The 93,371-nt window shown below is 64.1% G+C and carries 84 protein-coding genes, 5 tRNA genes and 1 other RNA gene; 35 read left to right on the forward strand and 55 right to left on the reverse strand.

The window, feature by feature from the left end:
* Positions 1 to 262 precede the first annotated feature (262 nt).
* The 7 genes from AB5Y89_RS03090 to AB5Y89_RS03120 all read right to left on the reverse strand — a co-directional run bounded on the left by AB5Y89_RS03090 (position 263) and on the right by AB5Y89_RS03120 (position 10,570).
* Positions 263 to 3,157: a DUF748 domain-containing protein gene (locus AB5Y89_RS03090; protein ID WP_368222853.1), complete on the reverse strand. Its 2,895-nt coding sequence runs from the start codon at positions 3,155 to 3,157 to the stop codon at positions 263 to 265.
* A gap of 283 nt (positions 3,158 to 3,440) precedes the next feature.
* Positions 3,441 to 3,854 carry a MerR family DNA-binding transcriptional regulator gene (locus tag AB5Y89_RS03095; protein WP_010674587.1) on the reverse strand — a complete coding sequence of 138 codons (414 nt, stop codon included), beginning with the start codon at positions 3,852 to 3,854 and terminating at the stop codon, positions 3,441 to 3,443.
* A gap of 54 nt (positions 3,855 to 3,908) precedes the next feature.
* On the reverse strand, positions 3,909 to 4,880 hold the full coding sequence (locus AB5Y89_RS03100; protein ID WP_368222854.1) for a hydroxymethylglutaryl-CoA lyase: 972 nt from the start codon (positions 4,878 to 4,880) through the stop codon (positions 3,909 to 3,911).
* Complete coding sequence (locus AB5Y89_RS03105; protein WP_368222855.1) at positions 4,877 to 6,841, reverse strand: biotin carboxylase N-terminal domain-containing protein; 1,965 nt, start codon at positions 6,839 to 6,841, stop codon at positions 4,877 to 4,879. Before AB5Y89_RS03105 ends, AB5Y89_RS03100 begins: the two co-directional genes overlap by 4 nt.
* 109 nt (positions 6,842 to 6,950) lie before the next feature.
* Positions 6,951 to 7,799 (reverse strand): enoyl-CoA hydratase-related protein, encoded by an 849-nt coding sequence (locus AB5Y89_RS03110; protein WP_042878770.1) that lies wholly within the window; start codon positions 7,797 to 7,799, stop codon positions 6,951 to 6,953.
* A gap of 9 nt (positions 7,800 to 7,808) precedes the next feature.
* On the reverse strand, positions 7,809 to 9,425 hold the full coding sequence (locus tag AB5Y89_RS03115) for a carboxyl transferase domain-containing protein (protein ID WP_368222857.1): 1,617 nt from the start codon (positions 9,423 to 9,425) through the stop codon (positions 7,809 to 7,811).
* Positions 9,422 to 10,570, reverse strand: a complete 1,149-nt coding sequence (locus AB5Y89_RS03120) for an isovaleryl-CoA dehydrogenase (RefSeq protein ID WP_368222858.1) — start codon at positions 10,568 to 10,570, stop codon at positions 9,422 to 9,424. Before AB5Y89_RS03120 ends, AB5Y89_RS03115 begins: the two co-directional genes overlap by 4 nt.
* Before the next feature lie 257 nt (positions 10,571 to 10,827).
* Here AB5Y89_RS03120 and AB5Y89_RS03125 point away from each other — a divergent pair, with 257 nt between their 5' ends.
* The 10 genes from AB5Y89_RS03125 to AB5Y89_RS03170 all read left to right on the forward strand — a co-directional run bounded on the left by AB5Y89_RS03125 (position 10,828) and on the right by AB5Y89_RS03170 (position 21,996).
* The gene (locus AB5Y89_RS03125; RefSeq protein WP_368222859.1) at positions 10,828 to 12,339 is read left to right on the forward strand and encodes a CoA-acylating methylmalonate-semialdehyde dehydrogenase; all 1,512 of its coding nucleotides are present in this window, start codon (positions 10,828 to 10,830) and stop codon (positions 12,337 to 12,339) included.
* Positions 12,340 to 12,420: 81 nt separating this feature from the next.
* Positions 12,421 to 13,578 (forward strand): acyl-CoA dehydrogenase family protein, encoded by a 1,158-nt coding sequence (locus AB5Y89_RS03130; protein ID WP_324040450.1) that lies wholly within the window; start codon positions 12,421 to 12,423, stop codon positions 13,576 to 13,578.
* A gap of 118 nt (positions 13,579 to 13,696) precedes the next feature.
* The gene (locus AB5Y89_RS03135; RefSeq protein ID WP_069784716.1) at positions 13,697 to 14,488 is read left to right on the forward strand and encodes an enoyl-CoA hydratase; all 792 of its coding nucleotides are present in this window, start codon (positions 13,697 to 13,699) and stop codon (positions 14,486 to 14,488) included.
* Positions 14,489 to 14,566: 78 nt separating this feature from the next.
* Positions 14,567 to 15,667: an enoyl-CoA hydratase/isomerase family protein gene (locus AB5Y89_RS03140; RefSeq protein WP_368222860.1), complete on the forward strand. Its 1,101-nt coding sequence runs from the start codon at positions 14,567 to 14,569 to the stop codon at positions 15,665 to 15,667.
* A gap of 27 nt (positions 15,668 to 15,694) precedes the next feature.
* Positions 15,695 to 16,615, forward strand: a complete 921-nt coding sequence (gene mmsB, locus AB5Y89_RS03145; RefSeq protein WP_368222861.1) for a 3-hydroxyisobutyrate dehydrogenase — start codon at positions 15,695 to 15,697, stop codon at positions 16,613 to 16,615.
* Positions 16,616 to 16,686: 71 nt separating this feature from the next.
* Positions 16,687 to 17,448 carry an SDR family oxidoreductase gene (locus tag AB5Y89_RS03150; protein WP_219604765.1) on the forward strand — a complete coding sequence of 254 codons (762 nt, stop codon included), beginning with the start codon at positions 16,687 to 16,689 and terminating at the stop codon, positions 17,446 to 17,448.
* Positions 17,449 to 17,813: 365 nt separating this feature from the next.
* Positions 17,814 to 19,250, forward strand: a complete 1,437-nt coding sequence (gene arcD, locus AB5Y89_RS03155; RefSeq protein WP_010674600.1) for an arginine-ornithine antiporter — start codon at positions 17,814 to 17,816, stop codon at positions 19,248 to 19,250.
* Positions 19,251 to 19,341: 91 nt separating this feature from the next.
* Complete coding sequence (locus tag AB5Y89_RS03160) at positions 19,342 to 20,130, forward strand: sulfite exporter TauE/SafE family protein (RefSeq protein ID WP_045524789.1); 789 nt, start codon at positions 19,342 to 19,344, stop codon at positions 20,128 to 20,130.
* Between the two features lie 102 nt (positions 20,131 to 20,232).
* Positions 20,233 to 20,329: signal recognition particle sRNA small type (ffs, locus tag AB5Y89_RS03165), an RNA gene on the forward strand.
* A 638-nt stretch (positions 20,330 to 20,967) separates the two neighbouring features.
* Positions 20,968 to 21,996 (forward strand): MBL fold metallo-hydrolase, encoded by a 1,029-nt coding sequence (locus tag AB5Y89_RS03170; RefSeq protein WP_124245251.1) that lies wholly within the window; start codon positions 20,968 to 20,970, stop codon positions 21,994 to 21,996.
* Positions 21,997 to 22,179: 183 nt separating this feature from the next.
* Here the strand turns inward: AB5Y89_RS03170 and yjfF are convergent, their stop codons facing one another.
* From yjfF to AB5Y89_RS03195, 5 genes are all read right to left on the reverse strand, one after another.
* A complete protein-coding gene (gene yjfF, locus AB5Y89_RS03175) occupies positions 22,180 to 23,187 on the reverse strand; it encodes a galactofuranose ABC transporter, permease protein YjfF (RefSeq protein ID WP_368222863.1) in 1,008 nt (335 codons plus the stop codon).
* The gene (gene ytfT, locus AB5Y89_RS03180) at positions 23,180 to 24,199 is read right to left on the reverse strand and encodes a galactofuranose ABC transporter, ATP-binding protein YtfT (protein WP_045524792.1); all 1,020 of its coding nucleotides are present in this window, start codon (positions 24,197 to 24,199) and stop codon (positions 23,180 to 23,182) included. Before ytfT ends, yjfF begins: the two co-directional genes overlap by 8 nt.
* A gap of 1 nt (position 24,200) precedes the next feature.
* Complete coding sequence (ytfR, locus tag AB5Y89_RS03185; protein ID WP_039039167.1) at positions 24,201 to 25,709, reverse strand: galactofuranose ABC transporter, ATP-binding protein YtfR; 1,509 nt, start codon at positions 25,707 to 25,709, stop codon at positions 24,201 to 24,203.
* Positions 25,710 to 25,794: 85 nt separating this feature from the next.
* The gene (gene ytfQ, locus AB5Y89_RS03190; protein ID WP_010674607.1) at positions 25,795 to 26,754 is read right to left on the reverse strand and encodes a galactofuranose ABC transporter, galactofuranose-binding protein YtfQ; all 960 of its coding nucleotides are present in this window, start codon (positions 26,752 to 26,754) and stop codon (positions 25,795 to 25,797) included.
* Positions 26,755 to 27,037: 283 nt separating this feature from the next.
* Positions 27,038 to 28,003: a LysR family transcriptional regulator gene (locus tag AB5Y89_RS03195; RefSeq protein ID WP_368222864.1), complete on the reverse strand. Its 966-nt coding sequence runs from the start codon at positions 28,001 to 28,003 to the stop codon at positions 27,038 to 27,040.
* A 117-nt stretch (positions 28,004 to 28,120) separates the two neighbouring features.
* Here AB5Y89_RS03195 and AB5Y89_RS03200 point away from each other — a divergent pair, with 117 nt between their 5' ends.
* Complete coding sequence (locus tag AB5Y89_RS03200; RefSeq protein ID WP_368222865.1) at positions 28,121 to 28,972, forward strand: type 1 glutamine amidotransferase domain-containing protein; 852 nt, start codon at positions 28,121 to 28,123, stop codon at positions 28,970 to 28,972.
* 62 nt (positions 28,973 to 29,034) lie between these two features.
* Here the strand turns inward: AB5Y89_RS03200 and AB5Y89_RS03205 are convergent, their stop codons facing one another.
* A complete protein-coding gene (locus tag AB5Y89_RS03205; protein WP_048208684.1) occupies positions 29,035 to 29,913 on the reverse strand; it encodes a LysR family transcriptional regulator in 879 nt (292 codons plus the stop codon).
* A 161-nt stretch (positions 29,914 to 30,074) separates the two neighbouring features.
* Here AB5Y89_RS03205 and fdhD point away from each other — a divergent pair, with 161 nt between their 5' ends.
* Both fdhD and AB5Y89_RS03215 read left to right on the forward strand, forming a co-directional pair.
* On the forward strand, positions 30,075 to 30,860 hold the full coding sequence (gene fdhD, locus AB5Y89_RS03210) for a formate dehydrogenase accessory sulfurtransferase FdhD (protein WP_368222867.1): 786 nt from the start codon (positions 30,075 to 30,077) through the stop codon (positions 30,858 to 30,860).
* Entirely contained in the window at positions 30,844 to 33,141 is a 2,298-nt protein-coding gene (locus AB5Y89_RS03215) for an FdhF/YdeP family oxidoreductase (protein ID WP_010674611.1), read from the forward strand. Before fdhD ends, AB5Y89_RS03215 begins: the two co-directional genes overlap by 17 nt.
* A gap of 82 nt (positions 33,142 to 33,223) precedes the next feature.
* On the opposite strand, the gene AB5Y89_RS03220 is transcribed toward AB5Y89_RS03215, so the two are convergent.
* Complete coding sequence (locus AB5Y89_RS03220) at positions 33,224 to 34,798, reverse strand: sensor domain-containing diguanylate cyclase (RefSeq protein ID WP_261999359.1); 1,575 nt, start codon at positions 34,796 to 34,798, stop codon at positions 33,224 to 33,226.
* A gap of 101 nt (positions 34,799 to 34,899) precedes the next feature.
* Positions 34,900 to 35,817, reverse strand: coding sequence for a LysR family transcriptional regulator (locus AB5Y89_RS03225; RefSeq protein ID WP_045524797.1), 918 nt, complete (start codon positions 35,815 to 35,817; stop codon positions 34,900 to 34,902).
* A 163-nt stretch (positions 35,818 to 35,980) separates the two neighbouring features.
* Here AB5Y89_RS03225 and AB5Y89_RS03230 point away from each other — a divergent pair, with 163 nt between their 5' ends.
* On the forward strand, positions 35,981 to 37,414 hold the full coding sequence (locus tag AB5Y89_RS03230) for a glycoside hydrolase family 1 protein (protein WP_368222869.1): 1,434 nt from the start codon (positions 35,981 to 35,983) through the stop codon (positions 37,412 to 37,414).
* Positions 37,415 to 37,509: 95 nt separating this feature from the next.
* Here AB5Y89_RS03230 and AB5Y89_RS03235 read toward each other — a convergent pair whose 3' ends face one another.
* Entirely contained in the window at positions 37,510 to 38,268 is a 759-nt protein-coding gene (locus AB5Y89_RS03235; protein WP_134996761.1) for an SDR family NAD(P)-dependent oxidoreductase, read from the reverse strand.
* Positions 38,269 to 38,398: 130 nt separating this feature from the next.
* Here AB5Y89_RS03235 and AB5Y89_RS03240 point away from each other — a divergent pair, with 130 nt between their 5' ends.
* Positions 38,399 to 39,334: a LysR family transcriptional regulator gene (locus AB5Y89_RS03240; protein ID WP_048207600.1), complete on the forward strand. Its 936-nt coding sequence runs from the start codon at positions 38,399 to 38,401 to the stop codon at positions 39,332 to 39,334.
* Here the strand turns inward: AB5Y89_RS03240 and AB5Y89_RS03245 are convergent.
* Complete coding sequence (locus tag AB5Y89_RS03245; protein WP_286700160.1) at positions 39,314 to 40,324, reverse strand: AraC family transcriptional regulator; 1,011 nt, start codon at positions 40,322 to 40,324, stop codon at positions 39,314 to 39,316. The genes AB5Y89_RS03240 and AB5Y89_RS03245 overlap by 21 nt on opposite strands.
* A 231-nt stretch (positions 40,325 to 40,555) precedes the next feature.
* Between AB5Y89_RS03245 and AB5Y89_RS03250 the strand changes: the two genes are divergently transcribed.
* From AB5Y89_RS03250 to AB5Y89_RS03260, 3 genes are all read left to right on the forward strand, one after another.
* Positions 40,556 to 42,592 (forward strand): glycoside hydrolase family 3 protein, encoded by a 2,037-nt coding sequence (locus AB5Y89_RS03250; protein ID WP_368222870.1) that lies wholly within the window; start codon positions 40,556 to 40,558, stop codon positions 42,590 to 42,592.
* A 169-nt stretch (positions 42,593 to 42,761) separates the two neighbouring features.
* Complete coding sequence (nfo, locus tag AB5Y89_RS03255) at positions 42,762 to 43,619, forward strand: deoxyribonuclease IV (RefSeq protein WP_042880583.1); 858 nt, start codon at positions 42,762 to 42,764, stop codon at positions 43,617 to 43,619.
* A gap of 35 nt (positions 43,620 to 43,654) precedes the next feature.
* Positions 43,655 to 44,632: a Gfo/Idh/MocA family protein gene (locus AB5Y89_RS03260; RefSeq protein WP_368222871.1), complete on the forward strand. Its 978-nt coding sequence runs from the start codon at positions 43,655 to 43,657 to the stop codon at positions 44,630 to 44,632.
* 85 nt (positions 44,633 to 44,717) lie between these two features.
* Here the strand turns inward: AB5Y89_RS03260 and AB5Y89_RS03265 are convergent, their stop codons facing one another.
* Positions 44,718 to 45,602 carry a LysR substrate-binding domain-containing protein gene (locus AB5Y89_RS03265; protein ID WP_010674621.1) on the reverse strand — a complete coding sequence of 295 codons (885 nt, stop codon included), beginning with the start codon at positions 45,600 to 45,602 and terminating at the stop codon, positions 44,718 to 44,720.
* Positions 45,603 to 45,705: 103 nt separating this feature from the next.
* Here AB5Y89_RS03265 and AB5Y89_RS03270 point away from each other — a divergent pair, with 103 nt between their 5' ends.
* The 4 genes from AB5Y89_RS03270 to AB5Y89_RS03285 all read left to right on the forward strand — a co-directional run bounded on the left by AB5Y89_RS03270 (position 45,706) and on the right by AB5Y89_RS03285 (position 50,001).
* A complete protein-coding gene (locus AB5Y89_RS03270; RefSeq protein ID WP_151028235.1) occupies positions 45,706 to 46,686 on the forward strand; it encodes a TDT family transporter in 981 nt (326 codons plus the stop codon).
* A gap of 220 nt (positions 46,687 to 46,906) precedes the next feature.
* Positions 46,907 to 47,896, forward strand: coding sequence for a lipid A biosynthesis (KDO)2-(lauroyl)-lipid IVA acyltransferase (locus AB5Y89_RS03275; protein WP_368222873.1), 990 nt, complete (start codon positions 46,907 to 46,909; stop codon positions 47,894 to 47,896).
* Between the two features lie 154 nt (positions 47,897 to 48,050).
* On the forward strand, positions 48,051 to 49,046 hold the full coding sequence (locus AB5Y89_RS03280; protein WP_323931525.1) for a lauroyl-Kdo(2)-lipid IV(A) myristoyltransferase: 996 nt from the start codon (positions 48,051 to 48,053) through the stop codon (positions 49,044 to 49,046).
* Positions 49,047 to 49,140: 94 nt separating this feature from the next.
* On the forward strand, positions 49,141 to 50,001 hold the full coding sequence (locus AB5Y89_RS03285; RefSeq protein WP_029314478.1) for a PA4780 family RIO1-like protein kinase: 861 nt from the start codon (positions 49,141 to 49,143) through the stop codon (positions 49,999 to 50,001).
* 60 nt (positions 50,002 to 50,061) lie between these two features.
* Here the strand turns inward: AB5Y89_RS03285 and AB5Y89_RS03290 are convergent, their stop codons facing one another.
* Positions 50,062 to 50,940 carry a pirin family protein gene (locus AB5Y89_RS03290; RefSeq protein WP_266139658.1) on the reverse strand — a complete coding sequence of 293 codons (879 nt, stop codon included), beginning with the start codon at positions 50,938 to 50,940 and terminating at the stop codon, positions 50,062 to 50,064.
* A 239-nt stretch (positions 50,941 to 51,179) separates the two neighbouring features.
* Here AB5Y89_RS03290 and AB5Y89_RS03295 point away from each other — a divergent pair, with 239 nt between their 5' ends.
* Positions 51,180 to 53,582 carry a DNA polymerase II gene (locus AB5Y89_RS03295; protein ID WP_124244738.1) on the forward strand — a complete coding sequence of 801 codons (2,403 nt, stop codon included), beginning with the start codon at positions 51,180 to 51,182 and terminating at the stop codon, positions 53,580 to 53,582.
* Positions 53,583 to 53,722: 140 nt separating this feature from the next.
* Here the strand turns inward: AB5Y89_RS03295 and AB5Y89_RS03300 are convergent.
* From AB5Y89_RS03300 to AB5Y89_RS03330, 7 genes are all read right to left on the reverse strand, one after another.
* Positions 53,723 to 53,799, reverse strand: a tRNA-Val gene (locus AB5Y89_RS03300).
* Positions 53,800 to 53,838: 39 nt separating this feature from the next.
* Positions 53,839 to 53,915: transfer RNA gene (locus AB5Y89_RS03305), tRNA-Val, on the reverse strand.
* A 121-nt stretch (positions 53,916 to 54,036) separates the two neighbouring features.
* A tRNA-Val gene (locus AB5Y89_RS03310) sits at positions 54,037 to 54,113 on the reverse strand.
* 17 nt (positions 54,114 to 54,130) lie between these two features.
* Positions 54,131 to 54,207, reverse strand: a tRNA-Val gene (locus AB5Y89_RS03315).
* A gap of 11 nt (positions 54,208 to 54,218) precedes the next feature.
* Positions 54,219 to 54,295, reverse strand: a tRNA-Val gene (locus AB5Y89_RS03320).
* A 194-nt stretch (positions 54,296 to 54,489) separates the two neighbouring features.
* Positions 54,490 to 55,869, reverse strand: a complete 1,380-nt coding sequence (locus tag AB5Y89_RS03325; protein WP_029314480.1) for an MATE family efflux transporter — start codon at positions 55,867 to 55,869, stop codon at positions 54,490 to 54,492.
* Between the two features lie 151 nt (positions 55,870 to 56,020).
* The gene (locus tag AB5Y89_RS03330) at positions 56,021 to 56,227 is read right to left on the reverse strand and encodes a YaeP family protein (RefSeq protein ID WP_010674629.1); all 207 of its coding nucleotides are present in this window, start codon (positions 56,225 to 56,227) and stop codon (positions 56,021 to 56,023) included.
* A 133-nt stretch (positions 56,228 to 56,360) separates the two neighbouring features.
* Between AB5Y89_RS03330 and AB5Y89_RS03335 the strand changes: the two genes are divergently transcribed.
* The 3 genes from AB5Y89_RS03335 (at position 56,361) to AB5Y89_RS03345 (ending at position 57,364) form a co-directional block, all read left to right on the forward strand.
* Entirely contained in the window at positions 56,361 to 56,972 is a 612-nt protein-coding gene (locus AB5Y89_RS03335) for a riboflavin synthase (protein WP_039039091.1), read from the forward strand.
* Positions 56,973 to 57,073: 101 nt separating this feature from the next.
* Complete coding sequence (locus AB5Y89_RS03340) at positions 57,074 to 57,205, forward strand: YciI family protein (RefSeq protein ID WP_241656714.1); 132 nt, start codon at positions 57,074 to 57,076, stop codon at positions 57,203 to 57,205.
* Positions 57,206 to 57,232: 27 nt separating this feature from the next.
* A complete protein-coding gene (locus AB5Y89_RS03345) occupies positions 57,233 to 57,364 on the forward strand; it encodes a hypothetical protein (protein WP_277750265.1) in 132 nt (43 codons plus the stop codon).
* A gap of 78 nt (positions 57,365 to 57,442) precedes the next feature.
* On the opposite strand, the gene AB5Y89_RS03350 is transcribed toward AB5Y89_RS03345, so the two are convergent.
* The 4 genes from AB5Y89_RS03350 to AB5Y89_RS03365 form a co-directional block, all read right to left on the reverse strand.
* Entirely contained in the window at positions 57,443 to 57,646 is a 204-nt protein-coding gene (locus AB5Y89_RS03350; RefSeq protein ID WP_005336871.1) for a CPXCG motif-containing cysteine-rich protein, read from the reverse strand.
* 130 nt (positions 57,647 to 57,776) lie between these two features.
* Complete coding sequence (gene hxpB, locus AB5Y89_RS03355; RefSeq protein WP_043155976.1) at positions 57,777 to 58,436, reverse strand: hexitol phosphatase HxpB; 660 nt, start codon at positions 58,434 to 58,436, stop codon at positions 57,777 to 57,779.
* Positions 58,437 to 58,564: 128 nt separating this feature from the next.
* Positions 58,565 to 59,743: a formate-dependent phosphoribosylglycinamide formyltransferase gene (purT, locus tag AB5Y89_RS03360; RefSeq protein ID WP_041215222.1), complete on the reverse strand. Its 1,179-nt coding sequence runs from the start codon at positions 59,741 to 59,743 to the stop codon at positions 58,565 to 58,567.
* Positions 59,744 to 59,816: 73 nt separating this feature from the next.
* The gene (locus AB5Y89_RS03365) at positions 59,817 to 60,707 is read right to left on the reverse strand and encodes a DMT family transporter (protein ID WP_041211382.1); all 891 of its coding nucleotides are present in this window, start codon (positions 60,705 to 60,707) and stop codon (positions 59,817 to 59,819) included.
* 226 nt (positions 60,708 to 60,933) lie between these two features.
* Here AB5Y89_RS03365 and AB5Y89_RS03370 point away from each other — a divergent pair, with 226 nt between their 5' ends.
* Positions 60,934 to 61,521, forward strand: a complete 588-nt coding sequence (locus AB5Y89_RS03370) for an FMN-dependent NADH-azoreductase (protein ID WP_039039094.1) — start codon at positions 60,934 to 60,936, stop codon at positions 61,519 to 61,521.
* Between the two features lie 95 nt (positions 61,522 to 61,616).
* Here AB5Y89_RS03370 and AB5Y89_RS03375 read toward each other — a convergent pair whose 3' ends face one another.
* The 4 genes from AB5Y89_RS03375 to AB5Y89_RS03390 form a co-directional block, all read right to left on the reverse strand.
* The gene (locus AB5Y89_RS03375) at positions 61,617 to 61,796 is read right to left on the reverse strand and encodes a hypothetical protein (protein ID WP_010674636.1); all 180 of its coding nucleotides are present in this window, start codon (positions 61,794 to 61,796) and stop codon (positions 61,617 to 61,619) included.
* A 161-nt stretch (positions 61,797 to 61,957) separates the two neighbouring features.
* Positions 61,958 to 62,146 (reverse strand): DUF4250 domain-containing protein, encoded by a 189-nt coding sequence (locus AB5Y89_RS03380; RefSeq protein ID WP_043155974.1) that lies wholly within the window; start codon positions 62,144 to 62,146, stop codon positions 61,958 to 61,960.
* Entirely contained in the window at positions 62,143 to 62,613 is a 471-nt protein-coding gene (locus AB5Y89_RS03385; protein WP_010674639.1) for a MarR family winged helix-turn-helix transcriptional regulator, read from the reverse strand. The genes AB5Y89_RS03380 and AB5Y89_RS03385 overlap by 4 nt, the downstream gene beginning before the upstream one ends.
* Positions 62,614 to 62,763: 150 nt before the next feature.
* Positions 62,764 to 63,996, reverse strand: coding sequence for a UPF0149 family protein (locus AB5Y89_RS03390; RefSeq protein ID WP_325769217.1), 1,233 nt, complete (start codon positions 63,994 to 63,996; stop codon positions 62,764 to 62,766).
* Between the two features lie 271 nt (positions 63,997 to 64,267).
* Here AB5Y89_RS03390 and AB5Y89_RS03395 point away from each other — a divergent pair, with 271 nt between their 5' ends.
* Both AB5Y89_RS03395 and AB5Y89_RS03400 read left to right on the forward strand, forming a co-directional pair.
* Complete coding sequence (locus tag AB5Y89_RS03395) at positions 64,268 to 65,137, forward strand: S1 RNA-binding domain-containing protein (RefSeq protein ID WP_042014378.1); 870 nt, start codon at positions 64,268 to 64,270, stop codon at positions 65,135 to 65,137.
* A 1-nt stretch (position 65,138) separates the two neighbouring features.
* Positions 65,139 to 65,450, forward strand: a complete 312-nt coding sequence (locus AB5Y89_RS03400; RefSeq protein WP_045524812.1) for a DUF1289 domain-containing protein — start codon at positions 65,139 to 65,141, stop codon at positions 65,448 to 65,450.
* Between the two features lie 45 nt (positions 65,451 to 65,495).
* Here AB5Y89_RS03400 and AB5Y89_RS03405 read toward each other — a convergent pair whose 3' ends face one another.
* The 6 genes from AB5Y89_RS03405 to minC all read right to left on the reverse strand — a co-directional run bounded on the left by AB5Y89_RS03405 (position 65,496) and on the right by minC (position 69,200).
* Positions 65,496 to 65,819: an HI1450 family dsDNA-mimic protein gene (locus AB5Y89_RS03405; protein ID WP_010674643.1), complete on the reverse strand. Its 324-nt coding sequence runs from the start codon at positions 65,817 to 65,819 to the stop codon at positions 65,496 to 65,498.
* Positions 65,820 to 66,103: 284 nt separating this feature from the next.
* Complete coding sequence (gene mtgA, locus AB5Y89_RS03410; protein WP_368222874.1) at positions 66,104 to 66,811, reverse strand: monofunctional biosynthetic peptidoglycan transglycosylase; 708 nt, start codon at positions 66,809 to 66,811, stop codon at positions 66,104 to 66,106.
* Between the two features lie 53 nt (positions 66,812 to 66,864).
* A complete protein-coding gene (locus AB5Y89_RS03415) occupies positions 66,865 to 67,191 on the reverse strand; it encodes an HI1450 family dsDNA-mimic protein (protein ID WP_029314491.1) in 327 nt (108 codons plus the stop codon).
* A gap of 180 nt (positions 67,192 to 67,371) precedes the next feature.
* Positions 67,372 to 67,641, reverse strand: coding sequence for a cell division topological specificity factor MinE (minE, locus tag AB5Y89_RS03420; protein WP_010674646.1), 270 nt, complete (start codon positions 67,639 to 67,641; stop codon positions 67,372 to 67,374).
* A gap of 2 nt (positions 67,642 to 67,643) precedes the next feature.
* Complete coding sequence (gene minD, locus AB5Y89_RS03425) at positions 67,644 to 68,456, reverse strand: septum site-determining protein MinD (protein ID WP_010674647.1); 813 nt, start codon at positions 68,454 to 68,456, stop codon at positions 67,644 to 67,646.
* 18 nt (positions 68,457 to 68,474) lie between these two features.
* A complete protein-coding gene (minC, locus tag AB5Y89_RS03430; protein ID WP_268452838.1) occupies positions 68,475 to 69,200 on the reverse strand; it encodes a septum site-determining protein MinC in 726 nt (241 codons plus the stop codon).
* A gap of 106 nt (positions 69,201 to 69,306) precedes the next feature.
* Here minC and AB5Y89_RS03435 point away from each other — a divergent pair, with 106 nt between their 5' ends.
* Positions 69,307 to 69,585 carry a YcgL domain-containing protein gene (locus AB5Y89_RS03435; RefSeq protein ID WP_029314494.1) on the forward strand — a complete coding sequence of 93 codons (279 nt, stop codon included), beginning with the start codon at positions 69,307 to 69,309 and terminating at the stop codon, positions 69,583 to 69,585.
* Entirely contained in the window at positions 69,582 to 70,544 is a 963-nt protein-coding gene (locus tag AB5Y89_RS03440; protein ID WP_368222876.1) for a lytic transglycosylase domain-containing protein, read from the forward strand. Before AB5Y89_RS03435 ends, AB5Y89_RS03440 begins: the two co-directional genes overlap by 4 nt.
* 163 nt (positions 70,545 to 70,707) lie before the next feature.
* Here AB5Y89_RS03440 and AB5Y89_RS03445 read toward each other — a convergent pair whose 3' ends face one another.
* The 3 genes from AB5Y89_RS03445 to AB5Y89_RS03455 all read right to left on the reverse strand — a co-directional run bounded on the left by AB5Y89_RS03445 (position 70,708) and on the right by AB5Y89_RS03455 (position 74,186).
* Complete coding sequence (locus AB5Y89_RS03445) at positions 70,708 to 72,078, reverse strand: L-serine ammonia-lyase (protein ID WP_039039104.1); 1,371 nt, start codon at positions 72,076 to 72,078, stop codon at positions 70,708 to 70,710.
* Positions 72,079 to 72,362: 284 nt separating this feature from the next.
* Entirely contained in the window at positions 72,363 to 73,745 is a 1,383-nt protein-coding gene (locus AB5Y89_RS03450; RefSeq protein WP_268452839.1) for an L-serine ammonia-lyase, read from the reverse strand.
* A gap of 156 nt (positions 73,746 to 73,901) precedes the next feature.
* Positions 73,902 to 74,186, reverse strand: a complete 285-nt coding sequence (locus AB5Y89_RS03455; protein ID WP_162624626.1) for a pyrimidine/purine nucleoside phosphorylase — start codon at positions 74,184 to 74,186, stop codon at positions 73,902 to 73,904.
* A gap of 268 nt (positions 74,187 to 74,454) precedes the next feature.
* Between AB5Y89_RS03455 and AB5Y89_RS03460 the strand changes: the two genes are divergently transcribed.
* Complete coding sequence (locus tag AB5Y89_RS03460; protein ID WP_041215213.1) at positions 74,455 to 75,699, forward strand: dicarboxylate/amino acid:cation symporter; 1,245 nt, start codon at positions 74,455 to 74,457, stop codon at positions 75,697 to 75,699.
* 107 nt (positions 75,700 to 75,806) lie between these two features.
* Here AB5Y89_RS03460 and AB5Y89_RS03465 read toward each other — a convergent pair whose 3' ends face one another.
* A complete protein-coding gene (locus tag AB5Y89_RS03465) occupies positions 75,807 to 76,205 on the reverse strand; it encodes a MerR family DNA-binding transcriptional regulator (protein WP_010674655.1) in 399 nt (132 codons plus the stop codon).
* 132 nt (positions 76,206 to 76,337) lie between these two features.
* Between AB5Y89_RS03465 and AB5Y89_RS03470 the strand changes: the two genes are divergently transcribed.
* The gene (locus AB5Y89_RS03470) at positions 76,338 to 77,504 is read left to right on the forward strand and encodes an acetyl-CoA C-acyltransferase (protein WP_368222877.1); all 1,167 of its coding nucleotides are present in this window, start codon (positions 76,338 to 76,340) and stop codon (positions 77,502 to 77,504) included.
* A 61-nt stretch (positions 77,505 to 77,565) separates the two neighbouring features.
* Here the strand turns inward: AB5Y89_RS03470 and AB5Y89_RS03475 are convergent, their stop codons facing one another.
* The 11 genes from AB5Y89_RS03475 to AB5Y89_RS03525 all read right to left on the reverse strand — a co-directional run bounded on the left by AB5Y89_RS03475 (position 77,566) and on the right by AB5Y89_RS03525 (position 89,862).
* Positions 77,566 to 78,807: an EAL domain-containing protein gene (locus AB5Y89_RS03475; protein WP_316286339.1), complete on the reverse strand. Its 1,242-nt coding sequence runs from the start codon at positions 78,805 to 78,807 to the stop codon at positions 77,566 to 77,568.
* Between the two features lie 116 nt (positions 78,808 to 78,923).
* The gene (locus AB5Y89_RS03480; RefSeq protein WP_368222878.1) at positions 78,924 to 80,180 is read right to left on the reverse strand and encodes an outer membrane protein transport protein; all 1,257 of its coding nucleotides are present in this window, start codon (positions 80,178 to 80,180) and stop codon (positions 78,924 to 78,926) included.
* Between the two features lie 251 nt (positions 80,181 to 80,431).
* Positions 80,432 to 81,703, reverse strand: coding sequence for an outer membrane protein transport protein (locus AB5Y89_RS03485; protein ID WP_139737813.1), 1,272 nt, complete (start codon positions 81,701 to 81,703; stop codon positions 80,432 to 80,434).
* A 408-nt stretch (positions 81,704 to 82,111) separates the two neighbouring features.
* A complete protein-coding gene (locus tag AB5Y89_RS03490; RefSeq protein WP_041215209.1) occupies positions 82,112 to 82,855 on the reverse strand; it encodes a DUF3379 domain-containing protein in 744 nt (247 codons plus the stop codon).
* A complete protein-coding gene (locus AB5Y89_RS03495) occupies positions 82,848 to 83,438 on the reverse strand; it encodes a sigma-70 family RNA polymerase sigma factor (RefSeq protein ID WP_286701106.1) in 591 nt (196 codons plus the stop codon). The genes AB5Y89_RS03490 and AB5Y89_RS03495 overlap by 8 nt, the downstream gene beginning before the upstream one ends.
* Positions 83,439 to 83,468: 30 nt before the next feature.
* On the reverse strand, positions 83,469 to 84,947 hold the full coding sequence (locus AB5Y89_RS03500) for a hypothetical protein (RefSeq protein WP_323927252.1): 1,479 nt from the start codon (positions 84,945 to 84,947) through the stop codon (positions 83,469 to 83,471).
* A 62-nt stretch (positions 84,948 to 85,009) separates the two neighbouring features.
* Positions 85,010 to 86,470, reverse strand: coding sequence for a VWA domain-containing protein (locus AB5Y89_RS03505; protein WP_368222879.1), 1,461 nt, complete (start codon positions 86,468 to 86,470; stop codon positions 85,010 to 85,012).
* Positions 86,471 to 86,491: 21 nt separating this feature from the next.
* Positions 86,492 to 87,454 carry a VWA domain-containing protein gene (locus tag AB5Y89_RS03510; protein ID WP_128345747.1) on the reverse strand — a complete coding sequence of 321 codons (963 nt, stop codon included), beginning with the start codon at positions 87,452 to 87,454 and terminating at the stop codon, positions 86,492 to 86,494.
* Positions 87,451 to 88,008: a DUF4381 family protein gene (locus tag AB5Y89_RS03515; RefSeq protein ID WP_368222881.1), complete on the reverse strand. Its 558-nt coding sequence runs from the start codon at positions 88,006 to 88,008 to the stop codon at positions 87,451 to 87,453. Before AB5Y89_RS03515 ends, AB5Y89_RS03510 begins: the two co-directional genes overlap by 4 nt.
* Positions 87,993 to 88,883, reverse strand: a complete 891-nt coding sequence (locus AB5Y89_RS03520; RefSeq protein WP_319894551.1) for a DUF58 domain-containing protein — start codon at positions 88,881 to 88,883, stop codon at positions 87,993 to 87,995. The genes AB5Y89_RS03515 and AB5Y89_RS03520 overlap by 16 nt, the downstream gene beginning before the upstream one ends.
* A 28-nt stretch (positions 88,884 to 88,911) precedes the next feature.
* A complete protein-coding gene (locus tag AB5Y89_RS03525) occupies positions 88,912 to 89,862 on the reverse strand; it encodes a MoxR family ATPase (RefSeq protein WP_221437004.1) in 951 nt (316 codons plus the stop codon).
* 183 nt (positions 89,863 to 90,045) lie between these two features.
* Here AB5Y89_RS03525 and fadI point away from each other — a divergent pair, with 183 nt between their 5' ends.
* Complete coding sequence (fadI, locus tag AB5Y89_RS03530) at positions 90,046 to 91,356, forward strand: acetyl-CoA C-acyltransferase FadI (RefSeq protein WP_010674668.1); 1,311 nt, start codon at positions 90,046 to 90,048, stop codon at positions 91,354 to 91,356.
* The coding region (fadJ, locus tag AB5Y89_RS03535; RefSeq protein ID WP_368222882.1) for a fatty acid oxidation complex subunit alpha FadJ at positions 91,356 to 93,371 on the forward strand (2,016 nt) is incomplete at its 3' end. The genes fadI and fadJ, both read left to right, overlap by 1 nt.

Consider the following 93,371-nt stretch of genomic DNA (forward strand, 5'->3'; position numbering starts at 1 on the left):
GGGGGGCGGGGGTTGGCCCTGTGGCGTGCGGGAGAGGGTGTTCAGGATTGGCCCGATTAGACACTGTATATCTGATCGGGCCATCTATTTTGACATGCCGACATGCCGACATGCCGACATGCCGACATGCTGGATAAAGGGATAACCGGATTGTTCGGGACGGCTAGCGAGAGACATATCCTGATGGAAGGGGTCAGGGGAGGGAGCCCCTCGGGCCATATGCCGTCGGGGCAAACAAGAGGGGTATACGGCGGTCGCCGGATCAGTTGTCCAGGGTCAGCACCACCTTGGCTTCCTTGTCCGTCTCCTTCACCTGGCTGTCGAGCACGAAGAGGCGCTCCGGCGCGATGCCCTGGGTATCCACCAGATACTCCTTGGTGTTCTGGGCGCGGCGCATGGCGAGGTTTCGCAGGGACTTGGCGGTGATGAGCTGCTGATCCCGCAGCAGGAGCACCGCCTGGGCGCGCAGGGCCTCGCTCCCTTCATCGAGTCGCAACCGGTCGGCCAGATCCCCGAGATCTTCGTTGAACTTGGCTTCATAAGCCTCTGCCAGTGCGGACTGCATGGCGGGATCCTGCTCCAGCAGTGTCAAATCCACCGGGCTGCCGGTGGTCTTGGCCAGCAGCCGCTCAAGCTTCTGGCGCTGGAGGATGGGGCGCTCTTCGTTGAAGTTGACCTTGCCGCGGATGTTCATGCTGAGCTTGGGCCTCTCCTTGAGGGCCTGGGCGAGGGTGGTCAGCTTGGTCTGCTGGGTCGGGGTCAGGGCGGGATCGCCGGGCAGGAAGGGGAGCTCGTCGAGATCCTTGGTGCCCCCCGTCAGGGACGCAAGCAGGGAGAAGGGGGAGGTGATGGCCTTGCCGAGGGTATTGCCGAGCACGTCCCAGAAGATGTTGCCCAGGCTGAAATCAGGCTGATCCAGATTGCCCTTCACCTTGAGGTTCATCTTGATGACGCCGTTCGAATCGCTCAGCAGGGCGATGGCGAGGCCGAGGGGCAGATCCTTGGCCTGCTCGCTCTTGACCTTCTCCCCGAGTTGCAGCTTCTTGATGGTGATGTCGTTGTCCCCTTCCAGCCGGTTGCCCTGCAGCTTGTAGTTGAGCTTCATGGAGAGCTGCCCCTTGTCGATGGCATAGCCTGCATAGGTGCTGGAGTAGGGGGTGAAGGTGGTGAGCTCCAGGTTGTTGAAGGCCACGGCCACGTCCAGCACGGGATCCTCGATGAGCAGGTTGGCGCCCCCCCGGATGGTGACGGGGGCATAGCGGTCCACCTTGCCGTTGAAGGCGAGCTCGGAGCGCTGCCCCGGGGTGTTGCTGATATGGCGGCTCTGGCCGTCGAGGGAGGCGATGTCCACCACGAACTCCGGGCTCAGGCTGCGATCGGCGAAGCGCAGGTTGCCCTGGGCGGTACGGATCTGATCGATGACGATGTGCGGGGCGGGGGCGCTCTCCCTGGCGTTCGCGGCGGGTTGCGGCAGCAGCAGTTGCTGCACGTTGGTGATCCCCTCTTCGTTGATCTCGATGCGGGCATAGGGTTTGCTCAGCAGGATGTCGGCGATGCGCAGTTGCTGGCTCAGGCCATCATAGTGCAGGCCGCTCAATTGCAGATTCTCTATCTGGAGCAGGCGCTGGTTGTCGGCCCGATCCAGCACGTTGAGCCCCGCGACCTCGAGTCCACCGCTTATCTCCAGCTTGCTGATGGCCCCCTGGCGGTCGGTGGCCAGGTCCAGCCTGGTGCGGCTGGCAAGCTCGCCGTCCCGCACGCTGATGCGCAGCAGATCCTGCAGGTAGGGTTGAGCCAGGGTCAGCGGCAGCCCCTGCTGGCGGATGGCGCCGTTCAGGGTGAAGGGGGTCAGCCCCAGGGTGCCGTCAAACGCCACCGTCGTCCTGGTGTCGAGGGCTGCGTTGAGTGTGAGGGGGCTGGGTTGGGCGGTCTGGCTGCCAAGGGGCCCGAGGGTGAGGGCGAGGGCGGAGATGGCCCGTTTCAGGGGCTTGCCGCTGGTGGCTTCGGTCAGGGTGAGGCTGCCCTGGTCGATGCGGGTCTGCTTGAGGGCCCATTGCCAGGGCTTGGCGGGGGGGGCCGGTTGTTTGCCCCCCTTGGGGGTCTTCTGGGGGATCAACAGGTCCGCGAGATCCAGTTGTTGCTGGTGGTCGAGGACGGCGGTGATGGCCGGGCTCTTGAGGGTGGCGGCATCGAGCTCAAGGCGCTGCTTGTTGCCATCGATGCGGATCCCGGTCAGCGCCAACTGCTTGAAGCGGGCAAATTCCTCCCCCTTGTTGCGTGTGAGCTGCCAGTTGGCCAGGGTCAGCTTGCCCTTTGACAACTGCCAGTCCAGTCCCTGCTTGCCCTGGGTGAGGCGATAGGCGAGCTCGGCGCTGGCCTCCCCCTTGGCGAGGGTCGCCTTGAGATAGGGGGCCCAGAGGGGGGCGAAGGGGGCGATGGCCACCTTGCCAAGGCTGAGGTTGCCCTTGCCGGCACCGCTCATCATGTCGAATTCCCCTTCGGCCTTGAGGGGGCTCTTCTCGTTGACGGTAGCGCTCAGGCGATAGGGGTTGAGCACCCCCTCTGCGCTGGAAAATCCGGGCAGGTGCAGGGCGAGCTTGTCCAGGGTGAGGGGCGGGACCCACCCCGGGCTGCTCTGCTTGCGGCTGTCCCGGTAGCTGAGCCGGCCCTGCTCGACGGACAGCTTGCCGATGGTCACCAGCACGGGATCGGCGCTAGCTGGCGGTGTTTGCTCCGGCGCAGGGGCGAGCAGGGAGGCCAGTGCATCGGTCAGGTTGAAGCGTGCCGCCCCCTTGAGATCCTCGAGGCGCACCAGATCTGCCCTGGGGGCGGTCAGGGTGGCCTCTTCCAGTACCAGGGCGCGCTGCTGCCAGCTCGCTTTCAAGGCGGGAATGAGCTTCAGCTCTTCAAATGACACCAGTGCTTGCTGCTGGTCATCGAGCAGGGCGCTGGGCCCCAGCACGAGGGAGGGGGAGCGGATCCCCACCTCTATCTTGCCAAGGGAGAGGTGCAGACCGTAATGGGTGGCAAGCCAGCCGGGGAGATGGCGCTGGATGAGGGTCGGCGCCTGCCAGAGCAGGATGGTGATGCCGATGAGCAGGAGCGCGAGAAGATAGAGGGCATAGCGCAGCAGACGAGCGGGCAGAGGCTTGAGCATGATGGTCTCCATTTGATGCGCATATGGTAGCAATTAATCGTGCCCGGTTCATGGGAAGGACTCATGAGGTGCGCCGCACTCTGACCGGGCTGGGGAATTATTGTGCGACCAAGGCCGGATTTCCCCCGTTTGCCCCACCTCGCCGCTTGCCCAAACCGCCCAGTCTGTCCGGCATGCCGTGACGGGCGATGTGGGGAACAAGGGGGTTGCCGGGTCAGGGCCTGCCACTGCGAATATCCACTGGAAAACCGGGATACCGGGGGCGAGATACCCCCAGAGTCTGTCAATCCCCGTCGGTTTTCAAGCCGCCGAGGGAGTGGATGCAGCGCTGCTCGGCGGCATCGAGCTCGGCCATCACCATCTGGATGTCCTCCAGCTGCTGGCGCAGGGAGTGGCGTCTGGCCTCTATGAGCTGGATCATGGAGTGAAGCTGCATCCGGCTGGAGCGGTCGGTGTCGTACATGTCGAACAGCTCGCGGATCTCCGCCAGGCTGAACCCGAGGCGTTTGCCGCGCAGGGTCAGTTTCAGGCGGATCCTGTCCTTGTGGCTGTAAATGCGGGTCTGCCCCTCCCGGGTCGGGGTGATGAGCCCCTCGTCCTCGTAATAGCGGATGGTGCGGGGGGTGATGTCGAACTCCTGGGCCAGCTCCGAGATGCTGTAGGTCCTCTCCTTGCCACTGGCGTGTCTAGCTCTCATGGTGCGCCCTCCTGATGAGCTGGCGGGGTCCTGGCACAGCGGCAAGGGCCGGGTTCATGATGCATGATGGCCTCCCGGGGTGCGCTGCTCGCGCTCTTGTGCTAGGTGCCGTCCCCTCCCGTGGAGGGCCTGGCCGACCCGGGAGCCGTTGGGGCGCCCCAGCAGCTCGCTCACCCACTGGCCGGTGGCGGCCAGCTGGTCGAGATCGACGCCGGTGCTCATGCCAAGGCCGTGCAGCAGATAGACCACCTCTTCCGACGCCACATTGCCGGAGGCGCCGGGGGCATAGGGGCAGCCGCCGAGCCCGGCCACCGAGCAGTCGATGGTGCGGATGCCGCGCTCGAGGGCCGGCAGCAGGTTGGCCAGCCCCTGGCCGTAGGTGTCGTGAAAATGAACCGCAAGCCGGCCCGCCGGGATCTCGTGCAGTACCGCATCCAGCATGGGAGCCACGGTGCCCGGGGTGCCGACGCCGATGGTGTCGCCGAGGGATATTTCGTGGCAGCCCAGATCCAGCAGCCGCTCGGCAAGGGCTGCGACCCGTTTCGGGCGGGTCGGGCCGTCGAACGGGCAGGCGATGACGGTGGAGAGGTAGCCGCGCACCTTGATGCCGAGGCTGCGCGCCTCCTGCACCAGGGGGGCAAAGCGCACCAGGGACTCCTCCACGCTGATGCCGATGTTGGCCCGGGTGAAGCCGTCCGAGCAGGCGGTGAAGAGGCCTATCTCGTCGGCGCGTGCGGCGATGGCGGCCTGCAGACCCTGCAGATTGGGCACCAGGGCGCCATAGCGGGTCGGCCCCCTGCGCTGCAGGACATTGAACAGTGCGGCGGAATCTGCCATCTGCGGCACCTTCCTGGGCGACACGAAGGCGCCCACCTCGATGCGCTGCAACCCGCTCTCGGCCAGGCGGGCGATGAGCGCCAGCCGCTGCGCCAGGGAGAGGGTGGCGGTCTCATTTTGCAGGCCGTCCCGCGGCCCCATCTCCACCAGGCTGACCTTGTCGTCCCGGTTCTCGTGCGTGTGGCTCATGAGCGCTCCTCCTGCGCGGTATGGTCCTCGGCAAAGCGCACCAGCACGGCGCCCTGGCTCACCTGTTCCCCCTGGCGGCACTGCAGGGCCTCAATCACCCCGTCCCGGTCGGCCTTGAGGACGTGCTCCATCTTCATCGCCTCCAGTACCAGCAGGGGTTGCCCCTTGCTGACCGGCTGGCCGGCCTCGACCTGCAGCGCCACCACGATGCCGTGCATGGGGGCCAGGATGCCCGGGACATGGCTCGTGTCGTGATCATGGTGGAGCTGATGATGCTGATCATCGAGCGAGAAGCGGATGCGTCTGCCCGCCAGGTGCAGCAAATAGGCGCCCTCGCCGAGGGGCTGCACCGGATAGCGCTGCCAATGTCCACTCTGGCACAGGCGGATCTGATCTGACCCGAGTTCAAACGGGATCTGCTCGCCCTGCCAGAGCAGGGCGCCCCCTCGCTCGGCGAGGGTGAGAGTGCGGGTCTCCTCGCCGATGCGCACCGTGGCGCAAAAGCGGCGGGTGGGGCCCAGCCGAAAGCCTGCGGCCTGCTGCCAGGGGGAGGCATCGCGCTCGCAAGTGGCGAGCCAGAGGGTGGCGAGGGGCCAGGCGAGCGCCGGAACGGGCAGGGTGTCGGTGGGAATGGGCCACTGGGTGTGGTGGCGCATCGCCAGCACCTCTGGCGCTTCGCACAGGCGTTGCAGGAGCGGGCCGTTGTGCACCAGAGGGCCGAGATCCAGGGCTGCCAGGGCATCGGCCAGAGTGGCAAAGGCTTCGCTGCGGCTCGGTGCGTGGGCGACGAGCTTGGCGATCATGGGGTCGTAATAGGGGCGCACCCCATCGCCAGCGGTGACGCCGGTGTCGATGCGCACCCCCTTGGGCCAGGTGAGCCAGTGGATGGGGCCGCTCGCTGGCAGAAAACCGGCGGCCACGTCCTCGGCGTAGAGGCGCGCCTCCACCGCGTGGCCACGCAGCACCACCTGCTCCTGGGTGAGGGGCAGCGGTTTGCCCTCGGCCACCGCCAGCTGCCAGGCCACCAGATCCTGGCCTGTGATGGCTTCGGTAACCGGGTGCTCCACCTGCAACCGGGTGTTCATCTCCATGAAGAAGAACTCCTCCCCGCATAGCAGAAACTCGATGGTGCCGGCCCCCCGATAGGCGATGGCCTTGGCCGCCGCCACGGCCGCCTCGCCCATGGCGCGGCGCAGGGCAGGGGAGATGTCGGGGGCGGGGGCCTCCTCGATCACCTTCTGGTGGCGGCGCTGCAAGGAGCAGTCCCGATCCCCCAGATAGATGGCGTTGCCGAGGGCATCGGCAAAGACCTGCACCTCCACGTGACGGGCGCGGGGGAGATAGCGCTCCAGCAGCACATGGTCGTCGCCAAAGGCGGCACTCGCCTCCCGCTTGACCGCCGCCAGGGCGTCGTCAAAGTCGGCCAGCTGATCGACCCGGCGCATCCCCTTGCCACCGCCGCCGCTGGCCGCCTTGATAAGGAGCGGGAAGCCCACCTGGCTCGCCTGATCGTGCAAAAAGTCGGGATGCTGATCCGCGCCGTGATAACCGGGCAGCACGGGGACGCCGGCTGCCTGCATCAGCCCCTTGGCCCCCGACTTGTCCCCCATGGCGAGGATGGCGGCGCCGCTTGGGCCGACAAAGCGCAGGCCCCGCTGCTCGCAGGCGGTGGCAAAGTCGCTGTTCTCGGACAGGAAACCGTAGCCCGGGTGGATGGCGTCGGCATTCGCTTCTTTGGCAATCTTGAGCACCTTGCCGGTGTCGAGGTAGCTCTCCCGGGCAGGGGCCGGCCCCAGATGCCAGGCCTCGTCGGCTTCGCGCACATGCATGGCACGGGCGTCGGCGTCCGAGTAGAGGGCGATGGTGTGAATGCCGAGGCGCCGTGCGGTCTTGATGATGCGCACGGCGATTTCACCGCGATTGGCGATCAGCAGGCGCTTGATGGGAGTGTGATGGGTCATGCTGCCTCCCTGCTGTTTAAGGTGCACAAGTGCGAAGCGTGTTGATCCACACTGCAGTTATATTGACCACCGCTGGCGATCAGCAGGTGCTTGATGGGGTGGTATTGAGTCATGCTTCGTCCTTGAAACGGGGGCGCCAGGTTGGGGGGCGTTTGTCGAAGAAGGCCTGGATCCCCTCCTGGGCCTCGAGGCCGACCCGTACCCGGGCGATGGTCTCGACGGTCTGCTCTTCGTGCTGGTGGCCTGGGCGCCCTTCGAGGGCGGCCAGCAGCCGCTTGGTCTCCTTCATCGCCTGGGGGCCGTTGCGACACAACCGCAGGGCCATGGCGCGTCCCTCCGCCAACAACTGATCAGGCTGGCTGAGCCTGTGCACCACGTTGAGTCGGCAGGCGGTGATGGCATCGAAAGGCTCTGCGCTCAGCATGTAGCGGCGGGCCTGGCGCATCCCCATGGCGCGCACCACGTAGGGGCTGATCACCGCAGGCACCAGTCCCAGGGTCACCTCGGAGAGGCAGAAGCGGGCATTTTCGCTGGCCAGCACGATGTCGCAGGCGCAGACAAGGCCTAAGGCTCCGCCGTAGGCGGCCCCCTGCACCAGGGCCACCGTGGGGAAGGGCAGCTCGTCCAGTGCCTGCATCAGGTGGGCCAGCACCCGGGCGTCCTCGCGATTCTTGTCAAAGGCGCGGGGGTCGAATGCCTCCCCGGCCATCTTGCGCATCCACTCGAGATCGGCGCCCGCGCAAAAATGCGGCCCCTCGGCGCGCAGCAGCAGCACGTGGGGGCGGTCGGCGAGGGGCTGGCCGTGGGCCAGCTCGTCGAGGCAGTCGAGCAGCCCCTGCATCAGGTCGGCATCGAGGGCGTTGTGACGGGCCGGGCGGGCGAGCACCAGCTCGATCACCGGGCCGTGGCGCTCAAGGCGAAAATGGGCAAGGGGATCGTTGAAGAGCGGGTCTGACATATGAACTCCTTACATCCGGAAGATGCCGTACTGCAGAGGGCCCGGCTCGGCCCCCTGGCAGGCCGCCAGCGCCAGGGCCAGCACGGTGCGGCTCTGGGCCGGGTCGATGACGCCGTCATCCCACAGGCGAGCACTGGCGTAATAGGGGTGACCCTGGCGCTCGTATTGCGCGATCACCGGGGCGCGAATGGCGGCCGCCTCCGACTCGCCCAGAGTCTTGCCCTCGGCGGCGAGCTTGTCCCGGCGCACCTGCACCAGCACCCCGGCCGCCTGCTCGCCCCCCATGACGGAGATGCGGCTGTTGGGCCAGCTGAAGAGAAAATCCGGTTCATAGGCGCGCCCGCACATGCCGTAGTTGCCGGCGCCGAAGCTGCCGCCGACGATCAGTGTGATCTTGGGCACCCGGCTGCAGGCCACGGCGGTCACCAGCTTGGCGCCGTGCTTGGCGATCCCCTCTTTCTCCGCCGTACTCCCCACCATAAAGCCGGTGATGTTTTGCAGAAACAGCAGCGGGATCCCCCGCTGGTTGCAGAGCTGGATGAAGTGGGCTCCCTTCTGGGCGCTGTCGCTGTGCAGCACGCCGTTGTTGGCGAGGATCCCCACCTGCATGCCCTCAATGCGGGAAAAACCCGTCACCAAGGTAGTGCCGAACAACGCCTTGAATTCGTCAAACACAGAGCCATCCACCAGCCGGGCGATCAATTCTCGTGCGTCAAAGGGGCGCTTGAGACTGGTGCCCACCAGGCCGTAGAGCTCCTCGATGGGGTAGTGCGGCTCATCATAGGAGGGAGCGGATGGGGCGGGTGACGCCGCCGTCTGGTTGTCCCCCAGGTTGCTTACCAGGGTGCGGGCGATGGCCAGGGCATGGGCATCGTCCCTGGCCATGTGATCCGCCACCCCGGAGTGGACGCAGTGCACCTCGGCGCCGCCCAAGGCTTCTGCGCTGATCTCCTCGCCGGTGGCGGCCTTGACCAGGGGCGGGCCCGCCAGAAAGAGGGTGGCCTGTTCCCTGACCATAATCGACTCGTCCGCCATGGCGGGCACGTAGGCGCCCCCGGCGGTACAGAGCCCCATCACCACCGCCAGCTGGGGGATGCTCTGGGCCGACATGCGAGCCTGGTTGTAGAAGATGCGGCCAAAATGCTCCCGGTCGGGGAATACCTCGTCCTGCATGGGCAGGAAGGCGCCGCCGGAATCCACCAGATAGAGGCAGGGGAGGCGCAGCCGCTCGGCGATGGCCTGAGCGCGCAGGTGTTTCTTCACCGTGAGCGGGTAGTAGGTGCCGCCCTTCACTGTGGCGTCATTCACCACCAGCATGCACAGGCGCCCCGAGATCCGGCCGATGCCGGTGATGAGGCCAGCGGCGGGCACCGGTTCGTCATAGACCTGCCAGCCAGCCAACGCCGACAGTTCGAGAAAGGGGGAGCCCGGGTCCAGCAGCTGGTCGATGCGCTCGCGGGGCAGCAGCTTGCCGCGGGCCTGATGGCGGGCGTTGTTGGCCGCGCCCCCGCCCTGGGCTATCTCCTCCAGGCGGGTATTCAGATCGTCGACCAGTGCCTGCATGGCGGCCCGATTGGCCTCATAGTCGGGGCTCGCGGTGTCGAGGCGGGAGTGGATCCTGCTCATGCGCTCTCTCCCATCAGCTCGCGGCCGATGAGCCAGCGGCGGATCTCCGAGGTGCCGGCGCCTATTTCGTAGAGCTTGGCGTCCCGCAGCAGGCGGCCGGTGGGGTATTCGTTGATGTAGCCGTTGCCGCCGAGCAGCTGGATGGCATCGAGGGCCATCTGGGTGGCGTTCTCGGCGGCAAACAGGATGGCGGCGGCGCAATCCTTGCGGCTGGTGCGGCCCTGATCGCAGGCGCTCGCCACCGAATAGACCAGCGCCCGGCTGCTAGCGAGACGGGTATACATGTCGGCGAGCTTGCCCTGCACCAGCTGAAACTCGCCGATGGCCTGACCGAACTGCTTGCGCTCGCGCACATAGGGGAGCACCACGTCCATGCAGGCCTGCATGATGCCAAGGGGGCCGGCCGCCAGCACTACCCGCTCGTAGTCGAGCCCGCTCATCAGTACCTTTACCCCGCCGTGCAGGGGGCCCAGCAGGTTCGCTTGCGGCACCCGGCAGTTGTCGAACACCAGCTCGCAGGTACTGGATCCGCGCATGCCGAGCTTGTCGAGCTTCTGGGCGGTGGAAAAACCGGGAGTTCCCGCCTCGACGATAAAGGCGGAAATCCCTTTGGGCCCGGCGGCGGCATCGGTCTTGGCATAGATGACGAAGGTGTCGGCATCGGGCCCGTTGGTGATCCACATCTTGTTGCCGTTCAGCACGAAGTGATCCCCCTCGCGCACCGCGGTGAGGCGCATGCTCACCACGTCGGAGCCAGCACCCGGCTCGCTCATGGCCAGCGCCCCCACATGTTTGCCGCTGACCAGATCAGGCAGATATCTCGCCTTCTGATCAGGGGTGCCGTGGCGGTGGATCTGGTTGATGCAGAGGTTGGAGTGAGCGCCGTAGGAGAGGCCGACCGAGGCGCTGGCGCGGCTCACCTGCTCCATTACCAGCACATGGGCCAGATAGCCGAGGTTCACCCCGTCATACTCCTCCGCCACCGTGATGCCGTGCAGCCCCAGCTCACCCATCCGGGGCCAGAGATCCCGGGGGAAAGCGTTGCTCTGATCGATCTCGCTGGCGCGCGGTGCGATCACTTTTTGGCAGAAAGCCTCGACCTGTTCGGTCAGGGCCTTGAGGGTTTCATCCATCAGGGCATGCATCCGTGCTCTCCTTGGTGCAGTGGACTGCCGATTTCCCCTGCCATCAGGGTGATGACTGGTCAGTCCATTTGTGATTCAAGTTTACGTTAGCGTAAACGTAAATGAGTTGTTAGTCTAAGGTAAATTCGATGGCAGCCCGCCGCAAGGGGCTACCCGGGCAGAGGAGCGCAAGGAGTGAACAGGATGTGCAACAGCAACATGGATGTGGCCGGCCCAGGGTGGCCTGCCATCGCCTGCCAACGGGCCAGGAGGGGGGCATGAGCCAGCATCACACCCAGTACGGGGATCTGCCGCTCTACATCGGTGGCGAGGCGTGTCCGTCCGCAAGCGACGAGTGGATAGAGGTGACCGACCCGGCGGACCAGCATCTGCTGGCGCGGGTGCCGAAAGCTACCTCTGCGGAAATTGAGCTGGCGGTGCGCACCGCCCACGACGCCTACCTGCAGTGGCGGGAGGTGCCTCCCTCCGAGCGAGCCCGGGTGATGTTCAACTACCAGCATCTGTTGAAAGTGCATCACGACGAGCTGGCGACCCTGCTGGCCCAGGAAACCGGCAAGAACCTGGCGGATGCCAAGGGGGATGTGTGGCGCGGCATCGAGGTGGTGGAGCAGGCCTGTGCCATTGCCAGCCAGACCCTGGGGGAGACCATGGGCAACGTGGCGCGCAGGGTCGACGGCCACTCCTGGGTGCAGCCCCTCGGGGTCTGCGTCGGCATCACGCCGTTCAACTTTCCGGCCATGATCCCGCTCTGGATGTTCCCGCTGGCGGTGGCCTGCGGCAACGGCTTCGTGCTCAAGCCCTCCGAGCAGGATCCGCTCACTCCCATGCACCTGGCCGAGCTGTTTACCGAGGCGGGGGCCCCCAAGGGCATTCTGTCGGTGGTGCACGGCGGCGCCGAGCAGGTGGATGTGCTGCTGGCCCATCCCGATGTCAAGGCAGTCAGTTTCGTGGGCTCGGCCCGGGTCGGCGGCCACGTCTATCGCAGCGCCACGTCACAGCTCAAGCGCGCCCAGTGTTTTGTCGGCGCCAAGAACCACATGGTGATCATGCCGGATGCCAACAAGGCGCAGGTACTCGGCAACCTCGTGGGAGCGGGAGTCGGCGCCGCCGGTCAGCGCTGCATGGCCATCAGCGTGGCGGTGTTCGTGGGGAGCGCCCGGGAGTGGATCCCCGAGCTCGCCGCCGAGTTCGCCAAGGTGAAACCCGGCGTCTGGCACGACCCCGAGGCGGCTTATGGCCCCCTCATCAGCCCGGAGGCGAAAGTCAGGGTGGAGGGGCTCATCGAGGCAGGGATTGCCGAGGGAGCCGAGTGCCTGCTGGACGGCCGTTTTTGCGACGTACCCGGCTACCCGGTGGGCAACTGGGTGGGGCCGACCCTGTTTCGCGGCGTGACCCCTGAGATGCGCATCTACCGGGAGGAGATCTTCGGGCCCGTGCTGGCCTGCCTCGAGGTGGCGAGCCTCGACGAGGCGCTTGCCCTCATCAACGCCAACCCCTACGGCAACGGCACCTCCCTCTTCACCGGCTGTGGCGCTGCCGCCCGCAAGTTTCGCCATGAGGTGGCGGTGGGCCAGGTGGGGATCAATGTACCCATCCCGGTGCCGCTGCCGTTCTTCTCCTTTACCGGCTGGCGCGGCTCCTTCTACGGGGATCTGCACGCCTACGGCAAGCAGGCGGTGCGTTTTTACACCGAGACCAAGACGGTGACGGAGCGCTGGTTCGACGAAGACATTCCCAGCGGCCCCAATATGACCATTCAGCTGCGCTGACGGCAGGGGTTGCCCACTTTTCCCGGGCGCCCCCATTGACAGCAACGGATCGACGGAACAAGTACAAAGGAAGCGAACAAGATGGATTTTACCCTGACCGAATCCCAACGGGCCTGTGTCGAGTCGGCCGGCGCCTTCGCCGATCTGGCGCTCAAACCCCATGCCGCGCGCTGGGACAGGGAGCACGAGTTCCCCATCCCCACCATCAAGCAGGCGGCGGCGCTGGGCCTGTGCGGCCTTTATACCCCGGAGCAGTATGACGGCCTGGGCCTGAGCCGGCTCGATGCCAGCCTCATCTTCGAGCGCCTCGCCATGGGCTGCACCTCCACCACCGCCTATCTCACCATCCACAACATGGTGAGCTGGATGCTGGGCAGCTGGCTGCCTGCCGAGGTGGCCGAGGAGTGGGTACCCAGGCTGGCCAGCGGCGAGCTGCTGGGATCCTACTGCCTCACCGAGCCGGGGGCGGGCTCCGACGCCGCGGCCCTCAAGACCCGCGCCGTGCGCGATGGCGAGGATTACCTCCTCGACGGCAGCAAGGTGTTCATCTCGGGCGCCGGCAGCACAGACGTGCTGGTGGTGATGGCCCGCACCGGTGGCGAGGGGGCCAAGGGGATCTCTGCCTTCATGGTACCGGCCCAGACCCCCGGCGTGAGCTACGGCAAGGCGGAGGAGAAGATGGGCTGGAACAGCCAGCCGACCCGGGAGGTGAACTTCAATGCAGTGCGCATTCCCGCTCGCTTCCGGCTGGGGCAGGAGGGGGAAGGGTTCAAGTTCGCCATGCAGGCGCTCGATGGGGGGCGCATCAACATCGCCAGCTGTTCGCTGGGCACCGCCCAGCAGGCTCTCAACGATGCCCTGACCCATGTGCAGCAGCGCCAGCAATTTGGACACCCGATCAGCGAATTCCAGAGCGTGCAGTTTCGCCTGGCCGACATGGCCACCGAGCTGGCCGCCGCCCGCCTGCTGGTGCGCCAGGCGGCCGCCAAACTCGATGAGGGCAGCCCGGACAAGAGTGCCTGGTGCGCCATGGCAAAGCGTTTTGCCACCGATGTGGGTCACCGCATCTGCGACGACGCCCTGCAACTCTTTGGCGGCTATGGTTATATCCGCGAGTATCCGCTCGAGCGCTATCTGCGCGACACTCGGGTGCACCGTATTCTGGAAGGGACGAATGAAGTGATGCGGCTCATCATCGCCCGCCGCCTGCTGGCCGACCCCGGCCTGTCGCTGGAGTAGCGGGAGGGGCCTGCTCTGAGGACGCAGTCGGCGCGTCCTCAGGCTTTGTGAGCCAGGTGCAGGTTGGCTCCATTCAACCCTGTCATCATGGGGCAGTTTTTTTGACAAGGACAACGCAATGACAAGGATCAGGCTCGAATATCACGGCCACGTGGCCTACATCACCCTCGATCACCCACCCGCCAACACCTGGACGCTCGCCAGCCTGAAAGCCTTCTTGCAGATGATGGTGGAGCTGGATGGTCGCCCCGACGTGGTGGCCCTGGTGATCCGCGGTGCCGGAGAGAAATTCTTCTGCGCCGGCGCCGATCTCAAGATGTTCGCCGACGGCAGCCTGGCGCATGCCCGCGAGGTGGCCGAGGCCTTTGGCCACGCCTTCGAGGCGCTGGCCCGCTTTCACGGGGTCAGCATCGCCGCCATCAACGGTTATGCCATGGGAGGGGGGCTCGAAGTCGCGCTGGCCTGCGACATCCGCATCGCCGAGCAGCAGGCCAAGCTGGGGTTGCCGGAGGCCTCGGTGGGCTTACTGCCCTGCGCCGGCGGCACCCAGCGCCTCACCGAGCTGGTGGGGCCGGGCTGGGCCAAGCGGATGATCCTCTGCGGCGAGAAGGTGAGCGCCACCCTGGCCTACGAGATGGGGCTGGTGGAAGAGGTGGTGACCGAGGGGCACGCCTGGGAGGCGGCGCAGCAGATGGCCCAGCTGGTGGAGCGCCAGAGCCCGAGCGCCCTGCGCGCCTGCAAACAGCTCATCAATCAGGGGCGAAGCACCCACAGGGATGCGGCGCTGCCACTCGAGCGCAGCCTCTTTCTCGCCCTGTTTGACGATGCCAACCAGCGCGAAGGGGTGGCGGCCTTCCTGGAGAAGCGGGCCCCGCGCTGGCGTTACGACCAATTCAAACCGAAAGAGTGAGGGAGCGAAGGATGAATGAGGTATTGATGGCGACCCGCCATGTCGCAGGGGCAGATACCCGGTCTGCGGGGGCTGCCCATGAGTGAGCCCGTGCGCATCGAGACCCGCCCCACGGCGGATGGCCGCCACATCGGCATGCTGACTCTGGACAGCCCCGCCTCCCTCAATGCCCTGAGCCTTGAGATGATCCAGTTGTTGCAGGGGGCGTTGACCCGCTGGGAGCAGGATCCGGCCATCGTCTGCGTGTTGTTGCAAGGGGCCGGCGAGAAGGCGTTTTGCGCCGGTGGCGACATCCGCTCCTTTTATTACCGCAAGCAGGAGGCGAGCCACTCTGAATTGTTCGGCTATGCCCGCGACTTCTTCCTGCAGGAGTACCGGCTCGATCACCACATCCACTGCTACGGCAAGCCCCTTGTCTGCGTGGCGGACGGCATCTGCATGGGGGGCGGCATCGGTCTCTTTGCCGGGGCCGGGTTCCGGGTGGTGACCGAGAAGAGCCTGTTCGCCATGCCGGAGGTGACCATCGGCCTCTATCCGGATGTGGGGGCCAGCTGGTTTTTGAGCAGGATGCCGGGGCGGCTCGGACTCTGGCTCGGCCTCACCGGTGCCCGCTTCAACGGGGCGGACGCCATCGGCCTGGGGCTCGCGGATCATGCCATGGGGAGCCGCGAGCTGGCGGAGCTGCCGGCGCGCCTCGCCGCCCTCGACTGGTCTGCAGGCGACCCCTGCGAGCAGATCGAGGCGCTGCTCACCGATTTGCAGGAGGCCCCTGGTCAGGCATTGCCGCCTCCCGTACTGCTGCCCCACCAGGAACGCATCGATGCGCTGTTGGCCGGCCGCTCCCTGCAAGGGGTGCTGGCACGCCTCGAGGGCGCCGAGCTGGACGAACCGGCGCTGGTTCAGGGGCGGGAGACCTGCCTTCGCGGCAGCCCCATCAGCCGCGCCATTCTCTGGCGCCAGTTCTGGCAGGCACGGCGCCAGTCCCTGGCCGAGGTGTTTGCCGACGAGCTGACCCTCTCGGTCAACTGCGTGCTCAGAGGGGACTTCGTGGAAGGGGTGCGGGCCCTGCTCATCGACAAGGACAAGTCCCCTCGCTGGCAGGCCCCGCAGGCGGGGGAGGTCTGGCTGGATGCCTTCTATCGCTGGCCCGAGGGTGACAACCCCTTGCGCCCCCGCTGACGTGCGATCACACACAAGGAGCACACTATGACAAGGATTGGGTTTATCGGGCTTGGCAACATGGGGGGGCCTATGGCCGCCAACCTGGCCAGGGCGGGGCACAGGGTGCAGGTGTTTGATCTGGTGCCCGAGAGCCTGAGCCGGGCCATCGAGGCTGGCTGCATTGCCGCCGGGAATGCCCGGGAAGCGGTGAGCGGCTGCGAGCTGGTCATCAGCATGCTGCCGGCGGGCGAGCACGTGCGCAGCCTCTGGCTGGGGGAGAGTGTAGGTGAGCGGGGCGGCCAGGATCTGCTGGCGGCCCTGTCGCCCGGCGCCCTGGTCATCGACTGCTCCACCATAGACGTGGCCTCGGCCCGTCAGGTGGGGGCGGCGGCGAAGGCGCGCGGCATCCGTTTTCTCGATGCCCCCGTCTCGGGGGGCGTGGCCGGCGCGGCGGCGGGCACGCTCACTTTCATCGTCGGCGGCGAACAAGCGGATTTTGAAGCGGCCAGACCCGTGCTCGCCTGCATGGGGCAGAACCTGTTTCACGCCGGGGCCCTCGGCGCTGGCCAGATCGCCAAGATGTGCAACAACATGCTGCTCGCCATCCACATGGCGGGCACCGCCGAGGCGCTGGCGCTCGGGGTCAAGGAAGGGCTGGATCCCGCCGTGCTCTCCACCATCATGGGCAAGAGCTCGGGCAACAACTGGAGCCTCGAGCGCTACAACCCCTGGCCCGGGGTGATGGAGAACGTGCCGGCGTCGCGTGGCTATCAGGGGGGCTTCATGACCCGGCTGATGGTCAAAGATTTGGGGCTCGCCATGGCGTTGGCGGAACATGCCCACAGCGCCGTGCCCATGGGGGCCCTGGCCCGCAACCTCTTCAACCTGCACGGGAGCCTGGGCCAGGAGAACAAGGATTTCTCCAGCATCCTCGAGCTCTATCGGGACAAAACAGCGCCGGGTTAAGGGCCGCTATCTACCTATTTACCCGATAGTCTTTGACTCGACAGTCACCGGCCATCTCACCAGGAGCATTTATGGATATCACACGGAAAGTCATCGCCATCACGGGGGCGGGCAGGGGGCTAGGCCGCGCCATCGCCCTGAGTCTGGCGGAACAGGGGGCGCAACTTGCGCTCATCGACGTCAACCGCACCGATCTGGAGGTGACCGAGGCGGAAGTGCGCAGCCGTGACGGTCGCTGCGCCCTGTTCGTCTGCAACGTGGCAAGCGAGCCGGAGGTCGAGGCGACCTTCGCCGCCATCAAGGATCAGTTCGGTGCCCTGCACGGTCTCGTCAACTGTGCCGGCATCCTGCGCGACGGCATGCTGATCAAGGTGAAGGAGGGGGCACTGACGGAGAAGATGAGCCTGGCCCAGTGGCAGAGCGTCATCGACGTCAATCTCACCGGCACCTTCCTGTGCGGGCGCGAGGGGGCGGCGCTGATGGCCACCGGCGGGGAGGGGGGCGTCATCATCAACATCTCCTCCATCGCCCGGGCCGGCAACATGGGCCAGAGCAACTATGCCGCCAGCAAGGCGGGGGTGGCCTCTCTGGTGGTCACCTGGGGGAAGGAGCTGGCCCGTCACGGCATCCGGGTGATGGGCATCGCCCCCGGCGTCTTTGCCACCGACATGACGGCGGCGATGAAGCCCGAAGCCATGGCCCGCATGCAACAGGCCATCCCGGTGGGCACCCTGGGGCAGGCGGCGCAGCTGGCCCAGACGGTGCAGTTCATCCTTGCCAACGACTATCTGTCGGGGCGGATGATCGAGCTGGACGGCGGCTTGAGGCTCTAGTCCCCCCTGCATATACCCTCTCTGACGCCCCTCCAGCAGGGGCGTTTTTGCAGGGGAAAGGCCCCAGTGCAAGGGTGCATAGCCATGCAGGTCCGCTTTTTGAAAAGCGGGGCGGCATCATGAAAAGTCGTGAAATATCAACGGGTCTTTCTTAATTTGAACCAGCTCACAGGCACCCCGGGTCAGTGCTGTAAAATTGCGCGCGGTCAAGGCGGCTCATGATTGACGGCAAGAGGGATTGCGGCCGGAATAGTCATGCAATATAGTTGCCGCCTTTTTCACGGGGTACGGATTTCTAGCCCCTCCCATGTCGCGCGCTGTATGAATACGGATGCTCAGCCGCCGCCTAATAAAACAGGTTTGAGATGGACAAGAAACTGGGGCTGGGTGCCCTCATTTCGCTGGTGATCGGCTCCATGGTCGGTGCCGGGGTTTTCAGTCTGCCGCAAAACATCGCAGCGCACGCCAGTGCCGGGGCCGTCGCCCTGGGATGGGCCATCACGGGGATCGGCATGATCTGCCTCGCCCTGGTCTACCAGAATCTCTCCATGCGTCGACCGGATCTCGATGGCGGCATCTTCAGCTACGCCAAGGCGGGGTTCGGGGATTTCGTCGGCTTCAACGCCGCCTGGGGTTACTGGCTGTGCCAGCTGCTGGCCAACGTCTCCTACGCCATCGTGGTGTTCAGTGCGCTGAGCTACTTCTTCGACACGCCGGACAATGTCATCTTCGGTGACGGCAATACTCCGGTCGCCATCACGCTCGCTTCCCTGCTCATCTGGTCGGTGCATGCCCTGGTGCTGCGCGGCATCCAGGTGGCGGCGCTGGTGAACATCGTCACCACCATCGCCAAGATGGTGCCCCTCATCGTCTTCTGCGTGGCCATCCTGCTCGCTTTCAACATGGAGACCTTCACCCTGGATCTCTGGGGGCAGGGGAGTCCCGAGCTCGGCTCCGTGATGGATCAGGTGAAGTCCACCATGAAGGTGACTCTCTGGGTCTTCATCGGCATCGAGGGGGCCGTGGTGGTCTCCGCCCGTGCCCGCCATCGCAAGGATGTGGGCCGCGCCACCGTGCTGGCGCTGCTCGGCGCCCTGGCGCTCTACGTCATGGTCACCCTGTTCTCCCTGGGGGTCATGAACCAGCCGCAACTGGCGGCCCTCAAGAACCCCTCCACCGCCATGATCCTGGAAGCCGTGGTCGGCCCCTGGGGCGCCTGGCTCATCAACATCGGCCTGGTGATCTCGGTGATGGGGGCCCTGCTGAGCTGGACCGTGCTGGCGGCGGAAGTGCCCTACATCGCGGGCAAGACCGGTGTCTTCCCGGCCTGGTTCGCCAAGGAGAACAAGAACGGTTCCCCCAAGGTGTCGCTCTGGTGCTCCACCTGCCTGGTGCAGATCTTCCTCATTATCATCTACTTCCAGAACAGCACCTATCTGGCGTTGGTGAACATCGCCACCTCGGCTGCCCTGGTGCCCTATGTCTTCTCCGGTGCTTACGGCCTCAAGCTGGCGTTGAAAGGGGAGACCTACGCGGGCCAGCCCCATCAGCGCAAGCGCGACCTGCTGCTGGCCCTGGTGGCCACCGTCTATGGCTGCTGGCTGGTCTATGCCGCCGGAGTGGAGTACCTCTTGCTGGTGGCGCTGCTCTACAGCCCGGGGATCTTCATCTACTGGAAGGCGCGCCAGCACCACGGCCTGCGCAGCCTCAACCGGCTGGAGCAGGGGATGACGGCAGCCCTGCTCGGTTGCGCCGTGCTGGCGTTCTACAAGGTGATGGACGGTACCATTCCCCTGCATTAATCGGCACAATAAAGAGATGGCAAGATGCCATCTCTTTTTTATGGATAATGGCGGTCAAGTTGACCGCTGTTTCGTTATTGAAGGAATGTTTATGCTGTTTGTGGGCTATCTGGTGTTGGGCGCCTTCGCGGGCATGCTGGCCGGGCTGTTCGGTATCGGCGGCGGCCTCATCATCGTCCCCGTGCTGGTCCTGAGTTTTCACGCACAGGGCGTGGCGCCGGAGATCATCACCCATCTGGCCCTCGGCACCTCGCTGCCCACCATGATCTTCACCGGTTTCAGCTCCCTGCGTGCGCACCAGGAGGCAGGAGCGGTAGACTGGGGGATGATTCGGCGCCTGGGCGCCGGCATGCTGGTCGGTGCCTGGCTCGGCGGCATGACCGCCAACCTGCTGAGCGCCAGCACCCTCAACATCATCATCGGCTGCTTCGCCTGGACCATGGCCCTGCAGATGGGGCTCAATCTGAGGCCAAAAGCGGAGCGACACATGCCGGGCCCCCTTGGTACCGGGATCGCCGGCACCGTCATCGGCTGGATGTCGGCCTTGTTCGGCATCGGTGGCGGCTCGCTGACCGTGCCTTACCTCACCTGGAATTCGGTGCCCATGCGCAACGCCGTGGCCGCCTCCGCCGCCTGCAGCATGCCCATCGCCCTGGCAGGCAGCCTCAGCTACCTCTATGCCGGTTGGGGAGACGTCGATCTGCCCGAGTGGAGCGTCGGATTCATCTATCTGCCGGCCCTGCTTGGCATCGTGCTCACCAGCACCCAGTTTGCCCGTCTGGGCGCCAGACTGGCACACAGAATGTCACCCCGGCGGCTCAAGCAGGCCTTTGCCCTGCTCATGTTGCTGGTGGGTGCCAAATTCATGCTCTTTAGCTGAACCCTTGGCCAGATTGTTGAAAAATAAGGCGAACGGCTCGCGATGCGGTAGAAAGCCATTGCATTGAGGGGCCAGTTTGCCTATTCTCCTCGCCGGTGGTCCTATTGGTCCTCTCGCATTGATAACCCGTCGACCTGGTCAGGACCGGAAGGTAGCAGCCAAGGCGGGGGACTCGAGTGCCGGGATGTGGCTGGTAGGGCCACCACCTGTTTCTGCCATTCAACAAGTTACAGCTAATACCCCCTTCAGACCTCTTGGTAATCCACTTCATGTGGATGAATCAGGAGTCCTCAAAGTGCATTTTCAGCTCTCTTCACATGCTATTTGCTCTACCGCAAGGTGAGCCTGTGCCCTATGGGCGTTCATCAGGCTTCAGACCGCGCCTGGCTCAAACTTCCTCTTGATCTTCAGCACTGTCCCCTTGAGATCATGCTTTCCCTCAGTCACCTCCCGTGGCCTCTATGGCCCAGCCATCTTCTGACTTTCAGCACTGCAAGCTCTTGCAGTACGCCATCTGACGCCTCCTTTTGTTGGCGTTGGCAGAGCAGGTGAGGCCATGTGCGTGACGCGACACCATGCCGGGGCCACGCGGCAACGCGAACCCCTCTGGTGGCGGGAGCCCGGGCAGGCTATCTTGCCGTTACTGGAGATGTCGGGAACCGGTTTCATACCGTGCGACTCTCCCGTTCTGTTTAATGGAAGGTGCGGCCCCGTGCAGGGGCTGCTCTCTACTCACCAGAGACCAGGCTGACAGACGTGGCATGAATGCAGACCCCGTCAGCCTCTTTTCGCGCCCTTGAGGGGCGCCGTTTTCTGTGGTTGCTCAAAGGAGCCCTGATGATTGGCATGATCGCATCTCTACTCAAACCGGGCCTGCCCGAACACCCTGACTCCTCGCAATATCAGGGAGGCCGGTTCAACAATGCCGTGACACCCCAGGCGCGAAGCCTCTGGGAAGGGGCCAGGCTCTGGTGGGACTTTCTGTTCGCCAAGCCTGAGGGCACGGTGCCGGATCGCGCCATTCCGGTACAGGTCATGACCCGGGAGGGGCTCATCGCGGCGCCGGACAACAGCGTGTGGCGCCTCGGCCACTCCACTCTGCTGCTCAAGTTGCAGGGCACGTTCTGGCTGACGGATCCCGTGTTCAGCGAGCGGGCCTCACCGGTGCAGTGGTTCGGCCCCAAGCGCTGGCATCAGCCGCCCATCACCCTGGAGGCGCTGCCTCCCATCGAGGGGGTGATCCTCTCCCATGATCACTACGACCATCTCGATCACGGGGCCATACTGGCGCTGCAGGAGAAGGTCGGCCACTTCATCACGCCCCTCGGGGTGGGGGCGCGCCTCATGGCCTGGGGAATTGCGAAGGAGAAGATCCGCGAACTGGACTGGTGGCAGCAGACCCGAGTGGGCGGTGTCACTCTGGTAGCGACCCCTGCCCAGCATTTCTCCGGCCGTGGCCTCGGGGACGGCAACCAGACCCTCTGGGCCTCCTGGGTCATTCGCGGTGAGGGGGTCAACCTCTTCTTCAGCGGTGACAGCGGCTACTTCGACGGTTTCAAGGAGATTGGCAGGCGCTACGGTCCGTTCGACGTGACCTTTCTCGAGACCGGGGCCTACGACAAGCGCTGGGAGCTGGTGCACATGCTCCCGGCGCAGACGGCGCAGGCGTTTCACGATCTCGGGGGGAAATGGCTCTATCCGGTGCACAACGGCACCTTCGATCTGGCCATGCACCGCTGGAACGACCCGCTTGAGCAGATTGCCCGACTGGCTGCCGAGCAACAGATACCTCTGACCACGCCTCTCATGGGGGAGCCTCTGGAGGTGCTGAGCCCCCATGAGGGCAGCCCCTGGTGGTGCGATTGACCTGAGTGCCCTCCAAAGACGGTGTCACCCCTCAAAGGGGCGTGCGGGAGGTTGGGGCCGGGCCCTCTGAGCGCCCCCGCTGCCTCCCCATCCTCTGCGCCGGACCCGCGACGGCCAGGCGGGGAGGGCGCACGGGAGCGCCTTGCCCGCGTTATCTTCTGCCACCAGAGTCTTGCTGATACCTCACTCGGGCTGGGCGGCAACCTGGCGCTTGAAGGGACCTGGCTTGTTGGCTTTGCGGTGTTCCGAGACCAGGATCAGCAGGCGCTGCAGGGCGATGAAGCTGAACAGCAGCAGGCCGATGATGATCTTGGTCCACCAGGAGCTGAGGGTGCCGTCGAAGTTGATGTAGGTCTGGATCAACCCTTGGATCAGCACCCCGAACAGGGAGCCGAAGACGGTGCCCACCCCGCCGCTCAGCAGAGTGCCGCCGATGACCACGGCGGCGATGGCATCGAGCTCCACCCCGACGGCGGCGAGCGGATAGCCCGCCGAGGTATAGAGCGCGAACACGATGCCCGCCAGGGTCGCCAGGGTGGTGGAGAGCAGGTAGATGCGAATGGTGGTGTGGCGCACCGAGATCCCCATCAGGGCTGCCGAGGTAGCGTTGCCGCCGATGGCGTAAACGTTGTTGCCAAAGCGGGTGCGGTTGGCGAGCAGGATGCCGAAGACCACCACCGCCAGCATGATGAGGGCCAGCAGGCTCAGGCGACCGCCCCCCGGTATCTTCCACGACAGGCTCGACAGGTAGGTGAAGGTGGGGTGATCGATGGGCAGGGACTGCTCGGAGATGAGAAAACTGGTCCCCCGCAGGAAGAACATGCCCGCCAGGGTGATGATGAAGGCGGGGATCTTCAGGGTGTCGATGAGCCAGCCCATGAGGGCGCCAAAGCCTGCCCCGAGCACCAGCACCAGAGGGATGGCCAGCACGGGGCTGACGCCCAGCTTCCCGATGAGGGTTGCCAGCAGCACGCCGGTGAAGGCGATGACGGCCCCCACCGACAGATCGATGCCCCCCGAGAGGATGACGAAGGTCATGCCCACCGCCACTATTCCCAGAAACGCGTTGTCCGTCAGGATGTTGCAGATGATGCGGGTGGACATGAAGGCTGGGAAGGAGGCCAGGCAGAGCAGATAGCCCAGCACGAAGACCATGATGGTCACCATCAGGGGGAGGTTGCGTTTAAACATGGCGAGTCCCTCGCTGGAAGAGGTGGTTGAGGGCCGGTGACTGCATGACCAGCACCGCCAGCACCACCAGGGCCTTGACGATCTGGTTCCACTGGGGTTGGTAGCCGGAGAGCAGGATCCCGGTGTTCACCCCCTGGATGATCAGTATGCCGATCAGGGAGAGGGCGAGGTTGAAGCGCCCCCCCATCAGGGAGGTGCCTCCTATCACCACCGCCAGAATGGCGTCCATCTCGAGCCAGAGCCCGGCGTTGTTGGCATCGGCACCCCGGATGTCGGCGGCGACTATCATGCCGGCGACGGCGGCCATCATGCCGCTCAACAGGTAGGTGGCGATCACCACCATGGGGGTGTTGAGCCCGGCGTTCTTGGCGGCCTTGATGTTGATCCCCACCGCTTCGATGAAGAGGCCGAGGGCGGTGCGCTTGGTCAGTAGCCAGAGCAGCAGCGCCATGCCCAGGGTGATGATGACCGGGGTGGGCAGATAGAAGAGGGAGCCGCTGCCGATCCAGGCGAGTGCGTCGTTGTTGAAGGTGATGATCTGCCCCTCGGTGATGAGCTGGGCGATGCCCCGGCCCGCCACCATGAGGATCAGGGTGGCGACGATGGGCTGGATCTTGAACACCGCCACCAGCAGGCCGTTCCACAGGCCGCACAGAAGGCCCACCCCGATGACGGCGGCGAAGATGACCGGCAGGCTGTGACCGCCGGTGGCCAGGCTGGCCATGGTGGCCCCGCTGATGGCCATGACGGCTCCCACCGACAGGTCGATGCCGCCGGTGGCGATCACCAGCGTCATGCCGAGGGAGAGCAGGGCCACCGGGGCACAGCGGTTGAGGATGTCGATGAGGCTGCCAAACAGCCGCCCATCCTGGATGTGGATGGCGAAGAAGTTGTCGGCGACCAGGGCATTGATGAGCAGCACGCACACCAGGGCGGCGCACTGGGCCGAGCCCGTGGGCCACTCTCTGCGGGCGCGCGACCCCTTGGTGAGGGGGAGGATGGATGACGTCATATCAGGCCTCACATGCAATGGCGTTCATGATGGCAGGGACGCTCAGGGCGTCCGTCGCAAGCTCTGCCACCTGTTTTCTGTCACGAAGGACGATCACCCGATCGGCATAGCCCACCAGCTCCTCGAGCTCGGAGGAGATGACCAGCAGGGCCAGCCCGTTGGCGCAGAGGGATTCGATGAGGCGGATGATCTCGGCGTGGGCCCCCACGTCGATGCCCCGGGTGGGCTCGTCCAGGATCAGGAACTGGGGTTTGGTGAGCAGCCAGCGGGCGAGCAGCACCTTTTGCTGGTTGCCCCCGGAGAGAAACTGGATGGGCTGCTCTGGTCCCGGGGTCTTGATGGCCAACTGCTCGATGAGGCGGGCGGTGATCTCGTCCTGTTCCTTGCGAGACAGGGGATGCAACCAGCCCCGCTGGGCTTGCAGGGCCAGCACCATGTTCTCCCGCACCGAGGCCGAGGCGATGATGCCGGCGCTCTTGCGATCCTCCGGGCAGAAACCAAAGCCGTTGGCGGCCGCCTGGCGTGCAGAGCGGATGGTCACCGGTTTGTCCCGCACCCGGCACTCGCCGCTGTCGCTCGGCACTATGCCGAACATCAGCTCGGCGGTCTCGGTACGACCGGACCCGAGCAGGCCGGCGAGACCCACTATCTCCCCGGGCATGACGTCGAGACTGAAGGGGGCGATGACTCCCCGCTTGCCATAGTCCCTGAACGACACCATGGGCTGGTTGCTGCGCAGTGTCTTGCCCGCCCGCTTGAGGGCATTGTCGTCCAGCTCGCGTCCCAGCATCATCTTGACCAGCTCCAGTTGTGGCAGTGCCTGGGTGTCGCGGGTGCCGACCAGCTCGCCGTTGCGCAGCACTGTGATGCGATCGCTGATGGCGTAGACCTGATCGAGAAAATGGGTGATGAAGATGAGGCTCACCCCCTGATCCCGCAGGCGCGTCATGAGGGAGAAGAGCATCTGGACTTCGCTGGCATCCAGGCTCGCGGTGGGCTCGTCCAGGATCAGGATCCTGGCGGAGAGTGACACCGCCCGGGCGATGGCCACGATCTGCTGCATGGCGACCGAATAGTGGTCGAGGGGCAGGGTGACATCCATCTCGAAGCCGTGGCTGGCCATGATGGCGCTGGCCTGCCGGGTCATGGCGCCCCGGTCGATGAAGCCGAAACGGCGGGGCTCATGGCCGATGAAGAGGTTGTCCGCCACCGACATGTTCGGCAGCAGGTTGACCTCCTGATAGACGGTGCCTATCCCCAGACGCTGGGCATGGGCGGTGTCTGTCGGGGAAATGGGGACGCCATCGAGTTCGATACGGCCGGCGTCTCGCTGATAGACACCGGTGAGGGTCTTGATCAACGTGGACTTGCCGGCCCCGTTCTCGCCGAGCAGCGCCATGATCTCTCCCCGGCGCAGGGAGAAGTCCACCTGATGCAGGGCCCGTACTCCGGGAAACGCCTTGCATATTCCGCGGGCATTCAATACGACATCGTGAGTGTTCTCTGACATGAACATTGGCTCTCCGATATAGCGCGCCATACAAGTTCAATCACTTATATGGCGCGCTATGTGACAGTCTGGCGGGGGAGCGGGATTAATAACCCATGTCTTTTTTCAGCTCGAGCTGCGCCTCGGCACTCCCGGGCTCAAACAGTTTGGACTCCGTCTTGATATGTTTGGGGGGCAGGGTGCCATCTTTCTTATAGGCCAGCAGGGCATCGAAGGCCGGTCCAGCCATATTCGGCGTGAGCTCCACCGAGGCATTGGCTTCGCCTGCGATCATCGCCTTGAAAATATCCGGCACGCCATCGATGGAGATGATCTTGATATCCTTGCCCGGTTTCAGCCCGGCCTCTTTAATGGCCTGGATGGCGCCGATGGCCATGTCATCGTTATGGGCGTAGACGGCGCAAATATTCTTGCCGCTATTTTCCGCCTTGATGAAGCTCTCCATCACCTCCTTGCCCTTGCTGCGGGTGAAGTCGCCGGACTGGGTGCGGATGATCTTGATGGTGGGCACGGCCGAGACGGTGTCGAGGAAGCCCTTCTTGCGATCCAGCGCCACGCTGGCACCCACCGTGCCCTGCAATTCCACCACGTTGCACGGTTTGCCATCCTGCTGTTTGATAAGCCACTGGGCTGCCACTTCCCCTTCGTGGACGCTGTCGGCGGCGACCCCGGTCATGAAGAGACCGTCATCTTTTACCGTGATATTGCGATCCAGCAGGAAGACCGGGATCTCGGCCTCTTTCGCCTCCTGCAATACCGGCTCCCAGCCAGTCTGTACCACGGGGGCAATAAAGATGGCATCCACCCCCTGGGCAATAAAGGAGCGAATGGCCTTGATCTGGTTCTCCTGTTTCTGCTGGGCATCGGCAATTTTCAGGATGATGCCGCGTTTTTGGGCTTCGCTCTTGGCGACCGATGTTTCTGCAGCTCGCCACCCGGATTCAGAACCAATTTGCGAGAAGCCCACGGTCATCTCTGCAGAATATGCAGTGGCCGAGAGAATAAGGGTGCTGATAATGCTCGCCAGTTTCACTTTTTTATACATATGACACTCCTTTGTGATGCATGGTGAAATAAACCGGAACACGTCAGGTTTTTATTGTACGGGTCAAGGTTATAGGCTCTTGAATTAAACGGCGGGAGGTGGCTCACAGAAAATTTTCAGCAGCACGATGCTTCATACAAACAGCAGAAGAGTTCATATATCGAGCCCTGCCTGTATTGATTTTTATGCATATTTATTTAATTAGGCAACCATTGTGTCCAGAGTGCCACCTGCTTTTTGCCCCCGGTATCGGGGGCGCAGGCACGCAGATGAGGGGCCCTCGTCAACGAAGAGGGGGATATGCCCCTGGCACAGGCGACCCCTCTGGGCGCACCGCTGCCAGCAGATAATCCACGAAGGCCCGGACCCGGGCCGAGAGGTGACGGTGCTGTGGATAGAGGGCGTAGAAGGGGCGGGATCGCCCCGCAAAGGGGGTCATCACCTCGATCAGCTTGCCTTGCAACAGCGCCTCGGCCGCCACGAAATGGTAGATCTGGAACAGACCGCCCCCAGCCACCGCCCAGCCCAGGCCCGCCAGCACATCGTCAAGCACCCGCTGTCTGCTCTGAACATGAAGGTCGACAGGGTCCCCCTGCTCGTTCACGAACTGCCAGGGGAAGGGGCGACCCGTGCTCGGGGTGATGAACTGGATCAGATCATGTTGCGACAGCATCTCCAGGGAGGTTGGCGCGGGGCGGCGGGCGGCATAATCGGGGGCGCAGAAGACCCCGAGGCTGGCATCCTCCAGCTTGCGGGCGATGATCCGCCCATCGCGCGGCTCTCCCAGCCGGATGGCCAGATCGTAACCATCCTCCACGAAGTCGATGTTCCTGTTGGAGACATTGAGCTCCAGCTCGACCTCGGGATAGGCCGCCATGAAGCCCGGCAGCAGGGGCACCAGACGGTGGTGGGCATAGACGGTGCCCACGCTGATGCGCAGCACTCCTTTGGGGCGGCGCTGGCGGCCGGTGATGGCCCGCTCGGCCTCGGCGATCTGCTCGAGCGCCTGCTGGCACTGCTCCCGATAGAGCTCCCCGTCATGGGTGAGGCGCACGCTGCGGGTGGTGCGATGGAAGAGTTTGACGCCGAGCCTGGCCTCGAGACGCTGGATGGAGCGGCTCACCGAGGCGGGCGTTACCCCCAGTACCTGAGCCGTAGCGGTAAAGCTGCCAAGTTCGGCTGCCTTGCAAAAGAGCTCTATGGTGCCGAGCTGGACGGGGTCGAAGGCACGGGACATATGTTCATCCATGTAAATAATCAAGTTCAATGGTGTGAGTTTATTCGTCCATGGGTAATCAGTAAATTGCTCATCGAGGGCGGCCCGGTGGCCGCCCGATCGATCACTGCCATCAAAAGGAAGATCACGATGAAGAACACCCTCAAGGCCGTGCTGGCCTCACTGCTGCTGGCGACCTCCGCCGCGGCCAGCGCCGCCCCGAAAGGCGAGATCCTGGTGCTGCTCTCGAGCGAGACCGAACTGCCGCTGCAAGGGGGCAAGAGCCTGACCACCGGCTTCTACCAAAATGAACTGGGGGTGCCTGCCGCCGCCCTGCTGGAGGCCGGCTATACCCTGACCCCGGTGACCCCGAGAGGGAACCGGCCCGTTGTCGACACGCACTCCGTCGATCCCCAGTACTTTGGTGGCAACCCGCAGGAGATGGTACGCATCGGCGCCGTCGTGGAGGGGTTGCTTGGCGTCGGCAAGGTGCTCTCCCTGAGGGAGGTGCTGGCATCCGGTCCCGAGCGCTATGCCGGCCTCTTCATTCCCGGTGGCCATGCGCCCCTCATCGATCTTGCCAAGGATCCCGAGGTGGGGACCCTGCTTCGCCACTTCCATGACAACCACAAACCCACGGCCGCCATCTGCCACGGCCCCATCGCGCTGCTGGCGGCGCAGGCGGATCCGGCCGGGTTCGAGCAGTCGGTCATTGCAGGCAAGGCAGACGGCGCCAGAGAGTGGATCTACGACGGTTACAGGATGACCATCTTCTCCGACAAGGAAGAGGCGGTGTTTGAAGGCTCCCTTGGGGGTGACAAGCTGCGCTACTACCCGGCGAAGGCCATGGCCCAGGCCGGCGGCAGCATGCAGTTCGTGGCACCCTGGCAGCCTGGCGTTGTGATCGATCGCGAGCTCATCACAGGCCAGAATCCCTTCTCCGACCACGCTCTGGCGAGCGCCTTCATCGCGGCGCTGGACAAACAGCAAGGGGCAGGCTGACGCGAGGAGAGGCGCAAGCTCCCCCCTTGATCAGTGCAGGCAGCCCCTATGGGCTGCCTTTTTCATGCCCCAGCCTTGGCGAGAAACGCCTTCATGGCGGGGGTGACACTGTGTTTTCGGGTGATGAAGGCGATGGTGCCTGCGCTCGCATCGCTCAAGGGATGGCAGGGCAGTTTGAAGAGCTGCTGGGCGGTGGCGGCGATGCCGGCGCTGACTACGGCGCAGCCCAGGCCGTGGCTCACCCCGTTGACCAGGTGGAACAGGGAGTCTGTCTCCAGCACCACCCGCAGGCTGATCTGCTGGCGGGCGGCGGCCTCGTCCAAGTAGCGGCGAAACTGCATGGTGGTGCTTGGCAGGATCAGGGGGAGATCTTGCAAGTCCGCCAGGGTCAGCGGCCCGGTCGGGGCGCAGTGGGCAGGCAGGGGGCCCAGCAGGGCCATGGGGTTGGGGTGGCGAAGCTGGACGTCGAGGGCCCGGCGCTGATGCTCGGTGAGCAACTCGTCAAAGCCGAGCCCGATGTCGATGCGATGCAGATCCAGCTGCTCCATCAGGGTGGCATGGGTCATCACGCAGAGGTGCAGGCCCACCTTGGGGTAGGCGTCATTGAACCCCTTGAGCAGCGGCATGATGTCGATGCTCGACTGGGGCACGACGCCGATGCGCAGCGCACCCGACAGCCCGCCCCGAAAGAGGCTGAGCTCCTGGCGCATGGCATCCTGTTCCTGAAGCATCCGCTCGGCGTGGTGCAGCACCACTTCCCCCGCCTGGGTCAGGGCCACGAACTGGCTGTTGCGCACCACCAGTTCGGTGCCAAGTGACTTCTCCAGGGCGGTGATGCTGGCCGACAGGGTCGGCTGGGTGATGAAGCAAGCCTTGGCCGCCTTGGCGAAGTGACGGTGCTGGGCCAGCTCGTAGAAATAGTGCAACTGCTTGATATTCATCGTGGTAATGGCAGCAGGCAAAGGCAATGAGCGACAAATTTAATCAATCGACATCCCGATGGCAATAGAAGTTATCTATTGGTGAATAGATTTGTTTCATTGGTTTTGGCGCGGCGGCTTATCTAAACTTGAGGCCCGAATACAGCTTATAAGCGTCTCGCATGATCCCTTTCAATTCACGGTTGCCCAGTCTGGATGAGCTGGTGGAGGAGGTGGCCGTGTCCGTCAACATCAACGGCATCAACCATGCCGTCATGATGGCCACCCCGGACGATCTCGACGATTTCGCCATCGGTTTTCTGTTTGGCGAGGGGATCATCGGGGGCAACCACGATGTACACGATATCCAGAGCACCCCGTCCGAGCAGGGCATCGTGCTCGATGTCACCATCGCCAACCGCTGTCTGGCTATGCTTGGCCAGCGCAAGCGCCGCCTGGCCGGTGCCAGCGGCTGTGGCATCTGCGGCGTGGAGGCCATCGAACATGCGTTGCCCGTGCTCACCCCGCTGACCCCGGGCGCCCCCTTCGACACCGCCTCTTTGCAGGATCTGCGGGAGCGCATCGTCCCCTGGCAGAGCAAGGCCCGCCAGAGCGGCGCCCTTCATGCCGCCCTGGCGCTGGATGATCGCGGCGAGATCCTGGCCTGCCGGGAGGACATAGGGCGGCACAACGCCCTGGACAAGCTCATCGGCATGCAGCTGCGCCAGCCGGTGCAGGCCGCCACCCTGGTCATCACCAGCCGCTGCGGCAGCGAACTCATTCACAAGGCGGTGCAATTTGGCGCCGCCCACCTCATCAGCCTTGCTTCCCCCAGCCAGCTCGCGGTGCGACTGGCCCTGAAGTACAACCTGACCCTGATCCATGTGCCCCGATCCGATGCCCCGGTCTGCTATGCCAGCCCCCGCGCCCTGGATCACGTTGGAGACTCCCATGTCCAGTCATATTGAGAAACCGGCCAAGGCCGGCGGCTTTTCCTCCCTGCAGTCCACCTTCAAGCAGGTGCTGCGCAGCCAGAAGACCCGCCAGAACATCAAGAACCTGCTGCGGGTCAACCAGACCGACGGCTTTGACTGTCCCGGCTGCGCCTGGGGTGACAACAAGCAGGGGGCCTTCCAGTTTTGCGAGAACGGCGCCAAGGCGGTGGCCTGGGAATCCACCGGCAAGACGGTGGGGGCCGATTTCTTCGCCGAGCATTCGGTGCGTCGCCTCGCCACCCAGAGCGACTACTGGCTCGAATACCAGGGGCGACTGACCGAGCCCCTGCGCTACAACCCGGCCACCGATCACTACGAGCCGGTTAGCTGGGATCAGGCGTTTGCCCTCATCGCCGACAAACTCAAGAGCCTGGCCAGCCCCGACGAGGTGGAGTTCTACACCTCGGGACGCGCCAGCAACGAAGCCTCCTACCTCTATCAGCTGTTTGGCCGCCTCTATGGCACCAACAACTTCCCCGACTGCTCCAACATGTGCCACGAGGCGAGCGGGGTGGGGCTCATCCAGTCCGTCGGGGTGGGCAAGGGCACCGTGGTGCTCGATGATTTCGACGCCGCCAAAGCCATCTTCGTCTTTGGCCAGAACCCGGGCACCAACCACCCGCGCATGATGAACGCCCTGCGCAAGGCGGCGCGCCAGGGGTGCCAGATCGTCACCTTCAACAACCTCAAAGAGGTGGCCCTCGAGCGCTTCGCAAGCCCCCAGAGCCCGGCGGAGCTACTGACCCCGGCGGCCACCACCATCAGCCACCAGTACCTCACGCCAAAGCTGGGCGGTGACATGGCGGCCATTCGCGGCATGGCGAAATACATCCTGGAAGAGGAGGGGGGGCGCATCGATCTCGCCTTTATCGAGCAGCACACTGCGCACTTTGACGACTACCTGGCCCAGGTGAAGGCTACGGAGTGGACGCAAATCGAGGCGCAATCCGGCCTCGGTCGGGAGGCGATCACCCGGGCGGCGCAGATCTTCGCAAGCAGCGAGAGCGTGATCAGCTGCTGGGCCATGGGGATCACCCAGCACAAGCATTCGGTCGACACCATTCGCGAAATCGTCAACCTGCACCTGATGTGCGGCCAGATTGGCAAGCCGGGGGCCGGACTTTGTCCGGTGCGCGGTCACAGCAACGTGCAGGGCAACCGCACCATGGGGATCAACGAGAAACCCAATGCCGCCTTCCTCGATCGCCTGGAGCGCCGCTTCCCGGTGGGCTTCAAGCGCACGCCGGGGCACAACGTCTACGAGGCCCTTAAAGCCCTTCATGGCGGCAAGAGCAAGGTGCTCATCTGCCTTGGGGGCAACCTGGCAGCCGCCGCGCCGGATACCGAGTTCACCTATGAAGCGATGCGAAGGAGCGAGCTCAACGTGCAGATCAGCACCAAGCTCAACCGCAGCCACCTCATGGTGTCAAAAGATGCCCTGATCCTCCCCTGCCTGGGCCGTACCGAGCTCGATCAGCAGCGCTCCGGGGTGCAGAAGATCACCGTGGAGGACACCTTCAGCATGGTGCACGCCTCCACCGGGATGAACGAGCCGGTCTCGCCGCTCTGTCTCTCCGAGATAGACATCGTGGCTCGCATGGCCGAGGCAACGCTTGGCAGCGATCGGGTGGACTGGCTGGCGCTGCGGGATGACTACGGGCTGCTGCGGGATCTCATCGAGGAGACCATCGCGGGCTTTGGCGACTTCAACCGCCGCATCGAGGAGCCCTGCGGTTTCCATCTGGAGAACAGCGCCGCCCTGCTGCGCTGGAACACCGCGAGCGGGCGCGCCGAATTCAGGGCGAGCCGTTTGCCGGACTCCATCCTGCCCGAGTGCACCAGCCACGCAGAGCAGATGGTGGACCAGCCCGTGCTGCTGCTTCAGAGCCTGCGCTCCCACGATCAGTACAACACCACCATCTATGGCATGGATGACCGCTATCGCGGCATCAAGGGGCGACGCAACGTGGTCTTCATGAACGAGGAGGATGCCAGGAGGCTGGGGCTCGCCGAGGAGCAGCGGGTGGACATGAGTGCGGTGTGCAACGACGGGCGCGAGCGGGTGGTGCGGGGCTTTAGCGTCATCTTCTACGAGATCCCGAAAGGCAACATCGCCGCCTACTACCCGGAGACCAACCCCCTGGTGGCCATCGAGAGCATAGGGGAGGGCTCTTTCACCCCCACCTCCAAATCGGTGCCCGTGCTGGTGACCCCGAGCGCCGCCTCGGTCGAGAGCCTGGCCGTCACGCTCTGATTCCTCATATGGATACCGTCCGACCCCTGCCATGGCAGGGGTTTTTTTATGGACAGGCGGTGCCCGGCAAAGCCTGGGCCGATCAGCCCAGGGCCACCACCACGCAGTTTCGGCCCTGGCTCTTGGCATCATAGAGCGCCTTGTCCGCCTCCTTGAGCACGGCGGCGATGCTGGTGGCATCCGCTCCCCAGTGGGCGACGCCGAGGGAGATGGTGATGTGGCCAGCTACCTCCATGTCGTGGCTCGCCACCCGGGTACGCAGGCGCTCGGCGATCTTCTGCGCCTGTGCAAGGGAGACCCCGGGCAGCAGCAGCAGGAACTCTTCGCCGCCGCTTCGACACAAGGCGGCATCAGAACGCAGATCCTGCTGCATCAGGGTGGCGAGGGAGACGATGACGGCATCCCCCACGTCGTGACCGAAGCGGTCGTTGATGGCCTTGAAGTGATCGATGTCCAGGGCAATCACCGTCAGGGGCTGACGTTCGGCCTCGTACTCGTCCAGCATCTGCTGCATGGCCCGGCGGTTGAACAGGCCCGTCATGGGGTCGGTGTGGCTGTCGGTGTGCAGCTTGTCGATCTTGGTGTTGAGCAGCCCCAGCCCCTTGAGGATGGCCTGCTTCAACTGGGCCGCTTCGAAATACCAGGCGCGGATCCCCGAGATGCTGGTGGCGGCCCCCTGCTGATCCATGAGTCCGGCCCGGTTGGCCAGTTGTCGCAGGGGTCTGGCGATGATGGTGGCCGAGAGCCAGATGACGAAGAGAATGAAGAGGGTGACCGGGATCATCCCCTTGAGGATCTCCAGCATCTGTTCATCCAGGCCGGCCAGGGTGGCGCTGCGGGGGCGCTGGGCCACTATCCCCCAGCCTGCGTCCGCCACCGGGGCAAAGCCTGCCAGCATCTCGCTGCCCCGGGAGTTGAGCACGCTTTGCGCGCCATCCTGCCCCTTGAGTACCGCATCCACCACCCGGTTCTTGCCAATCTTCTGGCCGAGGCGCTCCGGGTTCGGGTGGTAGATGAGGGTGCGCTGGCGGTCCACCACATAAAGATAGGAACCATCCTGGTAGTAGTGCTGCCCCAGCAGGCTGGAGAGCACGCTGGCGGACTCCAGATAGATGGTGCCGGCGACATAGCCGAGGTAGCGCTTGTCTGCCGAGAAGATGGGGTGGGAGAGGCTGATGAGGTAGTTGCCAGTGAGGGAGACCAGGGGATCCGCGATGAGGGGCTGCTGGCTTGCCAGGGTCCGGCTCGCATTGGCCGAGGTGAGCTTGACCCCTTTCACATGCAACGCCTCGGGAGAGACGGCGACGATGACGGAATCGGTGTTCACGATGGCCACCGAGTTGAAGGTGTTGGTCTGCTGGCGCAACTGGCCTGCCACCTCCTCGAGTCCATGGAGGTCGTTGCCCTGCAGCAAGGGGGCGAGCCGGGCCGCGCCATAGGCCAGCTGTCCCTGGGCCGAGCGCAGCATGGTCTCGGTGGAGGCGGCGAGCTTGGTGGCATAGACCCGGTTTGCCTCCAGGGTGCTGTCGATGAGCAGTTGTCTTTGTGCCTGATAGATGGCGTAAAAGCTGTTGCCAAAGGTAGCCAGCACGCCGATGACGGCCAGCGCAAGGATGAGGCGATGCAGATCAAACCTCAGCAGCCAGTGAGAGTGCATGAACGAAACGGATCCTTGTCGTGGCGTCGGGGCAGTGCGGCAATTTTAAGGGGGGTGACCGCCCAATGCCATCGTTAATGTGATTCTCGAATGGTTCCCTTTCATGGCGTGTCCCGGGCGGCAGCCCCGTCCCCTGTCGTCATGAGGCCGGTGAGGGCGGGATCCGCCAGCTCCGCCACCGTCTGCCAGAAGGGGGCGACGAGGGGATTGTCGTTGCCCGGCGGGCGAATGAGCCCGATGATCCAGCTCGCGTCGGCCTCCCCGAGGGGCAGGGTCAGCACATCGGGATGCTCAATGGTGGTGGAGGAGGGGACCAGGGTCCAGGCGATGCCGGCCGCCGCGGTGGCGATGCCGGCGGCGAAGTCGTTCACATACTGGATGTCCTGAAAGCGCAGGCCGCTCTGGGCGAGGTAATGGATGAACTGATCGTAAAAAGAGGGGGCCTTGTCCCGGCGCAGGATGGCGAGCGGTTTCTCCTGCAGATCGGCGAGCCCCGCCACCCCCTGATAGCCTGCGGGCAGCACGGCGACGAAATGGGCGCGCACCACGGGCAGCACCGGCCAGCCCTTGGGGGCGGGCAGGCGGCAGAAGCCGAGATCCAGCCGGCCCTCCGCCAGCGCCAGCAACTGGTGATGGGTGGAGAGATCGTTGAGCTCGATGGCGACCCCGGGGCGGCTGGCCCGAAAGCGGGCGATGGCGGCGGGCACCAGCAGCTTGGTGGCGACCCCGAAGCCGATGCGCAGGGTACCCGCGTGGCCCGCCAGCACGTCGCGGGCGCTGCGGGCGAGCTGTTCGCTCTGGGCCACCAGGGTGCAGGCGTCGGCGTAGAGGGCGCGCCCGAGCACCGTCAGCCGGGTGCTGCCGGCGTTGCGCTCGAACAGCTCGCCGCCAAGGTCCGTCTCCAGCCGGCGGATCTGCTTGCTCAGGGCCGACTGGGTGACGTGCTGGCGCGCCGCCGCCTGACCAAAGTGCAATACCTCCCCCAGGGTGACGAAGGCTTTCAGATCTCTCAACTCCATGGTGCCTCGCTTTATTCCAGATGGGAATGATAGGTGGCCATATTTGTCATTGGACGGAATTCTAGAAGTGTTGGATGCTGGTGCCAACTCATTTCGGACCCCTGTACGGGGTCGACGTATCACGGGATGGCCCCCGCCATCCGCGCAGAAGGAGCAACACCAGATGCATCATCACAAGTTCAACGACTTCCCGAACGGCTTCCTCTGGGGCGCCGCCTCCGCCGCCTATCAGGTGGAAGGGGCCTGGAACGAGGAGGGCAAGGGCCCCTCGGTATGGGACAGCTTCACCAAGCTGCCGGGCAAGACCTTTGACGGGAGCAACGGAGACGTGGCGGTGGATCACTACCACAGGGTGGAAGAGGACGTGGCGCTGATGGCCGAGATGGGGCTCAAGGCCTATCGCTTCTCGGTGAGCTGGCCGCGCATCTACCCGACGGGGCGTGGCGAGGTGAACGAGGCGGGGCTCGCCTTCTACGACAGGCTCATCGATGCCCTGCTGGCCCACGGCATCGAGCCGGTGCTGACCCTCTATCACTGGGATCTCCCCCAGGCCCTGCAGGATGAGTACGGCGGCTGGGAAGACAGGCGCATCATCGACGACTTCGAGCGCTACTGCGTGACCCTCTATCAGCGCTTCGCCAGCAAGGTGAAGTACTGGGTGTCGCTCAACGAGCAGAACTACAACCTGACCAACGCCTACCAGCTTGGCACCCATCCTCCCGCCGTGCAGGACAGGAAGCGTTTCTTCGCCGCCAACCACATCGCGTTTCTCGCCAATGCCCGGGTCATCAAGGCGTTTCGCCAGCACGTGCCAAACGGCCTGATCGGGCCGAGCTTTGCGTACTCCCCCGCCTATCCGGCCTCCTGCGCCCCGAGCGACATGCTGGCGTTCGAGAATGCCGAGGAGTTCACCAACCTCTGGTGGCTGGATGCCTACTGCTTCGGCCGTTACCCCCAGGCGGCGCTCGCCTATCTGCGGGAGACCGGCGAGGCGCCGGAGATCCTGCCGGGCGATCTCGAGCTCTTGCGCGAAGGCACCCCCGACTACATCGGGGTCAACTACTACTACACCCTGACCTTCACCGACAACCCCCTCGGCGGCCAGACGATGCAGCGCATCAACACCACGGGCAAGAAGGGCACTACGCCCTCCAGCGGCATTCCCGGCCTCTACAAGACGGCCCCCAATCCGCACCTTGAGACCAGCAACTGGGACTGGGCCATCGATCCCACCGGGATGCGCATCGCCCTGCGCCGGCTCTCCTCCCGCTACGCCCTGCCGCTGATGATCACCGAGAACGGCCTGGGGGAGTTCGACAAGCTGGAAGCCGGGGACAAGGTGAACGACGACTACCGTATCGCCTATCTGCACAGCCACCTCAAGGCGTGCCGGGAGGCGATGCAGGACGGGGTCGAGCTGATTGGATATTGCGCCTGGTCCTTCACCGACATCCTGAGCTGGCTCAACGGCTACCAGAAGCGCTACGGCTTTGTCTACGTGGACAGGGACGAGCAGGGAGGATCTCTTCGTCGCATCAAGAAAGAGAGCTTCCACTGGTACAGCCAGGTCATTGCAAGCGGTGGCAAGACCCTGTAACGGGCCCGGTGCGCCGCACCTCGTCTGCCCAATGCCGGAAGGCCCCCTCATCGGAGGGGGCCTTCCTTGTTTGTGCAGCTGACAACCATGACCGCCTAGATAAACATGCCGCCCGAGGCTTCGATGCGCTGGGCGGTGATCCAGCGGCAGTCATCGGAGAGCAGGGCGGCGATGGCGCCACCGATGTCGTCGGGCTGACCCACCCGGCCAAGGGCGGTCTGGCTCGCGAGAAAGTCGTTGACTCCCTTGTTGTCGCGCACCACGCCGCCGCCAAAATCGGTCTCGATGGCGCCGGGGGCCAGCACGTTGACCGCGATGCCCCTGGGGCCCAGCTCCTTGGCCAGATACTGGGTGAGCACCTCGACGCCCCCCTTCATGGCGGCGTAGGCGGCATAACCCGGCATGGCGAAGCGGGTGAGGCCGGTGGAGAGGTTGAGGATGCGACCGCCATCTGCCAGGAGGGGCAGGAGCGCCTGGGTCAGGAAGAAGGTCCCCTTGAGGTGGATGTTGAGCAGGGTGTCGAACTGCTGCTCCGTGGTCTGCTCGAAGCTGGCATGAATGCCGATCCCGGCGTTGTTGACCAGGAAGTTGAAATGGGTGCGCTGCCACTCCCGGGCGAGCAGTTGCGTCACCTCCTCTGCAAAGGCCGCGAAGGTGGCGCTCTCGCCCACGTCCAGTGTAAGGGCATGGGCCCGAACGCCGAGGGCGCGGGCCTGGGTCACCACCGCCTCCGCCTCTGCGGCCTGGCTGCGATAGGTGATGATGAGGTCGACGCCTTTGGCGGCGAGGGCCAGGGCCCCGTGCTTGCCAAGGCCGCGGCTGGCCCCGGTGATGAGGGCGATGGGTCTGGTCATGGTATGACTCCTGTCAGGGTGGCGGACACAGGCTCGATACGAGCCGACCAGATCACTGTATTGTTCCTTTTAAACTGGATAAATAGCGTGATAATAGAATCACTGTTCCGTTTATCGAGACAATCAGGCCATGGATCAACTGGATGCGATGAGAGCCTTCGTGCGGGTTGCCGAGCTGGAGAGTTTTACCCGCTGCGCCGAGCAGACGGGCATCCCCAAGGCGACCCTCTCTGCCGCCATCCGCCGGCTGGAGGAGCGCATGGGGACCCGGCTCCTGCTGCGTACCACGCGGCGGGTGCAGCTCACCACGGACGGCCAGCTCTGCTATGCCAGATGCCGGGAGCTTTTGGCGGACATGGAGGAGTTTGACGGCCTGTTTCGCCAGGGGGGGCAGATCTCGGGACAACTGCGGGTCGACATGCCAAGCCGGATGGCCCGCCACCTGGTGATCCCGGCCCTGCCGGACTTTCTGGCGCAGCATCCCGCCCTGCAACTGATGCTGAGCAGCACGGACAGGCGGGTGGATCTGGTGCGCGAGGGGTTTGACTGCGTGGTGAGGGTCGGGGCGCTTGAGCCCTCCAGCCTGGTGGCCAGGCCCCTTGGTCACTATCGCCAGATCAACTGTGCCAGCGCAGGCTACCTGGCTCGCCACGGGGTGCCCCGCACCCTTGGGGATCTGGCGGGCCACCGGCTGGTGCACTATGGTCCCGGGTTTGGTGCCGGGCAGGGGCGCAGCGAGCCCGGCTTTGAATACCTGGCAGAAGATGGCCGCCGCGCCCTGCTGCCCATGGCGGGGGCCCTCATGGTCAATGACAGCGAGACCTACCTGGCGGCGGCGCTGGCGGGGCTTGGTATCATCCAGATGCCGCGGGTGGGGGTCGAATCCCTGCTCGCGGGGGGCGAGCTGGTGAGCATCCTGCCCCAGTGGCAGCCGCCGCCGCTCCCCATCCACGCCCTCTATGCCCATCGCCGCCAACTGGCCCCCAGGGTCCAGCTCTTCATCCACTGGCTGGCGGGGTTGCTCGCCGCCCATCTCGGGGGCGCCTCAGAGGCGGCTGCGCCTTGAGCGAAACTCGCGGGGCGAGAGGGCAAACGCCTCACGAAAGAAGCGGGTAAAGCTGCTCTGGCGGGCAAAACCCAGGCGCTCACCCACTGTCTGCAGGGGGAGGGCGGGATCCTGCAACAGGCGGCAGGCCTCCTCCCGGCGTACCCGCTCCAGCAGGCCCGAGAAGTGGCACCCTTCCTCCCGCAGATGGCGGTTGAGGGTCCAGCGGGTCAGCTTGAGGTGCTCGCACACCCCATCGAGCAGAGAGGAGGCCTCGGCGCTCTCTTGCCACAGCTGCTGGCGGATGAGTGCCATCACCCTGTCCCGGTAGCGGCTGCTTGGGCGAAGCTGGGCCATCTGCCGGTCGAGCTCCCCGAGCAGCAGGGGTTGCAGGGGCAGGTTGCACTGCCCGTGGGCGAGATCGAGCAAGGCGGCGGGAAAGCGCAGCTCGAAGGCTGCCCCCTGCTGCAACCGCCCTTCCAGCCAGCCTGCCAGCTCACGCCACAGCCTGGGGCGTACCGGGGTGGGCAGCACCAGCAGCCCCTGGCCCGGGTGGTAGAACTGGAGCAGGGCATAGAGGTGGCAGAGGTTGGCCAGGCTGCTCAGGGCGATGACGTCCGGGTGATCGGACTCCGAGTGGTAGCTGATCCTGGCCTGCCCCGCTTCTTCTTGCAGGCGGATCTCGTCGCTCTCGCCGATAAGGGGGCGGTAGGCGAGGAAGAAGTGCAGGGCCTGGCGAAGGGTGGCGGCGTTGCAGCACAGGCTCGCCAGCGACATGAAGTCGGCAAAGAGGCCGGGGAGGGCGGGAGGCGTCCAGTCGAGGGCCAGATCCACGTGGGGGGCTGCCCCGGCCAGCAGCCGGAAGTGGCGCCCGGTGTCGAGCCGCCCCTGGGGGATCAGCAGCTCTTCGTGAGCGATGCCGCAGGGGTGCAGGAGGGCAGCAGGATCCCGCCCGCGGGCCTGCCAGTGGTTGAGGCAGTGCAGGGCAATCCGGTTGGAGACGGTCTTCACGGCAAAAATCCTTGTCAGCGGTGGCCCACCATCATCGACCAACGGCGGCGGATTGCCGTGAGCCAGCGCCGCTTTCATGTTTCAGATTTGTAACCAAGGGTAACCCTGCAACCCTTTTCACACTTTTCAATCCTGCTCCCAACCGGCAACTTCCTGCACCCGACGGGCAAGTGAGGCGGGCCGCTTTTGCATAGAGTGGCGACTCCTACACACACAAGGAAGATAACAACAATGAAACACCACTCGCTCTCCCGAACCCGTGTCGCCCTCGCCATCGGGGCCCTGCTGCTGGCAGGGTGCAACGACAACGATTCCACCCCCAAGCCCGAGCAGCCCGTTCTGGGCCACCGCACCGTCACCCTCATCGAGCAGGACGGCCTGCAATTCAAGGATCTCGATGGCAGCGGCACCCTGACCCCCTACGAGGACTGGCGCCTCGGCGCCGCCGAGCGAGCCCGGGATCTGGTGGGCAGGCTCACCCTGGCCCAGAAGGCAGGGCTGATGATGCACGGCACCCTGGTGCTGGACGGGGCGGGGCGGGTGAACCTCGCGGCCATGGACAAGATGCTGCGCGAGGACGGGGTCAACACCTTCATCACCCGCATGGCCGGTGATCCGGCGGCCATCGCCGCGGACAACAACACCCTGCAGGCCCTGCTGGAAGGGGTGGGATTCGGCATCCCCATGACGGTGAGCACGGATCCCCGCAACCACTTCACCCATGATCCCAACGCCACCAGCATCGGTGCCGGGGCCTTCTCCCAGTGGCCCGAAACCCTGGGGCTGGCCGCCATCGGCGATGCCGCCCTGGTGCAGCGCTTTGGCGACATCGCCCGTCAGGAGTACCGGGCCGTCGGCATCCACGAGGCCCTCTCGCCCCAGGCGGATCTCGCGACCGAGCCGCGCTGGGGCCGCATCAACGGCACCTTCGGGGAAGACAACCTGCTCGCCAAGTCCCTGGTCAAAGCCTACATCGAGGGCTTCCAGCAGGGGAGCGAGGGGATAGGCAAGGAGAGCGTGGTCACCGTGGTCAAGCACTTCGCCGGGGCCGGTCCCCAGAAGGACGGGCTGGATGCCCACAACCCCTGGGGCAAGGAGCAGGTCTACCCCGGCGGTCAGTTTGCCTACCATCTGGTGCCCTTCGAGGGTGCCTTCGAGGCCAGGGTGGCCGCCGTGATGCCCTATTACGCCATGCCCCTGGGCCTGACCCAGGATGGGCAGCCCGTCGAGGAGGTGGGGTTTGGCTTCAACCGCCAGATCATCACGGATCTGTTGCGGGGCCACTTCAAGTTTGACGGCGTGGTGCTGAGCGACTGGGGCATCGTCAATGACTGTGACAGCCGCTGCGAGCAGGGGCTGACCCAGGATGAAGTCAATGCCGGGGTGAGCCCCTGGACCGTGCCCTTTGGCATGTCCTGGGGTGTGGAGAAGCTCACCAAGGCCGAACGTTATGCCAAGGCCATCGACGCCGGGGTGGATCAGTTCGGTGGCGTGGAAGATCCGGCGCCCCTGCTGGCGGCGGTGCAGAGCGGTCTGGTGACCGAGGCGGCCATCACCACCTCGGCCGAGCGGATCCTGGCCCAGAAGTTTGCCCTCGGGCTCTTCGAGAATCCCTATGTGGATGCCGAGGCCGCGGTGGCCCTGGTGGGCAAGGCCGAGTTCCAGCAGGAAGCCCAGGCCGCCCAGGCGGCGTCTCACGTGCTGCTGAAGAATGAGGGGGCCCTGCTGCCGCTGAAGGCGGACGGCAAGCGGGTCTATCTGCACAATGTCAACGCCGAGGTGGCCAGGGCCAACGGCTATACGGTGGTGACGAACCTGGCCGACGCGGAGCTTGCCATCGTGCGGGTCAACGCCCCGGGCGAGCAGGATCCCCGCTTCCCGTTTGGCAGCATCCACTTCGGTCAGCTCGGTTTTGCCAGCAATGACCAGGTGGTGCAGGAGACGGCCCATGAAGGGGTCTACCGCGGCGCGGATGACTATGCCGCCATCCAGGCCATCGAGCAGGCCGGGGTGCCCCTGGTGCTCTCCGTCTATCTGGACAGGCCCGCCATCCTGACCGAGGTCGCCCCGGCGGCCCGGGTGCTGCTCGTCAACTTCGGCGCCCTGGATCAGGCCCTGTTCGATGTCATGAGCGGCACCCAGAAGGCACGCGGCAAGCTCCCCTTCGAGCTGCCCTCGAGCTGGCAGGCGGTGCTGGCCCAGTCCCCGGACGTGGCCAAGGACTCACAAAGCCCGCTCTATCCCTACGGGGTCGGTCTGGCCTATTGACGGACAGGGATGTTCTGTCTCTCATCAAGGCGCCTTCGGGCGCCTTTTCCATTGCCCCCATCGACAATCCCGGTTTGGCGCAAGGGGTTGGCTTGGGCATAATGGCGCCCCGGCAACGGGTGCGGTGGCCAGTGTGGCAGGCACCCGGTCACAGTGCACAGGAGATGAGATGAAATTTATCGGAGCCCACGTCAGTGCGGCGGGCGGGGTGGAAAACACCATCGCCCGGGCCAAAGCCATCGGGGCCAACGCCTTCGCCCTGTTTACCAAGAACCAGCGCCAGTGGCAGGCGGCGCCCCTCTCCGAGGCCAGTATTCGTGCCTTCAAGGCCGCCTGCGAGAAGGAGGGCTTTCGTCCTGAGCAGATCCTGCCCCACGACAGCTACCTCATCAACCTGGGTCATCCCGACCCCGACGCCCTCGCCAAGTCCCGGGATGCGTTTCTGGACGAGATGAAGCGCTGCGAGCAACTGGGGCTGTGCTACCTGAACTTCCACCCGGGCAGCCATCTCAAGCAGATCCCCGAGGCGGTGAGCCTCAAGCTCGTTAGCGAGTCCATCAACTGGGCGCTGGAGCGCAGCGAAGGGGTGACGGCGGTGATCGAGAATACCGCCGGCCAGGGTACCAACCTCGGCTGGTCGTTCGAGCATCTGGCCACCCTCATCGACGGGGTAGAGGACAAGAGTCGGGTCGGCGTCTGCTTTGACACCTGCCACGCCTTCGCCGCCGGTTACGATCTGCGTACCCCCGAGGGGTGCGAGGCGGTGTTTGCCGACTTCGACCGCATCGTGGGATTCCAGTACCTCAAGGGGATGCATATCAACGGCGCCAAGTGTACCTTCGGTAGTCGGGTCGACCGTCACCACAGCCTGCGGGAGGGCAACCTCGGCGAGGCGGTGTTCCACCACATCATGAACGACGACCGTTTCGACGGCATCCCGCTTATCCTCGAGACCATCGACGAGTCCATCTGGGGCGAGGAGATAAGCTGGCTGCGCAGCCTGGCCGGGAGCCCGCGCCCGGCGTGATGCCGGGGTCCACCATTGGGTAGCAAGGAGAGACGATGCACGACGAGACAAGGGCGCCCCTGCGCTTTGGCATTGCCGGGGCGGGGGCTATCGCCCGGCGTTTTTGCCGCGATGTGAACGGGCACGCCAGGGGAGCCGAGGTGGTGGCCATCGCCGCCCGGGACCAGGGACGGGCGGACGAGTTCGCCCGGGATCTGGGGCTGCCCCACGCCTATGGCAGCTATGAGGCCCTGGCCGTCAGCCCCGAGGTGGAGGCCGTCTATGTGGCGGTCATCCACCCGGAGCACGCGGGCCTGGTGAGGCAGATGCTGCTGGCGGGCAAGCACGTACTGGTGGAGAAACCGGCGGTGACCCGGGTAGCGGATTGGGACGCCCTGGTGGCGCTCGCCCACGCACGGGGCCTGCTGCTGCTCGAGGCCATGAAGGTGATGTGCTTCCCCGCCATGCGCGCCCTGTTGCAGCGCCTGCCCCTGTTGCCGCCGCCGCGCGAGCTGCGGGCGGCGTTCGGTTCGACCCAGCCCAGGGTGGGCAAGCTGTTCGATCCGGCGCTGGATGGCGGCGCCGCCTGGGACGTGGGGGTCTATCCCCTCTGGCTCCATGCCGCCCTCTGCCATCGGCTGGGGCTGGGCTGCCCCGCCCCCGAGGTGACGCTGACGCGGGCTCCGGGGGAGGTGGATCTCGCCGCCAGCTTCACGTTCGATGAGCCGTTTCGGGCCGAACTCGGGGCCTCCATCATCGAGGATCTCGAGCGGGAAGCGTCCTTGTCCGGGGAGGGGTGGTGCCTGGTCATCGAGGGCAAGTGGTGGAATCCCCAGCACATTCGCTGGCAAGGGGGGCCTGCTCCCGTCATCTGGCCGGCGGACATCTACCTGCCGGTGGAGGGGGGCGGCATGCAGCACGAGGCGGATCACTTCGCCGATTGCCTGCGCCACCGGCTGCTGGACTCCCCCTGGGTGCCCCAGGCCGTGACCCGGCAGGTGCTCGGCTGGATTGAAGGGGGACTCGCCGGCTGAGGCCGGAGAAGGGCGGAGGGCAGAAGTGTTCATTGCTTGAACGACAAGGGCGCCAACGGCGCCCTTGTCGCATCCGAAGGGTTTCTCACGCCAGGGTCTGGGCGCGGCAGAAGGCCAGGAAGCGGCGCAGGGCGACGGAGTGGAACTTCTGCTTGTGCCAGACGAGGGAGAGCTGGCGGGGGAAGCGGCGACTCGGGGTGAGGGCCACCAGGCGCCCCTGTGCCAGCCGGTCCGCCACCGCGAGGCGGGAGATGAAGGAGATGCCGAGCCCCTTCTCCACCGCCAGCATCACCGCCTCCAGGGTATTGAGCTCTATCCCCGCCTGCCAGCGGGGCAGGTGGGGCTGGAGCTGCTGCTCGAACTGCTCGCGGCTGCCGGATTGCGCCTCGCGCAGCACCCAGGTTTCCCCGGCAAGTCGGCGCAGGGGCAGCTCGAGCTGATCCGCCAGGGGGTGACCGGGGGCGGCGATGATGAGCATCTCGTCCTCCAGCCAGGGTTCGCTCACCAGGTCCGGGTGGTGGTTCTCCCCCTCGATGAGGGCGAGATCCAGCTCGAAGTGGGCGAGGGCATGGCACAGGAGGTGGGTGTTGGCGATGGTTACCCTGGGGGCGGCCCCCAGCTCCTGGGCCCCCTCCGCCAGCAGGGCGGGCAGCAGGTAGTTGCCGATGGTCTGGCTGGCCCCGAGGTGCAGCTGGCCGCTCGGCTCGGCATCGGGGCTGAAGAGCTGCTCTATCTCCTGCATTCGGGTCAGCAGCTCCTCGGCGGCCGGTTGCAGCAGGCGCCCCTCGCTGTTGAGCTGGAGCCTCGGGTGCACCCGGTCGAACAGGGGCGTGGCGAGCTGGCGCTCCAGCTCCTGCAGCGACTGGGAGACGGCCCCCTTGCTCAGGCAGAGTTCATTGGCGGCGCCCCCCAGGTTGCCGTGGCGGGCAATGGTGGCAAACACCTTGAGTTGTTGCAGGGTGAGCTTCATATCGTTTGATTTTCCTAAACGCTAAGTTCAATTCATTTAGATATCGTAAACGATAGACCCCCTTTATCCTATGCCCATCGTCATCATCAAGAGGGTATTCGCCATGATCGCAAGAACCCGCCGCTCCCTGGCCGCCGCCCCGACCCCCATGGCCGGTCTGGCACTCGGGATCGCCAGCCTCGGCTGGTGCTGGGAAAATGCCGGTCAGTTCGATGGCCGTCTGCAACTGCTAGGGGCCGCCATCGCCGCCGTGCTGCTCCTCGTCCTGACCTTCAAGTTTCTGATCCACCCGCGCCTGCTGTGGCAGGATCTCGCCCATCCCGTGGTGGGCAGCGTGGTGCCCACCTACGCCATGGGGACCATGGTGGTCTCCAAGGCGGTCGGCCTGCTCGCCCCGACCCTGGGGCAGGGGCTCTGGCTGTTTGCGGTCATCGTCCACCTCGTCTTCCTCGCCACCTTCGTCTGGCACAGGGCCAAAGCGTTTGAAATCCATCACATGGTGCCGAGCTGGTTTGTGCCGCCGGTGGGGATCATCGTGGCTGACGTGGCCTACCCGGGCGGTCCCTTCGCATCCCTGGCCACCGGCCTGCTCTGGTTCGGCATGGCCTGTTACGGCCTGATGCTGCCGCTGATGCTCTATCGCCTCATCTTCAGCCACGAGGTGCCGGATGCCGCCAAGCCCACCATCGCCATCCTGGCCGCCCCGGCGAGCCTGTCGCTGGCCGGCTACCTCACCGTGAGCCAGGATCCCTCCCTGCTGCTGGTGGCGGTGCTGCTCGGGATCGCCGTGCTGATGACCGGCATCATCTACCTGGCCTTCATCAAGCTGCTGCGCCTGCCGTTCTCGCCGGGTTACGCCGCTTTCACCTTCCCCCTGGTGATCGGGGCCACCGCCCTGTTCAAGGTGAGTCACCTGCTGTCGCAGTGGCCACAGGCGGCCCGCTATGCCGAGCAGCTCCATCAGCTGGCCTATCTGGAGCTGGGGGTGGCCACCCTGGTGGTGGGTTACGTGGCCCTGCGTTATCTGATGTTCTTCCTGCCGGCCGTGCAGGATGACCTGCCGGGGCAGCCCGCACGCCGCTAGGCACAAGGTTTTCTTACCCCCTCGTCATCGACCCCGCCCGTGCGGGGTCTGCCGTTCGTGATGCAGTGACACAGAGAGGAATCAAATGAAGCAGATTATTTTTGTCAATCCGTGAAGTGGCTTAAATAGTTGCCCATACAGGCGACATTCAGTTGGCGTTAACTGGTAATACCTGTCACGATGCGCGCCACTTTATCTTCCCATTGTTTTGTCGTGCCCCATGTCCTCATCTGATCCCGTGTTTGACGCCCGATTCCAGCCTCGTCTGCTGCACCCCCGTTACTGGTTGAGCTGGCTCGCCCTCGGCGCCATCGGTGTGCTCGCCTTCGTTCCTCCGCGCTGGCGGGATCGCCTGGCCGATGCTCTGACGCCCCTGGTATGCGCCATCTCGAAGAAGCAGATCTACATCGCCAGGACCAACCTCGCCATCTGCTTCAAGGAGAAGAGCGAGGCCGAGCGGGAGGCCATCCTGATGACCTCCATCCGGGTCGGCCTCAAGAGCCTGCTGGGCTTTGGCGAGTTCACCTGGCGCAGCCCCGCCCACGTGATGGGGCGGATCCAGGTCAGCGGCTGGGAGCATATCGAGGCGGAGCAGGCCGCTGGCCGACCGGTGATCCTGGTGGTGCCCCACAGCTGGCCCATCGATGCGGCGGGCTACTACTTCGCCCAGCGGGGCCTGCCCATGTGCACCATGATGAAGAGCGCCCGCAACCCGGTGTTCGACTGGCACATCAACGGCGCGCGGGCCCGGCACGGCTGCCGCGTCTATGAGCGCAGCGCCGGCATCAAGCCGGTGATCAAGGCGGTGAAATCCGGCCTGAGCTTCTTCTACTTGCCGGATCAGGATCACGGACGGGAGGCGAGCCTGTTCGCCCCCTTCTTCAATCACCCCAAGGCGACGTTGCCGGCCCTGCCACGGCTGGTGAAGCTGACCGGTGCCCGTGCTCTGCCGGTGCTGGCCTGCTATGACGAGCAGGCGCACGGCTACCGGTTGGAAGTCGAGGCTCCCTACGCCGACTACCCGAGCGGGGATCTGATAGCGGATACCTGCCGCATGAACGACAGCGTGGAGCGCCAGCTCTGCCGCCACCCGGGCCAGTACATGTGGTTCCTCAAGATCTTCGACACCCGTGAGGATCAGGTGGGGCCGGATGGCCTCTACGAAGAGGGGATCCGGCGCATCCGCCGGGGCCTTGCTCCTCATCCCTGAGCCTTGCGCTCACCCGGTGCAAAAATGTGGCCCCAAGCGGGCCACTTTTTATTTCTAACTTGTCTGATCAGTGACTTGGCGCGGTGGCGCTGTGCAGGGCAGGGTAGAAAAAGTTGTCAGGATCACTAAAATGACGGTCTGTTTTGATGATTCGATGGCGACCATGTCCGCACAAGATCCGGTGTTTGATACCTCTTTTCATCCGCGCCTGCTGCACCCCCGTCTGTGGGGCAGCTGGCTGGCCGTCGCCCTGCTCTCCCTGCTGGCCTGGGTGCCGGCAAGGGCACGGGACAAGCTGGCCGACTACCTGGCCCCCCTGCTGCTGCGCGTCTCCAGGAAGCAGGCCTACATCGCTGACACCAACCTCAAGATCTGCTTCCCCCATCTCGACGAGGCGGGCCGTCAGGCCCTGCTGCTGAAATCCATCCGGGTGGGGCTCAAGACCTTCCTGGGCTTTGGCGAGCTGACCTGGCGCAGCCCCGACTTCCTCAAGGGGCGCGTCAAGGTGAGCGGCTGGGAACACGTGGAAGCGGAGCGGGCAGCCGGTCGCCCCATGATCTTCGTGGTGCCCCACACCTGGGCGGTGGACATGATTGGCCGCTACTTCCCCCTCCAGGGGATCAAGATGTGCACCATGATGAAAAGCCCCAAGGATGCGGTGTTCGACTGGTACATCAACCGCGAGCGCAGCAAGGGCGGGCGTATCTACGAGCGCAGCGTCGGCATCAAGCCCGCCATCAAGGCCCTGCGCAGCGGCGACAGCTTCTTCTATCTGCCGGATCAGGATCACGGCCGGGAGGCGAGCCTCTTCGTGCCCTTCTTCAACCACCCCAAGGCGACTCTGCCGGCCCTGCCCAAGCTGGTGAAGCTGACCGGTGCCCGCGCCGTGCCCATTCTGGCCTGCTACGACGAGGACGAGGGGTGCTACCGGCTGGAGATCGAGGCGCCGTTCGACCCTTATCCCACCGCGGACCTGGTGGCGGACGTCAACCAGATGAACCGCATGGTGGAGCAGCAGCTTTGCCGCTTCCCCGAGCAGTACATGTGGTTTCTCAAGATCTTCGAAACCCAGGAGCACGATCAGGGCGAGGACGGTCTCTACGAGGCGGGGATCCGCCGCATCCGCCAGGGGCTGCCACCGGAACCTTGATCGACACGGCCCCCTTGCGGGCCGTTTCTGACAGGGGTGGCAGGCCACCAGCAAACAGGTGCAAACAAGGTGCAAATAGGGTAAAAGGGCGGTCATGAAAATTCCAAATCGAATCCAACCTCTGGTTGATGACGGCCTGGTGGACGATGTCATCAGCCGGCTGATGAGCGGCAAAGAGGCCGACGTCTATGTGGTGCGCTGCGGCGACGAGATCCGCTGTGCCAAGGTCTACAAAGAGGCGTCAAAGCGCAGCTTCAAGCAGGCCGTGGTCTATCAGGAAGGGCGGCGGGTACGCAGCAGCCGCGATGCCCGCGCCATGGAGAAGGGCTCCAAGTACGGTCGCAAGCAGCACGAAGAGGTGTGGCAGAACACCGAGGTGGATGCCCTGTTCAAGCTGGCGGCGGCCGGGGTGCGGGTGCCCAGGCCCTATGTCTGCCTCGATGGCGTGCTGCTGATGGAGCTCATCACCGACGCCGATGGCAACGTCGCTCCCCGTCTCAACGACGTGGCCCTGACCCGTGAGCAGGCTCTGGTGGATCATGGCAAGGTGATCCGCTACGTGGTGCGCATGCTCTGCGCCGGGCTCATTCACGGGGATCTCTCGGAGTTCAACGTGCTGGTGGACGAAGAGGGGCCCGTCATCATCGACCTGCCACAGGTGGTGGATGCCGCCGCCAACAACCAGGCCAGGGCCATGCTGGAGCGGGATGTCGACAACATGCGCAACTACTACGGCATGTATGCCCCCGAACTGCTCAAGACCCGTTATGCCCGGGAGATGTGGTCCTTGTTCGAGGATGGCAAGCTGGGCCCCGAGACCGAGCTCACCGGCCTGTTCGAAGAGAGCCGGGAGGCCATCGATCTGGATGGCGTGCTGCACGAGATAGAGAGTGCCCAGGAGGAGGCCATGGCCCGCCGGGCCAGGTTGCAGGCGGAGCAGGAAGAGGAGTCCTGACGGGCCTTCATCCCAATCAAAAAGAGCGCCATGGGCGCTCTTTTGTTTTTGGACCCTGGCTCAGAGCCCGGTCAGGGGTGGCGCCTTGAGACGGGGCCCCTGGTAACCCGTCACCTCGCCAAAGCGCGGATGACCGCTCTCCCAGTCGGCGGCGGCGGTGCGAATGGCCTCCTTGTCGACGCTCACGAAGTTCCACCAGATCTGCAGCGGTCTGGGCAGGGGCTCGCCGCCGATGAGCAGCAGCCGGGCGCCCGGGCGCAGGGTCAGCACCACCTCCCGGTTGCCGGGGGGCAGATAGAGCAACTGCTCCGGGGCCAGGGCCTCCCCTGCGACGATGGTCTCCCCTGCGAGGGGAAAAAGGCCGTGCTCGAAGGCGGGATCCAGGGGGAGGGTGATCTCGCCTCCCTCGGGGGCGTGCAGATCCAGCCCCAGAATGGGGGAGAAGTGCAGGGTGGGGGCGCGCTGGCTGCCGTGCTCGCCGATGAGCAGAGTGAGGGTGATCTCCCCTTGCTGCCAGCGGGGGAGCGTCGGGTAGTGATCGAAGCGGGGCGGGGTATGCTGATCCGCCTCGGGCAGGGCTATCCAGAGCTGGGCGGCGTGCAGATCGGGCTGGTTCGGGACCGACTCCTCGGTGTGGGCGATGCCCCGTCCTGCGGTCATCAGGTTCACCTGGCCCGGACGGATCACCTGCTTGCTGCCCAGGCTGTCCCGGTGGAGGATCTCCCCCTCCAGCATCCAGGTGAAGGTCTGCAGGGCTATGTGGGGGTGGGGCCCCACATCCATGCCGGGGGCGCCGGGGGCAAAGCGGGTCGGGCCGATATGATCGAGAAAACACCAGGGCCCGATGGTGCGCCGCTCCTTGACCGGGATGGCGCGAGCCACAGGGATGCCGCCCACATCGGTGAGGCGGGAGGCAATGCGTTGCCACTGTTGTGTCATGGGGTGCTCCTTGTCGAGGAAAAGGTTGGCGCGCGCGCAGGCCGCAGCGTCTGCCGGGAGTTGGACATGCCGTCTCGCCCGGTGCCGGTGAGTGATGCCGAGGTTACTATGCCCCAATCCGGCGCCGGATGGCAAAGAGGGGGCACAGCGCCTGCCCTGAGGGCCCAGCCCGGCAATTGCAGCCGGGTACTGTATGAACGTACAATAGTCCCATCCCACTCTTGAGCCCGACCACCTGCATGACCGACATCCAGCCCCTTCCTCCCGTGACCCCGCCGCTCGACGGCTTCATCCTGACCCGCCATGGTCGGGATGTGCAGGGGCGTACCGAGATCGTGATGTGGCTCTGGAGCGCACAGGGACCGGTACGGGTGGTGGTGCCGGGGCAGGAGCCGGTCTTCTTCCTGCCGGAACGCCACCTGGAGGAGGCGGCCGAGCTCTTCAAGGGGGCCGGGGTGAGGGGGCGTTTTCGCCGCCTCCCCATGCACACCTTCGAGGGGAGCCGGGTGGTGGGCTGCTACTTTGCCACCCTGAGCGCCTTTCACCGCGCCATCGAGCTGCTGCTCATCCGTGGTTTGGAGCACTTCGAGGCGGATATCCGCCTGCCCGAGCGCTTTCTCATGGAGCGCTTCATCACCGCCGGGATGCGCTTTGACGGCAAGGCGAGGCGCAAGGGGGGCAGGCAGGGTTACTGGGAGGTAAACGAGGCGCGCTGTGCGCCGCAGGCGGTGACGCCGACCCTCTCCTGGGTCTCCCTGGACGTGGAGTGCGCCATGGATGGCACTCTCTTCTCGGTGGGGCTTCATAGCGAAGAGGACGCGCGGGTCATCATGATTGGTGCCCCGGAGCCGGACTCGCAGGACTGGGAGACCCCCGTCGAGTGGGTGGCGGACGAGCCAGCCCTGCTCGCTGCCCTGGAGGGCTGGTTCAGCCTGCACGATCCTGATCTCGTCATCGGCTGGAACGTGGTGAATTTCGACTTTCGCCTGCTGCTGCGCCGCGCCGAACTCCACAAGCGGCGGCTGCGGCTCGGGCGCGGGCGGGAGCTCTGCTTCTGGCGCTCGTCCCGAAACGACCCCCAGAGCGGCAACGTCATCATCCCGGGGCGCATGGTGCTGGACGGCATCGATACCCTCAAGAGCGCCACCTGGCAGTTCCCGAGCTACAGCCTGGATGCGGTGGCGAGCGAGCTGCTCGGGCGGGGCAAGGACATCGAGGACGTGGCCAACCGGGGGGAGAAGATCACCGAACTGTTCCACTCCGACAAGGAGGCGCTGGCCCGCTACAACCTGGAAGATTGCAGGCTGGTGTGGGAGATCTTCGATTTCTGCCACCTCATCCCCTTCGCCATCGAACGCGCCTCCCTCACCGGTCTTGAGCTCGACCGGGTGGGCGGGTCGGTGGCGGCGTTCACCAACCTCTATCTGCCACGGCTGCACCGCGGTGGCTATGTGGCGCCCAACCTGCCGGCAGACGGCGGGCTCGCAAGCCCCGGCGGCTATGTGATGGACTCCAAGCCGGGGCTCTATCGCCACGTGCTGGTGCTCGATTTCAAGAGCCTCTATCCCAGCATCATCCGCACCTTCTGCATCGACCCCATGGGGCTGGTGGAGGGGCTCAAACACCCGGATAACGCCATTCCAGGCTTTCGCGGCGCCCTGTTCTCCCGAACCCGCCACTTCCTGCCGGATCTCATCGCCACCCTGTGGGCGGCGCGGGATCGGGCCAAGGCCGCCAGTAACAAGGCCCTCTCCCAGGCCATCAAGATCATCATGAACTCCTTCTACGGGGTGCTGGGGTCGGGGGGTTGCCGCTTCTACGACCCGAGGCTCGCCTCCTCCATCACCTTGCGAGGCCACGGCATCATGCAGCAGACCCGGGAATGGATAGAGGCAGAAGGGTTCGAGGTGATCTATGGGGATACCGACTCCACCTTCGTGCACCTGGGGAGCGATATCCGTCTCGAACAGGCGGACGAGATTGGCCAGCGACTGGCGAAGATGATCAACGACAACTGGGCCGCGCTGATCAGGCGGGAGTTCGACCTGCCGAGCCATCTGGAGATCCAGTACGAGACTCACTACCGCCGTTTCCTGATGCCCACTATCCGCGGGCTGGAGAAGGGGAGCAAGAAACGCTATGCGGGACTGGTGGGCGAAGGGGAAGGGGAGCACCTGGTGTTCAAGGGGCTGGAGACGGTGCGCACCGACTGGACACCCCTTGCCAAGGCATTCCAGACCCGGCTCTACGAAATGGTGTTCCACGACCAGGATCCCAGCAGCTATGTGCGCACCATGGTGGACGAGACCCGGGCCGGCCGTCACGACGATCTGCTCATCTACCGCAAGCGGCTGCGCCAGAAACTCGAGGAGTATCAGAAGAACGTGCCGCCCCATGTGCGGGCGGCGCGCCTGGCGGACGAGGAGAACCTGCGCCGCGGCCTGCCCCAGCGCTATCAGCACAGGGGCACCATCGCCTACCTGATGACCCTGAACGGCCCCGAGCCTTTGGAGTACCGGCGCAGCGCCGTCGACTACGAGCACTACATCGACAAGCAGCTCAGGCCCATCGCCGACGCCATCCTTCCCTTTGTGGGGGAGTCGTTCGAGCGGATCTGCGGCCAGCAGCTCGATCTCTTCTGACAACGCGAGGTAAACGCGGCGGCCATGGCACGACAATGGCGGCCCGCGGGCCAGAGGGGACAGGAGGCAGATGACGGGGGAGAGCGGATGTCAGAGCCGACCAATGCAAAAAGCCCGCTATCAAGCGGGCTTTTCAAATCTGGTGCGTCCTAGTGGATTCGAACCACCGACCCCCACCATGTCAAGGTGATGCTCTAACCAGCTGAGCTAAGGACGCAGGGTGCGCAAGGCGACTTTGTGTGTCATTGCAGGGGAGTGGTGGGTTTAATTGGATTCGAACCAACGACCCCTACCATGTCAAGGTAGTGCTCTAACCAACTGAGCTATAAACCCACATCTGTGTTCAACCGGATTCGAACCAACGACATTGCCTACGCCATGTCAAAGTACTGTTCTAACCGACTGAGCTATAAACCCACATCAAATTCATATCTGCAATTTATTCAAACTGTTATGGTGCGTCCTAGTGGATTCGAACCACCGACCCCCACCATGTCAAGGTGATGCTCTAACCAGCTGAGCTAAGGACGCATAACAGGGTTTCGTGATGGTGCGTCCTAGTGGATTCGAACCACCGACCCCCACCATGTCAAGGTGGTGCTCTAACCAGCTGAGCTAAGGACGCATCACGAAAAGTGGTGGGTTTAATTGGATTCGAACCAACGACCCCTACCATGTCAAGGTAGTGCTCTAACCAACTGAGCTATAAACCCACTTCATAAACCGGGCTGAAGACCCGTTTTATCCCGCCAGCACTGCTGGCGTGGTCGGCATACTACCCATGGCCCCCAAGGCTGTCAACAAGGGACATGCACAAAGGAGACTGTTTGCCCAGTTCTTGTGCAGCCTGTTGATTTTACAGGCGAGCCGCCCCAAAAGTGCGGCTCCCCGTGCCCCTGGCCGCGCCCTATTGCGCCCGGGAGAGGGCGGTGCAGGCCGCGGGGCTGGCGAAGCGGCCGTAGATGACGCGCAGCCGTGCGCCCAGCATCAGGGCGGCGGAGGTGAGACCGACGATGAAGCCTATCCAGAAGCCCTGAGGGCCCATGCGCGGTACCACCCAGTCGGTCAGCCCCAGGATCATGCCGGTGGGCAGACCCAGCCCCCAATAGGCGACGATGGTGACGTAGAAGATGGCCTGGGTGTCCTTGTAACCGCGCAGGGCCGCCGCGGCCACCACCTGTACCGAATCGGAGATCTGGTAGATGGCGGCGAAGAAGAGCAGGGTGGCGGCGAGGCCGATCACCTGCAGGTCGTCGGTGTAGATCCCCGCGATGGGGTCGCGCAGCAGCACGGTGAGGGCGGCGGTCGCGGCGGCGACTCCCATGCCCAGCATCAGGCCGGTGCGGGCGGCGACCCTGGCCTGATCCGGTTGACCTTCCCCTATGTTGTGACCGACCCGGATGGTCACGCCGACACCGATGGAGAGGGGCAGCATGAAGACCAGGCTGGAGAAGTTGAGCGCAATCTGGTGACTCGCCACCGTCTCCGCACCGAAGGGGGCCAGCATCAGGGCCACCACGGTAAACAGGGTCACCTCGCAGAAGATGGCCATGGCGATGGGAAACCCCAGGCGAAACAGGCGCCAGATCCGGCTGCCGTTGGGGCGTGCCAGCTGGGCGAACAGGTTGATGCGCTTGAAGTGGGCAGAGCACTTCACATAGACGATCATCGCCAGCAGCATGGCCCAGAGCACGATGGCAGTGGCCACGCCGCAGCCGACGCCGCCGAGTTTCGGCATGCCGAAGTGGCCGTGAATGAAGATGTAGTTGGCGGGGATGTTGACCGCGAGCCCCACGAACCCGATCACCATGGTCGGCATGGTGTGGGAGAGCCCCTCACTGAAGTTGCGCAGCACCTGGAACATCACGAAGGCGGGCAGGCCCCACAGGATGGCGTGCAGGTAGCCGGCAGTCTTGGCCGCCATGACGGGATCCACGTCCATGAACTGCAGTGCCAGGGGGCTGAAGTAGAGTGCCACCATGGCGATGGGCGTGACGATGAGGGCGAGCCAGAAGCCCTGGTGCACGGCGGGGCGTACCTCGTCCTGCTTGCGGGCGCCGTTGAGCTGGGAAACGATGGGGGTGAGGGCCATGATGATGCCCTGCACCAGCAAGATGATCGGCAACCAGAAGCTGGACGCCACCGACACGGCGGCCAGATCCACGGCGCTCACCTGTCCCGCCATCACGGTATCGACGAAGTTCATGGCGATCTGGGCCACCTGGGCGACCAGAATGGGGCTGGCTAGACGAACGAGCTGCTTCGCCTCGGACCAATAACGTTGCACTGACACCTCCGAGTGGATCAGATAAAAGAGAAAGAGCGGACAAGAGAGATGGGCTTTTGCCTCCTCGTCCTGAGGAGACAAAATGCGGGGGTGTCATTCTAGCCTGAAAAACCGCCAACGGGGAAGGTCGGCGGCAGATTTGTAGCCGGGATCAGGCGTCTTCGTGATCGCTGATCAGCAGGTTGGCCGCGGCATAGGCCGCCTGCTCGCGCAGATCCGCTGGTACCCGCTCGTCGGAGGCCACGGCGTTGAGCGCCCGTATGCTGGCGGCAATGGCCTGGGGCACATAACCCTGCTCACCGGAGCCAATCTGGTTGTAGGCGATGCGAATGGCTTCACAGCATTGATATACCTGCATTTTTGTTTCCTCGTTCAGTCTGGATTGATTGGGGTCACTATAGCGATCGCGCTTCTCCTTGTCAGCCGGCACCCTTGTCTTGCAAGGTGGCCGGGGGTAACCTGCCGACAATTTTCACAGCCTGGAGAGACTCATGTTCACCGGCATCGTACAAGGGACCGCCGAACTGGTGGCCATCGATTCACTGCCCAATTTTCGCACCCACGTGATCCGCATGCCGAGCCCGGCCTGGGGCGAGGGGCTGGCCCTGGGGGCCTCGGTAGCCCACAACGGCTGCTGCCTGACCGTCACCCGGGTGGAGGGGGATCTGGTCAGCTTCGATCTGATGCAGGAGACTCTGCGCCTCACCAACCTTGGGCAACTGGTGGTGGGTGACAAGGTCAACGTGGAGCGGGCCGCCCGCTTTGGGGACGAGATTGGCGGCCATGCCATGTCCGGCCACATCATGGGGACGGCCGAGGTGACCTCGGTCATCGACACCCCCAACAACCGCCAGGTGTGGTATCGCCTCGATCCTGCGCTGATGAAGTACGTGCTGACCAAGGGCTACATCGGCATCGACGGCATCAGCCTCACCGTGGGCGAGGTGCGCGCCAGCGAGTTCTGCGTCAACCTGATCCCCGAGACCCTGGCCCGCACCAATCTGGGCTGGGTCAAGGCCGGCTGGCGGACCAACATCGAGATTGACCCCCAGACCCAGGCCATCGTCGACACGGTGGAGCGGGTGCTGGCGGCGCGCCAGTAACCACCTGAGCGCTGCCCCAGGGTTTGAAGAGGATGGCGGCATCACGGGAAAGGCGCCCTCTTGTGGAAGAGGCGCCGCCCCAGAGCCTTGGAGACTTCCCTATGTTTGTCGTGACATTGACCTATGTGAAACCGCTGGCGGAGATCGATGCCCTGATCCCGGCCCACATTGCGTGGCTGGAGCGGCAATATGCCGCAGGCCATTTTCTGGCATCCGGGCGTCAGGTACCCTGAGTCGGGGGCGTCATACTGGCGCAGGGCGTGAGCCGAGACGCCCTGGAGGCGATGCTGGCAGAGGATCCCTTCAAGCAGGCAGAGGCGGCCGATTATCAGGTGGTGGAGTTTGTTCCGACCATGACGTCGGCGAAGGCGGCGTGCTTGAGGGAGGCGTGATCCAGCCTGACGATGGCACCAGAACAAACGGGACCCACAGGGTCCCGTTTGTTTTTGTCTGTGTCTGGACAGGGGAATTCAGAACAGCTGCTCGTCGTCGGCATCCACGAAGAGTTGCAGGCAGTCGCGGGCTTCATCCCGGTGCAGCCGCAGGTGGATGGGGTTGCAGCAGGCCATGCAATCCTCGTAGAACTCCTGATCCCCCTGGCTGGCATCCAGCTCGACCCGGGTGTGGTGGCCGCAGTGGGGGCAGACGATACGCTTGCTGGTGTACTCGATCATGGTGACCTCCTCGGGCCCGTGGGCCGTCTCTGTGCTCCTGCTGATTCTAGTCGCCACAGGGCGGCGCAACCGCGAGCAAGCGCACGTTTATGAGCGGGCTCAAGCGAGGCAGGAGGTCAGTCCGTGTTGCCTACTTGACCCAGCCGGCCAGCATCTCTGTGTTCAGCTCGGCAAGAGAGCGCAACTCGTGGTTGGCGATGGCCAGACGGGGATCGCCGACCAGCGCCGGGTCCGGCACGATCAGCGCCGTCATGGAGGCTGCCTTGGCCGCCAGCAGGCCGGTGAAGCTGTCCTCAATGGCGAGACAGTGCACAGGCTCGACGCCGAGCTTCTCGGCGGCGTGGATATAGACATCCGGGTGGGGTTTGCCAAAGCGCTCCACCTCGGCGGAGTGGACCGCCATGAAACGGTCCTGGATGCCGAGTTTGCCGAGCACCGCCTCGACCATGGCAAACGGGGAGGAGGTGGCGAGCCCGATCTTGAGCCCTTGGGCCTCGATGAGGTCGAGCGCTTCCAGCACCCCGGCCTTGGGCTGTCCCTCTTGCAGGATGAGTGCGATCACCTGATCCAGAATGCGCTGTACCACCTCTTCCTGGCTGGGGCTGCTCCAGGGGCGGATCCGGTACCAGTGGGCCACCAGCTGATCGATGCGCACCCCTATGGTGGAGTTGCAGTCCTCCTCGGTGTGGAAGTGGCCCAGTTCGGCGAAGACGGCCATCTGTGCCCGTTGCCAGAAGGGTTCCGAGTCGATCAGAACACCATCCATATCGAAGATCACGGCAGTTAACATCTTGTACTCCTGACATAGGTGAAGGGGGGATTATAAGCCCGGTGCTTCAATGGGAAAGGGGCAGTCACCTGCCCCTTGCGCCGGATCACGCAGATAAACGTTTGTTTTTGCGTGGTAAAGCGGAGTGCCTAGAACAGTACCTCGACTTGGGCTGCCACCGTCTTGGCCTGCTCCACGGCTTCCTGGCAATCCTGCCCACGGGCGAGCGCCACCCCGAGGCGACGACGACCGGCGATCTCCGGCTTGCCAAAGAGACGCAACTGGGCACCGGGCACCAGGGCCAGTGCCTCGCCGATCCCCTGATAGCGGATATCCTGGCTGTGGCCTTCCCGCAGCACCACGGCAGAGGCGCTCGGGCCGTACTGGGTGATGGTGCCGACGGGCAGCCCCAGGATGGCGCGCACGTGCAGGGCGAACTCGGAGAGATCCTGGGAGATCAGGGTCACCATGCCGGTGTCGTGGGGGCGGGGGGAGACTTCGCTGAACCACACCTCGTCACCCCTGATGAAGAGCTCGACCCCGAACAGACCGTAGCCGCCAAGGGCTTCAACCACCTTGGCCGCCACCTCCTTGGAGCGGGCCAGGGCCAGCTCGCTCATGGCCTGGGGCTGCCAGGATTCGCGGTAGTCGCCATCCTCCTGACGATGGCCGATAGGCTCGCAGAAGTGGATGCCATCGACGGCGCGCACCGTGAGCAGGGTGATCTCGTACTCGAAAGGAACGAAGCCTTCGACAATCACCTTGCCACGACCGGCACGGCCCCCCTCCTGGGCATAGGTCCAGCTTTCATCCAGCCTGGCGAGATCGCGCAGCAGGCTCTGCCCCTTGCCGGAGGAGCTCATCACCGGTTTGACCACGCAGGGGAGGCCGATGGCCTCGACGGCGGCCACAAACTCCTCCTTGCTCTGGGCAAAGCGGTAGGCAGAGGTGGGCAGCCCCAGGGTTTCGGCGGCGAGGCGACGGATCCCCTCCCGGTTCATGGTGAGCTGGGTGGCGCGGGCATTGGGCACCACCTTGACCCCTTCCTGCTCGAGGGCGGCCAGGGTGTCGGTGGCGATGGCTTCAATCTCGGGGATGATGAGGTCGGGCTTGACCTCGGCCACCAGGGCGCGCAGGGCGGCGCCATCCAGCATGTCCAGCACGCGGGCCTGGTGGGCCACCTGCATGGCGGGGGCGTTGGCATAGCGGTCGGCGGCGATCACCTCGATACCGAGCCGCTGCAGCTCGATGGCGACCTCCTTGCCGAGTTCGCCTGATCCCAGCAGCAGGGCGCGGGTCGCAGTGGGGCGGGTGGCGGTTCCAAACATCTGATCTCTCCTGAGGTCGGTGGTCAGCAGGGCTGATCCGGGTGAGCAAAAAAAGAGGCACGCATGGCGTACCTCAGGAAGTGGGTGGGTGGGCGCGCTGCTCCAGATGGGTGAGCAGGGTGATGGCGCCGATGATGATGGCCGCCCCCAGCCACAAGCGACCGGGGGGCGCCCAGCCAAATACCAGCCAGCCGGCCAGCACGTTCATGGGCAGCTTGGCAAAATCAAAAGGTTGCACGAAGGAGGCCTCCGCCACGCTGTAGGCGCGGGCGATGGACATCTGGGCCAGTGCCGACAGTACGCCAGAGGCGGCCACCAGCAGCCACTGGGTTTCGCTTGGCCACTGCCATTCAGGGATCGCCAGCATGGCGTTGAACGGGGTGCTGAAGACGAGCAGGTAGACGACGATGGTGTGGGACGACTCGCTGGCCGCCTGATAGCGCACCAGCAAGGAGTAGCCTGCCCAGAAGAGGGCGGCCGCCACCGGCAGCAGGGAGGCAAGGGTGAAGTCGTCGGTCCAGGGGGCCAGGATCAGCATGGCGCCCACAAACCCCGCCAGGGTCGCGAGAATGCGTGCCCGGCTCACTTGCTCTTTGAGAAAGAGGGCTGATCCCAGGGTGGCAAACAGGGGGGAGGTCATCAAGAGCGCGATCCCCTGCCAGATGGGGACGGGGACCGCCAGGGCCCAGAGCCAGAACTGGATGCCGGTCACCGCCAGGGCGACCCGCAGCAGGTGCAGGCGCAGCTGGTTCGTCATCAGGGACTGGCGCAGACCGTGGCGCACCAGCCAGGGCAGCAGGCAGACCAGGGCTATCAGATATTGGTGAAAGGCGACCTGGGTCGAGGGAAGGCCGAGCGTGAAGCTGACATACTGGCTCAGGCTGTTGACGGCGGCGAAGCAGAGGCCTGCCACCATCATCCAGACGGCGCCGGCAAAGGGGGAGTGCCTGCGGGAGGAGGTCATGAGATCCGGATCACGTACAAAAAGTGCGGCGGATCATAACGGCAATCGTTTGTCATGCCAAGGGTGTGGAGTTTGATGAGCCCCTCTCTGCCGAGGAAATGCACAGGCATCAAATTTTTTGAATGACTTGAGCATCTATTTTCGCTATCAGGCTTTAATGCCAGTCTTTATAGTGACCTCCATCGACAGCCTGGCTGTTCAATTGACAATCAAATGGAGTTTCACCATGGCCAATATCCTCGTTCTGAAGTCCAGCATCCTGGGCCAGTATTCCCAATCCAACGCCCTGATCGACGGCTACCTGGCCGAGCGCCAGGGTGACACCATCCAGGTACGCGATCTGGCGACCCTGAACCTGCCGGTGCTGGACGGCGAGCTGGCCATGGGCCTGCGTGGTGGCGAGAACCTGAACGAGCGTCAGCAAGCGGTGCTGGCCCAGTCCGACGAGCTGGTCGCCGAGCTCAAGGCGAGCGATCTGGTGATCATCGCGGCCCCCATGTACAACTTCAACATCCCGACCCAGCTGAAGAACTGGATCGATCTGGTGGCCCGTGCCGGCGTGACCTTCCGTTACACCGAGACCGGTCCGGTCGGCCTGGTGGAGAACACCCGCGCCCTGGTGGTCAGCCCCCGTGGCGGCATGCACGTGGGCAATGCCACCGACCTGGTGACCCCCTACATGCGTACCGTGCTGGGCTTCATCGGCATCAACGAAGTGGACTTCATCTATGCCGAAGGCATGGGCATGGGGCCGGAGGCGCAAGCCAAGGGGATCGAGCAGGCCAAGGAGCAGCTGGAAACCCTGGCTTACTGATGCGACTCGGGGCCTTGGCCCCCAGTATCCTGAAACAACAACGCAGCCCTCGGGCTGCGTTGTTGTTTTTGCACAGACACTACGCTCTGACGTCGTTATTCGCGCAGGAAGTGGCGGCAGCCGCTGCCGACCATCAGAAAGACCGCCACCAGGGAGGCCAGCAGCAGGGTGGTGAGCCACTGCTCGGCGCTGTTGGGGACCTGGGGGAGGAAGAGGCTGATCACCAGCAATGTGCAGAGGGTGATCAGGCTGGTTGGTCGAATGAGGCGCATCATGGGTCATCCTTGGCTGCGGGTGGTGAACAAGAGGCTAACCGCGGTCTGTGACAACAAGATGTATCCATACCTCTTGCGAACATCAACGGACCGGGTAGCCACCACCTTAGCAGCTTTTGCCGACGGAGCCAGCGGCATGGGTCGGGTTGTGATCCGGATCCCTATCTGAACTGCTTCTGATCTTCCTGATAGTGAAAATCGCCACTGGCCAGCCTGGCGACCAGGGCCTCTTTATCGAGATCCTGCGCCCGGCAGAGATCATCGAGATCCTCGTAGTGATCACGCAGCTGCATGTTGACCAGGCTCAGCAGCATGTTGACATCCATGGTGGCAAAGTTGTTCAGCTTCATGAGGGTTGCTCGTTGTCCAGCAGGTGAAGTTGTTCGATGGCATCGCTGACGCTCTGCAGGTGCAGGCGAATGCTCTGGCGCGCCTCGGCCGGCAGATAGTCGGTGAGGGTGTGCTGCCAGCTTCCCGCCTCCGTCTTGAGCTGCTGGAACAGGGTGAGCCCCGCCGGGGTGAAGGAGACCAGGCTGATGCGCTTGTCCTGCACGCTGTTCTCGGTGAACAGGATGCCTTTCTCCACCAGACGATGGATCTCGCGGGAGATCCGTACCTTGTCCATGCCGCTCGCCTCCACCAGTTCCTTCTGGCTGATGGGGTAGTGGGGGCCGAGCACCATCATCAGGCGCCACTGGGGCACGGTGAGTTGGTACCGCTGCTGATAAAACTGTTCAAAGGTATCGCGCACCATCTCAGCGGCGTGAACCAGCTGATAAGGAGGGTAGTGCGCGAGCAGCTCAATGATCTTCGACATATGACATCCTGCTGTGGCGGCTGCATCGGGTGCAGTTTCTCTTGATACTTTGGCCTTGATGATACGTAACACAGGGGCATTTGTCTGACCAGTCACCAGAAAAATGTGCGTTTGCGCACGTGTTCTGTCATCGAATCGGCAATTGGGGTCTCAACTGGCCTGCTTGCCCGCACTCTTTCGCAGCCATATCAAGGCGTTGTGGGTCAGCCAGGCCTCGCGACTCTGCAAGGCGTAGAGCGCCGCCTCGTCACGGCTGCCTCCCTGCCAGCGGCGAGGCTCCTGCTTGGGCAAGCGGCGCTGGCCCAGCAAAGTGGCGGGCACATGGGGATTGACCTCCATTGCCGCCGCCAGATGAGGGCGCGCCGCCGCTTCCCCTTCGCAGACAAAGCTCATCAAGGCCTTGTTGTAGAGCAGCCAGCAGGAGGCTTCATCAAAGCGCACCAGCAGTTGTTGCAGGGCATCCCATTCCCCTTGCCAGGCATAGAGGGTGGAGAGGGGGTGGCGGCAAGCGGGCTCGTCGGCGCGACAGAGGGCGAGCAGGGCCAGGTACTCATCCCGTGCCTGCCCAAGCTGCCCAAGTCGCAGCAGGCAATCGGCTCGACCGGCCCTGGCCGCGATCAGAGGGCGTGCCTCGGGGACCTGCCAGCCATGGCCCGCGTGGGCTTGCCAGAATGCCTCATCGAACAGGAGGTTGGCATCGGCAATGATGCGCTCGAACCAGCCAAGGCGAGCGAGGGGATCGCGGCTCTCTGCCGCCAGCTCGAACCACTGCTGCCACTGGCGAGTCTGTTCGTTGTCCAGGGACGGGCTCTCTTCAGGCTCGGCCTCGTAGTGATCCTGGCCGAGCAGTAGGTTGAGGGCCGTCTTCATCTGCTGGCGTTGACGCTTGCAAAAATCGAGGAAGGGGAGCTCGCTGGCCGCAGCCTGGTGCAGCATCATGGCCATGGGCTTGTCGCGAAACAGGCAGAGCTCGGCCACCAGGCTGAAGCGATGGCGGGTCGCCGGATCGTTCAGGTCGGTCGGCGCCGGCCAGCAGGCCACCCCCTGACTGAAGCCATAGCTCCATTGGCCCAGAGGATGGCGCTTGTCAAACACCTGCTCCGGGTTGTCGGTAGAGAGGCGACACTGGCTCGGCAGGGCCAGCTGCGCGTCGTCGGCCTGGGCTTCCAGCTCGGCGATCAGGTGATGCAGCGCCTCGGCACTCTTCCCGTCCAGCGCTGCATCATGAGGCAGCAGGCCGGCCAGCGGATCTTGCCAGTCGGGGGCAACGGGCCCCGTCAGACGGGCGCACAGGAAGCCGTGCAGGGCGGGGTAACTCATCTCCTGCTGGCTGTGGGTCTGGATCCATTGATTGAGATGACGGGTACGAGTGGCTGGGTTCATCGACGCTTCCTCTGGATTTGACGGCCGCGAAGTCTACCTAAAAGTGGGGTTATTTGCAGCAAAGGGGGAACTGAATGCTGCTAATATCGTCAATCTGGCCACCCGGGAGCGGGAAAAGAGGTCAGACACAGGGGGGAGGGGCTAGGTCCTGCTGCCGCTCTGGGGTAACATGCGCGCCTGCATGACATAAACCGGCCCCGTCCTCTCTCATCCGACGGCGGCGATGCACCTCTATATGACGGGTCTTCCATGAGATGGGCCCATCCGGATATTGAAAGAAGAGATCACCATGTTACAGATTGGCAAGATGAACACCCTGACCGTCGTCGAGATTGAGGAGCGCGGCGCCTGGCTGGCGGCGGGGGAATACGGCGAGCTGCTGCTGCCCAGGCGCCAGTTGCCGGAAGGCGTCGCCGAGGAGAGCGAGGTGTCCGTCTTCCTCTATCTGGATGCTGATTGCGAACCGGTGATCACCACCGACAAGCCCTTCGCCATGGTGGGGGACATCGTCGGTCTCAAGGTGGTCAACGCCAACAAGATTGGTGCTTTCCTCGACTGGGGCATGAAGAAGGATCTCTTCGTACCAAGCCGCGAGCAGAACAAGCCGATGCAGGTGGGCCATGTCTATCTGGTGCATCTGATGCTGGACAACGAAGGGCGCATGGTCGGCACCAGCCGTCTGGAGCGCTTCCTGCGCATCGACCCTCCTTTCAAGAGCGGTGACGAGGTGACGGTGCTGCCGGGGGAACACACTCCCCTTGGCATCAAGGCCGTGGTCAATGGCCAGTACGCCGGCATGCTGTTCAAGAACGAGGTGTTCGGCCGCGTGATGACGGGCCGACCGCTGACCGCCTGGGTCAAGCAGGTGCGCGAAGATGGCAAGCTGGACCTGACCCTGCAAAAGCCGGGGCTGGCCCGGATGGATGACGCCGGTGCGCGCATCCTGCTGCGTCTGCAAAAGCAGGGGGGCAGCCTTGCGGTGGGAGACAAGAGCGATCCTGACGTCATCTACAAGATGTTCAGCATGAGCAAGGGCACCTTCAAGAAAGCGATCGGCGGCCTCTACAAGCAGGGCAAGATCGTCATCGAGGAGCACAGCATCCGCCTCGTGGGCTCCGACACGCCGGCAGGGGACGAATAAGGTGCCGAGTCCCTGCATCGGTGACTGCCGGGCCAAGGAGGGGCTCTGTCTCGGTTGTGGCCGCACCCTGACCGAGATAGGCCAGTGGTCCGTCATGGACAGCGAGGCCCAGCTGGCCCGCATGGCCGAGCTCGATGGCTCGAAGAGCACTCATGCCTGCCCGGGCTGCGGCGAGCCGGCGTTCTGCGCCGTGTCGGCGGGGGAACCCATCGAGCGCTGCTGGTGCAGCCAGCTTCCCGCGTTGCCCATGAGCGATGCCAGCGCCTGCTGGTGTCGCCGCTGTCTGGCCAAGGCCATCGCGACACGCCCCTGACTCGGGCATCGCAAAAAACGAAAAAGGCGCCTGGGGCGCCTTTTCTTATGCCTGTTGCTGGCGGTGCCAGCGGATATGCACGTCGTGCTCGCTTTGATCCCGGGGGAGCAGGAAGGTGGCGTAGATCACCTCGAACTCGTCCTGATGATCCAGCAAGCCGACCCAGACCTCGGCCCAACGTGCCATGTCCACCGGCTCGCCGAGTTCGGTTGACCAGTCGGCATTGGGCAGGGTTGCCTCCACCGCGCCACGTTGCTCGAACTCGAGGGTGATGTCGACGATTTGTTCGGGGGCCAGCATGTCGGCGGCCTGCTCCAGAAACTGATCATAGGCCCACTCGACCAGCTGATCCGGGCTACGTTGTTCCATGAAATCACTCCAGATACGTCCAGGTTCGCCACTTTAACAAGTATTGGGATGGGCAGCCAGCCCGGGGGCGGTGACGCCGTGCTGTCAAATGGCGGGATCAGGGGATAAGGTTAACAGAGCCGCCAGCAGGGGCGGCGTGACGGGGCGGCCTGACAAGATGAAGCGACGACAGTACAGAAGGCAGATCAAGCGGCGGCGCGAAACCTGGTGGTGGCACTATCTGCCCCTTCATCGGGAAACCGTCGGCGGCCATCTGGGGCCCGCCTCTGATCCGCAGGATGGCGCTACTCTGTGCCGTGGACCCGGTTCAGGGTGACTTGCCCGAGTTGACCCATCTGACGACGGATCCAGGCCGAGCGCTGCTGCACATAGGGTGAGGGGGGCTTTACCCGATAACGCCAGGGGTTGGGCAGGGCGGCGGCGAGCAGGGAGGCCTCGTAGCGGGTGAGGCGTATCGCCGGTTTGCCGAAGTAGTGTCTGGCGGCCGCCTCGGCGCCATAGATGCCGGGTCCGAACTCCACGATGTTGAGATACACCTCGAGAATGCGGGACTTGTCCCAGCCCAGCTCCATCAACAGGGTGAACCAGGCCTCTATCCCCTTGCGCAGGAAGCTGCGATCGCTCCACATGAAGAGGTTCTTGGCGGTCTGCTGGCTGAGGGTGCTGGCACCGCGCACCCGCCCGCTTTGCTGGTTGTACCTGAGGGCCGAGCTGATGGCATCCATGTCAAAACCGTGATGTTCGGCAAAGCGCTGATCCTCAGCGGCGATCACCGCCAGTTGCAGCTCCCGGGAAATCTGCTCAAGTGGCACCCAGTCGTGCTTCACCTCGGCCACCTTGGCAGGGGGAAACAGGGCGCGTTCGAGGCGCCAGGTCCACATGGGGGGGTCGATGAAGCGCAGCAGCGCGACCGAGACGATGGTGCTCGCAAAGGCGGCCAGCAGCAGCTTGCCGAGCCAGCCCAGCAGTCGCCGTCTGCGTGAAGGCCTCACGGGCGCGGGCCCGCCGTCCCAGTCATAGTGGCCAGGATCATCGGGATCCGGAATTATTGGGGCAGCCATTCGATGTGGCAGAACTTCTCGTCAACGCGGCGGGAGAGCAGCATGCGGGCAAACAGGTGCTCGTACTCTTCTTGTTCGTTGCCAAGACCGACCCAGATCTCGGCATAGTCGGCGTCGCTCACCTCAAACCCCACGTCAGCCGCCCAGTCGTCGGCGGGATCGGTCTCCGCCAGCAGGCCGCGGTCGTTGAACTCCTGATTGAAGCGGACGATCTCCTGCTCGGGCAGGTTGTCGGAGGCCAGCTCCATGAAGAGTTCGAGGGCGGTGTCGAGCAGTTCCTCGACGCTGTGCATTTCGTCATTCAAAGACATAAAAGCCGTGTTCCAGATAAGGGGAGAGGGAAAGTCCGTCGGCAGCGCCTCGGGGTGCGCGGTATTCTAGCTGGCCCTGATGCCCTTGGCGAGATGCCGGGACGCCAGGCATTAAAAAACCGGATCCTGGGAAAGGATCCGGTCTTCATTGGGGGAAGGGGTCGCGCATGGTGCGTCAGCTCATCCCTTCTTCTGGTCGTCGGCGAAGGTGATGTTGAGCTCCAGCACCGACAACTCGTCACTCTTCTGATCAAGCTGGACGGTTATCTTGTCCGGGTCGATCTGCACGTATTTGCGGATCACGTCGAGGATGTCCTGCTTGAGCTGGGGCAGGTAATCCGGCCCCCCTCTGGATGAACGCTCGTGAGCCACGATGATCTGCAACCGCTCTTTGGCCAGTTGTGCGGTGTTCTGTTTCTTGTTGGAACGAAAATAATCCAATAATGACATGCTTAACTCCCGAACAGTCGGCTAAAGAAGCCCTTCTTCTCTTCTTCCAGAAAACGGAAATCCTTGGTGTCACCCAGCAGACGGGCGACGGCGTCCTCGTAGGCCTGACCGGCATCGGACTCCTTGTCCAGAATGACCGGCTCGCCGGAGTTGGAGGCGCGCAGCACCGCCTGGGACTCCGGGATCACCCCGAGCAGTTTGATGGCCAGGATCTCCTGTACGTCCTGCACGCTCAGCATGTCGCCGCGGTTGACGCGGGTCGGGCAGTAGCGGGTCAGCAGCAGGTGCTCCTTGATGGGATCCTCACCGCGCTCGGCACGGCGAGACTTGGAGGCCAGGATACCGAGGATGCGATCCGAGTCACGCACGGAAGAGACTTCCGGGTTGGTGGTGACGATGGCCTCGTCGGCGAAATAGAGCGCCATCAGGGCACCGGATTCGATACCGGCGGGGGAGTCGCAGACGATGTAGTCAAACTGCATCTCCGCCAGCTGATCCAGGATCTTCTCCACCCCTTCACGGGTCAGGGCATCCTTGTCCCGGGTCTGGGAGGCGGGCAGGATGAACAGGTTTTCGCAACGTTTGTCCTTGATGAGGGCCTGGTTGAGGTTGGCTTCCCCGTTGATGACGTTGACGAAGTCATAGACCACGCGCCGCTCGCAACCCATGATGAGATCCAGGTTTCTCAGACCAATGTCAAAATCGATGACCACGGTCTTGTGGCCACGCTGGGCCAGACCGGTGCTCAGTGCCGCGCTGGTTGTCGTCTTGCCAACGCCACCCTTGCCCGATGTAACGACTATGATTCGCGCCATTCTCGCTTCCTTGTAACTCTATTTGATTCGGTCTATACGAAGTTGTTCATTGTCGAGCCGGATATGGACCGGCTCTTGTATCACGCCTGCAGGCAATGCATCGCTGAGCTGGAAGGTGCCCGCGATGGAGAGCAGCTCGGCCTGCAATTGCTGGCAATAAATGCGAGCCTTGGGATTGCCCTTGGCCCCTGCGATGGCTCGGCCACGCAGGGCACCATAAACATGGATGCTGTCATCGGCGATGACTTCGGCGCCAGGGCTCACCGAGCCCAGCACCACCAGCGAGGTGCCGGCTGCATAGATCTGCTGACCGGAGCGCACCGGGCCCACGTGGACCTTGCTTGCCTCCACGGGCGCTGGCACCGGGGGAACCGGTGCGGCCTCCACTGGCTTGGACTCAGGTGCTGGCGGCGTCGGCTCAGGTTCTGCCTTGCGGCTCTTGCCTGACACCATGACGGCGAGGCCTGCCGCCTTGGCGGCCGTCTTCATCGCCTCGTCCCGCGCCCCCGTGATCCCGACCAGCACGAAGTCTTCCGACTCGACCAGCTCCCTGAGCTGTTCGAAATCGGGGATCGCCTCGAGGCGTTCCACATTGAGGACGAGGGGGGCACAATTAAAAAACTGGGGGGCCTGCGCGACCTTGGCCTCCAGCAGTTGTCGGATCCGGGCCGGATTGCCATCGCTGAGATGCAACACAGAAATAGTGAAGGTGGTCCCTTTCAATTCGTTATCGCGTTCAACCATGAATCTTCCCCGAACCGAGACGGTAATACGTTATTGTTATTCAATTCCTGATGTTATAGTTTGCCACCACCAGAGGCAATAAACCCGTCGGATTATATCAATTTCCATGTTGTGTGCAGTCTATAAAAGTCGCAAAAAAGCCGAGACCTATCTCTTTATTGAACGAAGAGAGGACTTTTCCCGCGTTCCCGAGGTGCTGATGAGTACCTTCGGGCGTCCCGAACTGGTCCTGATGACCAAGCTGGACCCGGCCAAGCCCCTGGGGCTGGCCTCCACGGAGCGGGTGATGGCCGCCCTGAAGAGCCAGGGCTTTTATCTGCAGGTGCCACCGCCACCGGAAAACCTGCTGGAGCAGCACAAGGCGCAATTAAAGGGCGCACGATGAGGGCGGGGCGGCTGGCACTGCTGTTGTCAGGCGCCCTGTCGGGATCGCCGGTGCAGGCCGGCCCCGATTTTGACCAGTACGTGGCAAGCCTCAAAGAGCAGGCGCTGGCGGCGGGCATGTTGCCCGAGACGGTGAGTGCGGCCTTTGCGGATGTCCACCTTGTCGATGCCGCCATCGGGCACGACAAAAATCAGCCGGAATTCAAACTGACCCTGGACACATATATTCCCCGGGCGGTGCCGGAATGGAAAGTCAAGCAAGCCCAAACCTTATATCGCCAGCATTTGCCGCTGCTCACAAAAATAGGCCGGGAATATGGGGTACAGCCCCGCTTTATTGTTGCCTTGTGGGGAATTGAAACCAATTTCGGCAAAATAACCGGCCATTATCCCCTTATCTCTTCTCTCTCGACCCTGGCCTGGGACGGTCGCCGTGAAGCCTTCTTCAAAGGCGAGTTGTTCGATGCCCTGCGCATTCTGGAGCAGGGACATGTGAACCCCGCCAACTTCAAGGGATCCTGGGCGGGGGCCATGGGACAGGTGCAGTTCATGCCCTCGTCATTCCTGCGATACGCGGTGGATCAGGACGGGGACGGCAAGAAGGATCTCTGGGGCAATCTCGCGGATGTATTTGGATCGGCTGCCAATTATCTGAGCCAGAACGGCTGGCGCGAAGACCAGACCTGGGGACGGCGGGTGAGGGTGCCAGAACGCCTGGACCCCGCCTTGCTGGGGCTTGATACCCGCAAATCCCTGGCGACCTGGCAGGCCCTCGGGGTTCGCCAGCAGGACGGCTCACCTCTGCCTGTGGTCGACATGCAGGCCTCCCTCATCCGCCCTGACGATATTCACGGGCGAAGCTACCTTGCCTATGACAATTACCGGGTACTGCGTCACTGGAATCGCTCCCCCTATTTCGTGGTGGCCGTCGGCACCCTGGCCGATCGCATCGTGAAATAGCTCTCCCCCCGTTCTCCTGTCACGGCGAACGGGTGGAGGTGATATGCCCGTCTCTTTTTATCCCTTGTCGGCCTCCCTTTATTCAGGAACGTCGCCCTTTAAATCGCGACCAAAAAAAAAGCGGGAATATATCCCGCTTTTTTCATGTCATCGCGACTCGGCGTTAGTCGCAGGCAACCTGCATCACCTTGATGGCCAGGCCACCGCGGGAGGTCTCGCGGTACTTGGAGTCCATGTCCTTGCCGGTGATGTACATGGTCTCGATCACCTTGTCCAGCGACACGCGCGGCTTGGAGGTGCGACGCAGGGCCATGCGGGAGGCGTTGACCGCCTTCATGGCAGCGATGGCATTGCGCTCGATGCAGGGTACCTGTACCTGGCCGGCCACCGGGTCGCAGGTCAGACCCAGGTTGTGTTCCATGCCGATCTCGGCGGCTTCACAGACGTGCTCGGGGCTGCCGCCCATCAGTTCGGTCAGGCCGGCGGCGGCCATGGAGCAGGAGACGCCCACTTCACCCTGGCAGCCCACTTCGGCGCCGGAGATGGAGGCGTTCATCTTGTAGAGCATGCCGACGGCGGCAGCGGCCAGATAGAAGCGGGTGTACTCGTCGCGGCCCACCGGCTGGATGAACTTGTCGTAGTAGGCCAGCACGGCCGGGATGATGCCGGCGGCGCCGTTGGTCGGTGCGGTGACGACGCGGCCACCGGCGGCGTTCTCTTCACTCACCGCCAGGGCGAACATGTTGACCCAGTCCACGATGTTCATGGGATCGTTGGAGAGGTTCTCGTTGGTGGTCAGCTGGCGGTAGAGCGGCGCGGCGCGGCGCGGTACGCGCAGCGGGCCGGAGAGGACGCCCTCGGTGCGGCAGCCGCGCTCGATCCCTTCCCGCATGGTGGTCCAGATCTTGCCGAGCTTCTTGTAGATCTCTTCCGGGGTGTTGAAGCACTTCTCGTTTTCCATCATCAGGGCGGAGATGGAGAGACCGCTCTGGCTGCAGTGGGCGATGAGCTCGGCGGCACTCTTGAAGGGATAGCTGACGGACATGTCGCCGCTGTCACCCTTGCCAAAGTTCTCTTCGTCGACGATGAAGCCACCGCCAATGGAGTAGTAGGTCTTGCTGTAGACGGCGTCATCTTCGATGAAGGCGGTCAACCTCATGCCGTTTTCGTGCAGGGGCAAGGCCTCGTCATGGAAGATCATGGCGCCCTTGGGGAAGCTGACGGTGTGGCAGTGCAGGCCGATGGGCAGACGACCGGTCTGCTCCACGCGGGAAATGAATTCGGGGATGGCGTCGATGTCGACGTTCTCCGGCAGGTTGCCCGCCAGACCCATGATGATGGCGGTATCCGTGTGGTGGCCTTTGCCGGTCCAGGAGAGGGAGCCATAGACATCGACCTGGATCCGGGTGATGTCACGGATCTTGCCGCCAGCACGCAGTTCATCCACGAACTGTTTGGCTGCCTTCATGGGGCCGACAGTGTGGGAAGAGGAGGGGCCAACACCGATTTTGAAGATATCAAAAACGCTGATCATGTAACAATTACCTCAGGGTAGAAGGGGGCGCCATGCCCACTCGCAGAAAAGGGATCCATGGGACGGGTCTGTCGTCACAAAGGCCAGGGAACCGGATAACCACAGTGTAACGGTTCAATGCCTAAAAAAAGTTGAAACAGATCTATTTTTGTTGAATTCGTGGCGCGAGTATAAAATTTATTTTGATGGTTATCCATTTTGTTAAGCGCCAGACAAACGTTTTGCAAAAAAATACCCGGCGATGCCGGGTATTCGAGTGCCATATGCGGCTTTATCACAGCGGCTTAACACTCGGTGATGTTGACGGCAAGGCCGCCCCGGGCGGTCTCCTTGTACTTGGTCTTCATGTCGTTGCCGGTTTCCCACATGGTTCTGATCACCTTGTCCAGCGACACCTTGTGCTCGCCGGTGCCACGCAGGGCGAGGCGGGCGGCATTGATCGCCTTGACTGCGCCCATGGCGTTGCGCTCGATGCAGGGCACCTGCACCAGACCACCGACGGGATCACAGGTCAGCCCTAGATTGTGCTCCATGCCGATCTCGGCGGCGTTCTCGACGATGGCGGGGCTGGCGCCCAGCAGCTCGGCCAGGGCACCAGCGGCCATGGAGCAGGCCACGCCGACCTCGCCCTGACAGCCCACCTCGGCCCCCGAGAGGGAGGCATTCTTCTTGTAGAGGATGCCGATGGCGGCGGCGGTGAGGAAGTACTGCATCAGCAGCTCGTCATCCACCTTGCGCACGAAGCGATCGTAATAGTGCAACACCGCGGGGATGATGCCCGCTGCGCCGTTGGTCGGCGCCGTCACCACCCGGCCCCCGGCGGCGTTCTCCTCGTTGACGGCCAGCGCAAAGAGGTCCACCCACTCCATCACCATCAGCGGATCCTTGTTGAAATTGGTCTCGCCACAGAGCTGGCGATAGAGGGCGGGAGCCCGGCGCTTGACCTTGAGGCCGCCTGGCAGCACCCCCTCGCTCTTGCAGCCACGCTCCACACACCCCTGCATCGCCTGCCAGATCTTGCGAAGCCCGGCCTTGATCTCCGCTTCCGAGCGAAACACCTTCTCGTTGGCCAGCATCAACCCCGAGATGGAGAGGCCGCTCTCCTGGCACTGGGCCAGCAGCTCGGCGCCGCTCTCGAAGGGATAGGGGATGGGGTGGGCAGCATCGAAGCGGGCCGCCTCTTCCCGGGCGTTGGCGAAGTGACTCTCCTCGATGATGAAACCGCCCCCGATGGAGTAGTAGGTCTGTTCGAACACAAGGGTGTCACCCTCATAGGCGCGCAGTGTCATGCCGTTGGAGTGGGCGGGAAGGGTCTTGCGCCGGTTGAAGAGGATGGCGCCGATGCGGGGAAATTCGCTGGGTTGCTCGCCGCCAAGGCAGAGGGTCTGGGTCTGCTCTACCTGGGAGAGGAAGGCGGGAATGGCCTCGATGTCCACGGATTCGGGTTCAAATCCGGCCAGTCCCAGGATGATGGCCTTGCCGGTGCCGTGCCCCTTGCCGGTCTGGCCCAGTGAGCCGTAGCACTCGACGACGACGCGTCCGGTACGGGAGAGGAGTGCGTTCGCTTTGAGGGTCTGGATGAAGGCGCAGGCGGCCCGCATCGGTCCCACGGTATGGGAGGAGGAGGGGCCTATCCCGATGGAAAACATGTCGAAGACACTGATCATGACGTACTCCAATTATGGATTTCGTCTAAACATTGTAAATTTTTTGTAGTCGTTGAAAAGGGGGGAGATAGCGGGGTGTGATGGCGGTAGGGAAATGGGCGCGGGAGAGGCGCGCCATGGGGGAGCCGCTCGGCATCCCATGGCGCCCGTGATACATCAGTCGAGAAACTCGCACAGATAGGCGGAGGCGATCTTCACTTCCAGCTTGAAGGAGGAGTGACCGGCCACGTCGAAGGATTCCCCCTGCTGGTAGGTGTGCCACTCATCTTCGTCGGCCAGCTGGATGGTGAGGGCGCCCTTGATCACCGTCATGCGCTCCGGGGCGGCGGTATTGAACAGGTACTCGCCCGCTTCCATCACACCAACGGTAGATTTCTCACCTTTTTGCTCGAAACCGATAGATTTAACATTTCCGTCAAAATACTCGTTAACTTTCAGCATCTTTTCTTCCCTGTATGCACGTTTGCAGAGCCAACGTAGCACACTGTTTTGGATGTTGTCATGGTAAAAGGAGCAAAAACAGCCGTGTCTCTTTTGAGGCTTTACTTTCTCATAAAGTTATCAATGCATTTCGTTAACGGATTCTGATGTAAAACGGGGCGCAAATATGAGATAAAGCGCACCGCCAGAGCAATGGAGAGGATTTGACGCTCTGGGTGGTCATTTACGCTGTAAAAGTGTGAGTAATTGCTAAATAAAGGAACATTCTGTGTTAACAAAAGGATTAATCAAAAACATCGGCTTCCAGGTAGTGGTGGCCATGGTGCTGGGCGCGCTGGTCGGGGCGCTCATGGGAGAGCAAGCCACGGTGTTTGCGCCGCTCGGCACCCTGTTTATCCAGCTGATCAAGATGCTGGTGATCCCGCTGGTGGCGGTGGCCATCCTGTCAGGGGCCGCCAATCTGGGGGCCAGCCCCGCCGCAGGCAAGATTGGCGTCACCACGCTCGCCTTCTTCCTCGGCACCTCCGCACTGGCGGTGTTCCTGGCGCTGGTGATGGGTCAGGTGTTCAAACCCGGTGTGGGCGTTGACTTTGGCGCCACTGCGGCCATGTTCTCCGGCGACTACGCCGACAAGGGTGCACTGCCCGATGCGGTGGCCACCCTGCTTGGCATGATCCCGACCAACGTGTTCAGCGCCTTGAACGAGGCCAACATCCTGCAGATCCTGGTGTTCTGCATGTTCCTCGGCATCGCCCTGGCCAAGCAGCCCCGCGAGCGCGCCAAGCCGCTGGTAGACGGGCTCAACACCCTGGTGGACGCCTTCGTCTGGATGATCAACAAGGTGATGCTGATCGCCCCCATCGGCGTCTTCGGCCTGATGGCCGACGCCATCGGCACCTACGGCTTCGACGTGCTGACTCTGGTGCTCAAGCTGTTCGTCGTCTATGTCGCCGCCATCCTCATCTTCGGCTTCGTGGTCTATCCGCTGCTGATCGCGTTCTTCTCCAACACGCCGGTACGCAAGTACTTCTCCGCGATGAAGAAGCCGCAGATCGTGGCCTTCTCCACAGCCTCTTCCATGGCGACCCTGCCGGTCAACATGGAGACCTGCGAGCGCGATCTGAAGGTGACCAACGCCACCGCTTCCTTCGTGCTGCCGCTGGGTGCCACCATCAACATGAGCGGCAATGCCATCTATTACGGCCTAGTCGCCATCTTCTTCGCCCAGGTCTATAACATCGATCTTTCCATGGGTGCCTGGGCGGCGATCATCGTCACCTCCACCCTGGGTGCCATCGGTCAGGCCGGTGTACCGGGCCCGAGCTTCCTGGTGGTTGCCGTGCTGCTGGCGGCCGGGATTCCCATCGAGGGTCTGCCGCTGCTGTTCGCGCTGGATCGTCTGTTCGACATGATCCGCACCGCGCTCAACATCACCGGCGATGCGGCCTGCGCCATCATCGTCGATCGCTACAGCCCGGATTACGATCCGAACCGCTGGAGCAAGGAGGCCTGATATCGGTCGTCCACGATGCATGACAAGAGGGAGGCTTCAAGCCTCCCTCTTTCATTTGTGTCTATTTGCTGGCGGTGTTCCCCGCTTGCCTCGCCCGTCTGAGTGACTCAGGGGGAGAGGTGTGCCAGGGCCTGGCGGCAGCGCTGTTCGGCCGCCTCCAGCTCCAGCAGGACCATCTGGATATCTTCCAGCTGCTGCTGCAGGGTCTCCCGCTTGTCGGCCACCAGCCCCAGCATGGTCTGCAACTGGGAGCGGCTGCTCTTGTCCGCATCGTAGAGATCGAACAGCTCCCGGATCTCTGCGAGGCTGAAGCCCAGACGTTTGCCGCGCAGGGTCAGCTTGAGCCGCACCCTGTCCTGACGGCTGTAGATCCTGTGCTGTCCCTGGCGGGTCGGGTTGAGCAGGCCCTGATCCTCGTAGAAGCGGATGCTGCGGGTGGTCACATCGAACTCGCGAGCCAGTTCGCTGATGCTGAAGGTGCGGGTGTCGTCCCTGGATTTGGTCATGGGGCTGTCTTGGCTGCCATCTGGTTGTCAATGCAGGCTGGCACCTTACCCAAACGTCAACTTCCCCGCAAGTCTTGTTCCTGTCGCGGTCGCGGCATATGTTATCCCGATGTAACAAGGAGAGTGCTATCGATGGATATCGTGATTGTGGCGGCCAAACGTACCCCCATGGGGGCCTTCCAGGGGGCCCTGAGCGCGCTCGGTGCCCCCGAGCTTGGCGCCTGCGCCATCCGCGCCGCGCTGGCGCAGGCCGGGATGACGGGGGAGCAGGTCAATGAGGTCTATATGGGTAACGTGCTGAGCGCAGGGGTCGGCCAGGCGCCAGCCCGCCAGGCGGCGCTCAAGGGGGGGCTGCCGGACAGCGTGCCCTGTACCACCATCAACAAGGTGTGCGGCTCCGGCATGAAGGCGGTGATGCTGGCGGCGGACAGCCTGCGCCTGGGGGAGGCCGAGGTCGTGGTGGCGGGGGGCATGGAGAGCATGAGCCGCGCCCCCTATCTGCTGGACAAGGCGCGCAGCGGTTTTCGCATGGGGCACCAGAGCGTGCTCGATCACATGTTCCTGGACGGCTTGCAGGATGCCTACGAAGGCCATCTGATGGGTCATTACGCCCAGTTGAGCGCCGATCGCAGCGGACTGACCCGGGCCGACATGGATGCCTTTGCCATCGCCTCCCTGGAGCGGGCGCTGACGGCGCAGCGCAGCGGTGCCTTTGCCGCGGAACTGGCTCCCGTTATGGCCTCTGAGGATACCCTGCTGCTGGCCGAGGATGAGCAACCGGGCAAAGCCAGGCCCGACAAGATCCCCGGCCTCAAGCCGGCCTTCAGCAAGCACGGTACCATCACGGCGGCCAATGCCAGCTCCATCTCGGACGGGGCGGCAGTCCTGGTAGTGATGCAGGGCGAGAGCGCTGCCCGGCTCGGATTGCCGGTGCTGGCCAGGGTAGTGGGTTACCAGAGTCACGCCGCCTTGCCGGCGGAGTTTACCAGTGCCCCCGTCGGCGCCATCGACAAGTTGCTGGCCCGGGTGGGCTGGGCGGTGGAGGAGGTGGACCTGTTCGAGGTGAACGAGGCATTCGCCATGGTGAGCATGCTGGCCATGGCAGGGTGCGGCATTCCCCATCACAAGTTGAACGTGAACGGCGGGGCCTGTGCGCTGGGGCACCCTCTTGGCGCCAGTGGCGCCCGCATCCTGGTGACCCTGATCCATGCCCTGCGTGCCCGCGGGCTCAGACGAGGGGTGGCGAGCCTGTGCATCGGGGGAGGGGAGGCAACGGCCATCGCCATCGAGGCAGGCTGAATGCGTGGGTGAGAGTGCTGCGGCTTGATGAAATGACAACGTCCCTTCAAGAGGGACGTTGTCATTTCTGGTGGGAGTGGACCGGTTGCTCTTCCATGGCCTGAAGCTGCTGGTTGACCCAGGCGGTGGCGCTCAGATAGAGGTGGCTGACCTTCTCTTCGTTGAGGCCGAGCCGGACGGTGTTGGCGGCGACCCGCTGCCAGTCGGCTTTCTCGAAATCTTCACAGAACGCCAGGTAGAACCCGAGCTTGCCCTTGCGGGTGAGCAGGGCGGCACGAATGTCGTCGGTCAGGGGAATGGAGCCGAGCAGCTGATCCAGCGGTTCGCCCATGAGCACGTCCAGCAGGGAGAAGAGGCCGGTGACAAAGGCTTGCTGTGCCTGCTCTGCGGGCGCATGGGTCTGGGCCAGCAGTTCGCAGAACCGGGCTCTGATGAGGGACATCTGGTGGAGTTCGGCACTCTTTTCACTCCCCGCACTGGTGGCGGCGATCAGGGCGACGAAGCGCTTGAGCTGGGCGTGCCCCAGGGAGCTTGCGGCCTGGCGAAACGAGGCGATGGGTTGTGGGAAGCGCTTGAGGTGGTTGATGTAGCGCAGCAGCTTGAGAGAGAGGGTGAGATCCTGATTGAGCAGTTGCTCAATCTTGTCCAGATCCGGTTCGGTCTGATTGACCACCTCGAGCAACTGCATCACCACCAGTTGGGCCGGCGGTATGGTGGGCTGTTGAACCATCTGGGGGCGGCTGAAGAAAAATCCCTGGAACAGGGTAACGCCGAGCTGCTTCATCCGCTCGAACTCGGCCTGATCCTCGACTTTCTCGGCCAGATAGGTGAGGGGCAGGTGGCGATGATTCGCCATGAAGTGCTCGATGCAGGGTTGCGGCGTGCTGCGCAGGTCGAACTTGATGATATGGATGTAGGGGAGGAACCTGTCCCAGTCTGAGACCATGGTGAAGTCATCCAGCGCCAACCGATAGCCCAGCCCATAGAGCTGGATCACTTTCTCCAGCAGCGCATCGTCGGGCTCGGCATCCTCCAGGATCTCGATCACCACCTTGTCACGGGGGAGGCATTCGGCCAATCCGTCCAGCAACAGGGAGTGGGGGAAATTGATGTAGCAGGGGTGATCCCCGATGAGCTGATCGATGTTCTGCTGCAAGAACTGCTCGGCAACCAGCCTGGAAGTGGCCTGCTGTGCGGAGACGGAGGGAAATACATTGTCCAGGCTGTCGCGAAACAGCAGCTCATAGGCTTGGGTGTTCAACTCCCGATCCAGAATGGGCTGCCTTGCTACATAGGAATACATGCATCTCTCCACCATGGTTACAGGCTTGATTCTATGGTGAAGCGGATCACTATGCCAGTGCCGACCGGTCGGGAAGGTCAACAACTGGCATACTATTTGTCAGGAAACCCGGGGTGTCAGAACAAGTAGTTGAGCTGCAGGCCGGCGAGCCAGGCATCCCCTTCCGAGGTGCCATTGAAAGTGGAGGTGGTCTGCGGGATGCCGGGCCTGAGCTGCATGGTTTCGCTCACGTCCACTTTCTTGCCGTCGATCAGGGTCAGCCCCAGATCCAGCGAGAGGTGGCGGTCAATCTGGTAGCCCACGCCAGCGCTGTACCAGACCCGATCCGAGTCGGGGATGGAGATGGTGCGGCGATCCGCCGGGACCGGGCTGCGGTCGTAGGCGATACCGGAGCGCAGTTGCCATTGGGGGGCCAGCTGGTAGGTCATCCCCAGGGCATAGCGCCAACTGTCTTCCCAGTGCTCCTCCTTGATGTGCATGGTGCCGTGGTGGTCGAGCTCGGATTCGAGCTGCACGAACTTGCTCCAGTTGGTCCAGTTGATGCTGGAGTGGAGTGCCAGCGTTGGGGTGAGCTGATGGAACAGGGCCAGCTCGGCGGTGGCGGGCAGGGGCAGATCCAGGCTGCCGGTATCGGTGAAGGGCTGGCCCCTTTGATCGATGCCGATGGCGTCACCGGAGAGGGTCAGGGTCACGTCGTGGCGATAGGATAGACCGACGCGGGTTGCCTGCGACAACTCAAGCAGGGTGCCCAGGTTCCAGCCCATGGCCCAGCCATCCCCTTTCAGGTGCTTGGCTATCTGGTTGTTGGAGGGGAAAGTGCCGCCCACTTCCCCTTCCCCCTGAATGGCGGAGAGACCGGCCCCGACGGACCAGATGCGGTTGATGCGATAGGCCAGGGAGGCCCCCAAATCCACTGTCTTGATGTCGGAGACGTTGCCGAAGTGACCGGCGTTGTAGTTGTCCGGCATCTTGACCCCGAGTCCGTAATAGGAGGTGGCGGCAAGTCCGAGGCGCCATTGCTCGCTGAGGGGCACGATGAGATAGGCGTTGGGCACCCAGGCGCCACCCGCAATGTCGTGGGCTCCGGCATCCAGGCTGACCGGCCCCTGGGGGGTAGGCACCCGGGTGGTGCCCTCGATGTTGACGTCGGGGTGCACGTGGATAACGCCGCCGGAGAAGGCCAGGGTATCGAACCGGGTCATGGCGGCGGCATTGCGGGAGAGCACGCTGGCATTGTCGGCGATGGCGGCCTCACCCGCGAAGGCACGCCCCATGCCTGTGGCGGATTGCTCCGCGAGCTGGAAGCCGGCAGCCTGCACCTGGCTCGACAGCAGCAAGAGGGCTATGAGGGAGGGTTTGAACGTCGGATGCATGGTCTTTCCTCGGGATGAACTGGGTGTTCATTCTGTTATTCGGTTGGGGCCGGGATTTTATATGGTATGACCAGCAAGGCAACGGGGAGAGGGGAACGTGCGGCAAAACGGGATTAAATGCTGAAAGAAATCCCCATAACAGCTTGATAAAAAAAGAAAAGAGTACAGTTGTTTACTACAGCTGTGCGCTCAGTTGGCGAAATTGGATAAAAAAAGAGCGCCCTGGGGCGCTCTTGATGATGACATGAAAATCAGAATTTCATGTTGAACTGGGCGGAAGCCAGCAGGGCGTTGCCGTGAGAGGTGCCCTTCCAGCGCAGCGCATCGCTGTGGTTGCGCAGGCCTTCGTTCACGTCCACTTCCTTGCCGTCCAGATAGGCCATGCCGAAGTCGAGGCTCATGTCCGGATTGATGTGGTAGGTGGCACCGGCGCTGTACCAGATACGGTCGGAGTCAGGAATGCTCAGGCTGCGGTATTCCGGCTCGATGGGGCTGTTGTCGTAGGCGAAGCCGATACGGGCTTCCCAGGACGGGTTGACGTACCAAGTACCGCCCAGGGCGTAACGGGCAGAGTCCTTGAACTTCTCGTCTTTTTGCAGGCACACGCCGCCGGCGCAGTTGCTGCTGGTGGCCTTGAGCTCCTGGAAGGCGCTCCAGTCGGTCCAGTTCACGGAGTAGTGGACAGCGAATTGCTGGTTCAGGCGGTGGTAGCCTGCAAATTCGGCCTGGGCCGGCAGATCCAGCTTCAGGTTGCCATCGACGACGCGGTTGCCGGAGGTGGCACCCTGGAAGTCGCCGTCAAAGCTCAAGTCCACCTGGGAGCGGTAGGTCAGGGCGAGACGGTTGTTTTCGTTGATCTCGTACAGGGTGCCGACGTTCCAGCCAAAGCCCCAGGTGTCACCCTTCAGGTGAGCCAGACGGGTATCGGAGTTGGCACCCGGAATGGCAGCGGAGAGCGCACCGGCATAACGGTTCAGCTCGGCGGCGGCGTAGACGGCATTGATGCCGGCACCGACGCTGAAGCTGGAGTTGATGCGATAGGCGATGTTGGGGTTGATGTTGAAGGTCAGCAGCTCGGTGTCACCGGCGCCGGCACCGGCCGCGAAGGTCTTGGAATATTCGGTGGAGAGGCCGTAGTTGGAGAAGAGGCCGATCCCCCAAGCCCACTGATCGTTCAGGGGCTGGATGAAGTAGGTGGCCGGCACGAAGGCATCGGGGGCGATGTCGCTCTCGCTGGACGGAGCCAGCTTGGTGGAGCCGGCATAGATGTCGCCAGCCACGTCCACGTCGGGCTTGATATAGGTGCCGGATACAGACAGTGCCATCTTGTCGAAGGTGGTCATGGCCGCCGGGTTGCGGGACAGCACGGCCGCGTTGTCGGCGATGGCTGCTTCACCTGCGTAGGCGCGCCCCAGACCGGAGGCCGAGTGCTCGTTCAGCTGGAACGCGGCGGCGAAGGTCTGGGTGCTGGCCAGGGTCACGGCCGCAGCGATCAGGCTTTTCTTGAAAAAGGCAGTTGTCATAGTGTTCTCTCTTTGTAAGCAGATTTTCTGTCGACATCGCGGCTCTTTGGCGGCTATTGACGACATGATCTGTTGTTATGTCAGCTTCTTCCCATTCATTGCTGGCGTGATTCTATGGATCTGGTAGGAGGTAAGAAATCAGACCAGTGACAGCAGAATACATAAAAGTTTCCATTGTGTTAATCATTTGTTTTAACTTGCCGTTTTATTAGGCTGATTTATCTATTATTGGATAAATAAAGCACAAATGGTGCCGTTTGCGTCATTTAAAATAAATGGTAGAAATGTGACTTCGCGCGGGCAATGGGCGGGAACATGCGGGGATGTGGGGATGAACAGGCAGACAATGAGGATGTCTGCCTGTGATGTGGCTGAGGCGGAGGACGAGTCAGCCTGGATCAAGGTCTGTTAAATGGACCAGTGCAGACGTGACTCAAGCTGGCGGGCAACCGGGGCGAGGGGTTCCTGCATGTCTCCGATGAGCACCATGTTGGCCCCCTTGAGCGGCAGTATCTCCCCCTTGAGGGTCCCGTCTGCAAAATCGGACTGGATCGTCAATGGCAGGTGCTTGGGGACGAGGAACAGGGTGACCGGTCCCATCTTGCCCTGCAGCACCATGTGCAGGGCCGGTCCCTGGTAGAAGGCGCAGTGGTTGACATAGGTTACCTTCATGCCCGGCATCTCGCTCAGGGTGGCGCCATATTTCTCCATTTTCGCGTTGATGGTGTGCAGGCTGACCCGCTCATCCACCGCATGAATGAAGGGCTCTTCCCCATAAACGTGGGACATGGCGACCTGAGCCAGCGACAGGGTGTCCGGTGCCACAGGCCAGCTGATCCAGCGGGTGCTCATGCCGAGCAGGAAGGCGACCGAGGCCGCGATAGCCAGAGCGCGCCATTGCGTGCGTGCAGGAGTGACGGGCAGCGGGACCACCTGCTCCTCTTCGGCTGCCATCGCCTGCCTGAGCAGGATCCGCTCCGCAAGACCGGCCGGTACGTCCACTTCCAGAGTGCTGCGCACCTGGCGCTCGAGCTGCTGCATCTCGTCCAGATGCTTGCGATTGGCCGGTGACGCCTCGGCGGCTTTCAGGAAGGCGGGATCCCTGTCCGAGGGGTGAGTGATGGCCCGGCGGCGAAATTCAAGCTCATCCATTGGTGTGTCCTCTCTGTTGTTTCGCAGACTCCATGGCCTCTTTTATCTGGTTGCGGGCGCGAAACAGCCTTGTCATGACGGTGTTCTTGTTCAGGCCGAGTTGCTCGGCGATCTCTTCCCCGCTGAATCCCCCCAGTACCTGCAGCAGCAGCGGCTCCTGATATTCGGCAGGCAGGCGGGCGATGTGGCGCCTGAGCCATTCGTGCTCCATCTCCTGCTCGCTTGGCAGGACACCCTGATCCCGCAGGGGGTGCTCGTCGAGGTCGACAAGATCGAACTGCTTTCGCTCAAAGCGGCGGGCATTCTCCCGCCGCAATATGGTGATGAGCCACGCCTTGGCAGCCTTGTCGTCCAGCAGGGTATCTATCGCCTTCCAGGCGCGCAGGAAAGTCTCCTGCACCAGATCCTCGGCGATTTGCGGATCCCGGCACAACCAGTAGGCGTAGCGGTAGATGTCCCCGTGCAGGGCGTGCACCAGGGCTTCGTACTTGGTTTGTTTGTCTGCCATCTCTTCATAGACCGGAGAAGCGCAGGGATCCTTTCCCGTGTCGGCCCTTTTTCTTCTGAAAAAACCTAACGCCATAAAGGGGTGTCCTGTTTCATGAGGGGCGCATCATGCACGCATCCACGCCAGTATTCGAAGACCATAGGCTATCGTAAAGCTCTCCCAGGTGCACAGCGCCCTGGCGAGCGCCAGTCTGGGCAGGTGTTCGCCAGGGGCGAGTACGGGGGCAAAGCAGGCCCGATCCAGGCCGTCCAGCAGTGCTCCCATGGCGGGGTCGCGGTGACAGGGCAGCCTGGCCAGATGCAGACAGGGGGCGTCCCAGCGCAGGACGGCCCAGGTCAGCAGGGTTTCCCTGGCCTCGTCAGGAGAGCCCGTGGCGAGGGCCCGTTGCAGGCGATAGAAGGCGTGCCAGCGCGGCCAGCGGCGCATGAATGCCCGCAGCAGGATGGCCAGGAGCACCCAATAGAGATACTGGGTCCCCGGTGTGGGGGAGGCGGGAGTGGCGCTCTCCCTTGCCGTGAACACCAGAGGATGTGCGGGCAGGTGCGCCTCCTCGATGCGACCGCTCTGGGTGTTGAACCAGCGCAGGGTCTGGGGGGGCAGCACATAGCGCCCCGCCTCGTCGGCGGTCAGGGCCTGGCGCCACTGGCGCTCGAAGCGAAGCGCCCCCTCGGCCACGAATCGCTCCTGCTGCTGCTCGCCGTCCGGCTTCATGGAGAGGCCGGCGGGCAGGGGCGGGGCCGGCAAGGGGGGCAGGCGGTTGCCATCCCCCCCTTCCATCACCAGGGTGAGGGTGCGGATCACCGGCTCACCCACCCTGGCCTGCGCCGGGCTGAACTGCTGGCGCAACACCAGGCTGCTCGCCACCGGCTCCAGGGGGGCCTTGTCCACCTTGATGAAGAGGGTCGCCGCCCTGGCGGACAGCAGATCCCCCGCGTTGCCTGGCGCGGTCGCACCGGCCTGGTCCTGGTGCGGCAACCGCCCCTGAAAGCGGGGGGATTCGACGGGATGGAGCCCGGGCCCTTTGGCCTGCAGCAGCCATTTTCGGGTGAGACGCCCGGGCAGGCCGGGGCTGGCGGGAGAATCCCAGCGATCCTCGCCAAGGCGGCGGATGGTAAAGGCCGGGGTGATGGGCTCGCCGAGGTTGGGGGCCTCCAGGTTGGCAGGCAGCCAGAGGGTCAGCTCATAGATGAAGGGCTGGCCGGGGTAGAGATTCCCCTCATGGAGCACCCGGGCCTGCAGCTCGACCGGAGAGAATACCGGGTCTTGTGCCGGCATCAGGGTGCCGTCCAGAGAACGTGTCGGCACCACCAGGGAGGGGGTGAGATCGGCGCCAAGGGGCAGGGAGGGCACCTGGAGCGGGCTGGTATCGAGCAGGTGCAGGGGGATCTGCCAGCGGGTCAGGCTGCGGCTCTGGGCACTGACCCGCTGGATGCTGACCCGCCCGACCGCAAACTGGCGCAGCAGCGGTTGCAGGTTGAGATCCTCATCGCGGTACAGCCCGTCGGCCTCGATGATGAGCAGCCAGTCGCGCTCGCTCGCCCCCGGCAACAGCTCGGCCTCGACAGGGGCGGCCTGCACCCGCATGGCGCACAGGGCGAGCAGCAGCCAGCAGCCGATCCGGGGGGAGAGCAAGCGCAGCACGAGGATCACCAGGGCTCCTCCACCTTGATCAGGGGGCGGCGCAGGGCCTCCTTGCGAAGGCGCTGCTCCAGCAGCAGCACGGGGGGCGCCGGGGGGCGAGGAGCCTCTGAGGCGCGGGCGGGGTCGGGAGTGTCGGCCTGCGCCGGGGCATTTGCCGAGGGCGTTGTCTGCGGCGGGTTGGCCCGTAGCAGGGCCAGGTTGTGCAAGGCATCCCTGTGCCCAGGTTCAAGGCGAAGGGTGCTCAGATAGGCCTGCTCCGCGGCGGCAAGATCCCCGAGCCAGACCAGGGCATTGCCCCTGTTGTAGTGGGCGGTGGCGCTGTTTGCCCTGCCATAGGCGGCGACGGCCCTGGCGTAATCCCCGGCTCTATACCTGGCGTTGCCTTGCCAGACCGGATCCTGGAAGGCGTTGGCCGCTTCCCGATAGTGTCCCTGGCGATAAGCCTGCCAGCCTGCTTCATCTTGTCGGGAGGCCGCCTGCAGGGAAGGGGGCGCGACGCCAATGACGAGGATCACCAGCAGCCAGTGGGCGCCGATCCGCGCCAGCAGCGCCAGGGGGAGCAAGGTGATGAGCAGCCAGGGGCCGAGATCCCGGGATTGCCCCTGCGTCAGGGTCTGGCCCATGGGCAGGGGGGCAAAGCGGGGCAGGCCGGAATCAAGCCAGGCCAGCCTGCCTCCGGTACTGGCGGCAAGGGCGGCCATGGCCTCCTCGTCGGGCGCCGGCAAGGTGTGGCCGATCGGGCTGCCGAGCTGCCAGCGCTCGGCAGCCACGCCGGGCAGCCGGGTCTCCTTGCCCCCGCTGGCCAGCAGGATGTCGAGCCGCGGGGCCGAGCCTGCCTTGCAGAACAGGTCGTTGAGGCAGGGCCAGAGGGCGGCGATGCGATCGCGCGCTGTCCCGGAGAGGCCGTCAGTCACGAGCAGCAGACGGGCGGACTGGCCCGGCGGGATCAGGGTGAGGGCCAGGGTCACGGCGCGCTCGGGGGCGCTGCCCTGGACAGGCATGATCGCCGGGCGCAGGTCCGGCAGCAGCAGGGCGATGGCCTGATGATCCCGGGTGGGAGGCATGGCGAGGTAGGCATCCCCGGCAAACAGGATGAAGGCGATGGGGTGGGCCGCGTCCTGCCGCGCTATGTCGGCCAGCATCTCCTGCAATTCCAGCCTCACCCGGGTTGCCCGGTCCGGCGCCAGATCCTGTGCCAGCATGGAGTCGGAGAGATCCAGCAGCCAGATATCGAGGGCCGGGCTCGGCATGGGGAGACTCTGCTGGCGCAGGGCTGGGCCCGAGAGCGCGAGGATCACCGGCAGACAGGCAAGCCAGCGCCAGGGGATGGCCCGATGGCGGCTCGGCAGCAGATAGGCCTGCATGGCCGGGGAGAGCAAGCCGGGATCGCGGCGGCGGCGCCACCCCTGCCACAGCCAGGGGAGCAGGGCCAGCAACCAGAGGGGGCGCAGCAAGATCAGCTCCATGGTGCCACCATCATGGCCTGCCTATTCATGGGATGGCCTGTGTGACAGGGGGATGTGCCAGCGGGCTGGCCAGCAGAGCAGCAGCCAGGCCAGGGCCAGTGGCCAGGGGTAGAGCTCCTGGTGGGGCCGGGAGACGGTCTGGGGCCGGGCGAGGGGCTCCAGGGTGTCGATGGCCTGGTTGATGGCGGCGAGATCGCCACGGTTGCGGGCGCGAAAATAGCGGCCTCCTCCCAGCGTCGCCAGCTGCTGCAACAGGGCTTCATCCAGTTCGGCACTGGGATCGGCGTCCCCTGCGGGCCCGGCGAAGGTGTCGGGGTCGGCGCCCACCCCCAGGGTATAGAGACGGATGCCGGCTTTGGCGGCGAGCCTGGCCTCGGTCAGGGGATCCGCATTGCCCGAGGTATTGCGCCCGTCCGTCACCAGCAGCAGGGCGGTGGGGCGGGTGGGGTCGGCGTGCTGGCGTGCCAGCAGGATGGCTTCCCCCAGGGCCGTGGTGCGCCCCACCAGATCGAAGTCGAGCTCCCTGGCCAGGGTGAGCAGGGCCCCGGTCTCCTGGGTGAGGGGGGAGAGCAGATAGGCGTGATCGGCAAAGACGACCAGGGCGATGCGATCCCCCGGGCGGGAGGCGACAAGGTTGCTTATCTGCTGGCGCACCGCGGCAAGCCTGTCCGTTTGCTCTCCGTCATCCAGCATGTCCTGGGTGCGCATGCTGTCGGAGAGATCCACCGCCAGGATGAGGTCCCGGCTGCTCTGGTAGTGAATGATCGGGGGCTCCTGCCACTGGGGGCGGCACAGAGCCAGTACCAGGGCGCACCAGCAGATCATCATGCGCCACAAGGGCTGCCCCGCCTGGGGCTGGAGCAGGGGAAAACCTCCGTGAACGAGCCGGTTTCCTCCCTTGCGCCCCTTCATGGGAGGCAGGCCGAAGCGCACCAGCAGCGGCAGGGCGAGGGCGAGGGAAAACCAGGGCCAGGCGAGGATCATCGCGTACCCTCCGGGGGAGGTGCCCCTCGCTTGCTTGCCGGGAATCGCGGCGCACTGACGCAGCGTCGCCCCCAGGCGAGATAGGCGAGGCGCAATCTTTTGCGCTGTGCCTCATCGGGTACTCTGCCCCCATAGAGCCAGAGCGGCCACTGGGCGGCAAACCGGGAAAAATCGCTCCCCCCCTTGCTGTCCAGCCAGGCGAGCCAGTCCTCCCCTTGCAGGGGGGCCGCCTCGGGCCAGCGGGCCATGGCCGCTTCTCGCAGGGCATCCTGCAGCCTGGGGACGAGATCGTCTGCCTGCCAGTCTATCCGGAGCGCCCAGTGGCGCTGGCGCCACAGGGTGAGGGCCGTCATGGCGATCAGGCAAGCGGCGATCGCCGCGATCAGCAGCCCACCGAGGGCCATCAGGCGAGGATCCTGTGCAGGCTCGAGAGCGGGGCCTTGGTGGATGTCGCGCAGCTCGGCACGAATGGCTTGCAAGGCCTCGCTGGACGAGGGCTGGCGATATGCATCCGGTGCGGGCACGCCCTGCTCCCCCTTCAAAACAGACGGCATCCGCCCTCCTGCCACTGGCGTTGCAGGGTGGCGCCGTTGTCGAGGCGATAGAGGCGCGTCACCAGGGGCAGTAACTGCTGGCGACAGGCCTCGGCCTGTTCGTCGGCCGCCCTCTGATAGCGGGCGCGAAAGCGGGGATCTTCTCCCGCGAGCCAACCGCTGTGTCTGCCTGCCTGCACTGCCAGCTGCCCCTGCTCGGGCAGGGCGGCTTCCAGGGGATCGCGGATCTGCCAGTAGTGGATATCGTGGCGCGGGCGAAGACGTTGCAACTGCTGGCAGAGGGCCTGGTCCGGTGCCTGGTGATGGCTTATCAGGGTCAATCTGGCCCCGTGGGGCAGGGTGAGTCGTGCCAGGGTCTGGGCCAGCGTCCAGGGCTGGGGGGCGCGATCCAGCCCTGCCTCGTAATGGCGGCAGAGCGCTTCCAGCAGAGGCATGAGAGAGCCGCGCTGGTGCTCTGTGTGGGGGACTGCGCCCTGGCAGATCAAGGTATTGGCCTGTTTCTCCCCCTGCCAGAGCAGGGCGGCGGCCAGCTCGCAGCCAAGGCGGGCCTTGAGCTGGGCGCGGGAGCCAAAGTACATGGCGGGTGAGAGATCCAGCAGCAACCAGTGGGCTTGATCCTGCTCTTCCCCGTAGAGGCGGGTGTGGGGGCGGCCAAGGCGGGCGGTGACCCGCCAGTCGATGTGACGCACCTCGTCACCGGCCTGATAGAGGCGAAGCTCCCTGAAATTGAGCCCGGGCTGGCGCCCGATACGCCCCTGGGCCGCCTGATGAATGCGAGCACGCTCGCCCTGGCGCGTCCAGAGGCGCACCGCCAGCAGCCGCTGGAGGGTGAGGGCGATGTCGGGGTGATCCCGGGGCTCGGCGACGGGGGTCATGGCGACAGGGCTGCCTGCGGGGGTCGGCTCAGGGGCATGGAATGGCATCCAGCAGCAGGGTGATGAGCGCCTCGCTATCGAGGTTGTCCGCCAGCGCCTGATAACTCGGGATGAGGCGGTGGCGCAGCACGGCTGGCGCCAGTTGCTGGATGTCTTCGGGCAATACGAAGTCGCGCCCGGCGAGCCAGGCCCGGGCCCGTGCGGCTCTTGCGAGGCCGATGCTGGCTCTGGGACTGGCCCCCACCGCGACCAGGGGGTCTAACTCGGGGCACAGGCCGCTGCCGGGGCGGGTGGCGCACACCAGTTGCACCAGATAGTGCTCGAGGCGCCCCTGCATCTGTACCCCTTGAACGGCGGTGCGGGCTTCCATCAGGTCGGACTGACTGAGGGTGACTGGCGGCGTCGGCAGGGCGTCGCCGCGGGCGTTGAGCTGGAGGATGGCCAGCTCCATGGCGGGGCTGGGGTAATCCACCAGCAGTTTGAGCAAGAAGCGATCGAGCTGGGCCTCCGGCAGGGGATAGGTCCCTTCCTGCTCGATGGGGTTCTGGGTGGCGGCGACCATGAAGAGGGAGGGCAGGCGCCAGCTCTTCTTGCCCACGGTGATCTGGTGCTCGGCCATGGCCTCCAGCAGAGCGGACTGCACCTTGGCCGGCGCCCGGTTGATCTCGTCCGCCAGCACCAGGTGATTGAACAGGGGGCCGGGTTGAAACACGAAACTTGCATCCTGGGGATGGAAGACCTCGCTGCCGGTGAGATCGGCAGGGAGCAGATCCGGGGTGAACTGGATACGGGCAAAGCGCCCCTCCACGGCGCCGGCCAGCGCCTTGACCGCCCGGGTCTTGGCAAGACCGGGGGCCCCCTCGATCAGCACATGTCCTTCACATAACAGGGCGATCAGCAGCCCCTCGATGAGGGGGCCCTGTCCCAGGATCTGGCTGCCCAGATAGTCTCCAAGTGCTCTGAACTCGGCCGCTGCCATGCGATAAACCCGTTGTTTTTATGGAAGTTGATCTTTTTATACCCCAGTTGGCTCACAAGGGCGAGGGAGGGTGGCAAGATGGGGACAATTTAGTTTCAATCAGCCGTATGAAAGTTGTGATTGGATTGTTAAGATGTGGCGCAATGAGGTCAGACCTCTGCCTTTTTAACCCAAGGAGCCAGGATGAAACAGCCATTGAAACTGACGACTCGCCAGGGCGAACGGATAGCCGTCGTGGCGGGTCTGCGCACCCCCTTTGCCAAGCAGGCCACCGCTTTTCACGGCGTGCCTGCGGTGGATCTGGGCAAACTGGTGGTGAGCGAGATGCTCGCCCGCACCGATCTCGACCCCAAGCTCATCGACCAGCTGGTGTTCGGCCAGGTGGTGCAGATGCCGGAAGCGCCAAACATCGCCCGGGAGATCGTGCTTGGCACCGGCATGAGCGTCAGCACCGATGCCTATAGCGTGTCGCGCGCCTGCGCCACCAGTTTCCAGGCGGTGGCCAATGTCACCGAATCCATCATGGCCGGCACGGTGGACATCGCCATCGCCGGCGGTGCCGACTCCTCTTCCGTGCTGCCCATCGGGGTCAGCAAGTCTCTGGCCCGCGCCCTGGTGGATCTCAACAAGGCGCGCAACCTCCAGCAGCGTTTCAATATTCTGCGCCGTCTGCGCCTGAAGGACCTGCTGCCGGTGCCCCCGGCCGTGGCCGAGTATTCCACCGGTCTCTCCATGGGGCAGACCGCCGAGCAGATGGCCAAGACCCACCAGATCAGCCGCGAGGCGCAAGATGCGCTGGCCCACCGCTCCCACACCCTGGCGGCCGAAGCCTGGGCCCAGGGCAAATTGAGTGGCGAGGTGTTCACCGCCCACGTGCCCCCCTACAAGTCGCCGCTGGAGCGGGACAACAACATCCGCGAAAGCTCGGATCTGGCGAGTTACGCCAAGCTCAAACCGGTCTTTGACCGGGCTCACGGCTCGGTGACCGCCGCCAACGCCACCCCGCTCACCGACGGCGCCGCCGCCGTGCTGATGATGCGTGAAGGGCGGGCCCGCGAGCTGGGTCTGGAGCCGCTAGGTTACATCCGCAGCTTCGCGTTTTCCGCCATCGATGTCTGGCAGGACATGCTGATGGGCCCCTCCTATGCCACGCCGCTGGCGCTGGACCGTGCCGGCATCACCCTTGGGGATCTCACCCTCATCGACATGCACGAAGCGTTTGCTGCCCAGACGCTCGCCAACCTCAAGATGTTTGCAAGCGCCGAATTTGCCCGTGACAAGCTGGGCCGGGATCAGGCCATCGGCGAGGTGGACATGGAGAAGTTCAACGTGCTCGGCGGCTCTTTGGCCTTTGGTCACCCCTTTGCCGCCACCGGGGCGCGCATGATCACCCAGACCCTGCATGAACTGCGGCGCCGGGGTGGGGGATTGGGGCTCAACACCGCCTGTGCGGCGGGTGGGCTGGGTGTGGCCATGGTGCTGGAGGTGGAATGATGAGTGCCAAGACTTTTTCTCTGGATATTCGCAAAGACGGCATCGGCATCCTCACCATGGATGTGCCCGGTGAGAGCATGAACACCCTGAAGGCCTCCTTTGCGGACGAGATCCGCACTCTGCTGGCTGAGGTAAAAGGGAACGGGGATCTGATCGGCCTGGTGATCGTCTCCGGCAAGAAGGACTCCTTCGTTGCCGGGGCCGACATCGCCATGCTGGCGGCCTGCACCAGCGCCCAGGATGCCGAAGCGCTGTCCCGGGCCGGACAGGACGTGTTCGCCGAGATCGAAGCCCTGGGGATCCCGGTGATCGCCGCCATTCACGGCCCCTGCCTGGGCGGCGGGCTGGAGCTGGCCCTCGCCTGTCATGGCCGGGTGGTGACCGATCACGGTAAAACCGTGCTGGGCCTGCCGGAAGTGCAGCTCGGCCTGCTGCCGGGCTCCGGCGGTACCCAGCGCCTGCCGCGCCTCATCGGGGTGGCCAAGGCACTGGATCTGATGCTGACCGGCAAGCAGGTGCGGGCCAAACAGGCCAGGAAGCTCGGGCTGGTGGATGACATGGTGCCCCCGTCCATTTTGCTGGAGGCCGCCATCAAGCTTGCCAAGAAGGGCAAGCCGCGCCACCACCTGAAACGGGATCTGCAGGGCAAGGTGCTGGAGACCAACAAATTTGGTCGCAAGGTGCTGTTCGATCAGGCCCGCAAGGGGGTCAAGGCCAAGACCCGGGGCAACTACCCGGCGCCGGAGCGCATCATCGAGGTGGTGCGCATCGGCGTGGAGGAGGGGATGCAGGCCGGCCTGCAGGCCGAGGCCCGCCACTTCGGCGAGCTGGTGATGACGCCGGAATCCGCCGCCCTGCGCTCCCTCTTCTTCGCCACCACGGAGATGAAGAAAGAGGTGAGCTATCAGGGGGCCGAGCCGCGCAAGGTGGGTCATGCCGCCGTGCTGGGGGGCGGCCTGATGGGGGGTGGTATTGCCTTCGTCACCGCCACCAAGGCGGGGGTACCGGTGCGGATCAAGGATGTGGCGAGCGCCGGCATCGGCAATGCCATGCGTTACAGCTACGACCTTCTCGCGAGGAAGCTCAAGCGTCGCCAACTGCTGCGCAGCGAGCTGGAGAAACAGATGAGCCTGCTCACCGGCACCCTGGACTATTCCGGTTTCCACCGGGTGGACATGGTGGTGGAAGCGGTATTCGAGGAGATCAACCTCAAGCACCAGATGGTGCAGGACGTGGAGCGCGAGTGCGGGGAGCACACCGTGTTTGCCTCCAACACCTCCTCCCTGCCCATCCACCAGATCGCCTCGGCGGCGACGCATCCGGAGCGGGTGGTGGGGCTGCACTACTTCAGCCCGGTGGACAAGATGCCGCTGGCCGAGATCATTCCCCACGCGGGTACCAGTGCCGAGACGGTGGCCACCACCCTGGCCTTCGCCCGGGCCCAGGGCAAGACCCCCATCGTGGTGAAGGACGAGGCGGGCTTCTACGTCAACCGCATCCTGGCGCCCTACATGAACGAGGCGGCGCGCCTGGTGATGGAAGGGGAGCCGGTGGAGGTACTGGACGGCGCTCTGCTCGACTTCGGTTTCCCGGTCGGCCCCATCACCCTGCTGGACGAGGTGGGGATCGACGTGGGGGCCAAGATCTCCCCCATCCTCGAAAAAGAGCTGGGTGGCGAGCAGTTCCAGGCGCCCAAGGCCTTTGACAAGCTGCTGGAGGACGATCGCAAGGGGCGCAAGAACGGCAAGGGCTTCTATCTCTATGGCAAGGCGGCCCCGCGCAACAAGCTCACCGGCAAGGAGGGCAAGAAGACGGTGGACGCGAGCGTCTACGACGTGCTGGGCGTCAAGCCCCAGGCCAAGCTTGCCAGGCAGGAGATCGCCGAGCGCTGCGTGTTGTTGATGCTCAACGAAGCAGCCATGGCCCTGGATGGCGGCGTGGTGGCCTCGGCCCGGGATGGCGACATTGGCGCCATCTTCGGTATCGGCTTCCCTCCCTTCCTGGGCGGTCCGTTC

The sequence above is a fragment of the Aeromonas sp. s4 genome, assembly GCF_040907855.1.
Taxonomy (GTDB): domain Bacteria; phylum Pseudomonadota; class Gammaproteobacteria; order Enterobacterales; family Aeromonadaceae; genus Aeromonas; species Aeromonas caviae.

Coding starts and splice junctions, on each gene's coding strand:
- AB5Y89_RS03090 (WP_368222853.1), bottom strand. CDS start 3,157: ATGCTCAAGCCTCTGCCCGCTCGTCTGCTGCGCTATGCCCTCTATCTT.
- AB5Y89_RS03095 (WP_010674587.1), bottom strand. CDS start 3,854: ATGAGAGCTAGACACGCCAGTGGCAAGGAGAGGACCTACAGCATCTCG.
- AB5Y89_RS03100 (WP_368222854.1), bottom strand. CDS start 4,880: ATGAGCCACACGCACGAGAACCGGGACGACAAGGTCAGCCTGGTGGAG.
- AB5Y89_RS03105 (WP_368222855.1), bottom strand. CDS start 6,841: ATGACCCATCACACTCCCATCAAGCGCCTGCTGATCGCCAATCGCGGT.
- AB5Y89_RS03110 (WP_042878770.1), bottom strand. CDS start 7,799: ATGTCAGACCCGCTCTTCAACGATCCCCTTGCCCATTTTCGCCTTGAG.
- AB5Y89_RS03115 (WP_368222857.1), bottom strand. CDS start 9,425: ATGAGCAGGATCCACTCCCGCCTCGACACCGCGAGCCCCGACTATGAG.
- AB5Y89_RS03120 (WP_368222858.1), bottom strand. CDS start 10,570: ATGCATGCCCTGATGGATGAAACCCTCAAGGCCCTGACCGAACAGGTC.
- AB5Y89_RS03125 (WP_368222859.1), top strand. CDS start 10,828: ATGAGCCAGCATCACACCCAGTACGGGGATCTGCCGCTCTACATCGGT.
- AB5Y89_RS03130 (WP_324040450.1), top strand. CDS start 12,421: ATGGATTTTACCCTGACCGAATCCCAACGGGCCTGTGTCGAGTCGGCC.
- AB5Y89_RS03135 (WP_069784716.1), top strand. CDS start 13,697: ATGACAAGGATCAGGCTCGAATATCACGGCCACGTGGCCTACATCACC.
- AB5Y89_RS03140 (WP_368222860.1), top strand. CDS start 14,567: ATGAGTGAGCCCGTGCGCATCGAGACCCGCCCCACGGCGGATGGCCGC.
- mmsB (WP_368222861.1), top strand. CDS start 15,695: ATGACAAGGATTGGGTTTATCGGGCTTGGCAACATGGGGGGGCCTATG.
- AB5Y89_RS03150 (WP_219604765.1), top strand. CDS start 16,687: ATGGATATCACACGGAAAGTCATCGCCATCACGGGGGCGGGCAGGGGG.
- arcD (WP_010674600.1), top strand. CDS start 17,814: ATGGACAAGAAACTGGGGCTGGGTGCCCTCATTTCGCTGGTGATCGGC.
- AB5Y89_RS03160 (WP_045524789.1), top strand. CDS start 19,342: ATGCTGTTTGTGGGCTATCTGGTGTTGGGCGCCTTCGCGGGCATGCTG.
- AB5Y89_RS03170 (WP_124245251.1), top strand. CDS start 20,968: ATGATTGGCATGATCGCATCTCTACTCAAACCGGGCCTGCCCGAACAC.
- yjfF (WP_368222863.1), bottom strand. CDS start 23,187: ATGTTTAAACGCAACCTCCCCCTGATGGTGACCATCATGGTCTTCGTG.
- ytfT (WP_045524792.1), bottom strand. CDS start 24,199: ATGACGTCATCCATCCTCCCCCTCACCAAGGGGTCGCGCGCCCGCAGA.
- ytfR (WP_039039167.1), bottom strand. CDS start 25,709: ATGTCAGAGAACACTCACGATGTCGTATTGAATGCCCGCGGAATATGC.
- ytfQ (WP_010674607.1), bottom strand. CDS start 26,754: ATGTATAAAAAAGTGAAACTGGCGAGCATTATCAGCACCCTTATTCTC.
- AB5Y89_RS03195 (WP_368222864.1), bottom strand. CDS start 28,003: ATGGATGAACATATGTCCCGTGCCTTCGACCCCGTCCAGCTCGGCACC.
- AB5Y89_RS03200 (WP_368222865.1), top strand. CDS start 28,121: ATGAAGAACACCCTCAAGGCCGTGCTGGCCTCACTGCTGCTGGCGACC.
- AB5Y89_RS03205 (WP_048208684.1), bottom strand. CDS start 29,913: ATGAATATCAAGCAGTTGCACTATTTCTACGAGCTGGCCCAGCACCGT.
- fdhD (WP_368222867.1), top strand. CDS start 30,075: ATGATCCCTTTCAATTCACGGTTGCCCAGTCTGGATGAGCTGGTGGAG.
- AB5Y89_RS03215 (WP_010674611.1), top strand. CDS start 30,844: ATGTCCAGTCATATTGAGAAACCGGCCAAGGCCGGCGGCTTTTCCTCC.
- AB5Y89_RS03220 (WP_261999359.1), bottom strand. CDS start 34,798: ATGCACTCTCACTGGCTGCTGAGGTTTGATCTGCATCGCCTCATCCTT.
- AB5Y89_RS03225 (WP_045524797.1), bottom strand. CDS start 35,817: ATGGAGTTGAGAGATCTGAAAGCCTTCGTCACCCTGGGGGAGGTATTG.
- AB5Y89_RS03230 (WP_368222869.1), top strand. CDS start 35,981: ATGCATCATCACAAGTTCAACGACTTCCCGAACGGCTTCCTCTGGGGC.
- AB5Y89_RS03235 (WP_134996761.1), bottom strand. CDS start 38,268: ATGACCAGACCCATCGCCCTCATCACCGGGGCCAGCCGCGGCCTTGGC.
- AB5Y89_RS03240 (WP_048207600.1), top strand. CDS start 38,399: ATGGATCAACTGGATGCGATGAGAGCCTTCGTGCGGGTTGCCGAGCTG.
- AB5Y89_RS03250 (WP_368222870.1), top strand. CDS start 40,556: ATGAAACACCACTCGCTCTCCCGAACCCGTGTCGCCCTCGCCATCGGG.
- nfo (WP_042880583.1), top strand. CDS start 42,762: ATGAAATTTATCGGAGCCCACGTCAGTGCGGCGGGCGGGGTGGAAAAC.
- AB5Y89_RS03260 (WP_368222871.1), top strand. CDS start 43,655: ATGCACGACGAGACAAGGGCGCCCCTGCGCTTTGGCATTGCCGGGGCG.
- AB5Y89_RS03265 (WP_010674621.1), bottom strand. CDS start 45,602: ATGAAGCTCACCCTGCAACAACTCAAGGTGTTTGCCACCATTGCCCGC.
- AB5Y89_RS03270 (WP_151028235.1), top strand. CDS start 45,706: ATGATCGCAAGAACCCGCCGCTCCCTGGCCGCCGCCCCGACCCCCATG.
- AB5Y89_RS03275 (WP_368222873.1), top strand. CDS start 46,907: ATGTCCTCATCTGATCCCGTGTTTGACGCCCGATTCCAGCCTCGTCTG.
- AB5Y89_RS03280 (WP_323931525.1), top strand. CDS start 48,051: ATGGCGACCATGTCCGCACAAGATCCGGTGTTTGATACCTCTTTTCAT.
- AB5Y89_RS03285 (WP_029314478.1), top strand. CDS start 49,141: ATGAAAATTCCAAATCGAATCCAACCTCTGGTTGATGACGGCCTGGTG.
- AB5Y89_RS03290 (WP_266139658.1), bottom strand. CDS start 50,940: ATGACACAACAGTGGCAACGCATTGCCTCCCGCCTCACCGATGTGGGC.
- AB5Y89_RS03295 (WP_124244738.1), top strand. CDS start 51,180: ATGACCGACATCCAGCCCCTTCCTCCCGTGACCCCGCCGCTCGACGGC.
- AB5Y89_RS03330 (WP_010674629.1), bottom strand. CDS start 56,227: ATGCAGGTATATCAATGCTGTGAAGCCATTCGCATCGCCTACAACCAG.
- AB5Y89_RS03335 (WP_039039091.1), top strand. CDS start 56,361: ATGTTCACCGGCATCGTACAAGGGACCGCCGAACTGGTGGCCATCGAT.
- AB5Y89_RS03340 (WP_241656714.1), top strand. CDS start 57,074: ATGTTTGTCGTGACATTGACCTATGTGAAACCGCTGGCGGAGATCGAT.
- AB5Y89_RS03350 (WP_005336871.1), bottom strand. CDS start 57,646: ATGATCGAGTACACCAGCAAGCGTATCGTCTGCCCCCACTGCGGCCAC.
- hxpB (WP_043155976.1), bottom strand. CDS start 58,436: ATGTTAACTGCCGTGATCTTCGATATGGATGGTGTTCTGATCGACTCG.
- purT (WP_041215222.1), bottom strand. CDS start 59,743: ATGTTTGGAACCGCCACCCGCCCCACTGCGACCCGCGCCCTGCTGCTG.
- AB5Y89_RS03365 (WP_041211382.1), bottom strand. CDS start 60,707: ATGACCTCCTCCCGCAGGCACTCCCCCTTTGCCGGCGCCGTCTGGATG.
- AB5Y89_RS03370 (WP_039039094.1), top strand. CDS start 60,934: ATGGCCAATATCCTCGTTCTGAAGTCCAGCATCCTGGGCCAGTATTCC.
- AB5Y89_RS03375 (WP_010674636.1), bottom strand. CDS start 61,796: ATGATGCGCCTCATTCGACCAACCAGCCTGATCACCCTCTGCACATTG.
- AB5Y89_RS03380 (WP_043155974.1), bottom strand. CDS start 62,146: ATGAAGCTGAACAACTTTGCCACCATGGATGTCAACATGCTGCTGAGC.
- AB5Y89_RS03385 (WP_010674639.1), bottom strand. CDS start 62,613: ATGTCGAAGATCATTGAGCTGCTCGCGCACTACCCTCCTTATCAGCTG.
- AB5Y89_RS03390 (WP_325769217.1), bottom strand. CDS start 63,996: ATGAACCCAGCCACTCGTACCCGTCATCTCAATCAATGGATCCAGACC.
- AB5Y89_RS03405 (WP_010674643.1), bottom strand. CDS start 65,819: ATGGAACAACGTAGCCCGGATCAGCTGGTCGAGTGGGCCTATGATCAG.
- AB5Y89_RS03415 (WP_029314491.1), bottom strand. CDS start 67,191: ATGTCTTTGAATGACGAAATGCACAGCGTCGAGGAACTGCTCGACACC.
- minE (WP_010674646.1), bottom strand. CDS start 67,641: ATGTCATTATTGGATTATTTTCGTTCCAACAAGAAACAGAACACCGCA.
- minD (WP_010674647.1), bottom strand. CDS start 68,456: ATGGCGCGAATCATAGTCGTTACATCGGGCAAGGGTGGCGTTGGCAAG.
- minC (WP_268452838.1), bottom strand. CDS start 69,200: ATGGTTGAACGCGATAACGAATTGAAAGGGACCACCTTCACTATTTCT.
- AB5Y89_RS03435 (WP_029314494.1), top strand. CDS start 69,307: ATGTTGTGTGCAGTCTATAAAAGTCGCAAAAAAGCCGAGACCTATCTC.
- AB5Y89_RS03440 (WP_368222876.1), top strand. CDS start 69,582: ATGAGGGCGGGGCGGCTGGCACTGCTGTTGTCAGGCGCCCTGTCGGGA.
- AB5Y89_RS03445 (WP_039039104.1), bottom strand. CDS start 72,078: ATGATCAGCGTTTTTGATATCTTCAAAATCGGTGTTGGCCCCTCCTCT.
- AB5Y89_RS03450 (WP_268452839.1), bottom strand. CDS start 73,745: ATGATCAGTGTCTTCGACATGTTTTCCATCGGGATAGGCCCCTCCTCC.
- AB5Y89_RS03455 (WP_162624626.1), bottom strand. CDS start 74,186: ATGCTGAAAGTTAACGAGTATTTTGACGGAAATGTTAAATCTATCGGT.
- AB5Y89_RS03465 (WP_010674655.1), bottom strand. CDS start 76,205: ATGACCAAATCCAGGGACGACACCCGCACCTTCAGCATCAGCGAACTG.
- AB5Y89_RS03470 (WP_368222877.1), top strand. CDS start 76,338: ATGGATATCGTGATTGTGGCGGCCAAACGTACCCCCATGGGGGCCTTC.
- AB5Y89_RS03475 (WP_316286339.1), bottom strand. CDS start 78,807: ATGTATTCCTATGTAGCAAGGCAGCCCATTCTGGATCGGGAGTTGAAC.
- AB5Y89_RS03480 (WP_368222878.1), bottom strand. CDS start 80,180: ATGCATCCGACGTTCAAACCCTCCCTCATAGCCCTCTTGCTGCTGTCG.
- AB5Y89_RS03485 (WP_139737813.1), bottom strand. CDS start 81,703: ATGACAACTGCCTTTTTCAAGAAAAGCCTGATCGCTGCGGCCGTGACC.
- AB5Y89_RS03490 (WP_041215209.1), bottom strand. CDS start 82,855: ATGGATGAGCTTGAATTTCGCCGCCGGGCCATCACTCACCCCTCGGAC.
- AB5Y89_RS03495 (WP_286701106.1), bottom strand. CDS start 83,438: ATGGCGTTAGGTTTTTTCAGAAGAAAAAGGGCCGACACGGGAAAGGAT.
- AB5Y89_RS03500 (WP_323927252.1), bottom strand. CDS start 84,947: ATGCGGGTGCAGGCCGCCCCTGTCGAGGCCGAGCTGTTGCCGGGGGCG.
- AB5Y89_RS03505 (WP_368222879.1), bottom strand. CDS start 86,470: ATGGAGCTGATCTTGCTGCGCCCCCTCTGGTTGCTGGCCCTGCTCCCC.
- AB5Y89_RS03510 (WP_128345747.1), bottom strand. CDS start 87,454: ATGATCCTCGCCTGGCCCTGGTTTTCCCTCGCCCTCGCCCTGCCGCTG.
- AB5Y89_RS03515 (WP_368222881.1), bottom strand. CDS start 88,008: ATGCCGTCTGTTTTGAAGGGGGAGCAGGGCGTGCCCGCACCGGATGCA.
- AB5Y89_RS03520 (WP_319894551.1), bottom strand. CDS start 88,883: ATGACCCCCGTCGCCGAGCCCCGGGATCACCCCGACATCGCCCTCACC.
- AB5Y89_RS03525 (WP_221437004.1), bottom strand. CDS start 89,862: ATGGCAGCGGCCGAGTTCAGAGCACTTGGAGACTATCTGGGCAGCCAG.
- fadI (WP_010674668.1), top strand. CDS start 90,046: ATGAAACAGCCATTGAAACTGACGACTCGCCAGGGCGAACGGATAGCC.